The sequence below is a fragment of the Planobispora rosea genome, assembly GCF_014648175.1.
In the GTDB taxonomy this organism is placed as follows: domain Bacteria; phylum Actinomycetota; class Actinomycetes; order Streptosporangiales; family Streptosporangiaceae; genus Planobispora; species Planobispora rosea.
Map to the genome: position 1 here is coordinate 1 of NZ_BMQP01000024.1, position 113,686 is coordinate 113,686.

The 113,686-nt window shown below is 70.4% G+C and carries 107 protein-coding genes and 1 pseudogene (1 of these 108 cut by a window edge); 74 read left to right on the forward strand and 34 right to left on the reverse strand.

The features are described 5' to 3' along the window. The first annotated feature begins 260 nt into the window (after positions 1-260). Positions 261-905 (forward strand): bifunctional DNA primase/polymerase, encoded by a 645-nt coding sequence (locus IEZ08_RS22915; RefSeq protein ID WP_068920758.1) that lies wholly within the window; start codon positions 261-263, stop codon positions 903-905. 42 nt (positions 906-947) lie between these two features. Continuing rightward, complete coding sequence (gene hemL / locus IEZ08_RS22920) at positions 948-2,243, forward strand: glutamate-1-semialdehyde 2,1-aminomutase (protein ID WP_084779493.1); 1,296 nt, start codon at positions 948-950, stop codon at positions 2,241-2,243. A gap of 3 nt (positions 2,244-2,246) precedes the next feature. Here the strand turns inward: hemL and IEZ08_RS22925 are convergent, their stop codons facing one another. Next, positions 2,247-2,852: a Uma2 family endonuclease gene (locus tag IEZ08_RS22925; protein WP_506330644.1), complete on the reverse strand. Its 606-nt coding sequence runs from the start codon at positions 2,850-2,852 to the stop codon at positions 2,247-2,249. A gap of 171 nt (positions 2,853-3,023) precedes the next feature. Between IEZ08_RS22925 and IEZ08_RS22930 the strand changes: the two genes are divergently transcribed. From IEZ08_RS22930 to IEZ08_RS22960, 7 genes are read left to right on the forward strand one after another with little or no spacing between them, the layout of a single operon-like run. After that, positions 3,024-4,100: a LysR family transcriptional regulator gene (locus IEZ08_RS22930; protein ID WP_203863318.1), complete on the forward strand. Its 1,077-nt coding sequence runs from the start codon at positions 3,024-3,026 to the stop codon at positions 4,098-4,100. 12 nt (positions 4,101-4,112) lie between these two features. Then, entirely contained in the window at positions 4,113-4,751 is a 639-nt protein-coding gene (locus IEZ08_RS22935) for a histidine phosphatase family protein (RefSeq protein ID WP_068920759.1), read from the forward strand. 56 nt (positions 4,752-4,807) lie between these two features. After that, on the forward strand, positions 4,808-5,383 hold the full coding sequence (locus tag IEZ08_RS22940; RefSeq protein WP_189242861.1) for a TlpA family protein disulfide reductase: 576 nt from the start codon (positions 4,808-4,810) through the stop codon (positions 5,381-5,383). 24 nt (positions 5,384-5,407) lie between these two features. Further along, positions 5,408-6,142, forward strand: coding sequence for a cytochrome c biogenesis CcdA family protein (locus IEZ08_RS22945; RefSeq protein WP_068920761.1), 735 nt, complete (start codon positions 5,408-5,410; stop codon positions 6,140-6,142). Continuing rightward, entirely contained in the window at positions 6,142-7,722 is a 1,581-nt protein-coding gene (gene resB, locus IEZ08_RS22950; protein ID WP_189242862.1) for a cytochrome c biogenesis protein ResB, read from the forward strand. Before IEZ08_RS22945 ends, resB begins: the two co-directional genes overlap by 1 nt. Next, the gene (ccsB, locus tag IEZ08_RS22955; protein ID WP_068920763.1) at positions 7,712-8,752 is read left to right on the forward strand and encodes a c-type cytochrome biogenesis protein CcsB; all 1,041 of its coding nucleotides are present in this window, start codon (positions 7,712-7,714) and stop codon (positions 8,750-8,752) included. The genes resB and ccsB overlap by 11 nt, the downstream gene beginning before the upstream one ends. Positions 8,753-8,810: 58 nt before the next feature. Continuing rightward, on the forward strand, positions 8,811-12,359 hold the full coding sequence (locus tag IEZ08_RS22960) for a serine/threonine-protein kinase (RefSeq protein WP_068920764.1): 3,549 nt from the start codon (positions 8,811-8,813) through the stop codon (positions 12,357-12,359). Positions 12,360-12,419: 60 nt separating this feature from the next. Here IEZ08_RS22960 and IEZ08_RS22965 read toward each other — a convergent pair whose 3' ends face one another. Further along, positions 12,420-12,743, reverse strand: a complete 324-nt coding sequence (locus IEZ08_RS22965; protein ID WP_229803429.1) for a PLD nuclease N-terminal domain-containing protein — start codon at positions 12,741-12,743, stop codon at positions 12,420-12,422. A 185-nt stretch (positions 12,744-12,928) separates the two neighbouring features. Here IEZ08_RS22965 and IEZ08_RS22970 point away from each other — a divergent pair, with 185 nt between their 5' ends. Together IEZ08_RS22970 and IEZ08_RS22975 are read left to right on the forward strand one after the other, a co-directional pair. After that, a complete protein-coding gene (locus IEZ08_RS22970) occupies positions 12,929-13,687 on the forward strand; it encodes a hypothetical protein (RefSeq protein WP_229803430.1) in 759 nt (252 codons plus the stop codon). A 10-nt stretch (positions 13,688-13,697) separates the two neighbouring features. Next, the gene (locus tag IEZ08_RS22975) at positions 13,698-13,937 is read left to right on the forward strand and encodes a hypothetical protein (RefSeq protein ID WP_068920766.1); all 240 of its coding nucleotides are present in this window, start codon (positions 13,698-13,700) and stop codon (positions 13,935-13,937) included. Positions 13,938-14,059: 122 nt separating this feature from the next. Here the strand turns inward: IEZ08_RS22975 and IEZ08_RS22980 are convergent, their stop codons facing one another. Then, complete coding sequence (locus IEZ08_RS22980; RefSeq protein ID WP_012887349.1) at positions 14,060-14,299, reverse strand: BldC family transcriptional regulator; 240 nt, start codon at positions 14,297-14,299, stop codon at positions 14,060-14,062. 260 nt (positions 14,300-14,559) lie between these two features. Here IEZ08_RS22980 and IEZ08_RS22985 point away from each other — a divergent pair, with 260 nt between their 5' ends. Next, the gene (locus IEZ08_RS22985; RefSeq protein WP_068920767.1) at positions 14,560-14,757 is read left to right on the forward strand and encodes a DUF4229 domain-containing protein; all 198 of its coding nucleotides are present in this window, start codon (positions 14,560-14,562) and stop codon (positions 14,755-14,757) included. On the opposite strand, the gene IEZ08_RS22990 is transcribed toward IEZ08_RS22985, so the two are convergent. Continuing rightward, positions 14,758-16,008 carry a hypothetical protein gene (locus IEZ08_RS22990; RefSeq protein WP_189242863.1) on the reverse strand — a complete coding sequence of 417 codons (1,251 nt, stop codon included), beginning with the start codon at positions 16,006-16,008 and terminating at the stop codon, positions 14,758-14,760. A 77-nt stretch (positions 16,009-16,085) separates the two neighbouring features. Here IEZ08_RS22990 and IEZ08_RS22995 point away from each other — a divergent pair, with 77 nt between their 5' ends. Then, positions 16,086-16,814 carry a demethylmenaquinone methyltransferase gene (locus IEZ08_RS22995; protein WP_068920769.1) on the forward strand — a complete coding sequence of 243 codons (729 nt, stop codon included), beginning with the start codon at positions 16,086-16,088 and terminating at the stop codon, positions 16,812-16,814. Between the two features lie 52 nt (positions 16,815-16,866). Here the strand turns inward: IEZ08_RS22995 and IEZ08_RS23000 are convergent, their stop codons facing one another. Beyond that, positions 16,867-17,379 carry a hypothetical protein gene (locus tag IEZ08_RS23000; protein ID WP_141703517.1) on the reverse strand — a complete coding sequence of 171 codons (513 nt, stop codon included), beginning with the start codon at positions 17,377-17,379 and terminating at the stop codon, positions 16,867-16,869. Positions 17,380-17,891: 512 nt separating this feature from the next. Between IEZ08_RS23000 and IEZ08_RS23005 the strand changes: the two genes are divergently transcribed. The 20 genes from IEZ08_RS23005 (at position 17,892) to IEZ08_RS23100 (ending at position 38,200) form a co-directional block, all read left to right on the forward strand. After that, positions 17,892-18,785: a helix-turn-helix domain-containing protein gene (locus tag IEZ08_RS23005; protein ID WP_068920771.1), complete on the forward strand. Its 894-nt coding sequence runs from the start codon at positions 17,892-17,894 to the stop codon at positions 18,783-18,785. A gap of 49 nt (positions 18,786-18,834) precedes the next feature. Further along, positions 18,835-19,074 (forward strand): DUF397 domain-containing protein, encoded by a 240-nt coding sequence (locus tag IEZ08_RS23010; protein WP_189242864.1) that lies wholly within the window; start codon positions 18,835-18,837, stop codon positions 19,072-19,074. 179 nt (positions 19,075-19,253) lie between these two features. After that, complete coding sequence (locus tag IEZ08_RS23015) at positions 19,254-19,460, forward strand: DUF397 domain-containing protein (RefSeq protein ID WP_189242865.1); 207 nt, start codon at positions 19,254-19,256, stop codon at positions 19,458-19,460. Positions 19,461-19,721: 261 nt separating this feature from the next. After that, positions 19,722-20,999, forward strand: coding sequence for a geranylgeranyl reductase family protein (locus IEZ08_RS23020; protein ID WP_068920772.1), 1,278 nt, complete (start codon positions 19,722-19,724; stop codon positions 20,997-20,999). Between the two features lie 121 nt (positions 21,000-21,120). Next, entirely contained in the window at positions 21,121-21,480 is a 360-nt protein-coding gene (locus IEZ08_RS23025) for an NADH-quinone oxidoreductase subunit A (RefSeq protein ID WP_068920773.1), read from the forward strand. A gap of 4 nt (positions 21,481-21,484) precedes the next feature. Further along, on the forward strand, positions 21,485-22,036 hold the full coding sequence (locus IEZ08_RS23030) for a NuoB/complex I 20 kDa subunit family protein (protein WP_068920774.1): 552 nt from the start codon (positions 21,485-21,487) through the stop codon (positions 22,034-22,036). Continuing rightward, a complete protein-coding gene (locus tag IEZ08_RS23035) occupies positions 22,033-22,731 on the forward strand; it encodes an NADH-quinone oxidoreductase subunit C (protein ID WP_373294377.1) in 699 nt (232 codons plus the stop codon). The genes IEZ08_RS23030 and IEZ08_RS23035 overlap by 4 nt, the downstream gene beginning before the upstream one ends. A gap of 64 nt (positions 22,732-22,795) precedes the next feature. After that, the gene (locus IEZ08_RS23040; RefSeq protein ID WP_068920776.1) at positions 22,796-24,121 is read left to right on the forward strand and encodes an NADH-quinone oxidoreductase subunit D; all 1,326 of its coding nucleotides are present in this window, start codon (positions 22,796-22,798) and stop codon (positions 24,119-24,121) included. After that, on the forward strand, positions 24,118-24,921 hold the full coding sequence (gene nuoE / locus IEZ08_RS23045; RefSeq protein WP_189242866.1) for an NADH-quinone oxidoreductase subunit NuoE: 804 nt from the start codon (positions 24,118-24,120) through the stop codon (positions 24,919-24,921). The genes IEZ08_RS23040 and nuoE overlap by 4 nt, the downstream gene beginning before the upstream one ends. Next, entirely contained in the window at positions 24,918-26,204 is a 1,287-nt protein-coding gene (gene nuoF, locus IEZ08_RS23050) for an NADH-quinone oxidoreductase subunit NuoF (protein WP_068920777.1), read from the forward strand. The genes nuoE and nuoF overlap by 4 nt, the downstream gene beginning before the upstream one ends. Then, the gene (locus tag IEZ08_RS23055; protein WP_189242867.1) at positions 26,201-28,624 is read left to right on the forward strand and encodes an NADH-quinone oxidoreductase subunit G; all 2,424 of its coding nucleotides are present in this window, start codon (positions 26,201-26,203) and stop codon (positions 28,622-28,624) included. Before nuoF ends, IEZ08_RS23055 begins: the two co-directional genes overlap by 4 nt. After that, the gene (gene nuoH, locus IEZ08_RS23060) at positions 28,621-29,985 is read left to right on the forward strand and encodes an NADH-quinone oxidoreductase subunit NuoH (RefSeq protein WP_189242868.1); all 1,365 of its coding nucleotides are present in this window, start codon (positions 28,621-28,623) and stop codon (positions 29,983-29,985) included. Before IEZ08_RS23055 ends, nuoH begins: the two co-directional genes overlap by 4 nt. Beyond that, positions 29,972-30,487 carry an NADH-quinone oxidoreductase subunit NuoI gene (gene nuoI, locus IEZ08_RS23065; RefSeq protein ID WP_084780859.1) on the forward strand — a complete coding sequence of 172 codons (516 nt, stop codon included), beginning with the start codon at positions 29,972-29,974 and terminating at the stop codon, positions 30,485-30,487. The genes nuoH and nuoI overlap by 14 nt, the downstream gene beginning before the upstream one ends. Beyond that, entirely contained in the window at positions 30,480-31,385 is a 906-nt protein-coding gene (locus tag IEZ08_RS23070; RefSeq protein WP_068920779.1) for an NADH-quinone oxidoreductase subunit J, read from the forward strand. The genes nuoI and IEZ08_RS23070 overlap by 8 nt, the downstream gene beginning before the upstream one ends. Then, complete coding sequence (gene nuoK / locus IEZ08_RS23075; protein ID WP_068920780.1) at positions 31,382-31,678, forward strand: NADH-quinone oxidoreductase subunit NuoK; 297 nt, start codon at positions 31,382-31,384, stop codon at positions 31,676-31,678. The genes IEZ08_RS23070 and nuoK overlap by 4 nt, the downstream gene beginning before the upstream one ends. A 71-nt stretch (positions 31,679-31,749) precedes the next feature. Then, positions 31,750-33,600, forward strand: coding sequence for an NADH-quinone oxidoreductase subunit L (gene nuoL, locus IEZ08_RS23080; RefSeq protein ID WP_176728651.1), 1,851 nt, complete (start codon positions 31,750-31,752; stop codon positions 33,598-33,600). Then, positions 33,600-35,156, forward strand: a complete 1,557-nt coding sequence (locus tag IEZ08_RS23085; protein WP_068920782.1) for an NADH-quinone oxidoreductase subunit M — start codon at positions 33,600-33,602, stop codon at positions 35,154-35,156. The genes nuoL and IEZ08_RS23085 overlap by 1 nt, the downstream gene beginning before the upstream one ends. Continuing rightward, entirely contained in the window at positions 35,153-36,709 is a 1,557-nt protein-coding gene (nuoN, locus tag IEZ08_RS23090) for an NADH-quinone oxidoreductase subunit NuoN (RefSeq protein WP_068920783.1), read from the forward strand. The genes IEZ08_RS23085 and nuoN overlap by 4 nt, the downstream gene beginning before the upstream one ends. A gap of 11 nt (positions 36,710-36,720) precedes the next feature. Further along, entirely contained in the window at positions 36,721-37,716 is a 996-nt protein-coding gene (locus tag IEZ08_RS23095; protein ID WP_189242869.1) for a polyprenyl synthetase family protein, read from the forward strand. A gap of 73 nt (positions 37,717-37,789) precedes the next feature. Then, the gene (locus tag IEZ08_RS23100) at positions 37,790-38,200 is read left to right on the forward strand and encodes a MarR family winged helix-turn-helix transcriptional regulator (RefSeq protein ID WP_189242870.1); all 411 of its coding nucleotides are present in this window, start codon (positions 37,790-37,792) and stop codon (positions 38,198-38,200) included. Positions 38,201-38,272: 72 nt separating this feature from the next. Here IEZ08_RS23100 and rarD read toward each other — a convergent pair whose 3' ends face one another. Next, the gene (gene rarD / locus IEZ08_RS23105) at positions 38,273-39,190 is read right to left on the reverse strand and encodes an EamA family transporter RarD (protein ID WP_068920786.1); all 918 of its coding nucleotides are present in this window, start codon (positions 39,188-39,190) and stop codon (positions 38,273-38,275) included. A 157-nt stretch (positions 39,191-39,347) separates the two neighbouring features. Between rarD and msrA the strand changes: the two genes are divergently transcribed. The 13 genes and pseudogenes from msrA to IEZ08_RS40660 all read left to right on the forward strand — a co-directional run bounded on the left by msrA (position 39,348) and on the right by IEZ08_RS40660 (position 48,815). Next, on the forward strand, positions 39,348-40,010 hold the full coding sequence (gene msrA / locus IEZ08_RS23110) for a peptide-methionine (S)-S-oxide reductase MsrA (protein ID WP_068920787.1): 663 nt from the start codon (positions 39,348-39,350) through the stop codon (positions 40,008-40,010). 70 nt (positions 40,011-40,080) lie between these two features. Then, positions 40,081-40,392 carry a hypothetical protein gene (locus tag IEZ08_RS23115; protein ID WP_084779500.1) on the forward strand — a complete coding sequence of 104 codons (312 nt, stop codon included), beginning with the start codon at positions 40,081-40,083 and terminating at the stop codon, positions 40,390-40,392. After that, positions 40,368-40,784, forward strand: coding sequence for a type II toxin-antitoxin system VapC family toxin (locus IEZ08_RS23120; protein ID WP_068920788.1), 417 nt, complete (start codon positions 40,368-40,370; stop codon positions 40,782-40,784). The genes IEZ08_RS23115 and IEZ08_RS23120 overlap by 25 nt, the downstream gene beginning before the upstream one ends. Before the next feature lie 357 nt (positions 40,785-41,141). Then, on the forward strand, positions 41,142-41,453 hold the full coding sequence (locus IEZ08_RS23125) for a type II toxin-antitoxin system Phd/YefM family antitoxin (protein WP_068920789.1): 312 nt from the start codon (positions 41,142-41,144) through the stop codon (positions 41,451-41,453). Beyond that, complete coding sequence (locus IEZ08_RS23130) at positions 41,450-41,974, forward strand: type II toxin-antitoxin system RelE family toxin (protein ID WP_229803431.1); 525 nt, start codon at positions 41,450-41,452, stop codon at positions 41,972-41,974. The genes IEZ08_RS23125 and IEZ08_RS23130 overlap by 4 nt, the downstream gene beginning before the upstream one ends. A gap of 203 nt (positions 41,975-42,177) precedes the next feature. After that, complete coding sequence (locus IEZ08_RS23135; RefSeq protein ID WP_203863317.1) at positions 42,178-43,017, forward strand: helix-turn-helix domain-containing protein; 840 nt, start codon at positions 42,178-42,180, stop codon at positions 43,015-43,017. A gap of 66 nt (positions 43,018-43,083) precedes the next feature. Next, the gene (locus IEZ08_RS23140) at positions 43,084-43,665 is read left to right on the forward strand and encodes a dihydrofolate reductase family protein (protein WP_068920790.1); all 582 of its coding nucleotides are present in this window, start codon (positions 43,084-43,086) and stop codon (positions 43,663-43,665) included. A gap of 150 nt (positions 43,666-43,815) precedes the next feature. Continuing rightward, entirely contained in the window at positions 43,816-44,748 is a 933-nt protein-coding gene (locus IEZ08_RS23145) for a GNAT family N-acetyltransferase (RefSeq protein ID WP_068920791.1), read from the forward strand. 182 nt (positions 44,749-44,930) lie between these two features. Then, positions 44,931-45,410 (forward strand): SigE family RNA polymerase sigma factor, encoded by a 480-nt coding sequence (locus IEZ08_RS23150; RefSeq protein WP_068920792.1) that lies wholly within the window; start codon positions 44,931-44,933, stop codon positions 45,408-45,410. After that, positions 45,407-46,594 carry a hypothetical protein gene (locus tag IEZ08_RS23155; RefSeq protein ID WP_068920793.1) on the forward strand — a complete coding sequence of 396 codons (1,188 nt, stop codon included), beginning with the start codon at positions 45,407-45,409 and terminating at the stop codon, positions 46,592-46,594. The genes IEZ08_RS23150 and IEZ08_RS23155 overlap by 4 nt, the downstream gene beginning before the upstream one ends. A 276-nt stretch (positions 46,595-46,870) precedes the next feature. Next, positions 46,871-47,275 (forward strand): DUF3592 domain-containing protein, encoded by a 405-nt coding sequence (locus IEZ08_RS23160; protein ID WP_189242871.1) that lies wholly within the window; start codon positions 46,871-46,873, stop codon positions 47,273-47,275. A gap of 137 nt (positions 47,276-47,412) precedes the next feature. Then, positions 47,413-48,126, forward strand: a pseudogene (locus tag IEZ08_RS40655) (AfsR/SARP family transcriptional regulator); the annotation flags it as partial. Between the two features lie 302 nt (positions 48,127-48,428). Next, a complete protein-coding gene (locus IEZ08_RS40660) occupies positions 48,429-48,815 on the forward strand; it encodes a tetratricopeptide repeat protein (protein WP_189242872.1) in 387 nt (128 codons plus the stop codon). On the opposite strand, the gene IEZ08_RS23175 is transcribed toward IEZ08_RS40660, so the two are convergent. Further along, positions 48,805-50,370: a serine hydrolase domain-containing protein gene (locus IEZ08_RS23175; RefSeq protein WP_203863315.1), complete on the reverse strand. Its 1,566-nt coding sequence runs from the start codon at positions 50,368-50,370 to the stop codon at positions 48,805-48,807. The genes IEZ08_RS40660 and IEZ08_RS23175 overlap by 11 nt on opposite strands. A gap of 158 nt (positions 50,371-50,528) precedes the next feature. Then, positions 50,529-51,419, reverse strand: a complete 891-nt coding sequence (locus tag IEZ08_RS23180) for a LysR family transcriptional regulator (RefSeq protein ID WP_203863314.1) — start codon at positions 51,417-51,419, stop codon at positions 50,529-50,531. Positions 51,420-51,474: 55 nt separating this feature from the next. On the opposite strand from IEZ08_RS23180, the gene IEZ08_RS23185 reads away from it, so the two are divergent. After that, a complete protein-coding gene (locus tag IEZ08_RS23185) occupies positions 51,475-52,455 on the forward strand; it encodes an aldo/keto reductase (RefSeq protein ID WP_189242873.1) in 981 nt (326 codons plus the stop codon). A 51-nt stretch (positions 52,456-52,506) separates the two neighbouring features. Here IEZ08_RS23185 and IEZ08_RS23190 read toward each other — a convergent pair whose 3' ends face one another. Beyond that, positions 52,507-53,514 carry a helix-turn-helix transcriptional regulator gene (locus IEZ08_RS23190; protein WP_068920799.1) on the reverse strand — a complete coding sequence of 336 codons (1,008 nt, stop codon included), beginning with the start codon at positions 53,512-53,514 and terminating at the stop codon, positions 52,507-52,509. 45 nt (positions 53,515-53,559) lie between these two features. Between IEZ08_RS23190 and IEZ08_RS23195 the strand changes: the two genes are divergently transcribed. Further along, positions 53,560-54,033 carry a hypothetical protein gene (locus IEZ08_RS23195; RefSeq protein WP_068928317.1) on the forward strand — a complete coding sequence of 158 codons (474 nt, stop codon included), beginning with the start codon at positions 53,560-53,562 and terminating at the stop codon, positions 54,031-54,033. Continuing rightward, positions 54,030-54,482, forward strand: a complete 453-nt coding sequence (locus IEZ08_RS23200; RefSeq protein ID WP_068920800.1) for a hypothetical protein — start codon at positions 54,030-54,032, stop codon at positions 54,480-54,482. Before IEZ08_RS23195 ends, IEZ08_RS23200 begins: the two co-directional genes overlap by 4 nt. A gap of 9 nt (positions 54,483-54,491) precedes the next feature. On the opposite strand, the gene IEZ08_RS23205 is transcribed toward IEZ08_RS23200, so the two are convergent. The 3 genes from IEZ08_RS23205 to IEZ08_RS23215 all read right to left on the reverse strand — a co-directional run bounded on the left by IEZ08_RS23205 (position 54,492) and on the right by IEZ08_RS23215 (position 58,397). Beyond that, positions 54,492-55,061: a dihydrofolate reductase family protein gene (locus IEZ08_RS23205; protein ID WP_189242874.1), complete on the reverse strand. Its 570-nt coding sequence runs from the start codon at positions 55,059-55,061 to the stop codon at positions 54,492-54,494. A 286-nt stretch (positions 55,062-55,347) separates the two neighbouring features. Next, positions 55,348-55,980 carry a GNAT family N-acetyltransferase gene (locus IEZ08_RS23210; protein WP_189242875.1) on the reverse strand — a complete coding sequence of 211 codons (633 nt, stop codon included), beginning with the start codon at positions 55,978-55,980 and terminating at the stop codon, positions 55,348-55,350. 53 nt (positions 55,981-56,033) lie between these two features. Then, a complete protein-coding gene (locus tag IEZ08_RS23215) occupies positions 56,034-58,397 on the reverse strand; it encodes a right-handed parallel beta-helix repeat-containing protein (protein ID WP_189242876.1) in 2,364 nt (787 codons plus the stop codon). A 171-nt stretch (positions 58,398-58,568) separates the two neighbouring features. Between IEZ08_RS23215 and IEZ08_RS23220 the strand changes: the two genes are divergently transcribed. Next, positions 58,569-59,060, forward strand: coding sequence for a GNAT family N-acetyltransferase (locus tag IEZ08_RS23220; protein WP_068920804.1), 492 nt, complete (start codon positions 58,569-58,571; stop codon positions 59,058-59,060). Positions 59,061-59,115: 55 nt separating this feature from the next. On the opposite strand, the gene IEZ08_RS23225 is transcribed toward IEZ08_RS23220, so the two are convergent. Further along, positions 59,116-59,472 (reverse strand): DUF742 domain-containing protein, encoded by a 357-nt coding sequence (locus IEZ08_RS23225; RefSeq protein WP_068920805.1) that lies wholly within the window; start codon positions 59,470-59,472, stop codon positions 59,116-59,118. After that, the gene (locus IEZ08_RS23230) at positions 59,469-61,658 is read right to left on the reverse strand and encodes a sensor histidine kinase (RefSeq protein WP_068920806.1); all 2,190 of its coding nucleotides are present in this window, start codon (positions 61,656-61,658) and stop codon (positions 59,469-59,471) included. Before IEZ08_RS23230 ends, IEZ08_RS23225 begins: the two co-directional genes overlap by 4 nt. Positions 61,659-61,840: 182 nt before the next feature. Here IEZ08_RS23230 and IEZ08_RS23235 point away from each other — a divergent pair, with 182 nt between their 5' ends. Next, complete coding sequence (locus IEZ08_RS23235) at positions 61,841-62,182, forward strand: hypothetical protein (RefSeq protein WP_068920807.1); 342 nt, start codon at positions 61,841-61,843, stop codon at positions 62,180-62,182. Here IEZ08_RS23235 and IEZ08_RS23240 read toward each other — a convergent pair. Next, positions 62,092-62,454 carry a barstar family protein gene (locus tag IEZ08_RS23240; RefSeq protein ID WP_218061637.1) on the reverse strand — a complete coding sequence of 121 codons (363 nt, stop codon included), beginning with the start codon at positions 62,452-62,454 and terminating at the stop codon, positions 62,092-62,094. The two genes, IEZ08_RS23235 and IEZ08_RS23240, sit on opposite strands and share 91 nt — an antisense overlap. A gap of 157 nt (positions 62,455-62,611) precedes the next feature. Here IEZ08_RS23240 and IEZ08_RS23245 point away from each other — a divergent pair, with 157 nt between their 5' ends. The 3 genes from IEZ08_RS23245 to IEZ08_RS23255 all read left to right on the forward strand — a co-directional run bounded on the left by IEZ08_RS23245 (position 62,612) and on the right by IEZ08_RS23255 (position 64,599). Further along, a complete protein-coding gene (locus tag IEZ08_RS23245) occupies positions 62,612-63,499 on the forward strand; it encodes a DMT family transporter (RefSeq protein ID WP_189242902.1) in 888 nt (295 codons plus the stop codon). A 9-nt stretch (positions 63,500-63,508) separates the two neighbouring features. Then, positions 63,509-64,132: a GntR family transcriptional regulator gene (locus IEZ08_RS23250; RefSeq protein ID WP_189242877.1), complete on the forward strand. Its 624-nt coding sequence runs from the start codon at positions 63,509-63,511 to the stop codon at positions 64,130-64,132. A gap of 92 nt (positions 64,133-64,224) precedes the next feature. Then, positions 64,225-64,599, forward strand: a complete 375-nt coding sequence (locus tag IEZ08_RS23255) for a hypothetical protein (RefSeq protein ID WP_068920810.1) — start codon at positions 64,225-64,227, stop codon at positions 64,597-64,599. A 46-nt stretch (positions 64,600-64,645) separates the two neighbouring features. On the opposite strand, the gene IEZ08_RS23260 is transcribed toward IEZ08_RS23255, so the two are convergent. Beyond that, complete coding sequence (locus IEZ08_RS23260; RefSeq protein ID WP_068920811.1) at positions 64,646-65,755, reverse strand: glycosyl hydrolase; 1,110 nt, start codon at positions 65,753-65,755, stop codon at positions 64,646-64,648. A 198-nt stretch (positions 65,756-65,953) separates the two neighbouring features. Here IEZ08_RS23260 and IEZ08_RS23265 point away from each other — a divergent pair, with 198 nt between their 5' ends. From IEZ08_RS23265 to IEZ08_RS23285, 5 genes are all read left to right on the forward strand, one after another. Further along, positions 65,954-67,408 carry a sugar transferase gene (locus tag IEZ08_RS23265; RefSeq protein ID WP_084779504.1) on the forward strand — a complete coding sequence of 485 codons (1,455 nt, stop codon included), beginning with the start codon at positions 65,954-65,956 and terminating at the stop codon, positions 67,406-67,408. Positions 67,409-67,458: 50 nt separating this feature from the next. Further along, the gene (locus tag IEZ08_RS23270) at positions 67,459-68,721 is read left to right on the forward strand and encodes a hypothetical protein (RefSeq protein WP_068920813.1); all 1,263 of its coding nucleotides are present in this window, start codon (positions 67,459-67,461) and stop codon (positions 68,719-68,721) included. Then, a complete protein-coding gene (gene pssD / locus IEZ08_RS23275) occupies positions 68,718-69,167 on the forward strand; it encodes a PssD/Cps14F family polysaccharide biosynthesis glycosyltransferase (RefSeq protein WP_068920814.1) in 450 nt (149 codons plus the stop codon). The genes IEZ08_RS23270 and pssD overlap by 4 nt, the downstream gene beginning before the upstream one ends. Before the next feature lies 1 nt (position 69,168). After that, positions 69,169-69,732, forward strand: a complete 564-nt coding sequence (locus IEZ08_RS23280) for a glycosyltransferase (protein WP_068920815.1) — start codon at positions 69,169-69,171, stop codon at positions 69,730-69,732. A gap of 256 nt (positions 69,733-69,988) precedes the next feature. Continuing rightward, positions 69,989-70,894: a hypothetical protein gene (locus IEZ08_RS23285; RefSeq protein ID WP_189242878.1), complete on the forward strand. Its 906-nt coding sequence runs from the start codon at positions 69,989-69,991 to the stop codon at positions 70,892-70,894. Between the two features lie 171 nt (positions 70,895-71,065). On the opposite strand, the gene IEZ08_RS23290 is transcribed toward IEZ08_RS23285, so the two are convergent. From IEZ08_RS23290 to IEZ08_RS23310, 5 genes are all read right to left on the reverse strand, one after another. Continuing rightward, on the reverse strand, positions 71,066-73,912 hold the full coding sequence (locus IEZ08_RS23290) for a fibrinogen-like YCDxxxxGGGW domain-containing protein (RefSeq protein ID WP_189242879.1): 2,847 nt from the start codon (positions 73,910-73,912) through the stop codon (positions 71,066-71,068). Positions 73,913-74,069: 157 nt separating this feature from the next. Next, positions 74,070-74,969 (reverse strand): sulfotransferase domain-containing protein, encoded by a 900-nt coding sequence (locus IEZ08_RS23295; protein ID WP_203863312.1) that lies wholly within the window; start codon positions 74,967-74,969, stop codon positions 74,070-74,072. Positions 74,970-74,986: 17 nt separating this feature from the next. Beyond that, complete coding sequence (locus tag IEZ08_RS23300; protein WP_189242880.1) at positions 74,987-76,495, reverse strand: oligosaccharide flippase family protein; 1,509 nt, start codon at positions 76,493-76,495, stop codon at positions 74,987-74,989. Beyond that, positions 76,492-77,877 (reverse strand): O-antigen ligase family protein, encoded by a 1,386-nt coding sequence (locus IEZ08_RS23305; RefSeq protein ID WP_189242881.1) that lies wholly within the window; start codon positions 77,875-77,877, stop codon positions 76,492-76,494. Before IEZ08_RS23305 ends, IEZ08_RS23300 begins: the two co-directional genes overlap by 4 nt. A gap of 15 nt (positions 77,878-77,892) precedes the next feature. After that, positions 77,893-78,786 (reverse strand): glycosyltransferase family 2 protein, encoded by an 894-nt coding sequence (locus IEZ08_RS23310; protein ID WP_203863311.1) that lies wholly within the window; start codon positions 78,784-78,786, stop codon positions 77,893-77,895. A 240-nt stretch (positions 78,787-79,026) separates the two neighbouring features. Between IEZ08_RS23310 and IEZ08_RS23315 the strand changes: the two genes are divergently transcribed. Next, positions 79,027-80,070, forward strand: coding sequence for an SdiA-regulated/phytase-like domain-containing protein (locus tag IEZ08_RS23315; protein ID WP_141703525.1), 1,044 nt, complete (start codon positions 79,027-79,029; stop codon positions 80,068-80,070). A 15-nt stretch (positions 80,071-80,085) separates the two neighbouring features. Here the strand turns inward: IEZ08_RS23315 and IEZ08_RS23320 are convergent, their stop codons facing one another. Both IEZ08_RS23320 and IEZ08_RS23325 read right to left on the reverse strand, forming a co-directional pair. Continuing rightward, complete coding sequence (locus IEZ08_RS23320) at positions 80,086-81,006, reverse strand: polysaccharide deacetylase family protein (RefSeq protein ID WP_189242882.1); 921 nt, start codon at positions 81,004-81,006, stop codon at positions 80,086-80,088. Continuing rightward, positions 81,003-82,109, reverse strand: a complete 1,107-nt coding sequence (locus IEZ08_RS23325; protein WP_141703527.1) for a GNAT family N-acetyltransferase — start codon at positions 82,107-82,109, stop codon at positions 81,003-81,005. The genes IEZ08_RS23320 and IEZ08_RS23325 overlap by 4 nt, the downstream gene beginning before the upstream one ends. A 209-nt stretch (positions 82,110-82,318) precedes the next feature. Between IEZ08_RS23325 and IEZ08_RS23330 the strand changes: the two genes are divergently transcribed. From IEZ08_RS23330 to rfbD, 5 genes are all read left to right on the forward strand, one after another. Then, positions 82,319-83,983: a tyrosine-protein kinase domain-containing protein gene (locus IEZ08_RS23330; RefSeq protein WP_189242883.1), complete on the forward strand. Its 1,665-nt coding sequence runs from the start codon at positions 82,319-82,321 to the stop codon at positions 83,981-83,983. Between the two features lie 366 nt (positions 83,984-84,349). Continuing rightward, entirely contained in the window at positions 84,350-85,804 is a 1,455-nt protein-coding gene (locus IEZ08_RS23335; RefSeq protein ID WP_068920826.1) for a sugar transferase, read from the forward strand. Positions 85,805-85,806: 2 nt separating this feature from the next. After that, on the forward strand, positions 85,807-86,874 hold the full coding sequence (locus IEZ08_RS23340; RefSeq protein WP_068920827.1) for a glucose-1-phosphate thymidylyltransferase: 1,068 nt from the start codon (positions 85,807-85,809) through the stop codon (positions 86,872-86,874). Next, positions 86,871-87,839 (forward strand): dTDP-glucose 4,6-dehydratase, encoded by a 969-nt coding sequence (gene rfbB, locus IEZ08_RS23345; protein ID WP_068920828.1) that lies wholly within the window; start codon positions 86,871-86,873, stop codon positions 87,837-87,839. Before IEZ08_RS23340 ends, rfbB begins: the two co-directional genes overlap by 4 nt. After that, positions 87,839-88,693, forward strand: a complete 855-nt coding sequence (gene rfbD / locus IEZ08_RS23350) for a dTDP-4-dehydrorhamnose reductase (protein WP_068920829.1) — start codon at positions 87,839-87,841, stop codon at positions 88,691-88,693. The genes rfbB and rfbD overlap by 1 nt, the downstream gene beginning before the upstream one ends. Positions 88,694-88,720: 27 nt before the next feature. Here the strand turns inward: rfbD and IEZ08_RS23355 are convergent, their stop codons facing one another. The 6 genes from IEZ08_RS23355 to IEZ08_RS23380 all read right to left on the reverse strand — a co-directional run bounded on the left by IEZ08_RS23355 (position 88,721) and on the right by IEZ08_RS23380 (position 96,170). Continuing rightward, the gene (locus IEZ08_RS23355) at positions 88,721-89,530 is read right to left on the reverse strand and encodes an FkbM family methyltransferase (protein WP_189242884.1); all 810 of its coding nucleotides are present in this window, start codon (positions 89,528-89,530) and stop codon (positions 88,721-88,723) included. 259 nt (positions 89,531-89,789) lie between these two features. After that, complete coding sequence (locus IEZ08_RS23360; protein ID WP_189242885.1) at positions 89,790-91,424, reverse strand: outer membrane protein assembly factor BamB family protein; 1,635 nt, start codon at positions 91,422-91,424, stop codon at positions 89,790-89,792. Positions 91,425-91,487: 63 nt separating this feature from the next. After that, positions 91,488-92,585, reverse strand: coding sequence for a hypothetical protein (locus tag IEZ08_RS23365; protein WP_068920832.1), 1,098 nt, complete (start codon positions 92,583-92,585; stop codon positions 91,488-91,490). Beyond that, the gene (locus tag IEZ08_RS23370) at positions 92,575-93,864 is read right to left on the reverse strand and encodes an MATE family efflux transporter (protein WP_189242886.1); all 1,290 of its coding nucleotides are present in this window, start codon (positions 93,862-93,864) and stop codon (positions 92,575-92,577) included. The genes IEZ08_RS23365 and IEZ08_RS23370 overlap by 11 nt, the downstream gene beginning before the upstream one ends. 3 nt (positions 93,865-93,867) lie before the next feature. Further along, entirely contained in the window at positions 93,868-94,971 is a 1,104-nt protein-coding gene (locus tag IEZ08_RS23375) for a hypothetical protein (protein ID WP_068920833.1), read from the reverse strand. A 152-nt stretch (positions 94,972-95,123) separates the two neighbouring features. Then, the gene (locus IEZ08_RS23380; RefSeq protein WP_229803435.1) at positions 95,124-96,170 is read right to left on the reverse strand and encodes a glycosyltransferase family 4 protein; all 1,047 of its coding nucleotides are present in this window, start codon (positions 96,168-96,170) and stop codon (positions 95,124-95,126) included. A 172-nt stretch (positions 96,171-96,342) separates the two neighbouring features. Here IEZ08_RS23380 and IEZ08_RS23385 point away from each other — a divergent pair, with 172 nt between their 5' ends. Both IEZ08_RS23385 and IEZ08_RS23390 read left to right on the forward strand, forming a co-directional pair. Then, entirely contained in the window at positions 96,343-97,434 is a 1,092-nt protein-coding gene (locus IEZ08_RS23385; protein WP_084779508.1) for a DUF1972 domain-containing protein, read from the forward strand. Continuing rightward, positions 97,431-98,366, forward strand: a complete 936-nt coding sequence (locus tag IEZ08_RS23390) for a phosphotransferase (protein ID WP_189242888.1) — start codon at positions 97,431-97,433, stop codon at positions 98,364-98,366. The genes IEZ08_RS23385 and IEZ08_RS23390 overlap by 4 nt, the downstream gene beginning before the upstream one ends. On the opposite strand, the gene IEZ08_RS23395 is transcribed toward IEZ08_RS23390, so the two are convergent. After that, a complete protein-coding gene (locus IEZ08_RS23395) occupies positions 98,363-99,202 on the reverse strand; it encodes a sulfotransferase (protein WP_176728351.1) in 840 nt (279 codons plus the stop codon). The genes IEZ08_RS23390 and IEZ08_RS23395 overlap by 4 nt on opposite strands. Here IEZ08_RS23395 and IEZ08_RS23400 point away from each other — a divergent pair. The 4 genes from IEZ08_RS23400 to rfbC all read left to right on the forward strand — a co-directional run bounded on the left by IEZ08_RS23400 (position 99,188) and on the right by rfbC (position 107,379). Continuing rightward, complete coding sequence (locus IEZ08_RS23400) at positions 99,188-100,651, forward strand: O-antigen ligase family protein (protein WP_176728352.1); 1,464 nt, start codon at positions 99,188-99,190, stop codon at positions 100,649-100,651. The two genes, IEZ08_RS23395 and IEZ08_RS23400, sit on opposite strands and share 15 nt — an antisense overlap. Positions 100,652-100,714: 63 nt before the next feature. After that, the gene (locus IEZ08_RS23405; protein ID WP_084779511.1) at positions 100,715-102,358 is read left to right on the forward strand and encodes a PQQ-binding-like beta-propeller repeat protein; all 1,644 of its coding nucleotides are present in this window, start codon (positions 100,715-100,717) and stop codon (positions 102,356-102,358) included. Positions 102,359-102,616: 258 nt separating this feature from the next. Next, on the forward strand, positions 102,617-106,771 hold the full coding sequence (locus IEZ08_RS23410; RefSeq protein WP_189242889.1) for a LamG-like jellyroll fold domain-containing protein: 4,155 nt from the start codon (positions 102,617-102,619) through the stop codon (positions 106,769-106,771). Continuing rightward, entirely contained in the window at positions 106,768-107,379 is a 612-nt protein-coding gene (rfbC, locus tag IEZ08_RS23415; protein ID WP_068920839.1) for a dTDP-4-dehydrorhamnose 3,5-epimerase, read from the forward strand. The genes IEZ08_RS23410 and rfbC overlap by 4 nt, the downstream gene beginning before the upstream one ends. A 55-nt stretch (positions 107,380-107,434) precedes the next feature. On the opposite strand, the gene IEZ08_RS23420 is transcribed toward rfbC, so the two are convergent. The 4 genes from IEZ08_RS23420 to IEZ08_RS23430 all read right to left on the reverse strand — a co-directional run bounded on the left by IEZ08_RS23420 (position 107,435) and on the right by IEZ08_RS23430 (position 112,163). After that, positions 107,435-108,481 carry a 2-oxoacid:ferredoxin oxidoreductase subunit beta gene (locus tag IEZ08_RS23420; protein ID WP_068920840.1) on the reverse strand — a complete coding sequence of 349 codons (1,047 nt, stop codon included), beginning with the start codon at positions 108,479-108,481 and terminating at the stop codon, positions 107,435-107,437. After that, on the reverse strand, positions 108,474-110,321 hold the full coding sequence (locus tag IEZ08_RS23425) for a 2-oxoacid:acceptor oxidoreductase subunit alpha (RefSeq protein ID WP_068920841.1): 1,848 nt from the start codon (positions 110,319-110,321) through the stop codon (positions 108,474-108,476). Before IEZ08_RS23425 ends, IEZ08_RS23420 begins: the two co-directional genes overlap by 8 nt. A gap of 205 nt (positions 110,322-110,526) precedes the next feature. Next, a complete protein-coding gene (locus IEZ08_RS40665) occupies positions 110,527-110,616 on the reverse strand; it encodes a putative leader peptide (protein WP_373294378.1) in 90 nt (29 codons plus the stop codon). 80 nt (positions 110,617-110,696) lie between these two features. Further along, complete coding sequence (locus tag IEZ08_RS23430) at positions 110,697-112,163, reverse strand: polysaccharide deacetylase family protein (protein WP_189242890.1); 1,467 nt, start codon at positions 112,161-112,163, stop codon at positions 110,697-110,699. A 228-nt stretch (positions 112,164-112,391) separates the two neighbouring features. Between IEZ08_RS23430 and IEZ08_RS23435 the strand changes: the two genes are divergently transcribed. The 3 genes in view from IEZ08_RS23435 to IEZ08_RS23445 are tightly spaced (at most 22 nt apart) and all read left to right on the forward strand, a layout consistent with a single transcriptional unit that may run on beyond the window. After that, complete coding sequence (locus IEZ08_RS23435; protein WP_189242891.1) at positions 112,392-112,763, forward strand: NADH-quinone oxidoreductase subunit A; 372 nt, start codon at positions 112,392-112,394, stop codon at positions 112,761-112,763. A gap of 22 nt (positions 112,764-112,785) precedes the next feature. Continuing rightward, the gene (locus IEZ08_RS23440) at positions 112,786-113,301 is read left to right on the forward strand and encodes an NADH-quinone oxidoreductase subunit B (protein ID WP_068920844.1); all 516 of its coding nucleotides are present in this window, start codon (positions 112,786-112,788) and stop codon (positions 113,299-113,301) included. Next, positions 113,298-113,686, forward strand: partial view of an NADH-quinone oxidoreductase subunit C gene (locus IEZ08_RS23445; protein ID WP_189242892.1) — the 5' portion only. 220 nt of this gene lie beyond the right edge of the window; only the first 389 of its 609 coding nucleotides appear in the window; its start codon is at positions 113,298-113,300; its stop codon lies off the right edge, out of view. Before IEZ08_RS23440 ends, IEZ08_RS23445 begins: the two co-directional genes overlap by 4 nt.

Below are 113,686 nucleotides of genomic sequence, written 5' to 3' on the forward strand. Positions count from 1 at the left end.
CGTCACGTGCTCGCTTCGCTGCGCGCGTTCCTCCGTTAGTTCACCGGCGCCCCCTCGCGGCCCGCGGGGTGATGAGACTCTTCGCACATGCCCAGAACTGGGGGTTTGCCACCTGGCGATGGAATGCGTGCGTTAGAGTTCGATGACCGGTGCGGATGTGTCCCAGGTGGTATGGGCCTCTGAGTGTCCCCCTTTGTCTGCCAGAGATGGATATGTCGCATCCGGGTATGACGCGGGGCACGCGGACAACGGAGGACGCAATGGTGGGGGTACCGCTGGCTCGTCGTACCAGGCGACGGGCCCATCCGAAACAGCAGATGATCACGTCCGTGCTGGAGTACGCCTCGCTCGGCTGGGCGAGCTGCCCGGGTGCGCGGCCGCTCGCCAAAGGCCCGCGCGCCTGCTCCTGTGACCGGATCGGCTGTCCCGACGTGGGCAACCACCCGATCTCGCGCGCCTGGCAGATGCAGGCCACCACCGACACCGCCCTGCTCTCCCGCTGGTGGCACAACGAGCCCGAGGCGAACGTGGTCCTGCCCACGGGACGCGTCTTCGACGTCTTCGACGTACCGGCGGCCGCGGGGCTCGCCGCCCTCGCGGCCATGGACTCCTCCGGAACCTCCTCGGGCCCGGTCGCTGTGAACGGCGACCGGGTTCTGTTCTATGTGGCCACCCGCAACACCTCCGCCGACGAGGACGAGTGGTGGTCCTGCCCCCTCGACTACGGTCCCTCGACCATCGAGGACATGCCCGGCCTGCGCTGGCACTGCCGCGACAGCTTCGTCCTGGCCCCGCCCTCCCTCCTGCCGACCGGCCGGCCCGCCTCCTGGCTGCGCCCCCCGGACGGCCGTCCGCTGCCCGACCCGCTGCGCGTCCTGGACGTCCTCGCCGACGTCTGCGAGTGACCTTCCCCCCACGCCGTCACCGCTGCCCCGTAATCTGGGACGGTGAGCCGTACTGATAACTCCGAGGACCTGTTCGCCCGCGCCCGCCAGATCGTTCCGGGAGGTGTGAACTCCCCGGTCCGCGCCTTCGGCGCCGTCGGCGGCACGCCCCGCTTCATGGCCTCCGGCCAGGGACCGTACATCACCGACGCCGACGGCAACCGCTACGTCGACCTGGTCTGCTCCTGGGGCCCGATGATCCTGGGGCACCGGCACCCGGCCGTGATCGAGGCCCTGCAGGAGGCGCTGGCGCACGGCACCTCGTTCGGTACGGCCACGGCCGGCGAGGTCGAGCTCGCCGAGGAGATCGTCGCCCGGATGGCCCCGGTGGAGAAGGTCCGCCTGGTCAGCTCGGGCACCGAGGCCACCATGTCCGCCGTACGGCTGGCGCGCGGCTTCACCGGCCGGTCCAAGGTCGTCAAGTTCGCCGGCTGCTACCACGGTCACGTGGACGCCCTGCTCGCCTCGGCCGGATCGGGCCTGGTCACCTTCGGCCTCCCCGACACCCCCGGGGTGACCGGCGCCTCGGCCGCCGACACCGTCGTCCTGCCGTACAACTCGGTCGAGGCCGTGACCGAGGCGTTCCGCGCGTTCGGCGACGAGATCGCCTGCGTGATCACCGAGGCGTGCCCGGCCAACATGGGCGTCGTCCCGCCGGCGGACGGCTTCAACGCGAAGCTCCGCGAGCTGTGCACCGCGCACGGCGCACTGCTGATCATCGATGAGGTGCTGACCGGCTTCCGCGTGTCGCGGTCGGGGTGGTACGGCCTCGACCCGGTGGACGCCGACCTGATGACCTTCGGCAAGGTCATGGGCGGCGGCCTGCCCGCCGCCGCGTTCGGCGGCCGGGCCGAGGTGATGGCCCATCTGGCCCCCGAGGGCCCGGTCTACCAGGCCGGCACCTTGTCCGGCAACCCGCTGGCCTGCGCCGCCGGCCTGGCCACGCTGCGCGCCTGCGACGACGAGGTCTACGACCGGGTGGACGCCTCCGCGCTGGTCATCGGCCGGGCCGCCGCCGACGCGCTGGCCGCCGCCGGGGTGCCGCACCGCCTGCAGCGCGCGGGCAGCCTGTTCTCCGTCTTCTTCACCGACGAGCGGGTGACCGACTTCGCCACCGCGCAGAAGCAGAACACCGCCGCCTACCGGGCCTTCTTCCACGCCATGCTCGACCAGGGCGTCTACCTGCCCCCGTCGGCCTACGAGGCGTGGTTCCTGTCGGCGGCCCACGATGACGAGGCCCTGTCCCGCGTCGCCGAGGCCCTCCCGATCGCCGCCAAGGCCGCCGCCCAGGCGGGCTGAAGATCAGCGGGGGAGCTTCTCCAGGTCGATGTCGATGGGGAAGGGGACCGGGACGGTCAGCCGGCCGTGGTGGATCCCGGTGAGGCCGTACGCGCGGGTGGCCGGGTCGAGTTCGTAGACGTAGACGACGGGCTTGCCGTCGTTGTTCTCGACCCGCCACAGGTGGGCGATCCCGGCCTCGGCGTAGCGGGCCGGCTTGGTCTTGCGGTCGCGCTCCTCCGACTCGGGGGAGACGACCTCGACGACGAGGTGGACCTCGTCGGGGGTGTAGCAGGTGCGCTCGTCGTCGTCGGCCGCCGCGGCGTCCACGATCAGCACGTCGGGACAGGGGCGCGTGCGATGGCCGAGCTTGACGTCCATCTGCATCATGGCCACGACGGACTCGGGCGCCTGTTCGTTCAGGGCGACACGGAGGCCGAACAGGAGGCGTTCATGAAAGCGCTTCTGGGGGGACATGAAGACGAGGGCTCCATCGATCAGTTCGACGTGCTTGAAGAAGTCAGGCTCGCCGTTCGGGCCCTCTGACGGGAGACGGTCCAGGTCGTCGGCGGTCCATCCCCACGGTGGCGGGGAGGGCCAGTACTCAAGCGCGCTGCTCACGTCGGTCACCGTAACGTCGTCCCCGTCACGCGGTGTGCTCATCCGGCTCATCTCCGTTGCTTTCCGCTCCATTGTCCATCAGGGCGACTGACACCGTGCGGCTCTATCAGTAATGTCCGGGAGCCTTTCGTCAATTCAGCATAAGGCGGATTTTCCGGGTTTCTCATTTAGAATCGCTACATGCTTGACCTCAACCGGCTGAAGGCCCTGCACGCCGTCGCGGTCTACGGATCGGTGGGCGCGGCGGCCGACGCGCTCATGGTGACCCCGTCGGCCGTCTCGCAGCAGCTCGCGAAACTGGAGCGGGAGACCGGCGCCACCCTGCTGGAGCGCAACGGGCGCGGAGTGCGGCTGACGGACGCGGCCGGGCTGCTGGCCGACCACGCCGGGCGCATCCTCGCCCTGGTGGAGACCGCCGAGGCCGACTTCGAGGCGCTGCGCGGCGAGGTGGTGGGCCGGCTGAGCATCGCGGCCTTCCCCACGGCCGCCCGGGGACTGCTCCCGGGAGCCCTGCTCCGCCTGCGCGAGCGACACCCCGACCTGAGGATCCAGCTGCACGAGCGGGAGCCGGAACGACAGGTCCGCGAGGTCACACGGGGCGAGCTGGACCTGGCGGTGATCCAGGACTGGATGAACCGGCCGATGGCCATCCCCGACGGACTGTCCCGGGTGACGCTCTTCGACGACGTGGCCGACGTGATCCTGCCCGCCGGCCATCCGCTGGCGGAGCGGCCGGAGATCGAGCTGTCCGAGCTGGCCGGGGAGCGCTGGATCAGCGGCTCGCCCGGCACGGTCTGCCACGACTGGCTGGTCTACACGCTCCGCGCGGCCGAGGTGGAACCCGACATCACCTGCATGGCGGACGAGTACCCGACCCAGCTCGCGCTCGTGGCCGCGGGGCAGGGCTGCGCGATCATCCCCCGGCTCGGGCGCGTCTCCTTCCCTGAGGGGGTGCGGGCCGTGGCGGTCCGGCCCCGGCCGATCCGCAGGATCTACGTGGTCTGGCGGGCCGACGCCGCCCGCCGTCCGGCGATCCGCGCCGCCGTCGACGCGCTCAAGGCGGTGTCGGCCGGTTTCCAGGCGCGTCACGCCTCCGGCGGCACGTACTCGCCGGACGGTCCGGACGGCACGTACCCGCCGGACGGCCCGGACGGCGCGCTCGCGCCGGAGCGTGCCGCCGGAGAGGTGCCCCCGCCGCGCCACGCTGCAGGGACGCCGGCCCGTGAGTCGGTCTTCCCTGCCGCTACCAGTCGGTAGGCTGACCGAATCATGGCTGAGACCACTGTCGTTCACCTCCTGCGCCACGGCGAGGTCCACAACCCCGCCAACGTTCTGTACGGCAGGCTGCCGGACTACCACCTGTCGGAGAACGGCAGGCGGATGGCCGAGACCGTCGCCGCCTCGATCGCCGGACGCGACGTCGTCGCGCTGTTCTCCTCCCCGCTGGAGCGGGCCCAGGAGACCGCCGCCCCGATCGCGAAGACCTTCGGCCTGGACGTCACGGTCGACGAGCGGCTCATCGAGGCGGGCAACGTCTTCGAGGGCGTCCGGGTGGGCAACGGCGACGGCGTGTTCCGCAACCCGCGCTACTACCGCCACCTGTGGAACCCGCTCCGCCCCTCCTGGGGCGAGCCCTACAACGAGGTGGTCGAGCGGATGCGGGGGGCGGTGCTGTCGGCCCGCGCCGCGGCCCGCGGGCACGAGGCGGTCCTGGTCAGCCACCAGCTCCCCATCTGGATCATCCGGTTGGCGGCCGAGGGCCGGCGACTGGCGCACGACCCGCGCCGCCGGCAGTGCGGGCTCGCCAGCCTCACCAGTTTCACCTTCGAGGGAGACCGGTTGGTGAGCGTGGGGTACGGCGAGCCGGCGGCCGCGCTCGTCCGGCGCCCCACTGTGCCGGGCGCCTGACCCCGCGGGTAGAGTGACTGCTCTACCGGCTGTAGTACAGGGAGATCCTTCCACCGATGCGCGCCAAACCCTTCGCCGCCGCCGCGCTGCTCGTCGTCGCCGCCACGGCCGGATGCACCGGAAGCCAGGCCTCGCAGCCGCAGGCGGGGGACACCCGCTTCGTGGCCGGGGACGGGAAGGTCACCTTCTTCGCGGCGGCCGAGCGCAAGGCCGCCCCCGCTGTGGAGGGGCCGACGCTCACCGACGGCACCGCCTCGCTCGCCGCGCACCGGGGCAAGGTCGTCGTGATCAACTTCTGGGCGTCCTGGTGCGCGCCCTGCCGGGCCGAGGCCCCGGTGCTCAAGGACATCGCGGCCAAGACCAAGGCCGACGGCGTGGAGTTCCTCGGCGTCGACTTCAAGGACCGCAAGGCCGACGCGCTCGCCTTCGAACGGACCCAGCAGCCCGGCTACCCGAGCATCTTCGACCAGCCCGGCAAGGTCGCGCTCGCCTTCCAGGGGACGGTCCCCCCGGCGGCCATCCCCGCGACCCTGATCATCGACCGCCAGGGCCGCATCGCCGCGCGCGCCCTCGGCGCGGTCAAGTACACCGACCTGTTCGACGCGGTCACCAAGGTCAGCGATGAGAAGTAGGCGCGTGACCCCGGAGCCCTCGCCATGAGCACCGACCTGGCGGGCACGGTGGCGAGCGGCTCGCTCGCCCTGGCGCTGCCGATCGCGGTCGCGGCGGGACTGGTGTCGTTCCTGTCGCCGTGCGTGCTGCCGCTGGTCCCCGGATACCTGTCGTATGTGACCGGGATGAGCGACGACCCCAGGCGGGGCCGCATGGTTGCGGGGATCGTGCTGTTCGTCCTCGGCTTCGCCGCGGTGTTCGTGGCCGGCGGGGCGCTCGCCGGAAGTGTCGGGGCGGTGCTGTTCGGCAACGCCGAGGCCATCACCCGGGTGCTCGGCGCGCTCACGATCGTGCTCGGTCTCGCCTTCATGGGCGTGATCCCCGGCCTGCAGCGCGACTTCCGCATCCACCGGCTCCCGGCCGCCGGGCTGGCCGGGGCGCCGCTGCTCGGCCTGGTGTTCGGCCTGGGCTGGACCCCCTGCATCGGCCCCACGCTCGCGGTGGTGCTCACCCTCGGCATGAACGAGGGCAGCGCCGGCCGCGGCGCGCTCCTCGCCTTCGCCTACGCGCTCGGCCTCGGTCTGCCGTTCGTGGCGGCCGGGATGGCCTACCGCAAGGCCCTGCACACGTTCAAGGCGGTCCGCCGCCACTCTCAGCTGATCACACGGGTGGGCGGGGCCATGCTGGTCGCCGTCGGCCTGCTGCTCGTCACCGGACTGTGGGGGAAGCTCATTGTGGCGATGCAGGTGTGGATCGGCGGATTCCAGCCGGTGATCTGATGACTGTGACCGACATCCCCGAGAAGGACGACCCGGAGAAGGCGGCCGAGGCGCGGCCCGCGAAGCTGGGCGCCGTGGGCTGGGCGCGCTGGTTCTGGCGCACGCTCACCTCGATGCGGACCGCCCTGATCCTGCTGTTCCTGTTCGCCCTGGCCTCGATCCCCGGGTCGATCTGGCCGCAGCGCGGCGTCTCCGACGCCATGGTCGGGCAGTACTACGCCGACGACCCCGAACTCGCCGAGTGGCTGGACCGGTTCTGGCTGTTCGACGTCTTCAAGGCGCCGTGGTTCGCCGCGATCTACCTGCTGCTGTTCCTCTCGCTGATCGGCTGCGTCCTTCCGCGCACCACGGCCCACCTGCGAGAGCTGCGCAGGAAGCCGCCCGCGGCGCCGCGCAACCTGTCGCGGCTGCCCCAGTACGCCGCGCTCGACGGTGACCTGACCGTCGAGGAGGCGGCCCGGCGGCTGCGGCGGCTGCGCTTCCGGGTCACCACCGGGGACGGCTGGGTGTCGGCGGAGAAGGGCTACCTGAAGGAGACCGGCAACCTGCTCTTCCACGTCGCGCTGCTCGGGCTGCTGGTGGCGATCGGCGCGGGCGCGCTGTACGGCTACCGCGGCAACGTGCTCGTGGTGGAGGGCGACGGGTTCGCCAACACCGTCGCCGCCTACGACCGCTACATGCCCGGCCAGCAGGTGAACGCCGAGTCGCTGGAGCCGTTCTCCTTCACTCTGGAGGACTTCCAGGCGACCTACATCGCCCAGGGCAGGAAACGCGGCCAGGCGCTCGACTACTCCGCGCGGCTGGCGGTGAGCGACCGGCCGGGGGCCCCCGAGCGGGCGTACGAGCTCAAGGTCAACGAGCCGCTCGACGTGAACGGCACCATGACCTACCTCATCGACCACGGATACGCGCCCACCTTCAAAATCACGGACGGCAAGGGCCAGGTGGCCTTCGAGGGACCGGTGCCCTGCCTGGTGGTCCAGCCGGCCACCTTCGCCTCCGAGTGCGTCATCAAGGTGCCGGACGCCCAGCCCGAGCAGCTCGGCGTCCTGGTGGCGTTCCTGCCCACCGCCGTCCCGGCCGAGGGCGGCGAGTGGACCTCGGTCTTCCCCGGCGCGGCCAACCCGACCGCGCAGGTGTACGGTGCCTTCTCCGGTGACCTCGGCATGCGCGACGGCGTCCCGCAGTCGGTCTACGAGATCCCCCCGGAGATCCTGAAGACGCTGAAGCCGCTGGTCATGAAGGCCGACCCGCTGGCCGTGAGCCAGAAACTCGACCTGCCGGGCGGGGTGGGCTCGATCGAGTTCACCGGGGTCAGGGAGTGGATCGCGCTCCAGATCACCTACGACCCCGGCCGCCTGCCCGCGCTGCTGGCCTCCGCCCTGGCCACCGTTGCCCTGGTGTTCTCCCTGACGGTCCGCCGCCGCCGCGTGTGGGTGCGGGTCGGGGAGGGCCCCGGAGCCCGCGCCGAGGCCGGCGGCCTCACCCGCACCGGGGGCGGCGACTTCGGCGAGGAGTTCGCGAGCATCGTCGTCGCCCTGAATCACGGTTCGAACCCTGGAGTCAAGGATGCCCGCTGAGGCCGATCCCGTCCTCGCAGCCCTGAGTGACCAGCTGATCCTGGTGACGGTGCTGCTCTACGTCCTCGCGATGCTCGCCTACGCGCTGGACCTCGCCTTCGGCCGCGACCGGGCCGAGACCTCCACGGCCCCGGCCGAGCCCGTGCTCGCCGCGGTCGGCGGTACGGCGGCCACCGCCGCGCAGCAGGGGGAGGACGGCGCCGCGGTGCGCTCCGGGGCGGACGAGGTTCCGGAGACCGCCGCCTCGGGAGCGGGCGAGGACACCGGCGGGACCGGCCCGGCGCCGAAGCCGCTGCCCGCGTGGGTGACGCGGGCGGGAACGGCCGCGCTGGTGCTGAGCTGGCTCGGCCTCGCCACGAACCTGGGCGCCCTCGTCACCCGCGGCCTGGCGGCGGGACGGTGGCCCTGGGGCAACATGTACGAGTTCGTGATCGCGATATGCATGGCGGCGATGGCCGCGTTCCTGCTGATGCAGTTGCGCTACCCGGTCCGCTTCCTGGGCGCGACCGTCTCGGCCGCGGCGGCCCTCGGGCTCGGCGCCGCCGTCCACTCCCTGCAGGTGGAGGCGGGACCCGCGATGGTCGCGCTGAACTCCTACTGGATCGCGATCCACGTGTCGGCGGCCATCGCCGCCAGCGGCCTGTTCATCGTCGCGGGCGCCTGCGGCGTCATCTACCTGATCAGGAACGACGCGGCGGTCCACCTGCCGACCCGGGAGGAGCTGGAGCGGGTCGCGCACCGGGCCATCGTGATCGGCTTCCCGATCTGGACCTTCGCCGTGATCGCCGGCGCGCTCTGGGCCGACAAGGCGTGGGGCCGCTACTGGGGCTGGGACCCCAAGGAGATCTGGGCGTTCATCACCTGGATCGTCTACGCCGGCTACCTGCACGCCCGCGCCACCGCCGGGTGGAAGGGCAGGTCGGCGACCATCGTGCAGCTCGTCGCCTTCGGCTGCCTGCTGTTCAACCTCATCGGCGTGAACATCTTCATCCCCGGCCTGCACTCCTACGCCGAGCTCCCCGGTCAGTAGATCTCCGCGAACTCCTCCTGTCCCCGGCGCGTCACAACCCCGGGGACAGGAGGAGCGGATGAGTTCTGGGCTGATCGACGGGGATCCGCAGCGGCTGGGCGGCTACTGGCTGGCCGGACGGCTGGGCGCCGGAGGCCAGGGGGTGGTCTACGAGGCGTACGACGCCGAGGGCCGCCGGGTCGCGGTCAAGGTGCTGCACGGGGACGCCGGCACCGACGCCGAGCTGCGCCAGCGGTTCGGCCGTGAGGCGACCGCCGCCCGGCAGGTCGCCTCGTTCTGCACCGCGGCCGTGATCGACGCCGACCTGGACGGCCCCCGGCCGTACATCGTCTCCGAGTACGTGGAGGGTCCCAGCCTGCGCAGGGCCGTGAGCGAGGGACGCCGATTCGGCGGCGGCGACCTGCACCGGCTGGCGACGGCGGTGGCCACGGCGTTGACCGCGATCCACGATGCGGGGGTGGTCCACCGGGATCTGAAGCCGGACAACGTGCTGCTGGGCCCGGACGGTCCCCGCGTGATCGACTTCGGGATCGCCCGCACCGCGGACATGTCGCTGACCGCGACCGGGATGGTCACGGGGACGCCCACCTACATGGCGCCCGAGGTGTTCTCGGGGGAGCGCGCCGGGACCGCGGCCGACGTGTTCGCCTGGGGCGGGATCATGGTGTTCGCGGCGACGGGCACGGACCCGTTCCAGGCCGAGACGCTCGGCGCGGTGATGCACCGGGTGCTCTCGCACGAGCCGCGGCTGGACGACCTGCCCGAGGGGCTGCGGACGCTGGTGTCCGCCGCGCTCGCCAAGGACCCCCGGGCCAGGCCGTCGGCCAGGGACCTGCTGCTCGCCCTGGTGAGCGGCGGCGGCGGGCTCGACACCGCGCGCCTGCTCGTGGCGGGCAGCGACGCCGGGGCCCGGATCCGCGGCGACTCCGACGATCCCGCGCTGGGCAGTCTCGCCGAGGACTGCTACGCCGCCCTGGGACCGGCCGAGCGGGAACTGGCTCCCCAGGTGTTCCTGCGGCTGGTGACGGTGACCGACGACGGCCAGCAGATCCCGCGGCGGGCGCAGTGGGCCGAGCTCGTCGACGGCCGGGACGAGCAGGAGGCCGCCGCCGTCCGGCGGCTGCTGGACGTCTTCGCCTACCTGGTCGGCCGGGACGACCGGGAGGTGTGGTTGTCGCGTCCGGCGCTCCCGCTGGCCTGGCCCCGGCTGCGCCAGTGGGTGCGGGCCAACTGGGAGGGGCTGCGGGCGCATCGGGAGATCCTCTCCGCCGCCTGGCGCTGGCACGCCCAGGGCCGCCGGGACGGGGACCTGTTCCAGGGCGGCAGCCTGCAGAGCGCGATGACCTGGGCCGCCACCGGACGGCGCGACATCACGCTCAGCACAGTGGAACGCGACTTCCTGGAGGCCGGCACCGCCCTCACCCGGCGCCGCGCCCGCCGCAACCGGTTGATCTTCTCGGCGCTGGTGGTCCTGCTGGTGGTGGCCCTGGTGGCGGGGGCGGTCGCCGTACAGCAGAGCAGGATGGCCGACGCGCGCGCCGTCACCATCACCGCCCAGCGCGACGAGGCCCAGGCCCGGCAGCTGGCCGCCACGGCCGAGTCGCTGCGGGTCTCCGACCCGCTGCGGGCGATGCTGCTGAGCGTGGCCGCCTGGCGGCTGGCCCGGGTGCCCGAGGCCCGGGCGGCCCTGACAGGCTCGCTGACCCAGTGGGAGACCGCGACCTTCCGGGACCCGGCCGTCTCGGCGCGGACGGTGCGGGCGCTGAGCCGTGACGGGCGCGTCCTCGCCAGTGCGAGCGAGGGCCGGGTCAGCCTCTGGGACGTGCGGACCGGCCGGCAGATCACGAGCTTCTCCGGCGTGGAGAAGGACCTGCACGAGATCGAGCTCAGCCCGAGCGGCAGGCTGCTGGTCACGGTCGGCAGGGAGCGGATCCGGAGCTGGGACGTGACGACCGGCAAGCCCCACGGCCCGGGGCGCGCCTACCCGGGTCAGGGAGACTACGACCTCGCCGTCTCCTTCGGCCGGTCCGAGGACTGGGTGGCCGTCTACGGCGGGCAGGGGCTGGCGGGCGTCCTGCACACCGGGACCGGCGAGCAGCGGGACATGCCGGCGACCGTCTACGGGACGTGGGCCGACATCGCCCCCGACGGGCGGCGCCTCGTCAGCGGCGGTTTCGACAACCAGCCGGCGATCGTCGAACTCGACACGATGCGGGTCGTCCCGCTGGGCGCCGCGTGCACGTGCTCCTCTCCGGTCGCCTACAGCCCGGACGGCCGGACGATCGCCCTCGCCAAGGGTGAGAAGGTGGAGCTGTACGACGCGGCCACCGGGTCGACGACGGACCGGTTCTCCGGCGTCGACCAGGGGAAACCGGTGTTCAGCCCCGACGGACGGCTCCTGGCGTCGGTGGGGCCGGACGAGATCAGGGTCCGGCGGCTGGCGGACCGGCGGCTGCTGCTGTCGTACAAGCTCGACGCGGACCTGTGGCCCACGGTGGCGTTCGACCCGGACGGACGCACGCTCCGCTACCTCGCCGAGGACGGCGTCACGGCCCTCGACCTCTCCCCCGTGACCGGCTCCGGCACCCGCACGCCGGCGTTCGCCGACGGACAGTTCGACGTGCTCAGCCCCGACCTGCGCCTGGCTGCCGTCAAGGAGTACGAGGAGCGCCGGGTCCGGCTGGTGGACACCCGCCGGAACACCACCGTCGCCACCCTGGAGCTGGGAGCGGGCGCGGCGGACGAGTTCGCCCAGATGCTCTTCAGCGCCGACGGCCGCCGCCTGGTGGTCAGCACCGGCAAGGAGAGCGAGATCAGTGTCTGGGACACCGCGACCTTCCGGCGGGTCGCGCTCCTGTCCGCCGGAAGGGACAACACGGTGGGGCAGAACCTGGCGATCGACGCCACCGGGAGCACGGTGGCGGCCTACGTCAGCGCCCTCGACGGTGAGATGTCACACAACGAGCTCCGGTTGTGGGACGTGGCCACGGGGCGTCAGCGCTGGAGCCGCCGCGAACTGGACGGCGCGCTGATGTTCACGCCGGACGGCCGGGCCGTGGCGGTCACCTCCGGCGACCGGCGGCTGCTGGACGCGGCGACCGGCGAACCGTTCGGCGCGCCGTACGGCCCGCCGCACAGCCAGGGCAACATCGTCGTCGCCTTCGACCGGGACGGCTCCCGCTTCGCCGTCGCCGACTCCGTGGGGCGCGTCTCGGTGTGGGAGACCGCGAGCAGGCGCCGGGTGGGCACGGTGCTGCGGATCGGCACCGGGCTGGACTGGGGCACGATGGCCTTCTCCCCGAAGGGGGACGTGCTCGCGGTGGAGTCCGGCACCCGGACGGTGCGGTTGTGGGACATCGCCACCGGCCGGAGACTGGGCGGTCCTCTCCGCACGGGGAGCGGGCCGCTGCTCGGCGTGACGTTCACGGCGGACGGCTCCCGGCTCGTCACCGTGGACGGCGACGGCAGGCGGGTCGAGCATCCGGTCGATCCGGAGGCGACGGCCGTCGCGGTCTGCGCGCGGGCCGGACGGACGCTGACCCCGGCCGAGTGGCGGGAGCACCTTCCCGGGACGGCCTACCGGGACGTGTGCGGGGCCCGGCGGTGAGCCCGCGCGGGACCGGAGCCCCGCCGCGGAGCGGAGGCGGGGCCCCGCGGGGCGGCGGGGTCAGTCCTCGTCACGCAGGCGCCGGTCGAGGTCCTTGAGGAACTCCGGGTCGTCGTCGGGGCCCTTGGGGGCTTCCGGACGGGGTCTGGGTGGCCTGGGGCCCAGGGAGCCGCCGCCGTCGCGGAAGATCGTCCTCGGGGCCCGGGGGCCGAGAGGACGGCCGAGCAGCAGCCAGAACAGGCCGCCGACCGCGAACAGGAGCACCACGATGAGCACCCAGAGGATCTTCGGGAGGTTCCTGGCCTGCTCGTCCGGCGTGGTGATCACGTCGAACAGGCAGTACAGCCAGAAGGCCAGCAGTGCCAGGCCGAGAAGCACGGACATGCCCGAACTGTAAGCCATCACGGGAGCAGGTGCGTCGGGGACGGGTGTTCGGGATGACGCGCGGAGATCCACGACGTACGGTGTAACCCGTTGCCGCTTTCCCTGGGGGCGCAGTGAACACCGACAGAGGGCGCCATCGGCGACGCTGGTGGCAGCGGGGACCGTCGCACCGTGTGGACGGCGCCGTGAGGGAGGCTCCGCGTGAGGCCTCCCGTGATCCCGAGCGGCGGGCGCGGACGGTGGCGGCTCCCCCGGTCGACCGCCCGCAGTACACCTGGCAGGACTTCGAGCTGGCCGACGAGCGTCCCCGGGCCCAGCCCAACAGCCCGGACGCCCCGGGCCTGGGTGACGGACTGCGGCACTGCGGGCCGCTGGAGCGCATCCTGCACCGGCAGTGGGACGTCCGGAAGGGCCCGCCGCCCCCGGAGGTCGTGCGGGCGGTGGAGAGCCTGGCGCGGCTGCCCGACCGGTTGAAGGTCATGTTGACCACCGGGCTCGACGGCATCTACGTCGGCGCGGGCGGCGTGCCCGACCTGGACGACATGGGCTACCTGCGCGGCGCGCCGCTGCCGTCCGGCCGGGCGACGTGGGACATCTGCGCCGGAGCGTACGGCGACCGCAAGGTCGTGGTGGGGGACCGGCCCTCGCCCACCCCCGACGTGATGATGCACGAGATCGGTCACGCCCTGGACGACGTGGACGCCCCCTACGAGGGATGGGTCTCCGACTCCCCGGAGTTCGCGGCCCTCTACGAGCGCTGCGTCCCCCTGCTGACCTCGGCCTTCCACCGGCAGTCGGGCGGTCTGGGCCGCAAGGAGTTCTTCGCCGACGCCTTCGCGGCCATCGCCTCCAGGCAACGTCCCGCCCTCGTGGACATGCTGAGCGGGGACACGCGGCTGGCGCTCGATGTCATGTTGTTCTTCAACCGGCGTTACGGAATCTAGGTGATCTGGGATGTACGTCATCCGGCTCGCTGACGGGACCCTGCGCGTGCCGCAGAGCCTGTCCAGCGATGACGGGCGTCTGATCGGCAATGCCTACGTGGAGCTCTCTCCGGGCGATCCGGACTACGATCGCTGGCTGCCCGAGGCGCTCACCGAGGAGGAGATGGCCGAGCGGCGGCGCCGGTGGCGCGAGGAGAACGACGAGCTGGAACGGGAGTTCCTGGCGTTCAAGGCAGAGCAGGACGGCTAGGGAGTGCCGGACGCCGCCTGGGCGCCTGGACGGCGCAGAGGACAGCGTGAAGTGACTCCATGGTGACCCTGCGGCTTCCGGGTAAGGCGCGCAGGATCACCGATGGGGTGACGCCGTAGGTGTCAGACGCGGGGAGACTCGCCCGCCGGCCGTTCGGCCGTCAGGACGTCCTCGCCGCGCAGAAGGGCGTGCACTTCCGACTCGCGGAAGCGACGGTGCCCTCCGGGGGTACGGATGCTGCTGATGCGGCCTGCCGCGGCCCAGCGCGTCACCGTCTTTGGGTCGACCCGGAAGAGGGCGGCAACCTCTCCAGGTGTCAGCAGACGCTCGCTGCTACTCTCCACAATCTCTCCCCCTCGCATCCCGCTTCCTGCCAGCGGGCGGACAGGTAACCAGTGTGCCGAGCGAAGCCTGATTTATCCGTGCTTTTCATCAAAGATCACGGGTTGTTATCGACTGACTGCCCGATTGTTATATGATAGAGCCTCTTTGGGACTCTCGTGGGTGTTTCTTTACGTAACTGATGTGTTGGGCACACTAGCAGTGCTCGTGCCAGATGCGAAGAGCGCTCATGTCGGCGCCGTCCGTGCGCCGCCTCAAAGAGGTGGCGTAGCCTCGACATGTGCATCCCGCCATCGTCTACACCCTGTGCCGGATCCTGCTGCTTGCTGTGAGCGCCGGCGTTCTTTACCTTCTCGGCCTGCGCCACCCCCTCTACCTGATGGTCGGCGCGTTCCTCGTCAGCGGGGTGGCCAGCTATGTCCTGCTGTCCAAGCAGCGTGACGCGATGAGCGCGCGAATCGCCAGGAATCGGGAGTGATCACGGCAGCGGGAACATGCCGATCCGGGCATGGTACTCGCGGCCGAGCCGGATTGTGTCACTACCAACGAGTAGCCCTCCTCGATGGGCAAGAAAGGCCTTGACGCCGATTCCCCGTTCTCGCGTGGGATTCCACGCCAGGGCCTTGCCGGTGACCGGATGGATCGCGCCGATGCCCGGCCGTTCGACCGCTCCCGGCCCCGCCGAGTCGGATCCGCCGGGGTTGTCGAGCCAGCGCTGGTGCCCGCCCACGTAGACGGCCGCCCCCGTCACCGCGACCGAGTAGAGCGAGTCGCCGCCGGTGAAGTTCACCCAGGTGGGCGCGGTGTCGCCCCGGGAATAGGTCTCGAAGCGCGCGGCGCTGTCGCACAACCTCCGCGGCCCGCCGGGCCCACCGCTGGTGACGACCACGAAGTAGCTCCCGTCGGGGGCGAAGTCCAGTCCTCTGACATAACTGGGGAAGGCGGGCATGCAGGCCGCCGCGTAGGCGTCGGTCCGCCAGCCGGCGACCTTCGCGCGGGGGGCGGTGATGTCGATCAGGCCGAGCTGGGGACGCGAGTGCCCGTCGAGAGTGGTGAAGTTGCCGTCGACCGCCAGGCGGTCCCGGCCGAGCGCCAGCGCATACACCTTGACCCGGGAGCCTCTGGGGCTGCCCGGCCTGATCGTGAAATCCGGGCTCACGGCGCCGGTGGCGGCGTCCACCCGGGCGAGGGCCGTACGGGGGGTGCGGCCGATGTGGGTGAAGTCGCCCCCCAGGTAGAGCTGGGACCCCCGGCGGGCCATGGTGCCGACCGAGCCGCCGTGGGCCTGGGCGCGGAAACCGCTCACCGGAGAGCCGTCGGACAGCCGCAGCCGGGTCACCTTCGCGGCCGCGACCCCGCCCACCTCGGTGAACGCGCCGCCCGCGTAGACCGTGCCGCCGGTGCCGGAGGCCAGGGCGTTGACCGGCCCGTCGAGATAGGGGGCGAAATCCGGCAGGATCCGTCCGGTGGCCAGGTCGTAGGCGAAGATGTTGTCGCGCTCCAGGACCTGCGTGCTCCCGGCGTCGCGCACCTCGCTGAACGAGCCGCCGACCACCACCGTCCCGCCCACCAGGGCGATGGCGTTGACGATGCCGTCGAGCACGTGCGGAGTGGTGTTCACCGGGTCGGCCGAGACGACCCTGCTGTGCGTGACGGTGCCGGCGACGGCGATCCCGGCGGGAGCCAGAAGCACGATCGCCGCCAGTATCGGAACGGTTCGGGCAAGCATTCACCAAGTCCTAGCAGACTCAGGGTTATCGCGCGGCTACTTTCCGTGGATTATCCGGGCGGCCATAGGCTTGTCCCATGACGCGCGCTTCGCTGGACAAGCAACCGCACGAGGTCGCCTCGATGTTCGATCGCACGGCCCGGCGCTACGACCTGATGAACGACCTGATGTCCCTGGGGCAGGACCGGTTCTGGCGCAAGGCCACCGCCGCCGCGGTCGACGCGGGTCCCGGTGAGCTCGTGCTCGACCTGGGCGCGGGCACCGGCACCTCGACGGAGGCGTTCACCGCCCTCGGCGCCCGGGCGATCGCCTCGGACTTCTCCCTGGGCATGCTCCGGACCGGGGTCGAGCGGCTCGGCGGGTCGGGCCTGTCCGGCGGGGGCGTGAACGGGCTGACCTTCGTCGCGGGGGACGCGCTGCGGCTGCCGTTCGCCGACGACAGCTTCGACGCGGTGACGATCTCCTTCGCCATCCGCAACGTCAACGACACCGAGCAGGCGCTGCGGGAGATGCTCCGGGTGACCAAGCCCGGCGGGCGCCTGGTGGTCTGCGAGTTCTCCCGGCCGGTGGTCAAGTCTTTCGACTTCGTCTACAGCCGGTACCTGGTCAGCATGATCCCCGTCATGGCCAGGATGGTCAGCTCCAACCCCGACTCCTACGAGTACCTCGCCGAGTCGATCAAGGCGTGGCCCGGGCAGGCCGAGTTCGCGCGCGTCATCCAGCGGGCCGGATGGAGGAAGGTCGCCTGGCGCAACCTCTCGCTCGGCATCGTCGCCCTGCACCGCGCCTGCAAGCCCGCGTCCTGACCCGGAGCGCCGTTGCTCCGGGTCGTCCCGCCGGTCCCGGTCCCCGGCACGGCTACCGCCGGAGCTCCAGGACGACGATGTGCCCCCAGCGGTGATGGGGACGGACGGCCGCCCCGGTGGCGAAGCAGGCGACCCTGATCTCGGGGAGGTAGTCCTCGAAGAGTTCGGGGCTCATCCCGGATCTGCACCAGAGGTACATCTCCACCCGGCCGTCGCCGTACGGGACCGTCCCCGCCACCAGCGGCAGGCGGCCCTGCGGCGTCCGGAGCGAGGTCCTCAGGCACAGCCCCTGGAAACGGTGCCGGACGACCAGGGCGTGGAGCTGGTCCGCGGCCATCCGCCGGGCGGGCGCGTAACCGACCCCCGCGACGAGCGGCAGCAGGTAGGCGGCGAGCCAGACGGGGCGTTCGGCCAGCACCGGCACCGCGGCGGTGACGGCCGAGCCGGCGGCGAGCTCCACGCGCCAGCGGATGATCCTCCCCAGCCAGGCCAGCGGCCCCGCCGTGCGGGGGATCCGGGAGTGGCGCCGGGGGTGACCCGACCATCCGAGCGGTTCGCTAGCCACGGAGACCTCCCGGGGTCGGCGTCCCGCTCACGGTCACGGCGACGCGGGCGTCGGCGTCCTTCTCCCGGACCCTCCGGTCCGCCGCCTCGATGAGGCGTTCGCGTAACCCCTTGCGGGGTTGTGGTGATGGAGTAGCGTTGGACATGTTCCACGGCTCCTGTTCCCGTCTGCTGATGTGGTGAGGGGCTCTGCGGGACTCCGGGCGGATGGGTCGCAGCCATCCGCCCTTTCGCGTCTGCGGGCAGGTTCGGGGCGAGTCGGGACCGGCGGGCCTCGGCTGCGCGGCGGACGTGCCGCTCCCGAGGGTTGAGGTTTCCGGGCCCTCTCCGCCATGCGCACCTCTTGTGTCAGTCAGGGGGACTACTCTGAGAATGTTCCCGCGGGATGTTCGATGCAATTCCCGGAGGGATTACTTAAGAGATGCCCGATGGAAGTTGTTTCACCCTTGTAAGTGAGGGTTGCGCACTTTGCGGTTTGGGTACCACTTGATGACTGTTCGTGAGGAGAGCTGAGTGGCGCGCGACGTCAGCCCCACCGTCAGTCGGCGCAGGCTCGCCGCGGAGTTGCGCCGGCTCCGCGAGGATGCCCATCTCACCGGCGGTCAGGTGGCCAAAGCCCTGGGATGGTCCACATCCAAGATCTCCCGGATCGAGAACGCCCAGGTCGGAGCTCAGAAAGATGACGTCGCCACGCTGGTCTCCCACTACGGGGTGTCCGAGGAATGGCGTGATCTGCTCTTGGAGCTGTCGCGCGAATCCGAGGAGAAGGGCTGGTGGGAGGATTACGCGGACGTGCTGTCCGAATCGTATTCCACCTATATCGGCCTGGAGGCCGGTGCGTCCGAGCTGGTGACCTGGCAGGGGCTCGTCGTCCCCGGGCTGTTGCAGACCGCCGCGTACGCCAGGGCGACGATGCGGACGACGAGCCTCTTCCTTCCGGCGCTTCCGGGCAAGGCGGCCCGCTTGGTCCACGTCCGGATGCGGAGGCAGCGTCTACTCGATGAGGACCCTCCCCTTCGCTTCACCGCTCTGATCGACGAGGCGATTTTGCGCCGTCGGTTCGGCACCGCGGAGACCATGCAACAACAACTGCGTCACATCCTGAAGATTGCCGAGTTCCCGCACGTGGTGATCCGGGTTCTCCCGCTCCATGTCAATCATCCCTCTCTGCCCAGCAGTTTCGTGTTGCTGAAGTTCCCCGAGCGGGAGCGGCTGGGGAGGCTGCACGGTGACGTCCTGTATTTGGAGAACGCTCTGGACGCGACCTTCGAGGAGGGGGAGGAGACGACTTACGGGTTCGACATGTTCTTCCAGCAGATGGTGGAGGAGTCCCTGTCACCGGAAGAGTCGTTGGCTCTCATCGCCGAGGAGGCGCGCCTCGCAGACCCGGGCGGGAATGATTCATGACCTTTCCCGAAGGGTAAGACGACCTTGCTTCCAAGGGCAGGGTGGGGCGATGCGGTCGGCGGCCTCTATAGAGATCGTGTGGCGTAAGAGCAGTCTCAGCACCGCGAACAATGAATGTGTTGAGGTCGCCGTGCTACCGGACGGCCGAGTGGCCACCCGGGACTCGAAAGATCCAGCAGGGGCGATCCTGCTCTTCTCCGCCGGAGAGTGGCGTAACTTCCTCGTAGTGCTCCGAACTACTTCCTCACGGTGCTCCGAACTGGCCAGATCGGATCCATACGGTAAGTAGCGGGACAAATGGGCTGAGCGCGACATCTCATGGCCTGCCGCATGCGGATCCGTTGCTGATCCGTTGCGGTGTCTGTGGCTTGTTCCGTGGATACGGACGGCTGGATCCGCTACAACGGAAGGGTTTTTATCATTGCCGAACCCTTGCCGGACCGCGGCCTGATTGTCTGTGGAGCCCACGTGACCTCGTTCGATCCAGGCGACACCTTCTGGGTGAAGAGCAGCCTCAGCAGCGTGTCCAACGAATGCGTGGAGGTCGCCCGGCCCTCGGGCGGGCCGGTCCTGGTCCGGGACTCCAAGGATCTCTCCGGGCCGGTACTGGCCTTTACGCAGAGTGAGTGGCGAGCGTTCCTGGCTCGAGTGAGGAGCGATGGGTTCGGCTCCTGAGGGCCAGGGTCCCGATCGTCTCCACCCGCGAGTCGCCCTGATACGGCTCGCGGGTTTTCCTGTGCGCGGCCGGGGCAGCGGCCAGAAGGCAGGGGTGTGAGGGAAACGTGGGGAGAAGATCCATGTGATCGTCGCACCCGCCTGACATCGGGCCCCTGGAAAGCGTTAGACTGCGGGCCGACAAGTTTGTGAAGTCCTTCACAAAGGAACGAGAGGCCCCCACCCCGAGGCCGTCGAATCATGTAGGACAGGACAGGTCCCGTGACCGTGCCAGCCGCCCCACAGCGGAGTGTCGCTGAGGCTGACGCCGACGTCATCGTCGTCGGCGCCGGGCCCGCCGGATCGACAACCGCTTTCCACCTCGCACAGGCCGGACTCACCGTCCTGCTGCTCGAGAAGACCACGTTCCCCCGCGAGAAGGTCTGCGGCGACGGGCTGACGCCCCGTGCGGTCAAGCAGCTCATCGCCATGGGCATCGACATCGACGCTCCCGGCTGGATCAAGAACAAGGGCCTGCGGGTCGTCGGCGGCGGGCTCCGTTTCGAGCTGGACTGGCCGGAGCTGGCCAGCTACCCCGACTTCGGCCTGGTCCGCACCCGGCAGGACTTCGACGAGATCCTGGCGGCCAACGCGGTGCGCGCCGGGGTCCGCCTGCTGCAGGGCGTCAACGTCACCGGCCCGATCCTCGACGAGCGCAGCGGCCACGTCGTCGGCGTGACGGCGAAGAAGGGCGGCGAGGAGGTCGCCTACCGGTCCCGGCTGGTGGTGGCGGCCGACGGCAACTCCACCCGGATGTCCCTGGCGCTGGGGCTGCACAAGCGCGAGGACCGCCCGATGGGCGTGGCCGTGCGGACCTACTTCACCAGCCCGCGGCACGACGACGACTACCTGGAGACCTGGCTGGAGCTGTGGGACGGCGACCAGCTGCTGCCCGGCTACGGCTGGATCTTCGGGGTCGGCGACGGCACCTCCAACGTGGGCCTGGGACTGCTGAACACCAGCGAGTCCTTCAAGGGCATGGACTACCGTGACCTGCTCAAACGTTGGGTCAAGAACATGCCCGCCGAGTGGGGCTACACCGAGGAGAACATGACCGCCCCGATCAGGGGCGCCGCGCTGCCGATGGCCTTCAACCGCCAGCCGCACTACACGCGCGGGCTCGTGCTGGTCGGTGACGCGGGAGGGATGATCAACCCCTTCAACGGGGAGGGCATCGCGTATGCGATGGAGACCGGCCACATCGCCGCCGAGACCATCGTGCAGGCGCTGGGCAGGACCACCGCGGCCCAGCGGGAGCGGGTTCTGCGGGCCTATCCGCAGATCCTGAAGGACGCCTACGGCGGATACTTCACGCTCGGCCGGGGCTTCGTGGAGCTCATCGGACGACGCGGCGTGATGAACTTCGCCACCCGGCACGCACTGCCGCATCCCGGTCTGATGCGGTTCGCGTTGAAGCTCCTTGCTAATCTCACCGACCGACGAGGCGACGCATCCGACAGGATCATCAACGCTCTGTCCAAGGTCGCGCCACCGGCATGACCTCACAAAACACGTGGAACCCGGAGCGAGCCGAGATGATCGCCCTGCCTAGACTTGTGAAACACACCACTGTGACGAGCTACGCGCCGGCGCGCGTGGAGATGGGAGAGGAGGCGTAGCGATGGAGCTGTACGCACCCATCCTGGTGCTCGCCGTTCTCGCGGCGGGATTCGCGATCTTCTCGGTGACGATCGCACCCTTCACCGGTCCCAAGCGCTGGAACCGCGCGAAGCTCGACGCCTACGAGTGCGGCATCGAGCCCACCCCCCAGCCGGTCGGCGGCGGTCGTTTCCCGCTGAAGTACATGATCACCGCGATGCTCTTCATCGTGTTCGACATCGAGATCATCTTCCTCTACCCGTGGGCGGTCGCCTTCGACCAGCTCGGGCTGTTCGGGCTGGTCGAGATGGTGCTGTTCATCGTCACCGTGCTCGTCGCCTACGCGTACGTGTGGCGCCGCAAGGGTCTGGACTGGGATTAGGACTATGGGACTTGAAGAGAAACTCCCCAGTGGTTTCCTGCTGACCACGGTCGAGCAGGTGGCCGGCTGGGCGCGTAAGAACTCCGTCTGGCCGGCGACCTTCGGTCTGGCCTGCTGTGCGATCGAGCTGATGTCGACCGGCGGTCCCAAGCACGACCTGGCGCGCTTCGGCATGGAGCGTGCCTCGGCGTCTCCGCGCCAGGCCGACCTGATGATCGTCGCGGGCCGGCTGTCCCAGAAGATGGCCCCGGTCCTGCGCCAGATCTACGACCAGATGGCCGAGCCCAAGTGGGTCATCGCCATGGGCGTCTGCGCCTCCAGCGGAGGCATGTTCAACAACTACGCGATCGTGCAGGGCGTGGACCACGTCGTCCCCGTCGACATCTACCTGCCGGGCTGCCCGCCGCGGCCCGAGATGCTCATCGACTCGATCGTCAAGCTGCACGACAAGATCCAGAACATGAAGTTCGGCGCGCACCGCGCCAAGCAGATCGACGAGCTCGAACTGCAGGCGCTGCGGACGCTGCCGTTGATCGACCAGGGAACCGCCAAATGAGCGACCAGATGAGCAGCGGCGAACCCGACAACCTGCCCGAGGTACCGCAGGAGCCGATCGCCCGGATGGGCATGTTCGGCGCCCAGGACTCCGGCGACACCTCCGGCTACGGACGCCTGGTCGTACGGCGGGCGCCCCGGCTGTCGACCCCCCGCCCCTACGGCGGCTACTTCGACGCCATCGCGGACGAGCTGGAGCGCGCGCTCGGCGGCGACCTGGCCGACGCGGTCGAGCGCGTGGTCGTGGACCGGGGCGAGCTGACCTTCCACGTCAGGCGCGAGCGCCTGACCGAGGTCATGCGGCACCTGCGCGACGACCCCGCCCTGCGCTTCGAGCTCTCGCTGGGCGTCTCCGGCGTGCACTACCCCCACCTGGAGGGCGAGGAGCTGCACGCGGTCTACCACCTGTGCTCGATCACGCACAACCGGCGGCTGCGCGTCGAGGTGTCCTGCCCGGACGCCGACCCGCACATCCCGTCGACCGTGTCGATCTACCCGACGCACGACTGGCACGAGCGGGAGACCTGGGACTTCTTCGGGATCGTCTTCGACGGCCACCCGGCGCTGACCCGCATCATGATGCCGGACGACTGGGACGGCCACCCGCAGCGCAAGGACTACCCGCTCGGCGGCATCCCGGTCGACTACCGCGGCGCCCAGATCCCCCCGCCCGACCAGAGGAGGTCGTACAAGTGAGCGAGCGAAGCGAGCGAGCCGATAAGCGCAGCAGTTCACGAACGAGTGCGACGGAGGAGAGCTCGTGAGTGCTCCTTACGAGGAGGCCACCGAGGGCAAGGTGTACACCGTCTCGGGCAACGACTGGACCGAACTGGTCGCCACGCTCAGCGGGCAGCAGGACGAGCAGCTCGTCGTCAACATGGGCCCGCAGCACCCGTCCACGCACGGTGTGCTCCGCCTGATCCTGAACCTCGACGGCGAGACGGTCACCGAGGCCCGGACGGCCATCGGCTACCTGCACACCGGCATCGAGAAGACCTGCGAGTACCGCACCTGGACCCAGGGGACCACGCTGGTCACCCGCATGGACTACCTCTCGCCGATCTTCAACGAGACCGTCTACTGCATGGCCGTGGAGAAGCTGCTGGGCATCACCGAGCAGATCCCCGAGCGGGCGCAGGCCATCCGGGTGATGATGATGGAGCTGACCCGCATCTCCTCGCACATGGTGGCCATCGGCACCTTCGGCATGGAGCTGGGCGCGACCACGCCGTTCCTCTTCGGGACCCGCGAGCGCGAGATGGTGCTGGACGTGATGGAGTACATCACCGGCCTGCGGATGAACATGGCCTACGTCAGGCCCGGCGGCGTCGCCGTCGACCTGCCGGCCGGCGCCGTGGACAAGGTCGCCGAGCTGCTCAAGGAGATGCCCAAGCGCATCAAGGACATGCGCAAGCTGCTCGACGCGAACCCGGTCTACCTGGCCCGCACCAAGGACGTCGCCTACCTCGACCTGACCGGGTGCATGGCGCTGGGCGTCACCGGTCCGATGCTGCGGGCCGCGGGTCTGCCGTGGGACCTGCGCAAGTCGCAGCCGTACTGCGGGTACGAGACCTACGACTTCGAGGTCGCGACCCAGAAGACGGCCGACGTCTACGGCCGCTACCTGGTCCGGATGACCGAGATGGAGGAGTCGCTCAAGATCATTGAGCAGGCTCTGGACCGGCTGGCCGGCCCGCTCAAGGGCCAGCGCGTGATGGTGGACGACAAGAAGATCGGCTGGCCCGCGCAGCTCGCGCTCGGCCCCGACGGCTACGGCAACTCGCCCGACCACATCGCGCACATCATGGGCAGCTCGATGGAAGCGCTGATCCACCACTTCAAGCTGGTGACCGAGGGCTTCCGGGTCCCGGCCGGTCAGGCGTACGCGAGCGTCGAGGGCCCCCGCGGCGAGCTCGGCGCCCACGTGGTCAGCGACGGCGGCACCAAGCCGTACCGCGTGCACTTCCGCGACCCGTCCTTCACGAACCTGCAGGCCGTACCGGCGACGTGTGAGGGCGGCATGGTCGCCGACGTCATCTCCGCCGTGGCCTCGATCGACCCGGTCATGGGAGGCGTGGACCGATGAACGCGAGCAATGAGCCGAAGGGCGGCACGGGCTTTTCGAGCTCGGACTTCTCCAGCCACGAGGGGAGCGTGACCCTCAACCCCGCCGAGGAGGGGGTCGCGGTCGTGAGCCCCGGCGAGGAAGGGCGCCTGGCCACCGCGGGCGGGTCCTACTCGCCGGAGGTCCGCGCGCGTCTGGAGCAGGACGCCAAGGAGATCATCTCCCGCTATCCGAGGACGCGCTCGGCGCTGCTGCCCCTGCTGCACCTGGTGCAGTCGGAGGACGGCTACGTCTCCGACGCCGGCCAGGAGTTCTGCGCCGAGATGCTCGGCCTGACCAAGGCCGAGGTGGTGGGCGTGTCCACCTTCTACACGATGTACAAGCGCAGGCCGATGGGCGACTACCACGTCGGCGTGTGCGTCAACACGCTGTGCGCGATCATGGGCGGCGACCAGATCTGGGACGAGCTCTCCGAGCACGTCGGCGTCGGCCACGACGAGGCGACCCCGGACGGCAGGATCTCGCTGGAGCGGCTGGAGTGCAACGCCGCCTGCGACTTCGCGCCGGTGATGATGGTCAACTGGGAGTTCTTCGACAACCAGACGCCCGCCTCCGCCAAGCAGCTCGTCGACGACCTGCGCGCCGGCAAGGACGTCTCGCCGACCCGCGGTCCGAAGAAGCTCTGCACCTTCAAGGAAGCCTCCAGAGTGCTGGCCGGTCTGCCCGACGATCTGGCCGGTGACGGCCCCTCGGCGGCCGGCGCCTCCCTGGAGGGCCTGAAGATCGCCCAGGCCAACGGATGGAAGGCCCCCGAGGCATGACGACTCTCACCCCGGTCCTCACCGCGAACTGGGACCGGCCCGACTCCTTCACCCTGAACGGCTACGGGGAGTACAAGGCTGCCAAGAAGGCGCTGGGCATGGACCAGGACGCCGTCATCCAGGCGGTCAAGGACTCCGGCCTGCGCGGTCGCGGCGGCGCGGGCTTCCCCACCGGCATGAAGTGGGGCTTCATCCCGCAGGGCGACGGCAAGCCGCACTACCTGGTGGTCAACGCCGACGAGTCCGAGCCGGGCACGTGCAAGGACATCCCGCTGATGATGGCCAACCCGCACTCGCTGGTGGAAGGCGTGATCATCACGTCCTACGCCATCCGGGCGAACCAGGCCTTCATCTACGTGCGCGGCGAGGTCCTGCACGTCATCCGCCGCCTGCACGCGGCGGTCCGCGAGGCCTACGAGGCCGGCTATCTCGGCAAGGACATCTTCGGCAGCGGCTACGACCTGGAGCTGGTCGTGCACGCGGGCGCGGGCGCCTACATCTGCGGAGAGGAGACGGCTCTCCTCGACTCGCTGGAGGGTTATCGCGGCCAACCCCGTCTCAAGCCTCCGTTCCCGGCGGTGGCGGGCCTCTACGCCTGCCCCACTGTGATCAACAACGTCGAGTCGATCGCCAGTGTTCCCTCGATCATCGCCAACGGGGCCGACTGGTTCGCGGGCATGGGCACGGAGAAGTCGACCGGGTTCGGCATCTTCTCGCTCTCCGGCCACGTCACCCGTCCCGGCCAGTACGAGGCTCCGCTCGGCATCACGCTGCGCGAACTCCTCGACATGGCGGGCGGCATCCGCGCGGGCCACCGGCTGAAGTTCTGGACCCCCGGAGGGTCGAGCACGCCGATCTTCACCGACGAGCACCTGGACGTGCCGCTCGACTTCGAGTCGGTCGGCGCGAAGGGGTCCATGCTCGGCACCCGGGCTCTGCAGATCTTCGACGAGACGACCTGCGTGGTGCGCGCGGTGATGCGCTGGACCGAGTTCTACGCGCACGAGTCCTGCGGCAAGTGCACTCCCTGCCGGGAGGGCACCTACTGGCTCAAGCAGGTGCTCATCAGGCTGGAGAAGGGCCAGGGCACCGAGGACGACCTGACCACGATCACCGACATCGCCGACAACATCCTGGGCCGCTCCTTCTGCGCCCTGGGCGACGGCGCCACCAGCCCCATCCACTCGTCGGTGAAGTACTTCCGCGACGAGTACCTCAAGCACTTCGAGATCGGCGGCTGCCCGTTCGATCACGCTCCGTCCACGGTGTGGGGGAACGCATGACGGTTGAAGCGACCACCCCGGCGCAGGCGCCGGTGGACCTGGTGACCCTCACCATCGACGGGTTCCAGGTGAGCGTCCCCAAGGGGACCCTGATCATCCGGGCGGCGGAGCTGCTCGGCATCCAGATCCCGCGCTTCTGCGACCACCCGCTGCTGGATCCGGCCGCCAACTGCCGCCAGTGCCTGGTGGAGATCCCGGACGCGGGCAACGGCCGCGGCTTCCCGAAGCCGCAGCCCTCCTGCGCCATCGAGGTGGCCCCCGGCATGGTGGTGCAGACGCAGCTCACCTCCCCGGTCGCGGAGAAGGCGCAGCGCGGTGTCATGGAGCTGCTGCTCATGAACCACCCGCTCGACTGCCCGGTCTGCGACAAGGGCGGTGAGTGCCCGCTGCAGAACCAGGCCATGTCCAACGGCCAGGGCGAGAGCCGCTTCCAGGAGAAGAAGCGCGTCTTCGCCAAGCCGGTCCCGCTCTCCACCCAGGTGCTGCTGGACCGCGAGCGCTGCGTGCAGTGCGCGCGCTGCCTGCGCTTCGCCGACGAGATCGCCGGCGACCCGCTCATCGAGTTCTTCGAGCGCGGGGCCAAGGAGCAGGTCGGCACCGCCGACGGCGCGCCGTTCGAGTCCTACTACTCGGGCAACACCATCCAGATCTGCCCGGTGGGCGCGCTGACCGGCGCCGCCTACCGGTTCCAGGCCCGCCCGTTCGACCTGGTCTCCACGCCGTCCGCCTGCGAGCACTGCGCCAGCGGCTGCTCCCTGCGCACCGACCACCGCCGCGGCCGGGTCACCCGCCGCCTGGCCGGGGACGACCCCGAGGTCAACGAGGAGTGGAACTGCGACAAGGGGCGCTGGGCCTTCACCTACGCCACCCAGCCCGACCGGCTGAAGACCCCGCTCATCCGTGACGAGGAGGGCCGCCTGGTCCCGGCCTCCTGGCCCGAGGCGCTCGCGGTCGCAGCCAGGGGCCTGGCGGCGGCCCGCGGGCGCGCGGGCGTGCTGGTCGGCGGCCGGGTCACCGTCGAGGAGGCGTACGGCTACGCCAAGTTCGCCCGGATCGCCCTGGCGACCAACGACGTCGACTTCCGGTCCCGGCCCCACTCCGCGGAGGAGACGCAGTTCCTCGCGCACGCCGTCGCGGGCAGGGGCATCGAGGTCCGCTACCGCGACCTGGAGGCGGCCCCGGCGGTGTTCCTGGTGGGCTTCGAGCCCGAGGAGGAGTCGCCGATCGTCTTCCTCCGGCTGCGCAAGGCGTGGCGGAAGAAGGGGCTGAAGGTCTTCTCGGTCGCGCCGTTCACCACCCTTTCCCTGGCCAAGATGGGCGGCACGCTCATCCCGGCGGCGCCCGGCGCCGAGGCCGAGGTCCTGGAGGACCTGATCTCCGGCGGCTCTCCGGCCGCCGAGGCGGTCAGGCAGTCCGGCGCGATCATCCTCGCCGGTGAGCGGCTCGCCACCTCCCCGGGCGCGCTGTCCGCGCTGGTCAAGCTGGTCGAGGCGAGCGGCGCCCGGTTCGCCTGGGTCCCGCGCCGCGCCGGCGAGCGCGGCGCCGTCGAGGCCGGGGCGCTTCCGAACCTCCTGCCGATCGGCCGTCCGGTCGCCGACGAGGCCGCCCGCGCCGAGGTGGCCCGGGCGTGGAACGTCGCCTCGCTCCCGGAGACCCCGGGCCGCGACACCTCCGCCATCCTGGCGGCGGCGCTGCACGAGGACGTCGACGCCCTCCTCGTCGCCGGTGTCGACCCCTACGACCTGCCCGACCCCCAGGCCGCCCTGGAAGCCCTGGAGAACACTCCGTTCATCGTCAGCCTGGAGCAGCGCGCCAGCGCGGTCACCGACCGCGCCGACGTGGTGCTGCCGGTCGCCGCGGCGTCGGAGAAGTCGGGCACGTTCGTCAACTGGGAGGGCCGCGGCCGTACCTTCGAGGCGGCCCTGGGCGTCCCCGGCGTGATGAGCGACCTGCGGGTGATCTCCTCGATCGCCGACCACATGGACGTGCACCTGGGTCTGCCGGACCCGGCCGCCGCCCGCCGCGAGCTCGGCTCGATCGGCGCGTGGCGGGGCGCCAGGGTCGAAGCTCCCCGCGTGACCTTCCGGCAGGGCACCGCGCCGCAGGCCGGTGAGGCCCTCCTCGCCACCTGGCACCAGCTGCTCGACGACGGCCGCCTGCAGGCGGGCGAGCCGTACCTCGCGGGCACCGCGCGCGCGGCCGAGGCGCTGCTGTCCCCGGCCACCGCGGCCGAGGCGGGGGTCGCCGACGGCGACAAGATCACCATCACCGCCGCGCGGGGCTCGCTGAGCCTGCCGGTGCGCATCGCCGACCTGCCCGACCGGGTGGTGTGGCTGCCGGCCAACTCCGGCGGCTGCTCGGTGACCCGCGACCTGCGCGCCGCCGCCGGTGACCTCGTCAAGATCGGGAGCGCCTCATGAGCCTCATGAGCATGACCCTGCTCGCGGCCCCGGCCGCTGATCCGACCCTGGACGACTTCGGGAACGACCCGATCGGGATCGTGATCCTCAAGTCCGTCGTCATCTTCGTCGTCCTGATGCTGGGCGTCCTGTTCGGCGTGTGGTTCGAGCGCAAGCTCATCTCCCGCATGCAGAACCGGTACGGCCCCAACCGGGCCGGAAAGTTCGGCCTGCTCCAGTCGGTGGCCGACGGCCTGAAGATGGGTCTGAAGGAAGACCTGATGCCGCGGACCGTGGACAAGGTGATCTACTTCATCGCCCCGGTCGTGCTCGCGGTCCCCGCCTTCCTGGCCTTCTCGGTGATCCCGATGGGACCGAAGGTCAACATGTTCGGCGTCGAGACGCCGCTGCAGCTGACCGACCTGCCGGTCGCGGTGCTGCTGGTGCTGGCGATGGCCTCCATCGGCGTCTACGGCATCGTGCTGGCCGGGTGGGGCTCCCGCTCGCCGTACGCGATGCTGGGCGGTCTGCGCGCCAGCGCGCAGGTGGTCTCCTACGAGATCGCGATGGGCCTGTCGTTCGTGGGCGTGTTCCTGTTCGCGGGCACGCTGTCCACCTCGGGTATCGTCGCCGCGCAGGCGAACGGCGGCTCGTTCGCGCTGGGCGGCGTGGACATCCCGCTGCCCTCCTGGTACATGATCCTGCTGATCCCGTCCTTCGCGATCTACGTCATCACGATGCTGGGCGAGACCAACCGGGTCCCCTTCGACCTGCCCGAGGGCGAGGGCGAGCTGGTCGGCGGCTTCCAGACCGAGTACTCCAACTCGCTGAAGTTCGCGGTCATCATGCTCGCCGAGTACGTCAACGTCTTCGTCGTCTCGGCGGTGTCGATCACCCTGTTCATGGGCGGCTGGCGGGCCCCGTGGCCGATCTCCATGTGGGACGGGGCGAACACCGGCTACTGGCCGCTGCTGTGGTTCTTCCTGAAGATGGTGCTCGTCTTCGCCTTCTTCATCTGGGCCCGCGCCTCGCTGCCGCGCGTCCGCTACGACCAGCTCATGGCCCTCGGCTGGAAGATCCTGATCCCGCTCAACCTGGCCTGGATCCTGCTGGTCGCCACCATGCGCGCCATGCGGCTGGACAACGTCGACCGGACCCTCGTCCTGGTCCTGGGGGCCGTCATCCTCGCCGGCGCCCTGGCGATCTGGCTGCGCTTCGACACCACTCTGCAGCGGCGCAGAGAGGCCAAGGCCGCGCAGGTCGACGCCGAGTTCGAGCAGCTCCAGGCCGAACCGACCGCCGGCGGCTTCCCGGTGCCGCCACTCGACCTGCCGCACTACCACGGGGTGGCGCGCAAGGAGGTTCCCAGTGGGACTAACTGATTGGCTCAACCCCGTCAAGGGGTTCGGCGTGACCTTCCACACGATGTTCAAGAAGGTCGAGACGGTCAACTACCCCGAGGAGAAGCGGCCCACGGCCCCGCGTTTCCACGGCCGGCACCAGCTCAACCGCTGGCCCGACGGCCTGGAGAAGTGCGTCGGCTGCGAGCTGTGCGCCTGGGCGTGCCCGGCCGACGCGATCTACGTGGAGGGCGCGGACAACACCGAGACGGAGCGCTACTCCCCGGGTGAGCGCTACGGGCGCACCTACCAGATCAACTATCTGCGGTGCATCCTGTGCGGCCTGTGCATCGAGGCCTGCCCGACGCGCGCGCTGACCATGACCAACGAATACGAGCTCGCCGACTCGACTCGTGAGAGCCTCATCTACACCAAGGAGATGCTCCTCGCGCCGCTCGGCCCCGGCATGGAGGCCCCACCCCACGCGATGCGGCTCGGTGAGACCGAAGAGGACTACTACCGGCTGGGACGCAACAATGGGTGAGACCATCACGTTCTGGGTGCTGGCGGTCGTTTCCGTGGCCGCGGCGCTCGGACTCGTCTTCAGCCGCAAGGCGGTCTACTCCGCGCTCATGCTGGGCGTGGTCATGCTCTCCCTGGCCGTGCTCTACGCGGTCCAGGACGCGCCCTTCCTCGCCGCGGTGCAGATCATCGTCTACACCGGCGCCGTCATGATGCTCTTCCTGTTCGTGCTCATGCTCGTCGGCGTGGACTCCGCGGACTCCCTGGTGGAGACGATCAGGGGGCAGCGCTTCTGGGCGATCGTGGCGGGCCTCGGCTTCGCGGTTCTGCTGGCCCTGGCCATCGGCAACGTGGCCTTCAGCCCGGCGGCGGGCCTGGGCCGGGTGGTGAGCGGCCGGGACGGCAACGTCCCCGCGCTGGCCGCGGAGATCTTCACCCGGCACGTGTTCGCCTTCGAGGTCACCTCGGCCCTGCTGATCACCGCGGCGCTGGGCGCGATGGTGCTGGCCCACCGCGAGCGGGTCCGGCCCAAGGCCACCCAGCGGGACCTGGCCCGCACCCGCTTCGCCGGCCCGCAGCCCTCGCCGCTGCCCGGCCCGGGTACCTACGCCCTGCACAACGCCATCGACATGCCGGCCCTGCTGCCGGACGGCTCGGTCGCCGCCACCTCCATCAACCGGGTGCTCGCCCGGCACGAGATGGAGGAGGGCTACGCGCCGACCGACCCGGAGAAGGCCGCGCTCATCAAGCAGGTCCTGGAGAAGGACGCGGCCCGGGACGCCGAGCCGGTCGCGGGCGACACGCCCATCCAGGTGAAGGACGCGCTCCAGGACGAGGGCGAACTCCAGGGTGAGGGCGCGCCGCAGGCCGGGGTCGCATCCGGCAAGGAGAACGCGCCTCAGGAGGAGGACGGCAAGTGACCACCCACTACCTGGTGCTCTCCGCGCTGCTGTTCGCGATCGGCGGTGCCGGCGTCCTGATCCGGCGCAACGCGATCGTGGTCTTCATGTGCGTGGAGCTCATGCTCAACGCCTGCAACCTGGCGTTCGTCACCTTCGCCCGGCAGCACGGCAACCTGGACGGCCAGCTCATCGCGTTCTTCGTGATGGTGGTGGCCGCTGCGGAGGTCGTGATCGGCCTCGCCATCATCGTGATGATCTTCCGAACCCGCAGGTCGGCGTCCGTGGACAACGCCAACCTGCTGAAGTACTAAAGGGGTGCCAGGTGCAATCTCCTGCTGAGATCGTCCCGCACTCCGGTGGGGTGATCGGCGTCTCCTGGCTGATGATCGCGCTGCCGCTGCTCGGCGCCGCGATCCTGCTGCTGGGCGGTCGCCGTACCAACAAGTGGGGGCACTTCCTCGGTGTCGCCATGTCGCTGGGCGCCTTCGTGGTGGCCGTGCTCTCCTTCATGGAGCTGCTCGGCCTGGACCCGGACCAGCGCCGCCGGGGCTTCGAGCTGTTCGAGTTCATCCCCGGCATGGTGAACCTGGGGATGCTGATCGACCCGCTGTCGATCAGCTTCGCCCTGCTGATCACGGGTGTCGGGTCCCTGATCCACATCTACTCGGTCGGCTACATGTCGCACGACCGCGACCGCCGCCGGTTCTTCGCCTACCTCAACCTGTTCGTCGCGGCCATGCTCCTGCTGGTCCTGTCGGACAACTACGTCGGCCTGTTCATCGGCTGGGAGGGCGTGGGTCTCGCGTCCTACCTGCTGATCGGCTTCTGGCAGCACAAGCCCAGCGCGGCCACCGCCGCCCAGAAGGCGTTCATCGTCAACCGCGTCGGTGACTTCGGCCTGCTGATCGGCATCTTCACGATCTGGACGACGTTCGGCTCGCTGGCCTTCGGCGACCTCACCCACGAGGTGACGGGCCAGGCGTCGCAGGGCACGCTCACCGCGATCGGCCTGCTGCTCCTGCTCGGGGCCTGCGGCAAGTCCGCCCAGCTCCCGCTGCAGTCCTGGCTTCTGGACGCGATGGAGGGCCCGACCCCGGTCTCGGCCCTCATCCACGCCGCGACCATGGTCACCGCCGGTGTCTACCTGGTGGTCCGCTCCGGCGCCTTCTTCGAGGCCGCCCCGACCGCGCAGCTGGTCGTCACCATCGTCGGCGTCGCCACGCTGCTCGCCGGTGCGATCATCGGTTGCGCCAAGGACGACATCAAGAAGGGCCTGGCCGGTTCGACGATGTCGCAGATCGGCTACATGATGCTCGGCGCGGGCCTCGGCCCGGCGGGCTACGCCTTCGCGATCGGCCACCTGATCACGCACGGCTTCTTCAAGGCCAACATGTTCCTCGGCGCCGGCTCGGTCATGCACGCCATGAACGACGAGGTCGACATGCGCCGCTACGGCGCGCTGTTCCCGGTCATGAAGATCACCGCGGTCACCTTCATCGTCGGCTACCTCGCGATCATCGGCTTCCCGTTGCTCTCCGGTTACTACACCAAGGAGGGCATCATCGAGACGGCCATGCACCACAACGCGATCCTCGGCTGGCTCGCCGTGCTGGGTGCCGGTCTGACCGGCTTCTACATGTCGCGGATGGTCTTCATGACCTTCTTCGGCAAGAAGCGCTGGGCCGACGACGCGCACCCGCACGAGTCGCCCGCGGTGATGACCTGGCCGCTGATCATCCTGGCGATCGGCTCGATCGGCCTGGGCGCCTTCCTGGTCCTGGGCAACCGGTTCATGACCTTCCTGAGCCCGGCGGTCGGCCTGCCCGCGGACGTGCCCGAGCCCCACGTCTTCGGTGTGGGCCCCGCGGCCCTGGCCACGCTCGCCCTGGTCGCCGCCGGCGCCGCCTTCGCCTGGTTCCGGTACGGCGCCGCCCAGGTGCCCGCCCTGGCTCCGCGCGGTTCCTTCCTCACCACCTTCGCCCGCCGCGACCTGTACGGCGACGCCCTGAACGAGGCGCTGCTCATGCGCCCCGGCCAGTGGCTGACCCGGATCGCGGTGTTCTTCGACAACCGCGGCGTCGACGGCCTCGTCAACGGGCTGGCCGCGGGCATCGGCGGAACCTCCGGGCGGCTGCGCCGCGTGCAGACCGGTTACGTCCGGTCGTACGCGCTGTCCATCCTCTTCGGTGCCGCCGCCGTCGTTGGCGCGCTGCTCTACGTAGGGAACATCTGATGCCCTGGCTCTCGATACTGATGGCCGTGCCCGTGCTGGGCGCGGTCGGGGTGGCGCTGCTGCCCAAGGGCAGTGACAAGCTCGCCAAGCAACTGGCCCTGGCGGTCTCGCTGGTGGTGCTGGCGCTGACCGTCGCGATGGCGGTCCAGTTCAGCCCCAACGGCAACCGCTTCCAGTTCGAGGAGAAGTACGCGTGGATCCCCAGCTTCGGGGTCCACTACGGCGTCGCCGTGGACGGCATCGCGCTCGTGCTGATCGCGCTCTCGGCGATCCTCGTGCCGATCGTCGTCCTGGCGTCCTGGCACGACGCCGAGGGGGCGACGCGGCTCGACCTCAAGAGCGAGGCCGTGCCGCCCAAGCGCTCCGCGAAGACCTACTTCGCGCTGCTGCTGGTGCTGGAGGCGATGATGATCGGCGTCTTCGCGGCGACCGACATCTTCCTCTTCTACGTCTTCTTCGAGGCCATGCTGATCCCGATGTACTTCATGATCGGGTCGTACGGCGGCGTGCAGCGGTCCTACGCGGCCGTGAAGTTCCTGCTCTACTCGCTCTTCGGCGGCCTGCTCATGCTGGTCGCGGTGATCGCGCTCTACGTGGTCGCCGAGAAGAACACCTTCATGTTCCCCGAGCTGGTCGGGGCCATCCAGGACCCGACCACGCAGAAGTGGCTGTTCGCCGGCTTCTTCATCGCCTTCGCGATCAAGGCCCCGCTCTGGCCGTTCCACACCTGGCTGCCCGACGCCGCCGCGCAGGCCCCGGCCGGCGCCGCGGTCCTGCTGGTGGGCGTGCTGGACAAGGTCGGCACGTACGGCATGCTCCGCTTCTGCCTGGAGCTGTTCCCGGACGCGTCGAAGTTCTTCACCCCGCTGGTGATCGTGCTCTCGGTGGTCGGCATCATCTACGGCGCGATCGTGGCCATCGGCCAGACCGACATGAAGCGCCTGATCGCCTACACCTCGATCTCGCACTTCGGCTTCATCGCCATGGGCGTCTTCGCGATGACCCAGAACGCCCAGTCGGGCGCCACGCTCTACATGGTCAACCACGGCTTCTCGACCGGCGCGCTGTTCCTGGTCGCCGGGTTCCTGATCTACCGCCGCGGTTCCGCCCAGATCGCCGACTACGGCGGCGTGCAGAGCGTCGCCCCGCTGCTGGCGGGCGCCTTCCTGATCGCCGGCCTGTCCGGCCTCTCGCTGCCCGGCCTGGCGCCGTTCGTCAGCGAGTTCATGGTCCTGATCGGCACCTACGAGCGCTACGCGGTCCCGGCGATCATCGGCGCGACCGGCGTGATCCTGGCGGCCATCTACATCCTGTGGATGTACAAGCGCACCATGAACGGCCCCACCGCCGAGCCGGTCAAGGGCTTCACCGACCTCAACGGCCGGGAGAAGTGGGTCGTGGCCCCGCTCATCGCAATGATCGTCGCGCTCGGGTTCTTCCCCAAGCCGCTGCTCGACGTGATCAACCCGGCGGTGGACCAGACACTGACCAACGCCCAGGTGACGGACAAGCAGCCCGTCTCCACCGTCGCTGAGAAGAAGGGGGCCGGCCAGTGAACGGCGGCACCATCGAGGCGCCAACGATCGAATACGCCCTGCTCGCGCCGATGCTGCTGGTCTTCGGCGCGGCGGTCGTCGGCGTGCTGATCGAGGCGTTCGCGCCCCGGTACCTGCGCAAGTCGATCCATGTGCCGCTGACGCTGCTGGCGCTGGCCGGCGCGTTCCTGCTGACCATCCTCCAGGCCGTCCGGGAGGGCGTGCCCACGACTCCGGCGGCCATGGGCGCCGTCGCGGTGGACGGGCCCGCCCTGTTCATCTGGGCCATCATCCTCGTGCTGGCCTTCGTCAGCACGCTGCTGATCAACGACGACGAGCAGTTCGTCGCGCAGGCGGCGGCCGTACCGGGAAGCAGCGACGAGGAGGACGCGGTCCGCCACGGTTACGCGCAGACCGAGGTCTACCCGCTGCTGCTGTTCTCGGTCGGCGGCATGCTGCTCTTCCCGGCGGCCAACGACCTGCTGGTCATGTTCGTGGCCCTGGAGGTCCTGTCCCTGCCGCTGTACCTGCTGTGCGGCCTGGCCCGCCGGCGCCGCCTGCTGTCGCAGGAGGCCTCGGTCAAGTACTTCCTGCTCGGCTCCTTCTCCTCGGCCTTCTTCCTGTACGGCATGGCCCTGGTCTACGGCTACGCCGGCTCGATCGACCTGAGGGCCATCAGCTCCTCGCTCGGCACCGTCGTGGGCCAGGACACCCTGCTGTACGTCGGCATGGCGATGCTCGGCGTCGGCCTGCTGTTCAAGATCGGCGCCGCGCCGTTCCAGGCCTGGAAGCCCGACGTCTACCAGGGCGCGCCCACCGCGGTCACCGCCCTGATGGCCTCCACCGTCCTGGTGGCGGCCTTCGGCGCCGTGCTGCGGGTCTTCTGGGTCGCCCTGGGCAACCTGGACTGGGACTGGCGGCCGGTCATGTGGGGTGTGGCGATTCTCACCATGGTCGTCGGCGCGATCCTGGCCATCACCCAGACCGAGATCAAGCGCATGCTGGCCTACTCGTCGATCGCGCACGCGGGCTTCCTGCTCACCGGCGTGATCGCCACCGGCGGCGCCGAGCAGAACAAGGAGGCCCTGTCGGCGCTCCTGTTCTACCTCGTGGCGTACGGCTTCACCACGGTCGGAGCCTTCGCGGTGGTCACCATGGTCCGCGACGCGGGCGGCGAGGCCGGGCACCTGTCCCGGTGGGCCGGCCTCGGCAAGCGGGCTCCGCTCCTGGCGGGGATCTTCGCGTTCTTCCTGCTGGCCTTCGCGGGTATCCCGCTGACCAGCGGTTTCTTCGGGAAGTACGCCGTGTTCGCCGCCGCGGTCGCCGCCGACGCGCTGCCGCTGGTCGTCGTGGGAGTGGTCACCTCGGCCATCGCCGCGTTCTTCTACGTCCGCGTGATCGTGCTGATGTTCTTCAGCGAGCCCGCGGCCGACGGCCCGAGCATCGCGGTGCCGACCGTCGGGACCTCGGCTGTGGTGACCCTCGCCGCAGCGGCTACCGTAGTGCTGGGCGTCTTCCCCGAGCCGGTCCTGAACCTGGCTGACCAGGCCGCCTCCGCACTCTTCATCCGCTAGGGAGTTAACGCATGGCTGCGCCACCGGTTGTCGATCTACCGCTCGTCGATGAGCGGCTGGCGCAGGATCTCGCCGCCGGCCTGGCCGAAGTCGAGAAGGTGCTGCGGTCCTCGGTGGAGAGCGAGGACGCCTTCGTCACGGAGGCGTCCAAGCACCTCATCGAGGCCGGCGGCAAGCGCTTCCGGGCCATGCTGGTGCTGCTCGCCGCCCAGTTCGGCCAGGCCGACGCCCCGGGCGTGGTGCCCGGGGCCGTGGTCATCGAGCTGACCCACCTGGCCACGCTCTACCACGACGACGTCATGGACGAGGCCCCGGTCCGCCGGGGCTCCGCGTCGGTCAACGCCCGGTGGAACAACACCGTGGCCATCCTGACGGGTGACTATCTGTTCGCCCAGGCCTCGCTGATCCTGGCCGACCTCGGCGCCGACATCATCCGGATCCAGGCCGAGACGTTCTCCCGCCTGGTCCGCGGTCAGATCCGCGAGACCATCGGCCCCCGTGAGGGGGAGGACCCGGTGCGGCACTACATCGAGGTGCTGGCCGACAAGACCGGCTCCCTGATCGCCACCTCGGGCCGGTTCGGCGCGCTGCTGAGCGGCGCCTCGCCCGACGTCGTCGAGCGGCTGACCAGCGCCTGCGAGGCCATCGGCGTCGCCTGGCAGCTCAGCGACGACCTGCTGGACGTCGCCTCCGAGTCGGCCGAGTCCGGCAAGACGCCGGGGACGGACCTGCGCGAGGGCATCCGGACGCTCCCGGTGCTGTACGTCCTGTCCGGGACCGCCCCGGCCGACGCCCGCCTGCGTGAGCTGCTGGCCGGCCCGGTGGCCGAGGAGGACGTCGAGGAGACCCTGCGGCTGCTGCGCGCCAACTCCGCCATGGACCGGGCCCGAGCCGAGCTGGTCGCCTGGGCCGATCGTGCCCGCGACGAGCTGTCCGGCCTGCCGGACATCCCGGCCCGCGCGGCCTACCTGGCCATGTGCGACTACGTGGTGGAGCGCTCCGGTTGATCTTTGCTTGCGCGTGCAATTTTTGCATGCGCAGGTATACTTCGCGGCAGTAGTCCGTCGAAGGAGACTCACAATGACGTGGGATCTGTTCGCACTCCTCTACGCGCGGGTCGAGGCCGACCTGGGCAAGGCGCTGCAGCGCGGGCACGGGCTCGGGCTGTCGGAGTACCGCGCGCTCAGGCAGCTGGCCGGCGCCCCCGGCGGCGAGCTCCGGATGCAGGAACTGGCCGAGGCCGTGGGGCTGAACCAGAGCTCGGTGACCCGCCTCATCGCCCGTCTGGAGGAGGCGGGACTGACCCGGCGGACCCTCTGCTCGAACGACCGGCGCGGCGTCTACTCGGTGATCACGGAGGCGGGGCGGACGCGCCTGGCCGGAGCCACCCCGGCCTACGAGGACTGTCTGACGACCGCCCTGGACCGGGCCTGCACCGACCCGGTCCTGAGGCCGCTGGCCGAGGCCGTGCGGACCGCCGGGACCGGGTGAGTCCAGGGCGCGGGCGGCTCTGCCAGGCGGGCGCGGGCTGTGGGGCGGGCGCGGCCCTGTCAGGCGGCTGTGTCAGGCGGGGACGGGCTCCGGCTTCTCCACGGCCGCGCGGCGGGCCCGGTGGGCCGTGCGGAGGCTGTCCCAGGTGAAGACCGACAGGGCCAGCCAGACGATGGCGAACCCGGCCCAGCGGCTGGCGGGCATGACCTCACCGGCGATGAACACGCCGCACAGGAACTGCAGCACCGGGGCGATGTACTGCAGCAGGCCGATCGTGGTGAGCGGCACCCGGATCGCGGCGGCGGTGAAGCAGAGCAGCGGGACCGCGGTGATCACCCCGGCGCCCGCCAGCAGCAGCGCGTGCCCGGCGCCCGCCGTACCGAAGGTGCTCTGGCCCTGCCCGCCCAGATACAGCAGGTAGCCCAGTGCGGGCAGGAGCAGCACGAGCGTCTCGACGGCCATGCTCTCCGCGGCGCCGACCTGCGCCGTCTTCTTGACCAGGCCGTAGGTGCCGAAACTCATGGCCAGGACCAGCGCGATCCACGGCAGCCGCCCGTAGTCGAGGGTCAGCACGACCACGGCCAGAGCGCCCAGCCCGACCGCCGCCCACTGCGGGCGCCGCAGGCGCTCCTTGAGCAGGACCACCCCGAACAGCACGCTGACCAGCGGGTTGATGAAGTATCCCAGGGCGCTCTCGACGACGTGGCCGGTGTTGACGGCGTAGATGTAGACGCCCCAGTTGACCGTGATGATCAGCGCGGCCAGGGCCAGCAGGCCGAGCTTCCTCGGCGTGCGCAGCAGCTCGCGGATCCACGACCAGTGGCGCCGTACCGCGAGGATGACCAGGACGGCGACGAGCGACCACGCCATGCGGTGGGCCAGGATCTCCAGGGCGCCGGAGGGCTTCAGGAGCGGCCAGTACAGGGGGAACAGGCCCCACATGGAGTAGGCGGCGATGCCGTACAGGACTCCACGGCGCGATTCAGGCATGTCCCCTATTTTTGCTGCTTACTGGATTTAATACAAATTAGCAATGCTTGTCGCATTGTTAAGATTCGCTTGCGGGAATCGAGGAAGGCCGCGTGTGGTTGTGCACGTCTGAGGCATGCTTGCGCACGCCGCAGAAGGCGACAGGAGGAGGTCCGCAATGGGCTGGCTGTTCGGCAAGGACAAGACTTCCATGGTGTCCCCGGAGAACGCACTCCCGGGCCGCGACGCCACCATGCCCGTGCCCGGCCGTCACGCGATCCTCGACGCCCCCCTCGCCCCGCCGTACCCCGAAGGGACCGAGATCGCGGACTTCGGCCTGGGCTGCTTCTGGGGCGCCGAGCGCAAGTTCTGGCAGACCCCCGGCGTGGTGTCCACCTCGGTCGGCTACGCCGGCGGCTACACCCCCAACCCCACCTACGAGGAGGTCTGCACCGGCCTGACCGGACACACCGAGGTCGTCCGCGTCGTCTTCGACCCGGCGAAGATCTCCTACGAGGAACTGCTCCGCGTCTTCTGGGAGGCCCACGACCCGACGCAGGGCATGCGCCAGGGCAACGACGTCGGCACCCAGTACCGCTCGGCGGTCTACACCCACTCTCCCGAGCAGGAGAAGTCCGCCCTCGCCTCGCGCGACGCCTACCAGAAGGTGCTCACCGAGGCCGGCTACGGCTCGATCACCACCGAGATCGCCCCCGCCGGGGACTACTACTTCGCTGAGGAGTATCACCAGCAGTATTTGTACAAGAATCCCGGCGGCTACTGCGGCATCGGCGGGACCGGGGTCTCCTGCCCGGTCGGCCTCACGTCCGGTGACGCGTAGAACGCGTAGCGGCCGGTCCTCGCCAGGGCGAGGACCGGTATTTTGCTACTTCGAGTAGTAAACTGAGCTCATGAGCGTGCCAGAGCGAGACTTCGCCCCGGGAGACGGTCCGGCGGCCAAGGTCAGTGTGTCTCTGAGAACGGGCAACATTCGTGCCGTCCGAGAGCGAGTCGGAGCCCGCGGATTCTCCGCCTACGTTGACGCCGCTGTGGAGCGCCAGATCGAACGGGACCTCCTGGAGGAGGCCCTGCAGGCGAACGAGGCCGCTTCTGGGCCGATCCCGCAGTTCTTGCGCGACGAGGCGGCGGAATTGTTCCGCCGGGTCAAATCCGCGCCCGAACTCCAGGGGGAGGACGGATGGCGCGCACACGAAGCCGGTTGAGTGCGGGCACCGTTGTTCTCGATTGCGAGGGGCTCGTGAAGTGGTGCGAGGCCGACCAGCGGGTGACGGCGTTCGTGAGGGAGGCGCAGGACAACGACTTTCGGGTCGTGGTCAGCGCCATGACACCGATCGAGGCACAAGACGTCCGCGTCAGAAGCGATCGCCTCAGATGGCACCTGTCCCGGTTGAAGGTCGAGCCGGTGACCGAGGGCATCTCGTCGCGAGCCGTCGAGCTGCTTCGAGACGTTCGCCTGCACGGTCACAAGTACGCCATCGACGCTGTGGTCGCGGCCACCGCCCTGTGCTCGGTGCGTCCTGCCGTCGTTCTCACGTCTGACGAGGACGACATGAGCAGACTGTGCGGGAAAGCAGTGCAGGTGGTCCCTGTCTGAGACGGTTCGAGGGCCGAGCGGGATCTCCGGAACCATTGCGGGAGGTGAACCGCTACCACCAGCAGTATCTCCACAAAGTCCCCAACGGCTACTGCGGCATCGGTGGCACCAACGTCAAGCTGGGTGACCCATCCGAGTGGGCTTGTCAGACGGGCCTGACGAGCTCGGAGCGGTAGGCGCGGTAAGAGGGAGACCCCCAGACGGCCTCAGGGCTGTCTGGGGGTCTCGTTCGTTTTCCGGGCGTCGAGGGGCTGATGTCGAAGCGGTCGCGAGAGTCTGATCTCCTGTCTGTGCCCACCCATCGAGGCTCTGTCCGCAGCACTGGCTATTCTGTGTAGTTTTCTATATAGTTTTTGTATGACTGCTCTCCCTCATGCGGCCGAACTCTCCGTCACCGAGGCCACGCAACGCGGAGTAGCCCGCCTGGTGGCGGACGCAGAACAGGGAGCCGATCTGGTAGTGACCCGCCGCCATCAGCCGGTTGCCGCCGTCGTGAGCATGCGGCGTCTCAACGAGTTGGAGGAGGCCGCGGCGGACCTGCGTGATCTGGCGCTGGTTCTCGTGCGGGCGGCCACGGACACCGGACGGCGGACGCCGATCGACGACGTGCTCTCCGCCTTCGGTCACACCCGGGAGTCGCTGGCCGCGCTCCCGGATGAGGACGAGTGACGGTGTCCGACGTCGTATTCACCGATCCGGCCATCGACGATCTCCGTAGAATCGGCCCGGATGTCGCACCTAGAATCCTCAAAAAGATCCTCCTGCTGTTGGAGAACCCCGAGGCCGGTTACCCGCTCGGCGGGGAGCTGACTGGATTCCGCAAGCTCGTCGTCGGCCGGAACACCTGGCGGGTCGTCTATCGGATTACCGATGACAAGGTGATCGAGGTCTGCGAGATCTGGGCCGGCGGGGAGAGGGCCGACGCCGAGGTGTACGCCGAGGCCAAGGCGCGGGTTCGGGCAGCGGGTGGCTCACGCCCTGAAGTTGTCCGCCTCGGCGAGGTCGTCGACCGTCTCGGAGCCCTGACCGATCACCTTGATGTCGACGAGCCGCCCGCACGGGAGCCGGTTCCCGGCTGGCTCGCCGATCGGTTGATCTACACAGTGGGCATGACCCGCGAGGAGGTGGCGGCGCTCGATCTGGAGAAAGCCGTCGATCTCTGGGCGGAGTTCCGCTCGAACCCGCGGTAGCCGTACCCGTGCTCACAGGTCGGGACACGGTCTCGAAGCCGGTTGACACGGGCCGCTGCGGCATCGGCGGGACCGAGGCCGCGTGCCCGGTGGGCCCGACCTCCGGCGGGACCTGACAGATATGCCTCTCGTATGGCATCGCCTGCGATCGACGGCCTACGGCGACCTGGCGGTCCGACTGCGCATCGGTGATGCTGTGACGTGTGGAGTACGTGTCCAGAGTGCCGCGACCGCCGCTGGACGGGCTGATCGACGATCTCTATTACCTGGCGGGTGAGCCGCCGTACGCCCGGCTGACGCTGCCGCCGATGCCGTCGGCGCTGCTCATCGTCAACCTCGGGGCGCCGTTCCGCATCCGCGGCGGCACCGACATCGGGACGGCCGAGTACGTCGATGGCTGCGTGGTCACCATGCCCACCCGCGCGTTGGAGTTCGGTTACCCACCGGGGACCCGGTCGGTCGGGGTGCACTTCAAGCCGTGGGGGCTGGCGCCGTTCCTGCCGATGCCCGCGGCCGAGCTGTGCGACCGGCCGGTGACGGTGGAGCAGGTCTGGGGCTGCCGCACCATCGCCGAGCTGCGAGACCGGCTGGCCACGGCGGCCGGGCCGCACGAGATGCTGACGCTGCTCGAGGACGCGCTGATGCGACGACTCCGCGAGACCGCCGGCCTGGGGTTGGTCCGCCACGCGGGCAACGCCATCGCGGGGGCCGTGGGAGCGGTGGCGATCGGTGACCTGAGCGTGGCGGCCGGCGTCAGCAGCACCCATCTCGCGCAGCGGTTCAAGGAGCTCGTCGGCGTCACGCCGAAGCGGTTCGCCCGAACCTACCGTTTCGCCGCCACCGTGTTCGCGATCGACCCCGCCGGACCGGTCGACTGGGCCGGTCTCGCCGGTCGCGCCGGCTACTTCGACCAGGCCCACTTCGGCCACGAGTTCCGGGCGTTCACCGGGCTCACGCCGACCCGGTACGTCGAAGTCCGGCGGCGGTTCCTGCGCGAACATCCCGGCCACGCGCTGGACGGCTGGCCGCTGCCGGCCGATTGATTTCTTACAAGAGCGGCGGCTCACGACACGCTAATTTGAGGGCACCCCAAAGCAGAGGAGAGCCCGGTGGGCAAGGTGGTCATGTACAGCTCGGTGTCGGTGGACGGCTTCGTCGCGGACGAGAACGACCAGCCCGGACCGCTGTTCGACTGGTTGTCCAGCGGTGACGTCCCGTTGGACGAGAGTGGCGAGCTGAAGGTGTCGCAGACGTCCTACGACTACACCCGGGCGTACTGGGACCAGATCGGAGTCACGATCGTCGGCCGCCACGTCTTCGACCTGACGGAGGGCTGGGGCGGCAGGCCGCCGGGCGGCATCGATCACGTGGTCGTCGTGTCGCACCGGCCGATGCCCGAGGGCTGGGACCCCGAGGCGCCGTTCCACTTCGTCGACGGCGTCGAGGCAGCCATGGCCAAGGCACGGGAGCTCGCGGGCGACCGCATAGTCGAGGTCGCCGCCGGCGACGTCGGCGGCCAGATGCTGGCCGCGGGTCTGGTCGACGAGGTGCGCATGGACGTCGTGCCCGTGGTGTTCGGGTCCGGCAAGCGCTACTTCGGGTCTGTCGACGCGCAGCACCTGTTGGAGGACCCTGATGCGGTGATCCAGGGCGACCGGGTGCTCCACCTGCGCTATCGGGTGCGCCGGTGACCGATCTGAGGGGATCGTCGCTCATGTCAGGGTCACCTGGACGCACCGGCGTCTCCTGTCCGGTACGTCTCCTGCCCGGTCGGCATCGCACCCGCGGGTGAGTGAACCGGGAGCCTCCGGACCCGGGGGAGGGTTCGCTAGCCTCTTCGGATGATCTCCTACCGTGCGGTCGTCCCCGTGGATCTCGACCGCGTGACCTCCTGGGTCGTGACCGAGCCCGTCGGCTGGATTCCCGCCGAGCGTTACCTCGCGGAACTGGCCGAGAACATGTACCGGCCGGAGTGGACATGGATCGCCGAGGTCGATGACCGTGTCGTGGGGCGGGCGCTGTGGTGGGGGCCGGGGGACAACGCGTACCCGGTCGCGCTCGACTGCCTCGACGTGGATCCCGCCGTGGGTGATCGCGCCGCCGTCGGCGCCGAGCTGATCAGGGCTGCGCTGAGGGGGTTCCCGCGGCCGGTGCAGTACGCGATCAAGGTGTCGGGCGGCTGGCGTGACGATCCGGCCGCCTCGGCAGCCGTGGAATGGCGGCGGGCGGCGGCGCATGCGGCAGGTCTCACCCGGGAGGTGGAGCGGCTGCAGTTCGAGTGGACGCCGGCCGACGGGGTGCCTCCGGCGACCGGCGCGTTGCGGTTCGCCGAGGCATCCGATGAGGAGTTCCTGGCGGTGTTCACGAGAATCACCGAAGGCAGCCTGGACGCGCAGACCCGGGCGAGCGTGGCGGCCAAGGGCGCCGGCGCGACCGCTCGCGAAGAGATGGACTTCTATCTCGGGGCGCCGGGCAAGCGGGAGTGGTGGCGGATCGCCTATACACACGAGGGCGAGGTGGCGGGTATGGCGATCCCCTCGGCGACGCCGTACAACGTGAACGTGGGGTATCTCGGGGTGGTCCCGGAGCTGCGGGGGCGTGGGTACGTGGACGGGATTCTCGCCGAGATCACCCGCATCCACGCGGCCAGCGGAGAAACGCGCATCACCGCCACCACCGACCTGGGCAACGCGCCGATGGCGGCCGCGTTCCGCCGCGCCGGATACCGCAACACGGAAATCCGGATCAATCTCTCCAACGACCTGCGGTCCTGAGGCCTGTCGCCGGGAGCCGATACGTCTCCGCGGCCCCGAGGCTCGCCGCCACCCAGAAGTTCTCGCCGCCGCGATGACCCCGTACGGGTCCGTGCGCTGCCGTCTTCGGCGTTTTCGAGATGATGCAACATTCCGGGGGTCCTGGGGCGTCTCAGTCGGGATGAGCGAGAGGACCCTCACTTGTGGATGACGCATCGGATTTCGCGGACTTCGTCGCCAATCGGGCTGATGCGTTGTTCCGCTACGCCTACATGCTCACCGGCAACCCGCACGACGCCGCCGACCTGGTTCAGGAGGCGATGGTGCGGCTGCGCAGCGCGTGGCCGCGCGTGCAGCGCAAGCACAACCCGGAGAGCTACGTGAAAACCACGATCACCCGGCTGCACATCTCCATCTGGAGGCGGCGCAGGCGTGAACACCTGGCGTGGGAGGTTCCGGAACAGCCGCAACCGGTGGCGGAGTCACCGCTGGATCTATGGGATGAGCTGGCCGGACTGCCCAAGCGTCAGCGGGCCGTACTCGTGCTTCGTTACTACGAGGATCGGTCGGATGCCGAGATCGCCGAGATGCTCGGCATCTCTCCCGGAACCGTGCGGAGTCAGGCGTCCCGCGCTCTGGACAAACTGCGCGACACCGTCACCCAGCTGAGGAGCCTGCGATGAACGACGTCGAAGAGGTGCTGCGCCGTACGTTCGCCCGCGCGGAGGCGAGAGTCCCGGCCGCGCCACCGGAGCTGCTGCGTCAGGTGACCGTACGGCAGGCGCGGCGCAGCCGTCGTGGCCGGGTGCTGGTGACCGCGGTGGTCACCGGTCTCGTGATCGGGGTGACGTCGGTTGTGGTGTTGCGGGCTTCCGGGCCGCAGCCGGTCGTCACGCCACTACCCGTCACGACGGGGCCGACGCCGTCCATCGACGGACCGCGGATCGTGGAGGAGATCGCGCCGCCGCTGGAGCAGGCGCTGCCTTCGGTGATCGTGGAGGTCCCTCGGGAGGCCCCGAACGGCCAGGCCTTCACGCCGAGGCTGTTCATCGATCCACGCACCGTGCTCGGGTACGTGTCGAAGAAGGGCTACGATCCCGCGCCTGAACTGTGGGCCTACCGCCTGGAGTCGCGGACCTTCCGGCACCTGGCCACCCTCGACTATCCCATCGCACCGGTGGCCTCGATGGCGGTGGGTGAAGGCGTGATCGCCTTGTTCAAGGATGTGGACAGAGATATCCACATCATGACGATTCCGGTGACTGGCGGCGCTCCCCGCACGGTGGTCTCGTTCCCGGCCGAGCGGGACGTGGACACCGTGAACGGGGACTCCGTCCACGGTGTCAGCCTGGCCGTCGGGGACGGCAGGATCTTCTGGTCGTCGAACAAGTCGGGTGGTGTCAACCAGGTGCCGGTGGCGGGTGGCGAGCCGTCGTCCGTCCCGGGCACGGAGGGGCTGCATCTCTTCTCCTGGCCCTGGGCGGGGCGTGCCACCGGCGATCGGATGGGCGCGGTGAATCTGCTCAACCTCAGCACCGGGGAGCGACTCGACGATCCCGCGCAGGCACGGTGCGCCGTGACGTGGTGCCTCACCGGCAGCCAGGCGATGCGCCGCGACGGCAGCCGGGCTGTGGACCTGCCGGGCGACAACCCCCGGTCGCTCGTGGCCGACCGTTTCGTCGTCCTCAGTCAGGTCGACAGGAAGGGGCGGAAAGCCCAGGCGATCTTCGATCTCACCACGTCACGGGTCGGCAGGTGGTGGAGCCAGAGCGACCGCAAGGCCGCTCCCACTCTCTACACCGGCACGGAGATGCTCTACTTCAAGCGCGGCGACAAGTGGGTCGTCATCCACGACCCAGACCGTTAGGCGGAGAACCCGCGGCCCGGCGCGGAACGGGCGCGCACCCGGCGCAGCAAGATCCAAGTCGTTTGCAACCGCGGCCTGGGAACCTACCCGCTGCGGGCCGCGCCGGGCTGTCACGGACAAGCGCGATGCGCGGGGACAGGAGAGCGCCGGTGCGGCTCATACCGGGAATCGCGGAGACCGCAAGGCGTCCGGCGGGCCGCCGTACTTCCACCGCTTCTTCTGAGACCCGTCCGTAGGTCTCCGGCCAGAGAACGAGATGAGAAGGAGGCGGTGGGCATGAGCACCGTGCCGCTGTTTGGAATCGTGTTCGGAGTGGTGTTCACCGGCATCGGCGTCCGTGTTCTCACCGTGGGGCAGCGGTTGCGGCGGAGCGGGGTGCGGGTGCCGGGCTTCGTGGTGGGACTGCGCTGGTCCGGCGGTGACAACGGCGTGTACTACCCCACGCTGCAGTTCCAGACGGCGCAGGGCTTCATGGTGCAGACCGAGTCGGATCTGGGCTCCAACCCGTCGCCGGTCCGTCCGGGCCAGCAGGTCACGGTGGTCTACGACCCCGAGCGACCCCAGCGCGCCCGCCTGGACGGGGCAGGCGGCAGGGGCGTGCTTCACAGCGTGCTGTTCCTGACCTTCGGGGTGATCGTCCTGGTGGTCTCCCTGGTCGTCGTGGTCAGCTCCTGGCTGTGAGGACGGGTGGCGGCCCGCGCGGCTGACGGGCCCTCGCCGCGCACGTCCCGATCTCGCCGCGCACGCCCCGATGTCGCGGAAGGGGACTGGTAAGTTCGCGATGCCCTGGCGATGCGTACGGGATCGGAGTGGGGAGCATGGGGGTGCGGTTCACGGTCCTCGGCCCGGTCGAGGTCACCGTCGACGGGGTCCGGCTGGACGGGCTGGCACCCCGGCACCGGGCGGTGCTGGCCTATCTGCTGCTCCACGCCGGAACCGTGCTCGGCCGCGACCGCCTGATCGACGCCATGTGGGGGCCGACGCCCCCGGAGACGGCCCGCTCCCAGATCCACGCGGCCGTCACCGCGATCCGGCGGGTGCTCCGGCGGGCCGGGGCCGCGGACATGCTGCAGACCCGGGAAGCCGGATATGTGATCGTCCCGCGGGCGGGACAGCTCGACCTGGACGAGTTCACCGGGGCGCTGTCCACCGCCGGGGACCCGCAGCGGATCCGCGCCGCCCTCGCCCTCTGGCGTGGTGCCGCCCTCGCCCTCTGGCGTGGTGAGCCGTTCGCCGATGTCACCGCGGACTACGCCGCCGACGCCCGGGCTCTGCTGACGGAACGGCGCCTGTCGGCCTTCGAGCGGCTCGCCGAGCTCGAACTCGCCCTCGGCCGCCCCGAGGGTCTGATCGACGATCTGGCGGCACAGGTCGTCGCGCATCCGCTGCGTGAGAAGCTCACCTGCCAGCTCATGCGTGCTCTCCATCTCGCCGGGCGGCAGCCCGACGCGCTCGCCGCCGCCCGTGCCTTCCGCGCGAGGCTCGCCGACGAGCAGGGCCTCGACCCCAGCCGGGCCTTCGCCGCGCTGGAACAGGAGATCCTGACCGGCGACGCGGCCCGGCCGCCGGTGGAGCAGACGTCGTTCCTCCCCCGCGACCTCCCCGACTTCGCCGGTCGCGACGACGAACTCGGGCGCCTGACCCGCGAGACCCGCGATGGAATGATCTACGCGATCGACGGGATGGCCGGTATCGGCAAGACGACGCTGGCGGTCCACACCGCTCACCGGCTCGCCGGCCGCTACCCCGACGGCCGGCTCTTCGTCGACCTGCTCCGCGACCACGCCCGTGCCCTCGCCGCACCGGAGGAGACCTCTGACGCCCTGGGCCGCCTGTGCGATCACTACCTCGGCGTCGCGATCACGGCGATGGACCGGCTCTTCCCGTACTCCCGGCACCTGCGGCCGTCCGCGCCCTCTGCAGCCTCGGCGACGTCGCCTGGGACGCGGGAGACATCGACCAGGCCCACGCCGCCTACGATCGGTCCCTGTCCCTCTACCAGGAGACGGGCGAACGGCGGGGCGAGGCCATCGTCCTCGGCAACCTGGGTACGGCATACGAGCGGGAGGGCGACTACGTCCGGGCGGCAGATCACTTCACCCGGGCCCTGACCCTCTTCCAGGACCTCGGCCACCGCCCCGGCGAGGCCGAGATGCTGACGTCCATCGGCCGCGTCGAGTCGCGCGGGCGGGAGGTCGTGCGGCCGTGTCTCAGCGGCTGAACGGTGACGCGGTGACGCCTGCCGTGGAGACCTGGGCAGAGGCGTCCGGTACGGAGGTCTCTGCGGTGGGACGACGGAGCCGTGCCAGTGCGAGGACGCGGGTGGCCAGCACGCCGATGTTCATCGCGGCCGCGGTCGCCGTCCAGGTGACCAGTGCCACCGAGTAGTAGCAGAGCTGGACGAAGGTGATGTCGCGTCCGCCCCCGACGAGCAGGCCGAGCAGGTCCGGGAGCGTGATGAGCAGCGCGAAGGGGATGAGCCGGGGGAGCAGCCGCAGGGTGAGGCGCCGGGAGGGCCGGGTGTGCAGCCGGGTCGCCCAGGCCCGTGCGCGCCGGAGGTTCCGGACGCCGAGGAGCACGCTCAGCAGGGTGAGACCGCCCAGAACCAGGTCGATGATCAATCTCGTCGAGGCGCCGGGTGGCGGTTCGCCGCCGGTCAGGAGGGTGGCCAGCCGGTCCGCCAGCAGGCCGATGCCGTCGTTGCCCAGGCCGATGCCGCTGTTGCCGGCGACCGCGATGCCGTAGCCGCCGGGGAGCAGGAGCGCCTCGGCGGAGTAGGTGAACCATATGCCGCTGTGGTGCACCCGTCCCTTCCGGTCGGTGTCCCAGCCCATCCCGTACGTCCACCGCCGGTCCGACGAGGTGTGCATGGCCGCGACGCTCGCGGGGGAGACCAGCCGGACGCCGTTCGGGGCCAGGCCCGCGTTGCTCTGCACGATCAGCCATGCGGCCATGTCCGAGGCGGTGCTGATCACACCGTCGGACCCGCCGACGAACCGCTCCGGCTCCGCGGCGGGAACCGATGCCCCGTAGGCGTAGAGGTAACCCTCACGCACGTCGCGCGGCAGGTCGTGCGGGGTCCTGCCGATCGTGGTGGTCGCCCGCATGCCGATGGGCTCCAGCACGTGGCGCCGGAGATAGCCCGCGAACGGCTCACCGGAAACGGTCTCCACCAGCCGGGCGGCGAGGTGGTAGTTCGTGTTCGTGTAGAAGTGCTTCGTTCCGGGTGCGGCGGCCAGTGCCGTGCCGCGGGCCCGTGCCACGGCACCCGCCGGTGAGTCCGGCTGCGGCAGGCTCTTCTCCGGGAGCGTGGTGTCGTTGATGCCGGACGTCTGGTTCAGCAGTTCCCGGACCGTGATGCGCGTCCCCCGGGGATCGGCGGGCCGGAAATCGGGCAGGTAGTCGCGCACGGGAGCGTCCAGCCTGACCTTCCCGCCCTCGACGAGCTGCATCACGGCCAGGGCGGTGAACGACTTGCTCACCGACGCCACCGGCATCGGCGTCGCGGCGGTCACCGCGGCGCCCGACGAGTCGTGGCCGTATCCGCCCGTGTACAGCACGTCCTCGCCCTTGGTGATCGCGACGGTGATGCCCTGATAACCCGTCACGCCGGCGAAGTCGTCCACCACCCGCTCGATCGCCGCTGCGTCCGGGCCTGCGTCAGGTCCCCCGCCCGGGTCCCCCGTCGCGGAGGCCGGGGCGGCCACCGCCAGAACCGCCGAACCGGCGGCCGCCGCGGCCCCCAGACTCCGCCACCAGCTCTTGCCTCGCCTCACGACGCCCTCCGATCACCTTGCCGACGTCGGCAACGCTAGAGATCGCGGAAGCCCGGCACAGGATCCGAACGGAACCCGCCACCCCCGACTTTCGTCAGACTCCGGCGGGCGGGGAGGCGGGCACCGGGCCGGTTGGGAAGGCCGTCAGGAGCCGCACCTCAGGAGCGGGGGACGGCGGCGGCTCCGGGGAGGGCGTCGAGGAAGGCGCGGACCTGGGGGCGGTGATCGCCCTTGCGCCAGGAGACGGCCAGTTCCGCCGGGGCCAGCCCGCTCACCGGCCGGTACACCACGCCCGGCCGTTTGTAGAGCGAGGCGTTGCCCTCCGCGATCAGCACGATCCCGAGGCCGCTGGTGATCGCCTCGAAGGTCTCGTCCGCGGTGCTCGCCGTCACCGCGATGACCGGGTCGTCGTCCCTGGCGTCACGTGCCAGCCAGAAGTCCCGCAGGGGACCCGCCTCGGCGGGCAGCGCGATGAACGGCTCGTCCCGCAGCTCAGCGAAGGGGATCTCCTCCCTGGCGGCCAGCGGGTGGGAGTCCGGCAGGGCGACGAACCTGCGCTCGACGGACAACACGCGGGTCTCCAGGCCCGGCGCCGTGGGCAGCCAGACGAAGGCCAGATCGGAGCTGCCGTCGGCGAGCCCTCCGCTCGGGTCGGCCCAGCTGACCAGCCGCAGCGAGATCTCCCAGCCCGGCATGGCGGTCCGGAACCTCCGCAGGGCCTCCTGCTGGAGCCCCCGGCCCACGGCGGTCTGCATGCCGACGACCAGGGTGCCGCTGGGCACCGCCGCCCGCGCGGCCTCGACCCCGGTGTTCCATCGCTCCAGCAGCTCGCGGGCGAAGGGCAGCAGCGCCTCACCCTGCCGGGTGAGCGCCATCCCGCTGTGCACCCGGTCGAACAGCGGGAAGCCGAGCTGCCGCTCCAGCGCCGCGAGCTGTTTGGACAGCGCGGGTTGCGAGACGAACAGCCGCTGCGCGGCGCGGGTGACGTTGAGCTCCTCGGCGACGGTGACGAAGTAGCGGAGTTCGCGCAGATGAACGTCCATAGCCATGGGTTATCGCATGAGATCTTGGACGGCAAGAGAGAGCGGACCACATGATCGATACATGAAGACACGCGAACTCGGAAGCCTGAAGGTACCGGCGCTCGGATTCGGCGCCATGGTTCTCTCGCCGGGCATGTACGGCGACATCGACGACGGTCGAGCGGAGCGGGCGATCAACGCGGCGCTCGACGCGGGGGCGACCCACGTGGACACCAGTGACGCCTACGGTGCGGACGGGCACAACGAGCGCCTGGTCGGCCGGGCCGTCAAGGGGCGGCGCGAGGAGGTGGTCGTCGCCACGAAGTTCGGCCTGGCCGTACCGGAGGGGGAGGAGAGCAGGTCCTTCCCCGTCGGGTTCGCCTTCGGCGAGCTGCGGGTGAACGGCGAGGCCCGGCTGGTGCGCCGTTACGCGGAGCGGAGCCTGGCGAACCTGGGCATCGACGTGATCGACCTGTATTACCTGCACTACCCGGACCCCGGCGTGCCGATCGAGGAGACCGTCGGGGCGATGGCCGAGCTGGTCGGTGACGGCCTGGTCAGGCATCTCGGGCTGTCCAATGTGACCGCCGGGCAGCTCAGGAGGGCGCACGCGGTGCACCCGGTCGCGGCGGTGCAGAACGAGTGGTCGATGTGGCGGCCGGTCGACGCGGACCTGCTCGCCGCCGCCCGCGAGCTGGGGGTGGGCATCGTCGCCTGGAGCCCGCTGGGCAGCGGGTTCCTCACCGGGACGGTGGGGAGCCTGGGCGAGGGCGACTTCCGGCACAACGCGCCGCGCTTCTCCGCGGAGAACCTCGCGGCCAACAACGACCGGTACGCCCCGATCCGCGATCTGGCGGTCGAGCTGGGGATCACCCCGGCCCAGCTCGCGCTGGCCTGGCTGCTGCACCAGGACGAGCACGTCGTGGCGATCCCCGGCAGCCGTACGCCCGCCCACATCGAGGAGAACGCGGCGGCCGCCGACTTCACCCTGCACCCGGACACTCTCGCCCGGATCGACCGGGCCCTCACCAGGTTCGACGCCGTCGGGGGGACGCTGCTGTGAAAGCGGGCGTGAAGCACGGATACGACTTCACCGTGGCCCAGGGGAAGATCGTCAAGGCTGACCTGCAGTATGCCGACTGATGTCCGGTCCGGCGTAGAGGGCGGCGAGGCGGTGGGCGGTCCCGGCCATCGCCTCGCGCAGGCCGGCGGGCTCCAGGACCTCGATCTCGGCCCCGAGCTTGAGGAACTCGGTCCGGGCGTGGGTCGGCGACTCGATGGGCACGGTGGCGGTGATCCAGCCGAGGGCGTCGGGCGGGCCGGCCGTCTCGGTCACGGCGTCGACCACGGCCGAGCTCATCAGATCGGGGAGGCGTTCCCGCCCCGCCGGTGAGATCCGGATCACCGCGTGACCCTGGAACAGCCGCGACCGGAAGTCCGCCAGGTGCGCTCTCCAGTGCCCGGCCAGGTCGAAGTCGTCCGGGCGCTCGAACGTCTCGTCCGTCACCCGCAGGTCGAGGATCTGGTTGACCCGGTAGGTCCGCAGCGTGCCGTCGCAGCGGGCCACGAGGTACCACTTGCCGGCCTTGAGGACCAGCCCGTACGGTTCCAGCACCCTGGTGACCTCGCACGGCTCGGCCCACCGCCGGTAGAGCACCGTGACGACGCGCTTGTTCCAGACGGCGTCCGCCACCTGCGGGAGACGGGGGACGCGGTCGCCGTCGTGGTACCAGCCGGGCGCGTCCAGGTGGAAGTGCTCCCGTACGCACCGGGACCCCTCGCGCAGGTCGGGCGGGAGCGCGGCCTCGATCTTCAGCTCGGCCGCGGCGGCGAGCGCGCCGAGGCCGAGTTCGGCGGCGGGACCGGGCATCCCGGTGAGGAACACCGCCTGGGCCTCCTGTGCGGTCAGACCGGTGAGGCGGGTGCGGAAGCCGTCGAGGAGCTGGTAACCGCCCTGGTGGCCGGCCTCGCCGTACAGCGGGATGCCCGCGGTGTGCAGCGACTCGACGTCGCGGTAGATCGTGCGGACGCTGACCTCCAGCTCGCCGGCGAGCTGCCGGGCGGTCAGCCGGCCGCGGGACTGCAGCAGCAGGAGGATGGAGAGAAGCCGGGACGCTCGCATATCCACTGACAATACGTGTCAGTGGGTGGGCCGTACGGTCCGATCATGGCGTTCATCGAGAAGAACATGCGGCCGCTCGCCCCGATCGTCGTCGGCGGCCGTCCGTACAAGCGTTACCACGTCGACCGGCCCGAACGGCCGATCGAGCCGGAGGTCGAGAAGGCGGCCTACGAGTTTCTGCCGAAGCTCGTGCCCGCGCCCGCCGACGACTCCCCGGCCGGCTGGATCGTCCTCCACAGGGGCGGGGACACCGGCGCCTACCTGCTCGTCTACACCTGGGCCTGGGACAACGTGGTCGAGGTGCACACCGCCGCGGCCGGCCAGCCCGCCGTCGGCTGCCCCGACGAGGACCCCGCGAACTTCGTCCCCGAGACGCGGCGCTGGGCCGGATGCGTGTGGGAGTTGCCCGCCCTGGAGTACGAGCGCTCCGCCTGGGTCCGGCACATGTTCGTCAAGGACGATCCGGACCTCGACGGCTACCTCGCCGACGCGCGCCCGGAAGGCCCGGTGGGACGGTGAACGACTTCGACTTCTTCGTCGGCACCTGGGACGTCGTCAACCGCAGGCTGCGCGAGCGCAACGCCGGGAGCGACGACTGGGAGGAGTTCCCCGGCCGGAGCGTCGCGCACGGCTTCTTCGGCGGGGCGGGGAGCTTCGACGAGATCACCTTCCCGACCAAGGAGTTCGACGGCGCGACGGTCCGTGTCTACGACCCGGAACGCGAGGAGTGGTCCATCCACTGGATCAACAGCGTGCGGGGTCTCGACCCGGTCCCGATGGTGGGCCGGTTCACCGACGGGGTGGGCACGTTCTACGCCGACGACACCGATGACGGCCATCCCGTCCGGGTCCGGTTCATCTGGTCGCGCGTCACGCCGGAGTCGTGCCGGTGGGAGCAGGCGTTCTCCTATGACGGCGAGCGGACCTGGGAGACCAACTGGATCATGGACTTCACCAGGGTCTCCTGATCCCGGGGCTCACACCCTGTCGTACCAGGTGACGTAGGCGCCGTTGCTGAACGACCGCCGCTGGGCCGGGGTGAAGAGGGTGGGACGGAACTCCCCGCTGGAGGCCGGGATGCCGGAGCCCGCGACCACGGGGTAGCTCTTGACGATCATTTCGTCGATCTCCGGGAGCAGGGAGCCGGCGAGCTTCCCGCCTCCGCACAGCCAGATGTCCATGCCGTCCTCCTCCTTCAGCCGCCGCACCAGCCCGACGGGGTCGCCGGAGACCAGCTCGACCCCGGGGTCGGCGATCTCCGGGATCGAGGTGGAGACGACGTACTGCCTCAGGTGCGCGTAGGGGCTGGTGATGCCGATGTCGAGCGCGGGCTGGTAGGTGCCGCGGCCCATCACCAGGGTGTCGAACCGCTTGTTCGGCGCGTCGATGCCGGACTGCGCCCGGATGTGGGCGGGGACGGTCTCCGGATACTCGGTGTTGAACCACGCCGCCATGTCGTCGGCCACGGGGTAGAAGTCGAACTCGCCGCCGGGGCCGGCGATGTAGCCGTCGATGCTCACCGCGACGTAGTAGACGAGCTTTCGCATAAAACCACTCCATCCAAAGTGCTTCGTTCGTAGTGATTATGACTGTAGTACTACGAACAGAGTGGTGTCAACGGGTGAGTTGTGATCGATTGCGGTTCTGTACGGAGTGTCCCGGTGAGACGGGAGCGGCCCGGTGGGACGGAAACGGCCCGGGCGGAGATCCGTCCGGGCCGCTGTTCCCCTCCGGGGAGCCTCCCGCCCCGCTGAGAGGGTTCCGGGGCGCGGATGGCAGGCGAGGGGAAGCCTTCGGGTTCGGGGTGGCGGGGTGGCGGGGTGATCGTGGTCGTCAGGCCGCCGCGGTGGGCTGCGCCGCGCGGTCCGTGCCCCGGCCGAGATAGGTGAGCGGGCCGGGATCGGCCACCGGGATCTCGTGGAAGCCGAGGCGGTCGTAGAAGGCGCGGGCGGCGGTGTTGGCGGTGACCATGGCGAGGTGGACGGCCGGCACGCCCTTGCGGTGGAGCGCGTCCAGGAAGGCGTTCATCAGCTCCCGCCCGTGGCCCCTGCGCTGGTAGTCCGGGAGCAGGTCGATGTGGAGGTGGGCCGGGTACGCGGCGACCTCCGGGACGATCATCCGCTCCGGACGGTACATGAGATCGATCATCGTCTCGCTGGGGGTGGTCGGCGGACCGGCGAGGGCGGGGAAGCGCTCTCTCATCCGGGGCAGCCAGGACGCGCGGTAGGCCTCGACGAAGGCGGGGGTGTCCGCGGTGCCCAGGACGTAGCCGACCGCGCGCTCCCCGTCGTCGAGGACGAAGGTCAGGTCTGGTTCGAGTTCGGCGTACGGAGCAGCGAAAATGCTCGGCATGAGGTCGTGGTCGGGATAGATGTGCTGGGAGTCGCCACCCTCGTGGGCGGTGCGCACGCAGATGTCGTAGAGCGCGGCGCGGTCGTCGGGACGGTAGGGACGGACGGTCGTCATGAAGGTCATGATGCTTCACGTGGGAGCGCTCTCACAAGCGCTCCCGCGATTGGTCAGGAGCCGGTTCTCTCCGTCGCGGGCCGGACATGGAAGGCCACGTGTTCGTAGCGCCAGCCGTTGGCGACGGCCTCGTCCCGGGCAGCCGGCCCGACCGCGTAATGGTGATAAGCGCCCTTGAGCAGCCGGTACACCGCCACCGTGCCCGGGCCGGCCGACGGGGCGGCGTAGAAGGCGACGATCTCGGGCGCGTACCCGAGCCGGGAGATCGCGTTCTCGCGTTCGACCGCGCTGCGGATGAAGAGGCGGTCGCCCGTCGACGGATGACGCAGGCGGTAGATCGGCACGACTCCCGATGAGGACCTCCCCGCGGCCAGGAATCCGGTGTCCTGCGGCTCGTACCCGTACTGCACCGCCCGTCCGGCCTCCGCGCCGTTGAGCGTCATCAGAACATGGCCGGTCCGTGCGTGGATCATGTAGTGGACCCGTTCGCCGAGGACGGGGGACGAGGGCGGGGACGGAGATGCGGACGGTGACGGTGGAACGGTCTCGATGGGCCGGGGAGAGGCGGAGACCCTGCTCTGTGACGGTGACGGTGACGGGGACGCCGTCGGGTGGGTGACGCTCGGGATGGAGCTGGGCGAGGGAACCGGCGGTGACGGCAGACCGCCGTCCTCACCCGGCCACCGGAGGGCGCCCAGGGCGACCGGTACCCCGGCCGGTACGCCGACGGCGGCCGCCACGTCGGCGGGCAGCGGTCGTCCGGCGGTCTCCGCGGGGCTGTCGGGGACCACCTCCAGGTCCCTCTTCTCCGCGGAGAAGGCCGTGTCGCCGGCCTCCAGGTAGCGGCCGTTGGCCTCCCGCCCGGTTCTCCGGAAGTCGGCGAGGCTGGTGTAGGAGACGTCGCCGCCGTCGGCCCGGACCCACTTCACGAGGACGGTCCGGCCGTCCGGAGCGGAGGGCCGGTAGCCGTTGTTGTCCATCTGGCCCGCGGGGATCATGCGGTCGGCTCCGACCCGCCTGCCGGACGTCCTGTTGTTGGCGTCGACGGTGTCGACCAGCGGAGCCGTACCGGAGCGGGCCATGAAGATGTTGTTCACGATGGTCACGTCCGCCGTGTCCCAGGTGATCCCCCTGCTGAGCGCGTCCTGGCTGGGGCAGTTGTCCGCGCTGCACCTGTCGAGGTGAGGTCTGGGGTCCTCGGCGACGAGAAGGGGCTGGGCGTTGTCGGCAAGGGTGTTGTTGTAGACGCGGACATGGTTGGAACCACTGATCTTGATCCCGTTCTGGCCGTTGCCGACCAGCATGTTGGAGGCGATCAGGCCCCGGCCGGAGACCTCGTAGTAGAGGCCGTGCTTGGTGTTGGCCCTGGCCAGGTTGCGGACCACGGTCACGTTCTCGCAGGACAGGTCGCACCAGAAACCGGTACCGAGATTGTCCTCGAAGATGTTGTCCCTGATGACGGCGTTGCGTAGATAGGTGGCCTTCATGCCGGCTCCCGCCAGACTCGCGCTGGACTCCAGGCCGGTGCGCTCCTGGTTGTTGCCGATGATCCTGTTCCCGCTCATGATCAGGTTGCCGGCCTTGTGGGACAGGATCCCGTTGGAGCCGTTCGCCGTGACGTAGTTGCGGTTCAACCGCAGGCCCGTGGCGTGGGCGGCGACGCCGGCGGCCGCGTTGTGGGCGACGGTGCTGTCCTCGATCGTCACACCGGAGGCCTGGATGACGATCGCGGCGTGCGGCTTGCGGTAGTCCTGGCTGGTGGCGTAATGGGCGAAGCCCAGCCCGCGGATCACGGAGTTCTCGGAGCCCTTGAGGAAGTGCATCGCGTACCGCAGATGCGAGACCTCGATGGTGTGGGCACGGGGGTCGGTCCCCACCAGCAGCGTTCCATTCGCGCTGTCCCAGTGGAAGGATCCCGCCTTGACCTGGTCACGGGAGGACACCTGCCGGAGCGGCCGGCCGTCGGCGAAGGCCATCTCCGGGTCGCCTCCGAGCAGGTTGCCCTGGATGATGTCGGGCGGGTGGACGCAGGCCTTCCCGCCGGGGCCCGGGCGGCAGATGTCGGGGTTCCAGCCGTCCAGCCGCCAGGCCGAGCCGTCGCGGACGAACCTCGTCCCGGGCAGGGGCGTACTGCCCTTGAACCAGGCTTCTTCGCCGGGGTACGGCTGGAGGGAGATGGGCTTGTGGACGCTGCCGAGGGACTCGCGGTACTCCCCGCCGCGCAGCACGATCGTGGTCATGGTGCCGGAGGACGCACGCCGTACGGCCGCCGCGGCCGTGCGGAGGGGCTTTCCGACGGTGCCCGGGTTGGCGTCGTTCCCGGTGGTCGCCGAGACGTAGACGGCATTCGCCGGGAGGGAGGAAGAGTCCGCAGGCCGGGACGCGGAGGCCGTGAGAACGGGACCCGCAGTGATCATGAGCATTGTGCCTGTCGATATGACAAGCAGGCTGGAGATCACTCTTCCGTAACGAAGCGCCATGGGAAACTTCATACAGAGTTTCGAGGGGCGGTGTACACCAGAATCACAAATATTTTGGTTTGGAACGTTAGTAACTTCTGGTGACAATGGTCGAGTAACTTGCCCTGTGTGATCGAAGTGGAGCTCCGCAACTGGCGCCCGGATGACGTTCCCGCCGTGCTCGCGGCCTTCCGCGCGCCCGACATGGCCCGGCAGGCGGCCCGCCCGATCGACACGCCGGAGGCGGCGCTGGAGTGGATGGCGCTGTGGGGGTTCCGCGACGACGCGCGGGGCTTCGCCGTGGTGGCCGGCGGCGAGGTCGTCGGGAACGTCGCGGTGAGCAACATCGACGCGCACGACACCGGCTGGGTGTCCTACTGGACCTCGCCGCACGCGCGGGGAAGGGGTGTTGCGGTGGCCGCCGCGACCAAGCTGGCCGAGTGGGCGTTCAGGGAGCGGGGGCTGTTCCGGCTGGAGCTCGGGCATCGCCTGGACAATCCGGCCTCCTGCGCGGTGGCGACCCGGGCCGGATTCGCGGTCGAGGGCGTCGAACGGGCCAAGATCAGGTACGGAACCGTCCGCCACGACGTGGAGCGCCACGCCCGCCTGGCCACCGACTGAACAGGACGCCGCCGTCGGGCCGGATGATCCTCCGGGGCGTTCTCAAAGAGGTCCTTCAGAGGGCCCTGAGGCCGGAGAGGACGTCGCGGAGGAGGTCCTCGCGGGGGGTGGTGACGGAGGCGGGGGGAGTGCGGACGCTCAGCAACCCGGCGTCGAGCAGGTCACCGAGGAGCACCCGGACCACGCCGACGGCCAGCCCCGTTCCCGAGGCCGCCTCGGCCACGGAGATCGGCCGGCGGCAGGCGTCGAGGACCCGCAGGTGCTCGGGGGGCAGGTCCGGCGGGGCCGGCCCGGTCGCCACCACCGTGGCGAGCAGGTCGAACCGGTCGCCGGTGGGACGGGTCCGGCCCCGGGTGACCGTGTAGGGGCGGACGATCGGTCCGGCGTCCTGGTCGAGCCAGCGCTCCGTCATCGTTCGCCGTCCTCCTTCTCGCCGCGGCGCCACCCCGCGCGGAACGACGTCAGCACGCTGCCGGGGACGGCGGTCTCCACACCGGCGGCGTGCCGTACCCGCCGGGGCAGGCCGTTGCCGCCGGGCTCACCGGAGAGCGCGGACGGGGGCGCGGCGGTCTCGCCGGAGGTGATCTGGGCCGGGGGCGGCCCGGCGGGCGCGACCTGGACCTGGGAGATCCGCTGGGGCGCGGCCTGCCGGGTGCGCTTGGGAAGGCCGCTGCCCGTGACGGTCTGCTCGATCTCGACCGTGGGCAGGACCGGGAACTCCGGCGCCGGGGCGATCAGCTCGGCGGGGATGAGCACGATCGCCGTGGTCCCGCCGTACGGCGAGGGCCGCAGGGAGACGCGGATACCGTGGCGGGCGGCGAGCCTGCCGACCACGAACAGGCCGAGCCGGTCGCTGTCGGCCAGGTCGAACTCCGGCGGGTCGGCCAGCCGGGCGTTGTAGTGGTTCATCTCGGCCGCGCTCATGCCGAGGCCGCGGTCCTCCACCTCGATCGCGTAACCCCGGGCCACCGTCTCGCCGTACACGCGGACCGTCGTGGTGGGCGGGGAGAAGATCACGGCGTTCTCCACCAGCTCGGCGAGCAGGTGGATGACGTCGGTGACGACGGGGCCGACGAGCGCCGGGCCCTGCGGCACGGCGACCGTGACGCGGAGGTAGTCCTCGACCTCCTCGGTGGCGGCGCGGACCACGTCGTAGACCGCGACCGGCACCCGCCAGCCACGGCCCGGCGCCGCCCCGGACAGGATGATCAGACCCTCGGCGTGGCGGCGCATCCGGGTGGTCAGGTGGTCCAGGGCGAACAGTTCGTCGAGGGTCTCCGGGTCGCTGGCGCGCGTCTCCATCGCCTCCAGCATGGTGAGCTGCCGGTGCAGGAGCGTCTGGCTGCGCCTGGCCAGGTTCACGAAGACCTTGTTGACCCCCTTGCGCATCTCCGCCTGGCCGACGGCCGCCTCGACGGCCGTGCGCTGCACCGAGGAGAACGCCTCGCCGACCCGCACGATCTCGGTGGTGGTGCTGTCGCCGTTCCGCAGCGCGGGGGACTCGCTCTCCTGCTTGGTGCAGACCTCCTCCCCCCTGCGGAGCCGGGCGACCACGTCCGGCAGACGCCTGTCGGCGAGGTCGAGGGCCGCCTCCTGCAGGCCCACGAGCTCGGTGCCGATCCGGCGGCCGAACCGTACCGAGATGAAGATCGACACAATGACCGCGACCAGGCCGAGCCCGCCGACGACGCCGAGCCGCGTCAGGATCGCGGTGGCCAGAGGCGCGGAGCGCTCGTTGATGCGGCGGCTGACGTCGCCGCCGAACCGGTCGAAGGTGTCCGAGAGCGTCGTGGCCGCCGTCGCCCAGGAGGGGTCGGGCCGCGACGCCGTCGCGAACGCCCGCTCGATCTGCTCGAACGTCCGGTACGGGACGCTGGTCGCGAGACTCGCGTAGGGACCCCGGAGCTCCTCGTCGAGCTGGTTGAAGCCCAGGGAGTAGAGCAGCTTGCGGCCGGTGGCCAGTTCGGCGAAGGCCGCGCGGTCCTCGTCGCCGATGAACCCGGCGGCCACCACCCCGGAGATCAGCGCGGCCTGCCGGCTCAGCAGCTCGCGGCTGCGTCCCATCACGACGATGGCCAGGGTCTGGTCGACGAGCTCGGCCTCGTGGGTGCTGTACATCTTCTCGAAGGAGTCGAAGATCGACCAGACGATCGAGGAGTAGGCGTCGAGGGTCTGCTGCCGGGTGGCGGAGCGGGCGTCGACCCCGCTGCGGATCGCGGTGAGCCGGTCCAGCTCGGAACGGACCTGGAGCACGCGCACCCGCAGCTGCTCGGTCACGCCGTCGTCGTTCTCCTCGATGAGCCGGTCCAGCTCCTCCCGTGCCGTGTTGGTCCGGGCCCGCTGGGCGTCCAGCGCCGCCCTGGAGGATGTGGGGTCGCCCAGCAGCTTGAGGGAGAGCAGCCGCTCGTGCTGGAGGGCGGTGGTCAGCGTGCGGGTGGGGACGACGACGCTGTTGTAGAGGGAACCGGCCCTGAGCAGGTCCAGGCCGCCCTGTGCGGTGAGCGTCGCGGCGAACCCCCAGATAGCCACAAGCGAGACGAGAGGCACCAGGAGCAGGGTGAATATCTTCACCTTGATCGAATGCTTGCGGCCGACCATAGTACCTCGCATTGCGGATATGCGCGGTTAACAGTGGGCGAAACCCTAGCAATGCCCCACGAATCATGGCCAGAGAGGTGCACACTTAATTCGCGAAAACCCGAAAAGCTTTGTGTCCTCGCGGTGATACGGAACCTCCGGCCCCCCGGGCACGTCTGTAGATGACAAAAGGGGAGGCGTCCATGGTGAAGGTCGCGGAACTGGTCTGCTCGGAGCTGGGTCGTGCGACGGAGGCCGCCCTGACGGCGGGCGACGAACTGGAGCGCTCGGGTGTGGTGCAGCTGGTCACGTTCCGTCCGCTGCTGGTGATCGCCGAAGTGGGCGACGCCTCCGCGCGCGTGGAGTTCCGCATGGCCGGCGATCACCTGGAGTGGTATTGCACCTGCCCGGAGGGGCGGGAGGGCGCGTTCTGCGCCCACTGCGTGGCGACGGCTCAGTCGGTCAGGAGAAGGACGGACAAGAACGCCTCCTCCGGTGTGTCGTCGGTGACGGCCTCGGCGAGCACGGTCCGGATCGCCTCGTAGGCGGGCCGGTCGGCGCCGCGCAGGACCGACGGCTCCGACCAGACCAGCACGTGCTCACCCGCCGGCAGCCACGACAGGTCGGTCAGGCAGTCGTACAGCGCGTCGAGGTTGTGCCCGAAGCGGTCGGGGAATGACAGAGCCTTCGCGATCGCGGTCATGGCCTCGGCCGAGGTGGTGACCGTCGAGCCGTCGAGCCGGTGAGGCGTTCCCGTGCGGAGCATCTCCCCGAGGGACTCCGTCGAGCCCCGCTCGAACATTCCTCTGGACAACATGGCCACCCCCGTGTGGTTTCCCCGCCGATGTCGGCAGGTTATCCGCGCCCAGCTCGCAAAAGGGTTGTGGATCGTAAAAACGGAAGAAAAAGACACTTGCCCCAATAATGGGTGGACAGGCATTGTCTAGTTGTCAGACAATGCTGCTGTGTCTTCCATGAAGCTCGCCGTCGTCGGAGCCGCCGTGCTCTGGGGCACCGCTGGAACCGCCGGGCTCCTCGTCACCGGCGTCGATCCGGTCTCGCTCGCCGCGGCCCGCCTGGTGATCGGCGGCCTGGTGCTGGCCGTCGCGGCGGGCGCGGCCATCCGGGCGCTGCCCCGCCGCGGACTCCTCGTGGCGGCCGCCGTGGGCGTGGCCGCCTACCAGCTCTGCTACTTCGCCGCGGTCAGCCGGACCGGCGTGGCCATCGGCACCGTGGTCGCCATCGGCAGCGGCCCGGTCTTCACCGGCCTCCTCTCCTGGCTGGTGGACCGGGTGCCGCCCACCCGGCGCTGGGCGGGGGCGACCGCGGCGGCGGTCGCCGGCTGTGCCGTACTGACCGGAGGGGGCGGCGAGGCCCGCGCGGACGGGATCCTGCTGGCGCTCCTCGGCGGGTTGATCTACGCCTGCTACGCGGTGGCCGCGGCCCGGGTGATCGGCGCCGGAGCCTCCTCCGACGCGGTCATGGGCGCCATGTTCGGCGGGGCCGCGCTTGTGATGCTCCCGGTCCTGATCCACACCGGCGCCGGTTGGCTCGCCGACCCGCGCGGCCTGCTCGCCGCCCTCTACCTCGGCTGCGTCACCACCGCGCTGGCCTACTTCCTGTACGGCAGGGGCCTGCGCACCACCCCGGTTGCGACCGCCGCCACCCTCGCCCTCGCCGAGCCCGCCGTCGCGACCCTGCTCGGCGTCGCCGTCCTCGGCGAACACCTGACCCCGCTCTCGGCCGCCGGGCTGCTGCTGATCGGCGGGAGCCTGGCCGTGGTCGCCCTCCCCGGACGGGGCGGCGTCGCCGTCGCCCCGCCAGAGGGCACCGTCGAAGCAGTGGTGCGATCCCCTCAATAGGCTCCCCTCGTGACCATCCCTCTCCATCCCGTCTCCGCGGTCGCGGCCCTCGCCGACGCGCTCCGCCGCCGGATCCTGTCCGGCGAGATCGAGCCCGGCACGCCGCTGCCGGAGCAGGAACTCTCCGCGGCGTACGGCGTGGCCCGCCCGACTGTCCGGGAGGCGCTGGCGGTCCTGGTCCACGAGGGGCTGCTCCGCCGGGAGCGGCACCGCAGCGCCCAGGTGGCCGAGGTGACCGTGGCGGACCTGGAGGATCTGATGTTCGTCCGCCGCCCGCTGGAGGACCTGATGGCGGTCTCCCTGACCGGGCGGCGGGTGGCCGGTGCCGACGAGGCGCTGGCGCGGATGGGCGCGCTGTCCGCGGACGCCCCCTGGTCCGACGTCGTCGCCGAGCACATGGCGCTGCACCAGGAACTGATCGTCGCGGTGGGCAGTCCCCGGCTGGAGCGCCTCTACGCCGCCCTGGCGGCCGAGACCCGGCTCGGCCTGGTCCGGTTGCGCGCCGTCTACCCCGACCGGGACGTGCTGGTGGCCGAGCACCGCGACCTGCTCGACGTGATCGCCCGGGGCCCGGCCGAGGCCGCCCGCCGCGCGGTCGCCGCCCATCTCGACCACGGCTGGGGCGCTCACTGAGCGTTCCGGGCCCATGCCCGGAACGCACGTTCGCCGCCGTCCTCGCGTGGCTCTATTGCACGGGAAGCCCTTAAGTCGTCACAATCGCGGCCATGCACGGCAATTCCCCGCCGGATACCTACGTGTACGTCACCGAGGAAGGCGTGACCCGTCACTACGCGGACGGCAGTGTCGACGCCCTCGCTTGGGAGGACGTCGTCGAGGTCCGGGTGGTGGGGGACTCCGGGGAAGGCGTCGTGGGCGGCAAGGGGACAGAGATCCTGTACGTCCTGCTCGACCGCGACGGTCAGGGATGCGTCGTGCCCAAGTCGGCGACCGACGGGGCGTTCCTCACCCGGCTCCGTTACCTTCCGGACTTCGACCTCGACCGGCTGTCGGCGGCGGTGGACGCCGTCCGCGACTCCTACGTGGTCGTGTGGCGCAGCCCCGAGCCGCCCTCGGCCCTGCCGGACCTGGAGTACGACTGAACGCCCCTCGCCGGGCACCCGCCCGGGTCGCCGCGCGCGCCGTGCTCTACGGACGCCGGTTCAGGTAGGGGTCCGTGGCCGCGTTCGCGTAACCGCGCCAGCCCTCCGGAGTCAGCGCGTACTCCGCCGAGGGACGATCGAAGTAGAGAATCGCGCGGATCTTCGGCAGGCGCTTGAGGTCGGCCGCCAGGTTCCGGAAGTAGGCCTCCTGACACGCCTCCCCGAAGCCGAGCTCCATGATGCCGTAGGCCTTGTTCCGCGCGCCCTGCCCCAGGAGCCCGGCCTCCAGCCGGGCGTAGAACCGGTTGAGGACCGCGTGGGCGGAGCCGTAGGAGCACTGGTTGTCGTAGGGGTCCCAGGAGATCCAGTCCACGTACGCGTCCCCGGGGTAGGAGGCGGTGTAGATGGAGTCGTCACCGGAGAACCCGCCGACGACGTAGTTCCAGCGCACGTTGGTGACGCCCCGGGCGGTGAAGAGGTCGTGCACGTGCCGCCACATGCGCTTGTAGCCGGCCGTCCACGAGGCGCGTAGCTCGCGGTCGGTCATCCAGTCGACCTGCGTGTCGATCTCGCTGGAGAGGTCCAGGACGATCTGCCCGGGGAAGGCCTTCAGCCGGTCCGCGGCGGCGTTCAGCAGGGGGTCGAAACGTCCCTCGGCGACGTCGCCGGGCCGGATCCACTCGCCGGTGAAGTCCGGCGGCGTCTCGGGATCGTCGAAGGTGGCGGGTTCCGGCAGCGGGTGCCCGTTGAAGCTCGACGGGCACCCGCCGAAGCAGCGCCCGTCGATCTGCAGGAACAGGACCCGGTCACGGGCCAGTTCGGCGTCCCTGGCGGTGGGCCAGATGAGGGTCTGTTCCGGGGCCGTTCCGGTGAGCTGCGCGAGGCTGTAGTAGCGCCGGAAGGCGTCGAAGCGGCGGGGCACCGTGCTGTCGTCGAGCCGGTCGCCCTCGTGGGCGCTGACGTCGGCGTTGCCCGAGCGGTACAGGCCCCACCACGCGCCGCCGCAGGCGGGGGCGAGCCGGTCGTCCCGCCCTCCGTTCTCACGGCAGGGGTCCGCCCGGGGCTCCGGCGATGTCCGTGCCAGCACGAGGAGCCCCGCCGCGATCAGGGCGGCGAGGACGGCGAGAGCGGTAAGAACTGTGCGGGAGGTTCGCAAAGTAATAGTAGATCCTTTATGCGAACTATGGGGATATTGTCATGTCATGTCCAGTATAGAGGCTAACATTTATTTACGTAATCATTATGATCCTTTACGTCATATGGGATGAACCGGGCGGTTCGTGCCTGACGGGATCCTTGCGACACGTGGGGCGGTTGTGAGCGACGAAACGGGGACGGACGTATGAGGGCGACCATGGTTGCTGCCACCGGCGACCGCCGCCCGCCGTCGTCTGGAACGTTCCCAATCGCGGGGAACGTGAACTGGGAGAAGGGCTACGTCCGCGGGGCCGTCCAGGGGGACGCCGCCTGCGGCCTGCTGGTGTTCGCCGGGCTGATCGCCGTGCGGTCGGCGGCCGGCGGTCTCTACCTGCCCGAGCTGGCCGTCGGGGCGTTGCTGGCCGTGCTGTGGCCGGTCGCCGTCTCGATCGCGGGCGGCTACCAGGCACACCGCGTCGGCGACGGACCCGACGAGTACCGCGCGGTGCTCCAGGCCGCGGCCGCACTGGCCTCCCTGGTCGCCATCGTCGCCTACGCCACCCAGACGCCCGTCGCCCGCAGCTACGTGATGGTCGGCTTCCCGCTCCTGGCCTTCGCCACCTTCTGCTTCCGGTACGGCTGGCGCAAGCGGCTGCACCGGCGCCGGGTACAGGGCGAAGGGCTGCGCCGGGTGGTCGCCGTCGGACATCCGGAGGCGGTGGCGGAACTGGTCTCCCAGCTGTGCCGCGAGCGCTACCACGGGATGAGGGTCGTGGCGGCCTGCCTGCCGCCGGCCCCCGCGGGGCTCCCCGCCGAGGTCGGAGGCGTCCCGGTGCTGGGCGACTTCGCCGATGTCGCGGAAGCGGTGACCAGGGTCTCCGGCGACGCCGTCGCGGTGCTCGCCTGCCCCGAGCTCGACGGTGCGGCGCTGCGCAGGATGAGCTGGCGGCTCGCCGAGAGCGACACGGATCTCTACGTCGCCTCCGCGCTGATGGAGGTGGCGGGTCCCCGTACGACCGTGCGCCCGGTGGCCGGCCTCCCGCTGCTGCACGTGGAGCACCCGGACCTGACGGGCCCCCGGCAGCTCGTCAAGAGCGCCTTCGACAAGGTCGCCGCCCTGGCCGCCCTGCTCGTCCTCTCGCCCCTCCTGGCCGGGATCTACGTGGCCATCCGCATGACGGACGGCGGCCCGGCGATCTTCACCCAGACCCGGGTCGGTAAGGACGGCCGAGAGTTCCGGGTCCTGAAGTTCAGGACCATGGTGGTCGGCGCCGAGACCCTCCGGACGGACCTGGGCGCGAACGACGGCAACGACGTCCTGTTCAAGCTCAGGAAGGACCCGCGGGTCACGCCGATCGGCTCCTGGCTGCGCCGCTACTCCCTGGACGAGCTGCCGCAGCTCGTCAACGTCCTCACCGGGGAGATGTCCCTGGTGGGCCCGCGGCCCCCGCTTCCGGCCGAGGTCGCCCGGTACGGCACCGACGTGCACCGGCGCCTGGTCGTCAAGCCCGGGATGACGGGGCTCTGGCAGGTGAGCGGGCGCTCCGACCTGTCGTGGGAGGAGTCGGTCCGGCTCGACCTGCGCTACGTGGAGAACTGGTCCCTGGCCCTGGACCTGCAGATCCTCTGGAAGACCTGGTCAGCGGTGGTCCGCGGAACAGGCGCCTACTGAGCCGGCCAGCGGCTCCCGACCATCACCGCCACACCATCGAAGGACTCCCTTTGCTCACGACGCTCGACGGTGGCCCGCACCCGGCCGCAGAGTCGTCCGAGGCCCTGCGCACGCTGATCACCCAGCTGTGGCGGCCGGCGGACGGCACAGCCACGGTCCGCGCCACCCTCGACCGCGCTCCCGCCGGTCACCGGGTCGTCGAGCGCTACGCGGTCGTTCCCGACCCGGCCCGCGCCCGGTTCCTCGTCCCCCTGACCAGCCGCGCGTCCGCGGCGGCCTCGGTCGGCCGGTACAACGGCCTGCGCCCGCCCCGGACGCGGGCCGCCCGCGCCCTGCTCGGCCTCGGCTTCCGCAGCGGCCTCGCGCCGCTCCTCATGCGGCGCACCCTCGTGATCTCGGTCCCCGAGGACCTGCCCGACGCCTCGATCGGTGATCACCTGCTGACCGCCCACCTCTCCGGGATCCTGGGCGGGGTGGCCGCGGGCATCAGCGTGCGCGAGCCCGATCCCAACCTCAAGCCGATCCTGCAGCTCTTCCGTCCGGACGGGCAGCCCGCCGGCTTCGCCAAGATCGGCTGGAACGAGGCGACCCGGCGGCTCGTCACCCGGGAGGCGCGGGCCACGACCGCGGTACGGCAGGCCGTGCCGGCACGCCTGCCCGAACTCCTGCACCACGGCTCGTGGCAGGGCCGGGAGGTCGTGGTCACCGCCCCGCTGCCGCCCGGCATCCGCCGTCACGCCGACCCCGACCGGCCGCTCGACCCCCGCATCCCGCTGAGCATCGCCGAGAGCACCGGAATCCGCACCCTGTCGCTGGCCGAGTCCGACCACTGGCGCAGGCTCGCGACCGAGGCCGGAGGCATGACGGGCGAGGCACCCGCCGCGATCCTCGCCGCGATGCGGCGGATCGAGGCCTCCCACGGCCGGACCCGGCTGCGTTTCGGACGCTGGCACGGCGACTGGACACCGTGGAACCTCGGCTGGGACGGCCAGGACCTGTGGATCTGGGACTGGGAGCACAGCACCGCCGAGGTGCCCGTCGGATTCGACCTGCTCCACTGGCGCTTCCAGGTCGCCGTGGCCATGCGGGACCTCCCCCTGTCCGACGGCGTCGAGGCCGTCCGCGCCGCGGCCCGGACCGAGCTGGACGGCGTCGGAGTGCCGTCCGGGGAGCGGGGGCTGCTCGCTGCCCTCTACCTGCTGGAGATGTTCGTGCGGACGTGCCGCCTCGAACAGGGGGGCGGGGGCTGGCACTCCCGCATCTTCCCCGACGTGATGCTCCCGGTGCTGCGTGAGATGGAGGCAATGGGATGAAAGTGCTCTTCGTGTGCTCGGGCGGAGGGCACCTGACCCAGTTGCACCGCCTCCGCGGCTGGTGGGGCGAGCACGAGCGGCACTGGGTGACATTCAAGCAGCCCGACGCGCTCTCCCTGCTCGACGGCGAGAGCGTCAGCTGGGCCTACCACCCGACGACCCGCAACATCCCCAACCTGATCCGCAACCTCGGGCTCGCGGTCCGGCTGCTGCCCCGCTTCCGGCCGGACGTCGTCGTCAGCACCGGCGCGGGCGTGGCGTTCCCGTTCTTCCTGCTCGCCAAGCTCTTCCGGTGCCGCACGGTGTACCTGGAGGTCTACGACCGCATCGACTCGGGAACCCTGACCGGCAAGCTCTGCTACCCGCTGTCCGACCTGTTCCTGCTCCAGTGGCCCGAGCAGCAGAAGGTCTACCCGCGGGGCGTCGTGGTCGGGCAGGTGCTGTGAGATGGGCGAGCGCGTGAACACCGACGCACGTCCCCTGGTGCTGGTCACGGTCGGCACCGACCACCACCCCTTCGACCGGCTCACCGGCTGGATCGAACGCTGGCTGGAGAGCCGGGGCGGCACGGTCCGCTGCGTGGTGCAGAACGGCACCTCCCGTGCCGTACGGGGTGCCGAGTGCCACACCATGCTGCCCCACGGCGAACTGCGGACCCTGATGGAACAGGCCGCCGCCATCGTCTGTCAGGGCGGCCCCGGCGGGATCACCGAGAGCCGGTCGGCGGGACGCCTCCCCATCGTGGTCCCCCGCACGGCCCGCCTGGGCGAGCACGTCGACGACCACCAGATCCGTTTCACGCAGGTCATGGCGGCCAGCGGCCGGATCGCCCTGGCCGGTTCGGAGGCGGAGCTCACCGCCCACCTCGACGCCGCGCTCGCCGGCCCGTCCCGGTACCGCGTGACCCCGGACGGCGGCACCAGCCCGGTGGCGACGACCCTGCTGTTCGGCGAACTCGTCGGCGACCTGGTGGCCCGCCCCCGCGGAAGGGCCCGCCTCCGCCGAGACTGACGACGCCGGTACGGCGCGCACCTACCCCAAGACACCGGCGCCGGTACGGCGAGATGTGGCACGGGCGTGGTCGGCGCCGCCTGTACGGTGCCCGGCCCGGGGTCTCGGGACGGGGGTCGGGCGCCGTCGCCTGCGGTCATCTGTCGTCTGGAGAGCTTGGGGGACCTGGGCTTCTTCACGGTCTTCTGGCACTGCGGCCTCCTCGGTTCGGCGACGTATCCGGATCCGGCTGGGAGGGCTGTGAGAGTCTGACCCTGTGGTGGTTGAGTGGTCCCGGCAGGAAATCCTCTCGGCGCTCAGAAAGCGCTTGCTGTGTGAGGGCGCCGTAACCGACGGGTACTCCGGCGCCGATGTCATCGCGGATTCGGACACCATGCTAGTGATCTTCCGCTGGAAGCGGGATCCGAACATGTACGCCGTCGAGGTCGGCTTTCCGGAGGAACCCGAAAGTCCGTGGACCGGCTTGCCGGTGACCTCGGCTGACGAATGGGCCGCAGAAGTCGGCTCCCGCCTCGCGGAGGAACTCGGCACCGGGCTGGTCTGCCGGGGCCGCCGGACGATCCGAGGCGGCTACGTCGTGTTGGACGCCTACGATGCGCCGGACGTCTCTCCCGCCGGATTCTTCGTCGGTCCGGTTCCTCTCGACAACGACATCGCTCTCCTCCGCGGCCCCGGGAGAAGGACGATCAGGACGTGGATTGCTGCGCTCCGGAGCGGGTTTCCCCGCCTGTACGCGGCGGCCGGCTCTCACCTGGCTGAGGCGGGAATGGATGTGACCGTCCCCAGACAGCTGATCATCGAGGGCAGACTCGCCTGCTGGGTTCAGGCCTACGCCGACAACGCCCACGGGGAACCTTTCGTCGGTCATGCAGTCGCCTCCTGGGAGGACGGGCAGCACACCATCGCCCGTCTCGACCTGGTGCACATCCAACCCGACGTCCCGTCGGAGGTGTGCGGTGCGCTGGTGCGTCTCGCGCTCTGCGAGGTCGCCGAGGCCGGTGCTCTGCACGTGGTCACCGCGATCCACATCCCCGAACTCCATGGGTTGGGGTTCCGGCCCGCGAACGGGGGTGGCCTGACCCTTCACCTGAGTAGCGCTGAACCACCACCGGGTGGACTCACGGACGGGAATGGCCGGCGCAGCTACGGGGCTCAGCCCTGAGCTCCGTCCCGCCCGTGCAGCACGACCATGCCAACAACAGAACACCCCGCCCCCACCACGACCCCCACCACCCCCGTCCCGAGACCCCGGGCCCGGCACCGTACCGGCGCCTTGAACGCAAGACGCCCGGCTGGAGGCCAGCCGGGCGTCTCGGGGGATATCGGCGCGGGGTTACCTGAGGGTCGCGTCGACGGTCAGCGCGAAGCTGAGGTCGGCGCTCCACCTGTCGTACTGGTGCATCTCCACCGCGATGGTGTTGTTCCCGGCCACCAGGACGTCGGCGGGCACGGTGAAGCGGACGGGGGTCCGTTCCTCGGCGTTGGTGGAGTAGCCGACCAGGGCGGTCGTGTCCGGGGTGATCGTGCCCTCGGGAAGGTTGGCCCGGCCGATCTCGGTGCCGTTGACGTAGACCACGGCGCCGTCGTCGCGGACGAGGTCGATCAGCAGGTTCCGGTAGGCGGCGGGGTCGGCGACCTTCAGAGTGGTGCGGAAGTAGGCGGTCGTGTGCCGGGGCGTGGTGCCCGCGGGCAGCAGGGTCGCCTCGTCGCCGTCGCCGTAGCCGAACTCGCCGGGGCCGGCGGACCAGGCGGAGTCGTCGAAGGACGGGGCGGTCCAGGACGCGCCGGGGTTCGTCCCGTCGTAGCGCCACTTCCAGGTCGCGTTCTTGGCCAGCAGGTTCGCGGTGGTGGTGGTGCCCTCCACCGGGAGCGCGGCGGTGCTGGCCGAGCGGTTGCCGGCGTCGTCCACGGCCCGTACCCAGTACTTGACGGCGCCCGGGGCGGTCGCGTCGGTGTAGGACGTGCCGGTCGTCGTGGCGATCACCCGGTCGCCGCGGAGGACCTCGTACTTGACCGAGCCGGAGTCGTCGGACGCGGCGGACCAGGCGAGCTGGTTGCCGCCCGTGGTCCCGGCCAGGCGGAGGCCGGACGGGGTGGACGGGGCCTTGGAGTCGGTGGAGCACAGCCGGCCGAAGCCGCCCATCCACTGGTAGGAGCCGGTGGCGCTGTTCCAGGAGCCGCGGTTCATGTCGCCGCCGAACCACAGGCAGCCGTTGTCGTCCGTGGTCATGGCCCAGGGGCCGTCACCGAGGCGCGAGTCGATCGACGGGGCGAAGTTCGGCAGGTACTCGCCGGTCTCGGCGTCCCAGGCGCCGATCCAGACGATCTGGTGGGCGTTGGACCAGCCGACGGGGTTCTCCCAGCTGGAGGCGCCGTTGAAGACGAACTCCGGGCAGTGGCAGGAGCCGTAGACGATGCCGTCCTTGACGACGGACGCCTGGATGTCGCCGCCCTTCTTCGTGATGTGGCCGGAGACCTTGGTCAGGTCGTCGCGGGTGTAGAGCTGGAAGTCGTGCTGGGAGCCGCCCATCCAGACGCCGTCGCCGTACTCGAGGACCGACTGGCGGTAGTCGCGGTTGGCGGTGGGGGTGCTCGGCGTCCAGGTGCCGAGACCGGGGACCAGGGCGGCCGGGGCCGCGGTGCTGATCACGGCGAAGCTGTTGGCGGGCTTGTCGTTGACGTTCTCGAAGTAGCCGCCGAAGTAGACGCGGTCGCCCTTCTCGCTGGCGTCGACGTCGACCACGGGCAGGTCGAAGCGGGGCGTCCACGTGTCGTCGGGGCGTCCGTCGGACACCCGCACGCGGGCCGCCATGACGGACCAGATCTTCGAGGAGAGCGGGTTGCCGCCGCTGACGTGGTTGAAGGCGCCGCCGACGTACAGCCAGCCGCCCTGCACGTCGAGGGCCTTGACCTTGACGGCGAGGCCGCTCGCGCGGGTGAACGTGGTCCGCCAGCCGGGGACGACCTTGCCGGTCGCGGGATCGAGGGCGGCCATGCCGGTGGTGTTGGGCTCGCCGTCGACGTTGGTGAACTCACCGGCGATAATGATCTTGTCGCCGAGCGGCTGGATGTCCCAGACCTGGCCGTCGAGCTTGGGCAGGAACGAGGGACGCCACTCGCCGGTCTTCACGTCGAAGGCGGCCAGGTACGGCTGCTCCTTCTTCGTCCCGGAGGCGCCCTGCTGGACGTACCGGAACCTGCCGCCCACGTAGATGGTGTCGTTCAGCACGCTGAGGGCCTGGACCTCCAGGAACTCCTCGCCGGTGCCGGTGCCCATCACGCCGGTCACGCCCCAGGGCAGGGGGGTGGTCTGGTTGGAGACCAGGGGGGTGACGGTGGAGGCGGAGGCGCCCGCGTCGGGGACGGCGGGGTAGGAGGCGCTGGTGATCTTCGGCCGGATGAAGACCTGGGTGAACGGGATCGGGCTGCCCTCGGTGCCCTTCTGCCACAGGTAGCTGGTGGAGCCGGTGGAACCGCCGGTCTGGCCGGCTCCGTAGCTGAAGCCCTTCTGCCAGCCGTGGCTCTGCCACTCGTAGGTGAAGACGCGGCGCGACCCGTTGTTGTTGTTCCAGTCGCGGGTGTTGCCGCCGGCGTAGGCGGTGCCGTTCACGACCACCGAGGAGAGCGGGTGGGAGGGGTTGGCGTCGAAGGTCCAGGACCAGTCGTCGCGGTTCTTGAACTTCCAGCGCATCTCCTGCCAGGAGGTCCCGGCCGCGTTGGCGGCGCGGCGCAGCCGCACCCCGTCGGCGAGGTCGTCCACCCGGGTGCCGTTCAGCAGGGCGTTGACGGTGTCGCCGGGGAGCGCGGCGGGCGCGAACGCGGCGGTCCCGGTCGGGGTGTTGCGGACGTTGCCGGCGGTGCGCTGGCCGGGGTAGTGGAACGTCCAGCCCTCGCGGCCCCGGCCGATGAGGACCCAGCCGCCGCCGTCGGTCGTCATGTCGCAGTAGAACTGCTGCGGGGCGACGAGCTTGGGCGTCTGCAGCCAGTAGACGCCGTCGGCGCTGCCCGGGTGGGCCTGCTTGATCGCCCAGCAGGACGGCGCGGCCTTGGCCGAGGCGGTGCCGTCGGGAGCCGCTGCCGCCGTGGTCCGAGCGGATGCCTGGGGCGCACCGGCGACGGCGGCGCCACCGAGCAGGGCGGCCAGCGCCAGGGCCGTCGTGGCATGGCGTGGAGATGACATGTGCTCTCCCGGGGGACGCAGGTGTGCAGGTGGTCGCCCGGACAGCAGCTGGTGACGGGCGTGAGGCCCCTCAGAGCCAATCTGGACACCAAAATATAAGGTTTCGGCCTTAACCGGCAAAACGGTATTAAAGGATATTGATCGCTTTGTAATGTGATCAAGGTGTCCAGGGGAACTTCCGGTCAAGCAGCCGGAAAAGCTCCTCGTTGTGCGGCCGGTAGAAGTCCGCGAGCTCCGCCGCCGTCTCCGGGTTCATCTTCGGCGCGGGCAGGTAGTTGTGCCGGTCGGCGACCGGGAGTTCCCACTCGGGGAGACCGAGGAAGCGGATGACCTCGGCGAAGGTCTCCTTCTCGTTCCGGTAGAGGTCCTCGGCCGCGATGATCAGGACGTTCTCGCGGGGGAACAGCTCCAGCCAGCGCCTCACCTGGGGGGCGTAGACGCCCCGGTCCCGGTAGGAGAAGAAGTCGTGCGCCTCGCTGTAGTAGTACGGGTCGGCCGCCATGCGCTCGGCCTCGCCCCGCAGCCGCTCCGGCTCGGCGGCCAGCGCCTCCTCGAAGCTCAGCTTCTCCGTCCCCGCGTCCACCCGCTCCCAGTAGTGGGAGTAGGCGCGCCGGACCGGGTCCCGCAGCGAGATGATGATCTTCGCCCTGGGCATGCGCTCCCGGACCCGCTCGGCGACCGGGGGGTAGTACATGTAGTAGGGGCAGGCCTCGCCGGTCAGCGGCCGGGTGCCGTACTTGTGCTCCAGCTGGTCCAGCCGACGCTCGGTGGCGAAGTGGGACCGGTACCACGCGTCACCCTTGGCGTAGTTCACGTAGAAGTACCACGGGCTCTTGATCTCCCGCGACTCCGGGAACATCGGCATGACCAGCGGGTGCTGGACCAGGTAGTTCCACAGGGACGTGGTGCCCCCGCGCTTGGAACCGATGATCAGGAAGTCGGGCAGGTGTCGCCGGTCCGCGGTGTGCACGGCGTACGCGCGCGTCGCGGCGTTCACCGCGTCCTTCATCCACCGGGGGGAGCGGTCTTTCATCCGGGCGAGCATGCTCCGGGCCATGACGGATTTCTCCTCTTTCAGCGCCGTCGAACGGTCTCGACGAGCAGATCCATGTGCAGGGCCGCGCGTCCTCGCCACAGGACCAGGCCGTATCCGGCGCAGGCCACCGTCAGGTATGCGGCGAAGGACAGGGCGGTGGGCTCGGCGACCAGGCGTGCCACCACACCGCCGCCGCCGAACCAGAACAGGGCCCAGAGCCCGGGGCCGGCCAGGCTGCGCAGGCCCAGCCGGAGACCGAGCCCGTAGCGGACCTGGAGCGCGGCGGCCACGGTGTCGACCAGTTCGGCGGCGGCCCAGGCGAGCGCGGCCCCGGCGATTCCCAGGTACGGCACCAGCAGCAGGTTGAGCACCACGTTGACGGCGAGCGCGGCGACCTTGTTGCCCAGGGCCCACGAGCTCTTGCCCCCCATGAGCAGGACGGTCTGCACGTTGCCCGCCGCCATCACCACCAGCATCGACGTGGCGAGGATCGCCAGGGCCGCGGCCCCCTCGGCGAAGCCGTCCCCGAAGAGGGTGAGCACGAACGGGCCGAAGCAGGCCAGCGCCAGGTACAGCGGCCAGGAGGCGATCATCACCCAGCCGGTCGCCATGCTGTTCAGCCGCTCGGCGGTGCGGTTGTCCCCCTTGGCCAGCAGGCCCGCGATCTGCGGCGCGACCGCGATCCGGGTGGCGGCCAGCACGAGGGTGCCGGTCGTGATGAACCGGCTGGCGGTGGCGTAGATCCCGGCGTCGTGGTTGGAGACCAGCGCGCCGACGATGAGCACGTCGAGCCAGACGATCAGGATCTCGATCATCGCCGCGACGCCCCGCGCACCGGAGAACAACCAGAACTCCCGGACCGCGCCCGGATCCCGCTCACCGCCGGTCCCCGCCCGCCGCACCATCCGCCACAGCAGTACGGCCGCCGCGGCGAAGGTCAGCCCGACCGGGAGCGACCACGCGAGCATCACGGCCCCGGAGCCGAGGCCGAGCCCCACCGCGGCCACGGCGAGCAGCGGGCGGGCGACCGGCATGGCCACGTTGACGAGCGTGTACGCGGTCAGGTCGCCGAGCCCGCGCATGCCGGACAGGACGACCATGCGGGCGGCGGACACGGCGAGGAAGGGGGCGGCGACCCGCAGGAAGAGGGTGGCCTCGTCGAGGTGGGCGGGATCGGCGAAGAAGGAGGCGACCCACGGCGCGCAGACGTACAGGACCACCGCCGTGACCGTGCTCACGGCCAGCACGGGGACCAGCGCCGCGACGGTCACCCGGCGCAGGTCCGCCATGCGCCCGAGCGCCCGCAGCCGGGCGGCCGACCGTACGAGCCCCGTGTCCGCGCCCAGTTCCGTGACCTCACTGAAGATCATGAACAGGGCCATCACGATGAAGAAGACACCCGCCTCGGCGGGGCCGAGCAGCCGGGCGACGACGACGGTCATCAGGAAGCCGGCCGCCGCCGAAGCGACGGAGCCCAGCAGGGTGACCACGCCGCCCTTGGCGAAGTTGCGCAGCTCCCCGCGGTCGTCGGTGTCCGGGGCGCTCATGCCCTCACCTCCGGCTGGTCCTGCCGCCGGAGGTCCCGCAGGTGGCGCAGGCCGAGCGCGGCGGCCATGAAGATGACGACGAGCTGGGTGCTGTCGAGCCCGTAGTAGAACATCATGAAGACCGCCATGACGGGCACGACGTGCAGCCAGACCAGCTCCAGCGGGAGTTTCCTGGTCCGCCAGGCGAGGCCGGCCAGGAAGAGCGTGAACAGCAGGAGCGCGGGGAAGCCGTACGAGAACATGACGTTCCAGAACTGGCCCTGGGTGCCGACCGAGACGCCGATGGTGGCGGAGGGGCGCGGGGCGCCGTAGCCCAGGATCGGGGACTCCAGGGTGCGCTCGAACGCCTCCAGGTAGATGCCCACCCGGTCGTCGTTGGAGCCGCTCACCGAGGTCCGCGAGGTGATGCCGTCGGCGACCCCGGTCAGGTAGGCCACCGTCACGCCGACCACCCCGGCCGCGACCATGGCCACCAGGCCCTTGAAGTGGCCCTTGGCCGCGTAGCGCAGCGCGGCGTAGGCGAGGGCGAAGGCCACCGCCAGCAGCATGCCGCGGTTGAGCGTGGCGAAGGCGGGGATCAGGGAGGCCGTCGCCAGCAGGCCCAGCAGCACGCCCTGCCGGATCGTTCCCTGGATCCGCATGAACAGCAGGACCAGCGGGAGCAGGAGCGCGTAGTGGCTGCCCCAGGCGTTGGTGTAGGGGAAGGGGGCGCTGGGGCGCACGAACGGCTCCGCGGCCCCCCAGGGGTGCTGCACCTCGGCGAACTTGGGGTGGACGAGCTCGCTCACCAGCTCGTTGGCGGCGATCGACGCCGGCATCACCTTCTCCATGGGAGTGGCGATCGACCCCTCGGGGAACAGCACGCCGAGGTATCCGCCGATGACGACCCAGATCCAGAAGGCGACGAGGAACCCGACCGCGGTGCCGACCGGGAGCCTCCGCGACGAGCAGTTGTAGACGTAGACGAAGATCACCGTGGCGCTGGCGTAGGCCGCCAGCCTGAACAGCAGGCCGACCAGGCGGGGCACGCTGTCGAGCTGGGAACCGGCGATGATCATGGCGAGCAGGAAGAGCAGCCAGATCCCGAAGCCCCGGGGCACGGCCACGCGCCCCCGCCGCACCAGGTTCGCCACCATGGGGAGCGCGAAGATCAGACCGGCGAACGGGGCGAGGCCGAGCACCCACCACAGGGGGTAGAACACGAACATGGCCCGGAGCGGCCAGACCGGCAGCTCGCGTGCCGTGCGGTTCGCGGCACCGGAGCGGAGTGGGCCGGTGCCGGTGCCGGTGCCGGTGCCGGTGCCGGTGCCGGAGCGGTGCGGGCTGGTGCCGGTGCCGGAGCGGTGCGGGCTGTTGCCGGTGCCGGAACGGTGGGGAGCCATGCTGGCCACGACGGGTCAGATCCCCCGGCCGCGCGCGTTGAGGAGGGCCAGGACACGCTGTCCGCTGGTCAGCCGGCTCGCGACCAGCAGGGCGAGGTAGGTGCGGCGCTCCCGCCAGTTGTGCCGGATCGACCGCCGGGCCCAGCGCCACGCCTCGCCGTACTGGCCGGCCGCCGCGCGGTAGAAGGCGATCTGCCCCTCGATCCTGGCGATCCCGATGGGGTCGGTGGCGAACTCGGGGTGCTTGGCCAGCAGGTGGGTGAGCGCGTCGGCGATCATCGGAAACCGGCGGGCGAAGAAGGAGCCCTGCCAGTTGATGGCCACCAGCGGCTGCCGTACGCAGTGGATCGGTCCCAGCTTCGCGATGCGCAGCAGGAGGTCGTAGTCCTCGGCGTAGCTGCCGGGCAGGTTCTCGTCGACCGGGCCGACGCGCTCGGTCAGCACCTTGCGGTCGATGAGCAGGTTCGAGCCGTTCAACGTGAAGACGCGGTCCCGGAGCAGGTCGCGGTGGGTGACCGGGCGCTCGGGCCCGGGGCGGGGGCTGACCGTGCCGCGGGAGCGGATCTCGATCCCGGTCCCGGCGGCGACGCCCCCCTCGGCGGCCAGGAGCTCCACCTGCGCGCGGAGCTTGCCGGGCAGCCACTCGTCGTCGTCGTCGCAGAAGGCGACGTAGTCGGTCCGGGCGAGGGCGATCCCGGTGTTCCTGGACCCCGCGAGCCCGGGGGTGCGGTCGTTGACCGTGACACGCAGGCTCCGGCCCGGGGGGCACTCGACACCGGGCTCGACCGGGTCCGACTGGTCGAAGACGACGACCACGTGGATCTCGCCGGGGTACTGCTGGCCGAGGATGGCCGTGACGGCCCGGCGCAGCAGGTACGGCCGGTCGCGCGTGGCCACGACCACCGTCACGGAGGGCGCGGAGACCAAGGGGGTGTTCAGGGCTTTTGTCCCTTCTACGGGGTGTTGCACCCTAGGGTAGGGTCGTTCCGAAATGGTTGTGCCTGTTTGATGGCCAGTGACTGTTTTTTCGCTTTTGCGATCTAAGTGATAGGTGGTTCGCCAGTGGCCAGGCGCACGGCTCTCATCCCCCTTCTGGCACTGGCGTGCGCGGGTCTCCTGTCACCGGCGGCCCACGCCGACACTCACTCCGTGCTCCCGCAACCGCCCGAGCCGCTCTTCCACGTCCTCGGCAACACCATCAACGAGGCCAGCGGGCTGGCGGTGAGCGCGGACGGGAAGCGTCACTACGCCGTCCCCGACGCGGGCAGGCCCGCCGAGGTGTACGCGCTCGACGGGACCGGGAAGACCCGGCTCACCCTGGCGCTGCCGCGGACCGAGCTGAACGAGGACTGGGAGGACGTCGCCGTGGCCCGCGCGGCGGACGGGACCGGTCAGCTGTACGTCGCCGACACCGGGGACGGCTTCGTCGCCCGGACCGCGAACGGTCTGCCGGAGCGGACCTCCTACCGCCTGATCCGCGTCACCGAGCCCGCGGCCTCGGCCACCGGCCGCATCACCCTCGCGGAGGAGCAGATCGCCGTCTTCCCCCTCGTCTACTCCGACGGGGCGCCGCACAACAGCGAGGCCATGCTCGTGCATCCGGCCACCGGCAGGGTGTTCCTGGTGGAGAAGGCCGAGAAGGCGGGCCGCAAGGCCGGTCTGTGGAGCGCTCCAGCCTCGCTCAGGGCGAACGCGGACAACGTCCTGCGTCAGGCGCTGCCCGATCTGAAGATCGTAGGTGTGTCCGGCGGGAGTTTCTCGCCGGACGGCGACCGGGTGGTGCTCCGCAACGCCACCACCGCGTACCTGTGGTGGATCAAGAACGACGACGTCGCGCAGTCGATGCGGGCCGAGCCGGTCGAGATCGAGCTGCCGCTGCAGCGGCAGGGGGAGGGTGTCGCCTTCGCTCCCGACGGGCGGGCCCTGCTGGTGAACTCCGAGGGGGCCAACCAGCCGGTGTGGCGGGTCCCGCTCCCGGCCGAGGCGGGCGGCGGGGACGCGCAGCAGGCGCTCCCCGGCCAGGACCCGGCCCTGCCGGCCGGGCCGCCCGTGGGCGGCGACGGCCTGATGTTCGCCGTCGCCGGGCTGGCGGGGCTGGCGGCGATCGGGGTGCTGGTGCTCGCCGTGGTACGGGGCCGGAGAGGACCGGTGGGCGGCGAACCGGTCGGCCCGCTCCCCGCGGACGGCGCGTGACCGGGGGCGGAGCGCTCAGCCCGCTCCCCGCAGGCGGCGCAGCCGGCCGGTGACCCGGGACAGGCCGGTCGCGACGAAGCCCCGGTCCGGGTCGAGCATGATCCGGCGGCCGTGGGTGCCGGGCGTGGTCGCGGCGTTCCAGCCGAACTCCGTGGTCAGGCCGTGGGAGTACCCCGCCTCGGCGGCGGCGTCCTCGGTGGCCCGGCTCACCGCGTCGGCCTGGCCGAACGGGTAGGCCACCGTCCGGATCGGCACGTCCAGCTCCCGCTCCAGGATCTGACGCGAGCGGCGCAGGTCCTCGGTCTGGTCCTCGGGCGTCTCCTGGGCGAGCGTCACATGCCGCATGGTGTGCGAGCCGACCGAGAAACCGCGCCGGACCAGCTCCCGCGCGCCGTCCCAGTCGAGGAAGAGCCGCCCGTCCCCGGGCGTCCCCTCCGGCACGAGCCGCTCCACCAGCTCCTCCAGCGCCACGGCCCGCTCGGCCGCCGTCATCACCCGCAGGCGGTCGGAGGCCCTGCCGTAGGCCGATCTGCCCGCCGGGCCGCGGGTGGCATAGGTCTCGCCGCGCCACTGGACCGTCTCCCGGCCGCTGCGGGCGAAGGCCCACCCGGCGATCTCCCACCAGGCGCGGTCGTCACCGGAGAGCAGGCCGGGCACGAGGAAGAAGGTGGCGGGCAGCTCCAGCTTCTCCAGCACGGGTACGGCGAGCTCCAGGTTGTCGCGGTACCCGTCGTCCCAGCAGAGCGCGACGGCGCGCGGGGGCAGCGGTTCCCCCGCGTGCAGGGCGTCGAGCGCCCGCTCCAGCGGGACGACGTTGGCCATGCGCCGCAGCCGCCGCAGCTGCCCCTCCAGCCCGGCGACGCCGGAGCCGGAGACGGGGAAGCACCAGGTGGACTCGACGTTGTGCCAACCGAAGATCGTCAGTCGGGATGTCATGATCGGTGTGCTCCGAAGCCGTATCGGCGGACGCGGTTGACGGCGTCGCGGGTCTCCCTGGCCCGCCGGCGCAGGTCCGGATGGCTCTTGATGTAGTTCCTGATGATCCGGGGCGGAACGTGCCGGGCGCGGTACAGCGCCGCGCGGGCGGAGGGCCGGGAGATCCACCCCTCCGCGAGCGGGATGTGGGAGCCGGCGAAGAACTCCTTGTACGGCTCGCTGCCCTTGCCCAGGTCGATGGTGCGGATCCCGTGCTCGGCCGCGGTCCGGGCGAAGCGCAGCATCATGACCAGTCCGGGGGAGTAGGCCCCGAACGCGTCCGCGTCGTAGGCGCCGAACCAGCGCTCGTAGACCGTTCCGGAACGCAGGCCGAACTCCACCGCCACCGGGGTGTCCCCGGCGTGGAGGGTGCTGAGCAGCCCGCCGTACTCCTCGGTGGCGGTCGCGAAGCTCTCCTCGACCAGTTGCCGCACCCAGGCCCAGCCGAACCGGTCGGCGGCTCCGGTGCGCCGGTAGTGCGCGGACTTCCAGCGCATCATGAGCCGGAGCATCTCCGGGTCGCGGCAGCCGTACTCCAGCCGGAGCTCGCCGTGCTCCCTGCCCAGCTTCCGGTCCTTGCGCTCGACCCCGCCGATCGCCGACCTGGTCAGGGCCCGGCGGGCGTCGCGGTAGCGGTCGTAGCCCTCGCCCAGGTCCATGACGGGGGAGCCCACGCGCGCGGCGTCGGGCGCGTGGCGGGGCAGCTGGACGGCGAGGAGGTGGTCGAACTCCCAGACCGCCAGCGAGGCCGCGGTCAGCACGGCCGGAATCGGAACCGGGGCGCCGGGCCGGTGGACCGCACCCTGGCAGTCGGAGACCCCCATGCCGACGGCCCTGCCCACCGCGCGGCCGTGCCGCTCGTAGGGCAGGAAACCGGCGATGCCCGAGCCGTCCTCGAACACCGCGATCTCGACGCGGACGTCCTTCCTGGCGCGGCCGATCGCCAGGGCGAAGTCCGGCGCCAGGAACGGGCTGTCCAGCCCGCTCCCCGGGATCTGCCACGAGCGCCACAGGGCGAGCTCGTCGGCGCCGAGCCCGTCCGGTCGCGTGATGGTCACACGCACTTAGCCTCACCTGTTGCTTCATGGGTCCGGAGAGGACCTGGTAGACGCCCGCCGCGGGTCCCGCAGAGGCCGGTGGAGGCTGTGAGGTCCTCCGCCCGCCCACCCGGGGAGACCGGGATTCCGGTCATATGCCATTTAAGGTCATAGTCGGGCAGAAAACGGAATTATGGCGGGTATTCTGTGCCACGTTACGTCAGGGGAGTTAAGGGGTGGACCAAGTGAGCTCGATGCCCCGCGCGGATGTCACAGAGGTCGCCGACTACGCGGCTCTGCTGGGACGGCGCTGGTGGATCATCGCGGTGAGCGCCATGCTCGGCGTGGCCCTGTCCGCCCTGGCGGTGGTGTATCTGCCGGACGTGTACACCGCCGAGGCGACCGTGCTGGTCACGGCTACTGACAGTAACACCCGCGACGACCAGGTCAACCTGGAGACCGAGGCGGGCCGGGTGCGCAGCGCCGAGGTGGTCGGGAAGGTCCGGCAGACGCTCAGGATCGACGACGACCCGGCGGACCTCGTCGAACGGCTCAGCGTCACCGCGCCCCAGGACGCGGGCCTGCTGGAGATCGGCTTCCAGGACTCCACCCCGGCCCGCGCCAGCGAGGGCGCGAACGCCTTCGCCACCGTCTACCTGAACGCCCGGCGCGCACGTGTGGAACAGCGGTACAAGCAGCAGATCCGCGCCCTCCAGGGACAGATCAAGTCGCTGTCCGAGCAGCTCAAGGTGGCGGGCGGCGGCGACCGGCAGTACATCGGCGGGCAGTTGCAGTCGTTCAGTTCCAAGCTCGCCGACATCCAGATCGAGGCCGTCGGGGTGTCGGTCGGAGAAGTGATCGACCAGGCGACGCCGCCCACGGCGGCGACCTTCCCCCGCCCGGTCATGTTCCTGCCCGGCGGCCTCCTGCTCGGCCTGATCCTGGGGATCATGGTGGCCGTCCTGGCCGACCGCTCCGACAAGCAGGTGCGCGCCGCGACCGACCTGCGGCGGGTGCTCGGTGTCGAGGCACTGCTCGACCTGCCCAGCAACGCCAAGACCGTCGCCCTCGGCCTGGAGTCGGCGCGCAGCCGCACCGGCCAGCGTTTCCACGAGCTCTCCCACGGGATCACCGCCCGCCTCGGCGGGGGACCGGCCAACCAGGTCGTGATGGTCACGGCCGCGGCCGAAGGACGGGGGACCGCCGTCGTGGCCGCCAACATCGCCGCCGCGCTCGCCCGGACGGGCTCCGACGTCATGCTGGTCAACGCCGATCTCGGCTCGTCGGTGAGCGGCGACCTGCTGGGCGTGCCCGCCGCGGCGGGACTCGCGGAGGTCCTGCTCGGCACCTCGACGCTGGCGGACGCGGAGACCCGCGCGGCGATGCCCCCCTCGCTCCGGGTCATCCCGCGAGGCAGGGAGACCGAGCAGGTCGTCGACATGATCCAGGGCGAGCGCATGGCCCGGGTGATCGATTCCCTGCGCGACCGGTGCCGCTACATCGTTATCGAGGCGCCCGCCACGACGTCGGGCGCCGACGCCCAGGCCCTCGCGCAGCACGCCGACCTCGTGCTGATGGTGGTCGAGGTGCCGAAGACCCGTTACGCGGAGATCGGTGACGGCATCCGCCAGCTTGAGCAGGTGGGCGCCGAGGTCCTCGGCGCCGTGGTGATCCCCTGGCAGGCCTCCGTCGCTCCCGGTACCTCCGTCGCTCCCGGTACCTCCGTCGCTCCCGGTGCCTCCGCCGCGGCCGGGCTCACGCCGCCGCGGCGGCAGGCGGACGCGCGCGTGGCCGAGAAGCCGGACCCGGCTGTGGAGGGCCTGGTGGGCGCGGACGAGGACGGGCTCGGCACCACGATGATCCCCGTCGTCAAGGACGAGCCGCTCGGTTTCTTCAAGTGATCGCACCGGCTGGTGGCGGCCGGCGAGGCGTCACCGCCCGGTGAGCCGGTGAGCCGGTGCGGGTCAGTGAGGCGGCGCAGACTGCTGGTGCGGCTGCCCCGTACGGGAACCTCGGGGACATGTCGGGTTGCTGACTACCAGGTGAATACGAGTGGTCTAACGTACATGTTTGGATCGTTCCGTCAAGTCTTCCCCGCCCTCCTATGTCGGCCGATAGCGGACAGGCGCTGCTGTTCCGTTCATCTATCTTGATCAATATGATTTTCACTTAGGCGCCGCTTCTGATGCTTATGAGAACTCTGTAAACCAATAACGCCCGTAGCACGTCTGGTAGCTGTTACTGCCGAGGCAGTTGGGTGGGGTGGTATGCGGGTGCGGACAGAGGAGCCCGCCGTCGTGCTCCTTGACGGTGCGGTGCGCTCCACTCCGAGCATATGGACACGGTCGTATGCCCGGATTCTGGTGGCAGGAGACCTCGCGTGCGCGGTGCTCGCCTACGAGGTGGTGCTGGGCATCCGGCTCTGGCGGGGCACCTTCGTCTCGACGGCGGAAAGCCTGTTCGGACTGGGGCTCGCGCTGGTCTGGCCGCTGGCCATGGCGCTGGGCGGCGCCTACCGCAGGCGCGCGCACGGCGAGGGGACGGAAGAGTTCCGGGCGGTCTTCGGGGGCGGCGTCGGCCTCACGGCAGCCGTGGCGATCGGCGCCTACACGACGCAGACGAGCATCGCCAGGAGCTTCGTCATGGCGATGCTCCCCGGCGCGCTGCTTCTCACGCTCTTCTTCCGGTACCGCATGCGCAAGAGTCTGCACCGGCGGCGCGCGGGCGGAGAGTACATGCGCCGCGTCGTGGCCGTCGGCCACCGGGAATCGGTGCTCGGCCTGGTGGTCCAGCTGCGGCGGCAGCCGTACCACGGGATGGCCGTGGTCGCGGCCTGCCTGCCGCCCGGCGCTCCGGGCTTCGACGTCGACGGGATCCCCGTCATCGGGGACTTCGCCGACGTCTCCCAGGCGGTGACCAAGATGAAGGCCGACGCCGTCGCGATCCTGGCCTGCCCCGAGCTGGACGGCATCGCGCTGCGCCGCCTGGCCTGGGAGCTGGAGGCCGACCGCGTCGACCTGTTCGTGGCGCCCGCGCTCATGGACGTCGCAGGCCCGCGCGTCAGCATCCGCCCGGTGGCGGGTATGCCGCTGCTCCACGTCGAGCACCCCGAGTTCTCCGGTACCCGCCACTGGGTGAAGAGCCTGTTCGACCGGTGCGGCGCCGGGCTCGCCCTGCTGCTGCTGGCCCTGCCCATGTTGCTGATCGCGGCGCTGATCCGGGCGACCAGCTCGGGTCCGGCCCTGTTCCGGCAGGTCAGAGTCGGCAGGGACGGCCGCGAGTTCCAGGTCGTGAAGTTCCGCACCATGGTCGTGGACGCCGAGCTTCTCAAAGCGCAGCTGCTGGGCGAGAACGAGTCCGACGGCGTGCTCTTCAAAATGCGGAACGATCCACGGGTCACCCGGGTGGGACTCTTCCTGCGCCGCTATTCCATGGACGAGCTGCCCCAGCTGCTCAACGTGCTCCGGGGCGAGATGTCGCTGGTCGGACCGCGTCCGCCGCTGCCCGAGGAGGTCGAGCAGTACGGCACGGACGTCCGCCGCCGCCTGGTCGTCAAGCCCGGCATGACCGGTCTGTGGCAGGTCAGCGGCCGTTCCGACCTGTCCTGGGAGGAGTCGGTCCGCCTGGATCTGCGCTACGTGGAGAACTGGTCTCTCTTCCTGGACCTGCAGATCCTCTGGAAGACCTGGAGAGCCGTCGTCATGGGAGAAGGAGCCTACTGATCGTGAAGGCGCTCGTGCTCGCCGGAGGTTCGGGAACCCGGCTCCGGCCGATCACCCATACCTCGGCCAAGCAGCTCGTCCCGGTGGCGAACAAACCCGTGCTCTTCTACGGGCTGGAGGCCATCGCCGCGGCCGGCGTCCGGGAGATCGGCATGGTCGTGGGTGACACCCACGCCGAGATCGAGGCCGCCGTGGGCGACGGCTCCGCGTTCGGCCTGCAGGTGACCTACCTGCGTCAGGAGGCGCCGCTGGGCCTGGCCCACGCAGTGCTGGTCGCCCGCGACTACCTCGGCGACGACGACTTCGTCATGTACCTCGGCGACAACTTCATCGTCGGCGGGATCAACGGCATCGTCGAGCGGTTCACCCGGGACCGGCCGACCGCCCAGATCATGCTCACCCGGGTGGGCGACCCCCGTCAGTTCGGCGTCGCCGAGCTCGACGCCTCCGGCCGTGTGGTCGGGCTGGAGGAGAAGCCGAGCGTGCCCAAGAGTGACCTCGCGCTCGTCGGCGTCTACCTGTTCACCCCGGCGATCCACGAGGCGGTGGCCGAGCTCAAACCCTCCTGGCGGGGGGAGCTGGAGATCACCGACGCGATCCAGTGGCTGATCGAGGCGGGCCTGCGGGTCGAGTCGGACGTCATCTCGGGTTACTGGAAGGACACCGGTAACGTCACCGACATGCTGGAGGTCAACCGGCTGGTCCTGGAGTCGCTGGAGCCCCGGATGGCGGGTGAGGTGGACACCGTGAGCGAGCTGATCGGCCGGGTCCTGGTCGATCCGGGAGCCAGGATCGTGCGCTCACGCATCGTCGGCCCCGCGGTGATCGGCCCCGGATCGGTGATCACCGACTCCTACGTCGGCCCGTCCACGTCGATCGCCGCCGACTGCGTGATCACCGGCAGCGAGATCGAGTACTCCATCGTCCTGCCGCGTTCCTCCATCATGGGCGTGCGCCGGATCGAGTCCTCCCTCATCGGCCAGGACGTCGAAGTGACCCCGGCCCCCACCACTCCCAGGGTTCACCGGCTGGTGCTGGGCGATCACAGCAAGGTGCAGATCAGCTCATGAGAGTCCTCGTCACCGGCGGTGCCGGCTTCATCGGCTCCCACTACGTGCGCACCCTCGTGAGCGGGGGCTACCCCGCGCTCGCGGGAGCCGCCGTGACCGTTCTCGACAAGCTCACCTACGCGGGCAATCTCGCCAACCTCGCCCCCGCCGAGGGAGGCTTCCGCTTCGTCCGGGGCGACATCTGCGACCCCGATCTGCTCTCCCGGGTCGTGCCCGGCCACGACCTGGTGGTCAACTTCGCGGCGGAGTCGCACGTCGACCGCTCCATCCACGGAGCGGCGGACTTCGTCCACACCAACGTGCTGGGCACCCAGACGTTGATGCAGGCCTGCCTGGACGCCGGAGTGGGGAAGGTCGTCCAGGTGTCCACCGACGAGGTCTACGGATCGATCGACATCGGTTCGTGGGACGAGGACGCGCCGATCCGCCCGCGTTCGCCGTACTCGGCGGCGAAGGCGGGAGGCGATCTGATCGCGCAGGCCTACGCCGTCACCCACGGACTGCCGGTCAGCATCACTCGGTGCGGGAACAACTACGGCCCCTACCAGTTCCCAGAGAAGATCATCCCGCTGTTCGTCACCAACCTCCTCGAAGGACGGAAGGTCCCGCTGTACGGCGACGGCGGGAACATACGCGACTGGATCCACGTGGACGACCACTGCGCGGGCATCCAGCTCGTCGCGGAGAAGGGCGAACCGGGCCAGGTCTACCACATCGCGGGTACGGCCGAGCTGACCAATCGCGAGCTCACCGACCGGTTGCTGCGGGCGTGCGGAGCGGACTGGGACAGCGTCGAGTACGTCGAGGACCGCAAGGGCCACGACCGCCGGTACTCCCTCGACGACGGAAGGCTGCGCGGCCTCGGTTACCGGCCCTCGACGGGATTCGACCGGGGGCTGGCCGAGACCGTCCGCTGGTACGCCGACAACCCCTCGTGGTGGAAGCCCCTCAGAGGGGGAAACTGATGCGCTGGCTGGTCACCGGAGCCCGGGGCCTGCTCGGCACCGACCTGGTGGCGCTGCTGCGTGCCCGGGGCGGGGACGTCGTCGCGGTCGGCAGGGAGGAGCTGGACGTCCGCGACATCGAGGCCGTTCGGGCCGTCCTGAAGGGCGCCGAACCTGACGTGGTGGTGAACTGCGCGGGCTGGACGGCGGTCGATGACGCCGAAACGAACGAGGACCGGGCGCTGGCGGTCAACGGCGACGGCCCCCGCTCCATCGCCGCGGCCTGCTCGGGCACGGGGATCCGGCTGCTCCATCTCTCGACCGACTACGTGTTCTCCGGCCGCAACTCCGAGCCGTATGCCGAGGACGCGCCGCCGGCGCCCCTCAACGCCTACGGCAGGACCAAGCTGGCGGGTGAGCGCGCGGTGCTGACCCTGCTGCCCGATACCGGTTACGTGGTCCGCACCGCCTGGTTGTACGGCGCCGCGGGGCCCAGCTTCGTCCGGACGATGATCCGCCTGGAGGCGGAGCGGGAGACGGTCGAGGTGGTGGACGACCAGCACGGGCAACCGACGTGGACGATGGACCTGGCACGGCAATTGGTGGCTCTCGGCCGCGCCGCTGCACCCGCGGGGGTCTACCACGCCACCAGTTCCGGGCAGACGACCTGGTACGGCCTGGCCCGTGAGGTGTTCACGCTGCTCGGAGCCGATCCGGGCCGGGTGCGCCCGGTGCCGACCTCGGCTTTCCCCCGCCCCGCCGTCCGCCCGGTCAGAGGCGTTCTGGCGCATGGCCGTTGGGCCGGGGCAGGGCTGTCCCCGATCCGGGACTGGCGGGAGGCACTGCGCGCCGCCTGGCCGTCGTTGTCGGGATGAAACCGCCGGGGTCCCGATCCCGGCGCCTCAGAGGTCCGCGGCCCGCTCGGCCGGGACGATCACGACGTCACGGGAGCCGTACCGCGGCAACGGCGCCTCGGCGGCCAGTTCCTCGTCGGTGATGCGGTGCAGCCCGCCGGTGCCGATGGCATGCACCTCGTAGTCCTGTGCCCGCAGGTCGCGCAGGACCTGGCGGAGCTCGGGAACGTTCCTGAGCACCTCGACGACGATCGTCGGGCGGATCTCCAGCAGCCTCGGCCAGGCCGCCCGGAGGACGTTCGCCTCATAGCCCTCGATGTCGAGCTTGATCAGATCGACGTCGTCGAGGAGCCCCGTCACCGGGACCGTCGGCACCGTGATCGTGCGCGACGCGGGCCGGCCGATGATGCCCTCGCCGCCCTCGACCAGGTAGGCGCCGGTCGGCGCGACATACTGCTCCTGGTCGGGCAGGGCGAGCTCCAGGACCTCGGGAGCGCCCTCGCCGACGACCGCCGCCTGGAGGACCTTGACGTTGTCCAACCCGTTGAGGGCGACGTTGCGCTCCACCAGCGCGGCCGACTCGGGATTGGCCTCCACGGCGACGTAGCTCGTGTGGCGGGCCGCGCTCGCCCCTTGCACGGTGTAGTAGCCGATGTTCGCCCCGAGCTCCAGAACACCCTTGGCCGAGCCGCACAGCCGCCGCCAGTATTCGGTCTCCGCCCCCTCGTAGCCGCGCTCGCCGTACCAGAAGAGCAGTCGCACCAGGCGTGACTCGACCGCCGCGAGGCGGATGGCCGGATTGTCGGGGAGAGTGAAGTCCTCGATGAAGTCCAGGGGACGGTGGCGAGCGATTCTCACGAACTGGCCGAGCGCTTTGTGAGAGAGCCCCGACGAATGGGAGAAACGGTCTCTAGCGGAAACGAAGAGACCACCGGGAAGCCATTCCAAAATGGTGGAGAGAGCGGATCTGGCCCGCATTCTGGCGCGCACGGTCGGGGGGAGCGAAGAACTCATGGCTTCTCTCGGTGAGGGTCTCTTAAAAAGAACATTAAAGCACGGGAGTGTTTCGGAGGGGAGGACGCGGCGGAACCGGGCCGATCCCCGCGGGTGCGGGTGGTCAGCGGGCGGTCAGCCGCAGGTCGAAACTCATGTCGCTGGACGTCGCCTGGGCCTGGTGGACTTCCACGGCGAGGGTGTTCCGGCCGGGGAGGAGCCGTCCCGGATCGATCGCGAGCGTCTGCCACACGTTCTCGTCCGCTCCGAAGATCGTGCTCGGCGCCAGGGTGCCCGCCGTCACCGTTCCGGCCGGCATGTTGCTGCGCATCACCTCCACGCCGTTGAGATACACCACGGCCCCGTCGTCGCGCAGGACGCTGAGCGCGACCTCGTTCAGGGTGCCGGGGTCGGTGACCGTGAACGCGTGCCGGAAGTAGTAGGTGACGTGCCCGGCTGCCAGCGGGGTGCGCTCGTCCCCGTCCCCGAACCCGAGCTGCGCCACCCCGGACGGCCACGCGGAGTCGTCGGCGTTCCCGCTTCGCCAGGCGGTGCCCAGGTCGGCGCCGTCGTCCCGGTAACGCCAGGCGGATCCCCCGGCCACCAGCGTCACGTCCTCCGACGGGGGCCGGACGGGGAACTCGGCGTAGTAGGGCAGGGACTGGTCGTTGACCCGGGAGTAGGCGCCCCCGGCGCGCAGCGCGTCGGGACCCGCGTCGAGCGCGAAGATCTGGCCGTTGGAGGTCGGCGCGAAGTCGCCGTCGACGGCACCGGTGGCCGCGTCGACGGCCGCGAAGTCGCAGCGCGTGAAACCGGCGAAGTCGGGGCAGAAGTGGCCACCGGCGAACACTTTCCCGTCGCGCACCGCCACCGACTCGACGTCCCCGTCGGCCCGCAGCTCCCAGCGGCGGGTTCCGGTCGCGAGGCTGTAGGCGGTGAGCCTGCCTCCCGGTCCCGCGATGGCGGCGTAGGCGGAACCGTCGTCGACCGCGAGGTCGAGGACGATGCACTGGTTGCTGGGGACGATGCAACCGGCCGGCGGACGCCAGGAGGTGACCGCCCCGGTGGCGGCGTTGACGCTGCCGAGGTAGTCGCGGGCCGTGCCGCTCAGGGTCCGGAACAGCCCGCCGACGAGGAGGCTGGCCCCGTCCGGGGCGGCGGCGAGCGTGTAGACCGTGGCGTCGGCGCCCGGCGCCCACCCGGCCCGCAGCGCGCCCGAGGCCAGGTCGACGGCTGCCAGCCGGGTGCGGGTCTGGCCGGACACGGAGGTGAACTGGCCTCCCGCGTAGAGGGTCGGGCCCATGGCGGCCAGCGCGCGCACCGAGCCGTTCGCGGCCGGCGCCCATCCGCCGACGACCCCGCCCGAGGCCAGGTCGAGCGCTGCCAGCCGGGTGCGGGCCTGACCGGACACGGTGGTGAAGTCACCCCCGACGAAGACGCGGCCGTCCCGCACCGCCAGCGCCCGGACGGGCCCGCTCGCCGATGGGGACCAGGTGCGGATGAGGTCGCCGGTGGCGGCGTCCAGCGCCGCGATACGGCCGCGCGCGACGCTCTCCCCCGTGGCCGGGTTGCGGAGGCTGGTGAAGTCGCCGCCTATGATCACGCGGTCGCCCGCGTGTGCGATGGCGAGGATCCGGGCGTTGGGGACCCAGCCGTCGCGCGGTGAGGTGGTGTAATCGGCGGCGTGCGCCGGGGCGGCCGTGGCGACGAGGAGAAGAAGGGTGAGGAGAAATCCTCCAGAGAAGGCTGTGACGCGCATTTCCGACCCCCTCATGGAGCATGATTGGAGCTCATTATGAGGTGACGTGGCGATCCGTGAGATTCAGTTTTCGCGTTGTGACACAAGCGCAACGGTGCTGTCGGACTCGGCGGAGGAGGCGAGCCGGGCACGCCGCCTGCGGGCCAGAGGGGCCAGCGCCGCGATGACGACCGCTCCGGCCAGCAACCCGCCGACCCAGAGCCATTCGGAGGGATAGGCCGTAGAGGTCTCCCCATCCGGCTGCCCGGCCGGGACCTCCGGCGGAGGGCTGGGGACGCGGACCGGGGCCGCGGCCAGCTCCTCCGGGAGCGGCAGGCGGAAGACCGCGCTCTTGGCTCCCTCGCTTCCCGCGAACAGCGAACGTCCGTCGGCGCCGATCGTCAGCGACTCACCCTGCGGCTGCTTGGGAGCGGGGATCGTCTCCAGCAGTTTGCCGGTTATGTCGCTGAAGACCCGGACCTTGTTGTACCCCCTGAGGAACATCTGGCCGCCGGCGTTGAGCACACCGTCGGAGATCACATGCGGGACGGGGGCGATGTGCTCCATGCGGTTCGTCACGCCGGGCACCAGAGCCGTCGGTGCGGCGTAGACGGCACCGCCCGACGGGCTTTTCGTCACGATGTAGAGGTTGCCGGTCTGCGGGTGGACGAGCAGGGCCTCGGCATCGTGCGGGCCGTCAGGGTAGACGAGCTGGTAGCTCTCCGCTTTCGCCTTCGTGGACGACAGCGAGGAGGGCTCCGGGAGCGCGAAGATCGTCACACCCTTGACCCGGGTCTTCTCGTTGTCGCCGATGTCAGCCAGGAAGAGCATCGCGTTGCCGCGGGAGTCGACGAAGCCGCCGATGGCCTCGGTGTCGATCGCGGTGGCTCCCTCAAGCCGTATCGCGGCCTCGGTGATGCCCTTCTCGTTCACGGCGTAGATGACGGGTTCCCCGGGCCCGTCGTTGTGGGTCCAGAAGACGCCGGGGTGCAACCGGCTCGCGTAGAGTCCGCTCGACTCGGTGATCTCGTTGCTGGGGATGGAGAACTCCTTGACCCAGGGGGCGGCGGGGACCGGGGTGGGTCTCGGGGCGGCGTGCGCCGCTCCCGCCGGGAGGACCGTCGCCAGAGCCGTCGCCAGTGTCGCGACGAGCGTCCGCCCGGAGTGGAGGTCAGATCGCATGGGGTTCTCTCTCGGGGTGCGATGTGCTGTGCTGTGCGTGGTTCCGGAGGCGGCGCAGGTGCCACCAGAGAAGCAGCCCGGACGCGATTCCCCCCAGACCGATGCAGTAGGGGACGAGATTCGCCAGGTCGGGCCTGAGGAGGAGCAGGATGAGCATCGCCGCCACGCCGACCGCCGTCTCCACCGCGCGCACGACGAACACCAGCCGGGACAGCCGGTAGGCCGTGGCCATGCAGGCCAGGGGGAGCGTCGCGGAGAAGCTCACCGCGTAGGCGGCCCAGCCGCCGACCGTGACGGCGTCCAAGGCGAACGCGCCGCCGGTGATCACCGGGCCCACGAGTCCGGTCGCGGCGACCGCCAGCAGGCCGCAGGCCAGTGATCCGGCGATGAGGACCGCCGACGCCACCAGGGCGTTGCGCGGGCGGAGGGGTGTTCCCGCATCGCGCTGCCGTACGAAGGTGGGAAGGAGATAGCCGCCCGCTCCGGCGATGACGGTGAGCGCGGGAGCCATCATCAGGCGGCCCGCCTCCACGGCGGCGAGGACGGTGCGCGAGGCGAAGACGTCGATGGCGACCCTGGTCGCCAGCAGCGTGAGCGGGCGCAGGCTGCTCTGCGCGGAACGCCACGCGGCGAAGGCGCTGAGCGCGCGCATGCCGCCGAGGCGCGGCCTGGTGAGGCGGTACTCCTCCCGCGGCAGCAGGCGCAGGACGAGCACCAGTGAGGCCAGGGATCCGGCGCACATCGCCGCGAGGATCGTCTCCAGGCGGAGCTCGCCGGCCGGCACGCTCGCGAGGCCGAGCACCGAGAGCGTCACCAGGACGTAGGTGACGTCGCAGAGGACCAGGCGGTTGAAGTCCAGCCGGGCGTGGAGCAGGCGTCGGCAGGTCTCCTGGGGCAGCCAGAGGGCGGTCAGCAGTGCGAACAGCACGGCTCCCGCCGGGGTGGTCAGCCGCAGGGCCAGCGCGAAGGCCGAGCCGCCGACCGCGGAGACCGACACGGAGACGAGGATGGAGGTGGCGAGGGCGGAGCGGATCTCCGGGTCGAAACGGTCGAGTACGTTCAGGGAGTCGCCGACCCACGAGGTGTAGATGCTGGTCACCGTCACCAGTACGGCGGTGAGCAGGGCGAAGGCTCCGAAAGCGGAAGGGCCGAGGAAGCGGACGGCGATGAACTGGAGCGCCAGGCTCCCCGCCGCCGTGACGAACTGGGAGGTGACCGATCCGCCCGCCGATACGGCGAGTCTGCGCAGGCGTGACGGGGAGGACGAACTTGTGCCCACGGGTCAACCCGCGTTTTTCGGCCGGCCCGCGCTGGACTCGACGATGACCACCGCTTCGTTGTCCAGGGGCTTCGCGGGCGCGGGGGTGTAGGACAGCAGTTCGTCCTTGTCGTACACGACCGTCGAGTCATCGATCGAGTCATCGGAGTGCGCGGACCGCGCGGACTGCGCGGACTGCGCGGATCGTGTGGGTTGCGCGGACCGCACGGGCTGCTCGGGGTCGTGGTCGTGGTCGTGCTCGGGGTCGTGCTCGGGGTCGGGTTTCGGCGAGGGCCGGAATTCGGGCCGGGGCGCCGGTGACCGGGACAGCCGGACGGGCAGCGTGTTCCTGCGCGCGGCCCGCTGACCCGCTCCGGTGGTGACGCGCTGCACGCCGGCGATCGGGTTCGTCGCCCGGAGGAAGGAGATGACAGTAGCGATCATGACGCCTACGGCGAGGCCGATGGCGACGTTCTTGGGGAGCTGGGTGGGAGTGATCCGGAGCGGGTTCGCCTGGTCGACGAAGCGCACTCCTGAGCTGTACTGGGCCAGGTCGATCGCCGCGTCGCTCTCCTTGAGCTGGAGCTGGACGAGGGCTTCGGCCAGGGACGTGGCCGTGGCGCCGCCCGGGGGCACGCGCTTCATCTCGCTCTGAATGCGGATCCGGGTGCTGCGTACGCTTTTGAGTAGCTTGTCCTGCTCGCGCTGGGCATCGGCCTCGGTGAGGATCTGGTAGGCGGCCACGACGGCGTTGGCGATCTGGGCCGCTTTCATGTCGGTGCGGGCGGTGGCGGTGACCTCGATGATGCCGCCGCCGGTGCCGGCCTTGACCTCTACGGCCTCGCGCAGTTCCTCCAGCTTGACCTGGATGGACTGCTCTGTGGCGAGCAGTTGCCGGGCTTTGTCCAGGACCCCCGCGGACTCGGCGAACGCGGCGCGCTGCGCGGTGTAGGCGATGTAGCTGCTGTCGGAGGAGACGCCCTGGCGCAGGAAGGTCGTGCTGCGCGGGTCGGTGACCGCGAACCGGGCGGTCGCCGTGACGCCGGTCAGGAGGAAGAGGGAGGCCGCTGCCGCCAGCGCTCCGGCCAGGAGGATGAGGACGAGTGAGGACCACCGGTATCGCCACAAGGCCTCGAGGAGGCCTATCTGGGGAGGATCCGAGATGTCTTCGTATCGCTCCTGTGCCACCAATGTCCCACTTTCAACCAATTTGGCGCCATTTGCCGTCTTGCGACCGTTGAGAGGTAATGTTTAGTGCAACGATTCTATGGAGAGAAGCTTCATCTGAATACTGCCTGGCATATCTCCTGCCGGTACCGGTCGAGGCCGAAACGCTTCTGCGCCGAAACTCGGCCCCGTTCGGCCATCTCCAGCGCGCGCGGCCAGTCGTCCAGCAGTGCCTCGACGGCCTCCGCCAGCGCCGCCGGGTCGCTGGGCCGGACCAGCGTGCCCACGCCCTCCTCCGACATGATCTCGGCGAGGCCCTGGACCGAGCTGGCGATCACCGGCCGGCCCGCCAGCATGCCCTCCACGGCGACGTTGCCGAAGGACTCTCCCAGGGAGGGGACCAGCACGATGTCGGCCTCGGCGAAACGTGGCCAGACCTCGTCCTGGAAACCGGCGAAGGTGATCGCCCCGTCCTCGCCGGCCAAGGCTCGCAGTTCCTCCTCGAACCACTCGTAGCCGGGGAAGACCGCCCCCACCAGGGTGAGGGAGACGTCCCGTCCCCGGTTCCTGAGTTCGTGCACGGCCCGGATCGCCACGTCGGAGCCCTTGCGCGGCGACAGCCGCCCGGTCAGCAGCAGCCTGCCCGCCGGGGCCGCCCGGCCCGGCGTGGCCGCGTCGGGACCGGGGACTCCGTTGTGGACGACGCTGATGCGGCCGGGCCGGACCCCTCCCTCCAGCAGAGTCCTGCGGCACGTGCCGCTGTTGGCGATGACCCGGTGCGCCAGCCGTACCGGCAGGATCAGCAGCCGGCGCAGCAGCGGGGGGATTCCTTCCTCGGCCTCGTGCACGTGGCAGATCACCCGCACCCCGGTCAGCCGGCCCGCCACCAGCCACAGCGGGAGGGTGACGGTGTTGACGTACAGTGCGGCCGGCCGGATCCGCCGCAGGAGCGAGACCGTCCCGGGCAGTGTGCGGATCACCTGGGCGATGAGCTCGAACAGGCCGCGGGGGGAGAGCAGGCTCCTGCGCAGCACGAGCGTCGGCAGCAGCCGCACCTCGGCGCCCCGCTCGCGGAGCCGGGCGCACAGCGGTCCTTCCTCGGGGAGAAAAACCGTGACTTTCGCGGCGGAGAGCAGTGCGCTGACGGACTCCAGCAGCATTCGGTCAGATCCGTAAAGGTCCGGCGACGGATGGGCGATAATTACCTGCTTCATCCTCTGTTGGCCCCAACTTTCGGTATCTTTTGAAAAGATTTTGCCACCTTATCTCTGTGTCCGGGATCGGACCTGGCAGCGGCATCGGCCGTCGTTGGAGGGCAGCTTGAGAATCGCCATGATTGGCACTCGCGGTGTGCCGGCTCGTTACGGTGGTTTCGAGACGGCGGTGGAAGAAATCGGATCGCGGCTGGCGGCCGCCGGCCACGAGGTCCGGGTCTACTGCCGGTCCGCCGAGGAGCGCCTGGCGATCTACAAGGAGATGCGGCTGGTCCACCTGCCGGCCGTGCGGCACAAGGTCCTGGAGACCCTCAGCCACACCGCGGTCTCGGTCGGCCACCTGATGGGGCGGAGGACCGATGTCGCGCTGGTCTTCAACGCGGCCAACGCCCCGCTGCTGCCGCTGATCCGCGCCGCGCGCATCCCGGTCGCCACGCATGTGGACGGCCTTGAGTGGAAGCGCGCGAAATGGAACGGTCTAGGGCAGCGCTACTACCTCGCCGCCGAGCGGCTCTCGGTGCGCTGGTCGGACCGGATCATCGCCGACGCCCAGGCCATCCAGGACTACTACCGCGAGCGGTACGGCGTCCCGAGCGTCATGATCCCGTACGGGGCGCCGATCCAGGAGCGGTGCGACGAGGGCCTCCTGCGCGGCGAGGGGTACGAACCCGGGGGGTTCCACCTCGTGGTGGCCCGATTCGAACCCGAGAACCACGTGGACCTGATCGTCGAGGGTTACGCCCGCAGCGCCGCGCGGCTCCCCCTCGTGGTCGTCGGCTCGGCCCCCTACGCGGAGGAGTACAGCCGCCGGATCGCCCGGACCGCGGACGGCGACGAACGGATCCGCCTGGTCGGAGGAGTCTGGAACCAGGATCTCCTGGACGCGATGTACGCCGGTTGCGCGACCTACCTGCACGGTCACTCCGTGGGCGGTACCAACCCCTCCCTGCTCCGCGCGATGGGAGCGGGCGCTCCCGTCATCGCCTTCGACGTCGTCTTCAACCGCGAGGTGCTCGGCGGGAGCGGCGTCTTCTTCGGCGACGCCGAGACACTGGCCGAGGCCGTGGAGAACGCGGAGAAGCAGCCCGACCGCGAACGGGAGAGAGGCGTCGCCGGGCGTGAGCGCGCCCGGCACGAGTACACCTGGGATGACGTGGCTGCCCGGTACGAGCGCCTCTGCCAGGACCTCCGGGCGCGGACGCCCCGATGAGGGGGAACCACGTGCGCTACCCCCCGGGCAGGGGGAACGTGTGGATCCCGGTGGGGGACGCCCGGTCGGCGGCGGCCGGTCTGTCGCTGCTCACCTTCTCCCGGCCGCTGCCGCTGGCCGCGCAGCGTCTGCTGCACACCGCCGCTCTCCGGGTGGGGCCCTGGGTCCTGCCGGGACGCCGGGAACCCTGGAGCCCGCCCGTGGCCGAGCATCTCTGGTCGGCCGTGCTGGAGCAGGCCACCGCGGTGGCGGGACCGGCCGACGGATGCGCCGTCTACCTGAGACCCCAGGCATCCCGGACCGGTGCCGCGGTGCTCCTCCTGCGAGCGGGCCGGCCGGTCGGGTTCCTCAAGATCCGTGAGGACGCGGACGAGCTCGACCGCGAGGCCGCGGTGCTTGAGCTGCTCGACGGCGGATGCGGCACGGGATGCCGTGTACCGGAGATGCTGGGCCGGGGGACGGCGGCCGGTCTGTCCTGGATGATGATCTCTCCGATGGAGCCCGTGCCCGCCCGTCCGGCCAGGGACGTACGGATCGACGAGCTGACGGCCCGGATCCGGGAGCGCCTGGCGGATCTGCCCAGGCCGCGGGACGTGCCCGCGCACTGGGAGCCGATGCACGGCGACCTGACGCCCTGGAACCTCCGGCGTACGCGCGGGAAGGTTCCCTGGTTGATCGACTGGGAGGACACCGGGTACGGCCCGCCGGGCGCCGACGAGGTCTACTACCTCGCGACCCGGGCGGCGGTGTACGGAGGCACGGTGGCCGCCACCGGATACGGCGAGGCGGCGGCCCACTGGCATGCGGTGGTGACCCGGCGCAGGGCCGACGACGAGGAGCTCTCGGAGCGGTTGCTGAGGGCCCTCGCCGTGCTGGGCCGCCCGGCGGCGGGATCGGAACGTTCCCGCGGCACCCGTGAGGGCCGTCGTTAGGGCTTCGTCCAGTCGGGGAACCCGCGACCGAGCAGGCGCTCCAGGTCGGCGTTGTGCGGGGCGAAGTGCTCGGCCAGGCGTCGCCGTACGTCCTCGTCCAGGTCGGCCCTGGGCGCGGGGTTCCATACGCGGCTCGCCGAGTGCAGCACCGCGGGGGGCAGCCCGAGGAACGCCACGGCCTCGTCGCAGGCCCGTTGCGGGTCGCGGTAGAACTCCTCGCTGGTCAGGACGTGGACCTGGGACGGCGGGAAGTGCTCCAGCCAGCGGCGCAGGCAGCGGGCGTACTCGCTCTGCGCGACGTACGACTGCTGCTCGTGCGCGTAGCTGGTGGCAGACGGGTCGGCGAGCAGCCGCTCCTCCTCCCCGGCGGTCCGCTCCTTCTCCGCGGCGAGGGCGTCCTCGAAGGAGAGATCCTCCGCGCCGCTGCGCACCCGCTCGCGGTAGTGAGAGAACGTCCGCTCGATCGGGTCGCGCAGGATGAGCAGGATCCGCGCGTCCGGCACGTGCCTGGCGGCGCGTTCGGCGGCCAGCGGGTGATGGAGGTAGTACGGGGACCCCTCGCCCGTCAGCACGGGACCGCCCGCCCGTCGCGAGGCCCGGGCACGGCTGTACCGGCTGGGCAGGTGGGAGCGGTACCAGCGCATGCCCCGCCCGTAGTGGGAGTCGAAGAAGTGCACGCCCTTGGTGTGGTTGGCCTTGGGCAGGAATCCCGCGGCGGGGAAGAGCGGGACGATGCGCGGATGCTCCAGCAGGGCGTAGTAGAAAGACGTGGAACCGCCCCGTTTGGCACCGATCAGCAGGAAGTCAGGATCCGGGCGGAAATGAGCCGTGGCCATTCCGTACAGACGGAAAGCCTTCCGCCCCATGTCGATCACCGGTTCAGGCAGCAGGTCGCGCGCGCCCATCCGCAGGCCTCTTCCTGTCGACGTCTGGTAAAGGAATGGCAATACGGTCGTATGCTGGCACATGTTGAACCCACCGGCGGCCCGACACGGGGGACGAAGGTGAACAGAGCACGTCACCGGCGAGCACGAGCCGCATGGTGGCCCACCCTGATACCGATCGGCCTGATTCTCGCCAGCGAGTACAAGTTCCGATCGCGGGGGATCGGAGAGGCTATCGGGGGCGGTATCGACGCCACGATCGCCATCGAGATCGGATCGTACGGCCTCGCCGTGCTCTACCTCTACCGCAGGTTCGGCATCCGTCCGCCGCGCCGGGTCCCGTCTCCCGTGCTCCTTCTGGCCTGGTTGTTTGTGTTCTATATGGCGATGTCCGTGCTGTGGACGCCGTTCCCCCAGTTCGCAGCGGTCAGAGCCGCCCAGTTGCTGGTCACCGCGGCAGTCTGCCAGGTCCTGGCCACCCGGGCGGAGCGCGAGGACCTCTACCGGATGGCCCATGTCTTCATCGGTGTCGTCGTCGTCTCGGTCGGCATCGGCGTGGCGCTGCCGCTGCCGCGCACGCCCAACACGCAGGACCGGTTCAACTGGCTCTACGTGCATCCGGTGACGGCGGGGATCTTCCTGGGGATCGCCCTTCTCCTGGCGCTCTCCTTCGTGCTGCCGGGCGGGCTGCCGCGCCGGTGGAGGCTCCCCGTCTACCTGGTCGTCATCGTCGTCCTCGGCACGGCTCTCGTCGCCACCGGAACGCGGGGAGCCGCGGCCGGCTGCCTGGCCGGGGTGGCGATGTTCCTGCTGACGGCCCGGGGGGCGCGCGGACGGGCGGAGTTCCTGCTGATGGCGATCCCCGGTGCGGTCGTGGCCGTGCTGGCCTTCGGCGACTGGCTGATCGATTTCGCCACGCGCGGTGAGAGCGTGCAGCGACTGGAGACGCTCAACTCCCGCACCGACCTGTGGTCGTTCGCGTTCGACGCCGTCTCGGAGAAGCCGATCTTCGGTAATGGCATGTCCGCGGCCCGGGGACTGTTCCTGGAGTCGATCGGACTCGGCGGCGGCCACAACGTCTTCGTCAACATCCTCGTCGAGGGCGGGATCGTGGGGACGGCCCTCTTCTGTCTGCTCTGCTTCGTCACGATGACCATCCAGCTGGCGCTCACCCGGGTGCGGGCGATCCGCACGGACGCGGCCCTTCTCCTGGGACTGATGACATTCCTCCTGGTGGATGGCCTTACGGCAGACATGATGGCAGGTGCTGCCAACGTTGCTTCAATCTGGCTTTTCCTGATCGTTGCATGGACGTCAGTGATTTTCCGTAAACCAGTGGGTCCTGAGGTGCGTCATGGTGACGACCGGACTCCCGTTGCCACGGTGAGCGAGATCTCGTAACGGGGGAGTGACCGCCCCGCCGTTCAGCGACTCCCATAAGCGGTCGTGCCCTGGAGGGGGCTTATGCGCAGGAAACATCTGGCAGCGGGAGCGCTCGGCGCCGGCCTTGCGGTCCTGTTATCGCTGTCACCCACAGCCGTCGCCGACACGGCTCCGGCTCCGGGCGAGCCGGCGACGGTTACCGCCGACCCGCAGCCCACCTGGCAGACCGACGGTGTCGTCCTCGCGATGGAGATCGTCAACGGTGTCGCGTACGTGGGCGGCAACTTCGACCACGTCCGCCCGCCCGGCGTCCCCCGCGGAGGGGCGGGCGAGGTGGCCCGCACCGGCCTGGCGGCCTTCGACGCCGCGACGGGCGAACTGCTCCCGTGGGCGCCGGTCGTCACCGGCCCGGTCTTCACGGACACCGACGACCAGATCGAGTGCGACAACGTCGGCCCCGACCAATGGCGCTGCGACACGGTCTGGGAGATCAAGGCCGCGCCGGACGGGTCGAAGCTCTATGTGGCGGGCGACTTCGCCAAGGTGAACGGCGAGCGGAGGTACCGCATCGCGGCCTTCGACACGGCGACCGGCGCGCTGGACGACGCCTTCGCGCCCTCGCCCAACAGTCGTGTGCGGGCGTTGGCGGTTTCGGACACGACGGTCTTCGCGGGAGGCCACTTCACCGCCGTCGGCGACGCGACGCGCACCCGCCTGGCGGCGTTCAACCGGGCCGACGGCGCGCTGCTGCCGTGGGCGCCGACCGCCGACAAGCGCGTCATGGCGATGGTCCTGGCGCCGAGCGGCACCCGGGTCATCGTGGGCGGTGACTTCAACCGCATCAACGGCGTCTGGCAGCACGGCCTGTCGGCGGTGAACGTCAGCAACGGCTCCAAAGGAACGTTCCTCAGCAACGACATCCCCTACAACAACTCCAACAACCGCTCCTGGGTGACCGATCTGGTCACCGACGGCACACGGGTCTACGCCAGCGCCGACGGCGTCGGGACGTTCGACGGGCGCCTCGCGGTGAACCCGGAGAACGGCGCCAGGATCTGGATCAACAACTGCCTGGGCGCCACCCAGGCCATCTCCGTCATGGACGGAGTGCTCTACAGCGGCTCCCACGCCCACCGTTGCGACATGCAGAACTACTACGAGGGCAAGGGCTTCCCGGAGGTCCGCCCGCACCGCCGCTTCCTGGCCGAGCCCGCCGGCACTCCGGCCGGAGCCAGGCAGCAGATCCTCCACTGGTTCCCGAACGCGCAGCCTGGAACGGTCTACCCGTTCGTCCAGGGTCCGTGGACGATGGCCAACGACGGCGTCAACCTGTGGACGGGCGGTGACTTCACCCAGGTGAACGACAAGCCGCAGGAAGGCCTGACCCGTTTCACCACACACGCCGTCAGCCCCGACGTGAACGGTCCGGTGCAGACGGACTTCAAGGCCCCGACCGCGGTGGCGAACGGCGGCGGCGCCGTCACCGTCACCTGGAAGGCCACCTGGGACCTGGACAACCGCAAGGTCCGCTACGAGGTCGTGCGCAGTGACGGTGCGGTCGCCTGTACCGCGGAGGCGAACACCGTCTTCTGGAACCTGCCGACCCTGTCGTGCACGGACACCGGCCTGACCGCGGGATCGGTCTACAAGTACCGGATCCGCGCGATCGATCCGTACAACAACCGGATCTCCAGTCCGAGTTCACCGGACATCACGGTCAGCTGACCGGCCGCCGTCAGCGTGCCGCGGGCGGGCCGCCCGCCCGCGGCACCGGACAGCCGGCTTCCCGGGCCTGTCCACCATCGGGCCGAATCGTTGTCCGGCCCCCGGAATCCGAGTCCGACGCCTATGGATCATCCATGATCCACTCCATTAGTCTCGCTTCAGCACGGCCCCGTACGGGCCACGAAAAGTGAAGAGATGTAGGTGCCCGTGATCACTCGATCGCTGCTGTCAACGGCATCGAAACGCGTACTCATCGCCATGGCCGCCCTGCTGACGGTGACGCTCTCGGAGGCGCCCGCCCCGGCGCGCGCGGACATCGATCCCGCCCCGGGAGTCCCCGAGACGGTCACCGCGGACGCCCTGCCGACCTGGCAGATCAACGGTGTCGTGTGGAAGATGGCGACTGTCGGCTCCACCGTCTACGCGGTCGGCAGCTTCTCCAAGGCCCGCCCGCCGGGCACAGCCCCGGGCAACGCCCAGGAGGTGAACCGGTCGAACATCCTGGCCTTCGACATCACCACCGGCAGCCTGCTGCCCTTCGCCCCCGTACTGAACGCCCAAGCGCGGACCATCGCGGTCTCCCCGGACCAGAAGAAGATTTACGTCGGCGGCGACTTCACCACGGTGAACGGCCAGACCCGTAACCGCGTCGCCGCGTTCGACGTCGCCACCGGAGCGCTGGAGGCGGGCTTCGCCCCGTCTGTCGGCAACATCGTGCGGGCGCTGACGGTCTCCGACACCACCGTCTACATCGGCGGAAACTTCTTCAATGTCAACGGCTCGTCCCGGACCCGCCTGGCGGCGGTCGCCCGGGGCAACGGCGCCCTCCAGCCATGGGCGCCGACCACGGACGACGAGGTCTTCGCCCTGCTGATGTCGCCGGACGGCAGCCGGGTCATCGTGGGCGGCAAGTTCCAGGCCCTCAACGGAGCGACGCGCGTCGGCATCGGCGCGCTCGACCCCGCCAGCGGAGCCTCCCTGCCGTGGAGCAGCAACCCGATCCCGGCGCGCCAGGGCACCAACTACTCCATGACCTACGACCTGGCCACGGACGGCACGAACGTCTACGCCGCGGCCGACGGCGAGGGCTGGCACTGGTTCGACGGCCGCTTCGCCGTCGAACCGAACACCGGCGACCTCATCTGGCTGGACAACTGCTACGGCGCGTCGTACGGGGTGTTCCCGATCGGCCAGGTCCTCTACAGCGTGGGGCACGCGCATGACTGCGCCTCGCTCGGAGGCTTCCCGGAGGCGTCGCCCACCCGCTGGCAGCGGGCGCTCGCGGAGACGATCTACCCCACCGGCACCGACCAGGGGCCGCCGTCGAACAACAGCCAGTACAGCGGTCAGCCGGTCCCGACCCTGCTGCACTGGTTCCCGACCGTGAACGCCGGCAGCTACACCGGCATGAACCAGGGCGGATGGTCGCTCACCGGCAACTCGCAGTACCTGGTGATGGGCGGCGAGTTCACCACCGTGAACGGCGCCGCCCAGCAGGGTCTGACCCGTTTCGCCCTCAAGGGCGCCGCTCCCCGGGACTCGGGGCCGATCCCCTCCGCCGCCCTGACCCCGACCGCCGTCTCGCTGGCCTCGGGGACCGCCCGGGTCAGCTGGAAGACCACCTGGGACCGCGACCACGAGAAGCTCACGTACCAGGTGCTGCGCGGCGGCGGGACCACTCCGGTGGGAGAGGTGGAGGTCGCCTCGAACTTCTGGACCCTGCCCGCCGCGGGGTTCATCGACACCGGACTGCAGCCCGGAACGACCCACACCTACCGGATCCGGGTCGTCGACCCGTCCGGTAACACGGTGGGCAGCGGCACATCCGCTCCCGTGACGATCTCCTCGGCCGGCTCACCGAGTCCCTACGCCGAGAAGGTGATCGAGGACGCCGACCACTACTGGCGGCTCGGAGAGAGCAGCGGCGCCGTCGTCTACGACCATGCCGGCTTCCTCGACTCCTCCAGGGAGGCGGGCGCCGGTCGCGGCTCCGCCGGTGCGATCAACGGTGACGCCGACGGCTCCTCGCCGTTCAGCGGGACCGCCGACGGGTTCGTGAAGACCGGGACCACGGTGAAGGCCCCCGCGATCTTCAGCATCGAGGCGTGGGTGAAGACCACCTCCACCAGCGGCGGCAAGATCGTCGGCTATGGGAACGCGGCGACGGGCAACAGTTCGAGCTACGACCGCCACATCTACATGGACGACTCCGGTCGGATCTGGTTCGGCGTCTATCCGAACGCGGTCCGTACGGTCAACAGCGCCGCCTCCTACAACGACGGCCAGTGGCACCACGTGGTCGCCGCACAGGGAGCGGGCGGCATGGCGCTCTACGTGGACGGGCGACGGGTCGGGCAGAACACCGTGACGACCACCGCCCAGGTCTACGACGGCCACTGGCGCATCGGCGGCGACAACCTCAACGGGTGGCCGTCCCAGCCCACGAGCCCGTACCTCGCGGGCGACATCGACGAGGTGGCGATCTACTCCTCGGCTCTGTCGCTGACCACGGTGAACGAGCACTACACCGCGAGCGGCCGGACCAGCACCATCCCGCCGCGTCCCGCCGACCCCTACGGCAGGGCGGTCTACGACGACGAGCCGAGCCTGTACTGGCGTCTCGGGGAGGCGAGCGGGAGCGTCGCGGCGGACTCGGGCCAGAACGGCACCCCCGGCACCTACACCGCGACCGGAGTGACCTACGGGCAGACCGGCGCGGTCGCCGGGACGACCGACCCGGCCATCGCCGTCGGCAACGGCCGGGTCATCTCGACCGGGGCCGTCGCCAACCCGGGGACCTACTCCGCCGAAGTGTGGTTCAAGACGACCACGACGAGCGGCGGCAAGATCATGGGGTTCGGCAACGCGAGCAGCGGGACGAGCTCGAACTACGACCGCCACATCTACATGCAGAACGACGGGAAGCTCAACTTCGGCACCTACACCGGCGCGATCAACCTCATCACCACGGCGAACGCCTACAACGACGGCCAGTGGCACCACGTGGTCGCCACGCAGGGGCCGGGCGGCATGGCGCTCTACGTCGACGGCACACCGGCGGGCACCAACCCGCAGGTCAACGCTGAGGGCTACACCGGTTACTGGAGGATCGGCGGAGACAACCTGAACGGCTGGCCGTCCCGTCCCTCCAGTGACGACTTCGCCGGCTCCCTCGACGAGGCCGCGGTCTACTCCACGGTGCTCACCGCGGCCCAGGTGGCCGAGCACTGGCAGAAGGGGTCGGGCTCCGGCCCCGCGAACCAGGCGCCGGCGGCGTCCTTCACGGTGAGCTGCGAGGCCCTCGACTGCACCTTCGACGGTTCGGGGTCCAGCGACCCCGACGGCACGGTCGAGTCCTACGCCTGGGAGTTCGGCGACGGCACGACGGGCACCGGCGCCACCGCCACCCACACCTATCCCGCGGCCGGTGACTACACGGTCAAGATCACGGTGACCGATGACGACGCGGCGACCGGCTCGGCCACCGAGGTCGTTGCCCCGCGCCCGGCGGCCAACCCGGCCACCTCGCTGGCCGCGGATGCCTTCGGGCGGAGCGTGACGGGAGGGCTCGGCAGCGCCGACACCGGCGGTCCGTGGACGCTGTCCGGCGCCGCGGCCGGCTTCTCGGTGGACGGGTCGGCGGCGAAGCTGGGACTCCCGTCCGCCGGCGCCAACCGTCGCGCCTACCTGAACGGCGTCTCCACCACCGACGCCGACGTCACCTTGTCCGTCTCCAGTGACAAGGCGGGGACCGGCAACGGCGTCTACATCTGGAACATCGGCCGCCGGATCAGCGGGGTGGGCGACTACCGCGGACGCGCCCGCCTGCTCTCCTCCGGGGAGGTACGCCTGATGCTCAGCAGGACGGACGCGGCCAACGCCGATACCGTGCTCGCCGCCGAACAGACGGTGCCGGGCCTCACCTACACGCCGGGGACCGTGCTGAAGCTCCGGGTCCGGGCGACCGGCACCTCGCCGACGACTCTGTCGGCCAAGGTGTGGCCCGCCTCGGGGGCCGAGCCCGCCGGCTGGCAGCTCACCGCGACCGACGCCACGGCGGAACTGCAGGCCGCGGGCGGTGTCGGCTTCGGCGCGTTCCTGTCCGGGACCGCGACCAACGCCCCCGTCACGGTGACCGTCGACGACTTCACCGCCCAGAGCACGGCCACGGCGCCCGCCGCGGACTTCTCGGCCTCATGCGCCGGGCTGGACTGCTCGGTGGACGCCACGGCCTCCGCACCCGGCACGTCCCCCATCGCCTCCTACACCTGGAGCTATGGGGACGGGGTCGTCGGCACCGGCGCCACTGCCTCGCACACGTACGCGGCGGCGGGCACCTACCGCATCACGCTCACGGTCACGGCCGGCGACGGCCAGACCAGCGTGACGACCCGGACGGTGACGGTGCCATGAGGTCCGAGCAGGTACGGGAGCTGTCGATCGAGGGGGCTTGGACGTTCACTCCCGCCGTCCACGCCGACGAACGCGGGGCGTTCCTCGAGTGGTACAAGGCCGGTCCCGCGACCGCCGCGGCGGGCCACCCGCTCCGCCTGGCACAGGCCAACTGCTCGGTGTCGCGACGCGGGGTGCTGCGGGGCGTGCACTTCGCCGACGTGCCTCCCGGGCAGGCCAAGTACGTGACATGCGTCAGCGGCGAGATCCTCGATGTGGTGGTCGACCTGCGCGTGGGCTCCCCGGCCTTCGGGCGGTGGGAGAGCGTGCCGCTGGACGACAGGTCACGGCGCGGGCTCTACATCGCGGAGGGCTTGGGGCACGCCTTCATGGCCCTGAGCGATGAGGCCACCGTGGTCTATCTCTGCTCCGAGCCGTACGCCCCGGCCCGGGAGCACGGGATCCACCCGCTCGACCCCGAGCTCGGCATCGCCTGGCCCGAGGGGGTCGATCCCCTGCTCTCGCCCAAGGACGCCGCGGCCCCCACGCTCGCCGAGGCGCGTGCCGCGGGCCTGCTGCCCCACCACGCGGAGTGCCTGGCTCACTACGACAAGCTCCGCGGTACATGAGCACGAGAGGGCGCCGGTCAGATGACCGGCGCCCTCTCGTGACGACTGCGGCGGATCAGCCGATGCGCCAGGTGTCCCCGGCCAGCAGCAGGTCGTCCAGGCTGCCCGGACCCCGCTGCGCCACGGCCTCCTCCAGCTGCGCCGCCATCTGCTCGTCGTAGGACGGGCGGTCGACGCTGCGGAAGATCCCGATCGGGACGTGCTCGAACGCGGGCTCGTCCAGCCGCGACAGCGCGAAGGCCAGCGACGGGTCGGCGCGGTGCGCGTCGTGGACGAGGATCTCCTCCTCGCGCACCGACGCCCGGTCGACGACCTCGATGCCGCCGTCGGCCGACCGCCGCACCGCCTTGGAGGCCGAGACGATGGGCTGCCCGTGCTCCAGGCGCAGCGTGATGTCGTCACGCTGCTCGGGGTCCTTGAGCTGGTCGAAGGCGCCGTCGTTGAAGATGTTGCAGTTCTGGTAGATCTCCACCAGGGAGGTGCCGTTGTGCTCGGCGGCCTCGCGCAGCACCGACTGCAGGTGCTTGCGGTCGGAGTCGATGGTCCGGGCCACGAAGGAGGCCTCGGCGCCGAGCGCCAGCGAGATCGGGTTGAACGGCTTGTCCAGCGAGCCCATCGGAGTGGACTTCGTGATCTTGCCGACCTCGGAGGTGGGGGAGTACTGGCCCTTGGTCAGACCGTAGATCCTGTTGTTGAACAGCAGGATGTTCAGGTTGACGTTGCGGCGCAGCGCGTGGATCAGGTGGTTGCCGCCGATGGAGAGCGAGTCGCCGTCACCGGTGATCACCCACACGCTCAGGTCGGGGCGCGAGGTGGCCAGGCCGGTGGCGATCGCCGGGGCGCGGCCGTGGATGGAGTGGAACCCGTAGGTGTTCATGTAGTACGGGAACCGGGAGGAGCAGCCGATGCCCGAGACGAACACCATGTTCTCGCGCTTGAGGCCGAGCTCCGGGACGAAGGACTGCACCGCGGCCAGGATCGCGTAGTCACCGCAGCCCGGGCACCAGCGCACCTCCTGGTCGGACTTGTAGTCCTTCATGGTCTGCTTGGCGTCGGACTTGGGGACCAGGGACAGGCCCCTGCCGTTCAGAAGCTCACTCACTGTCGATCACGTCCTGGATCACGCCGGCCAGTTCCTCGGCCTTGAACGGAAGCCCGCGCACACGGTTGTAGCTGATGATGTCGACCAGGAAGCGGGCGCGCAGCAGCAGCGCGAGCTGGCCGAGGTTGATCTCCGGGAGCAGCACCTTGTCGTAGGACTTCAGCACCTCGCCGGTGTTGGCCGGCAGCGGGTTGAGGTGCCGCAGGTGCGCCTGGGCGACCTTCCCGCCGGACTTGCGGATGCGCCGTACGGCCGCCGCGATCGGGCCGTAGGTCGAGCCCCAGCCCAGCACGAGCACGCGGGCGTCACCGTCGGGGTCGTCGACCTCCAGCGCCGGGATGTCCTTGGCGATCCCGTCGATCTTGGCCTGACGGAGCCGGACCATGCGGTCGTGGTTGTCGGGGTCGTAGGAGATGTTGCCGGTGCCGTCGGCCTTCTCGATGCCGCCGATGCGGTGCTCCAGGCCCGCGGTGCCCGGGACGGCCCAGGGACGGGCCAGTGTCTCGGGGTCGCGCTTGAACGGCAGGAACGCCTCGCCGTCGTTCGGCTCGGTGGCGAACGGGACGGAGATGTCCGGCAGCTCGGCGGCGCTGGGCACCTTCCACGGCTCGGAGCCGTTGGCCAGGTAGCCGTCGGACAGCAGCATGACCGGGGTGCGGTACTTCACCGCGAGCCGGGCCGCCTCGACGGCCGCGTCGAAGCAGTCGCTCGGCGACATCGCGGCGACGACCGGGAGCGGCGACTCGCCGTTGCGGCCGTACATCGCCATCAGCAGGTCGGTCTGCTCGGTCTTGGTCGGCATGCCGGTCGACGGGCCCGCGCGCTGCACGTCCACCACGATCAGCGGCAGCTCGGTGGTGACGGCCAGGCCGACGGTCTCGGCCTTCAGCGCCACACCGGGGCCGGAGGTCGTGGTGACGCCCAGCGCCCCGCCGAAGGACGCGCCGAGCGCCGCGCCGACGCCCGCGATCTCGTCCTCGGCCTGGAAGGTACGGATGCCGAACCGCTTGTGCTTGGAGAGCTCGTGCAGGATGTCGGAGGCCGGGGTGATCGGGTAGGACCCGAGGAACAGCGGGAGCTTCGACTGCACGCTCGCGGCGATCAGGCCGTAGGCCAGGGCCTGGTTGCCGGAGATGTTGCGGTAGACGCCCGGGGGCAGCTGCGCGGGCTTGACCTCGTAGGAGACCGAGAAGGACTCGGTGGTCTCGCCGTAGTTCCAGCCCGCGGTGAAGGCCGCGATGTTGGCCTTGGCGATGTCGGGCTTCTTGGCGAACTTGGTCTCCAGGAACGAGATCGTCGCCTCGGTGGGCCGGTGGTAGAGCCAGCTCAGCAGCCCGAGGGCGAACATGTTCTTGGCGCGCTCGGCGTCCTTCTTGGAGATGTCGAAGTCCTCGAGCGCCTTGACCGTCAGCGAGGTCAGCGGCACCGGGTGGACCCGCCACTCGGCCAGCGAACCGTCCTCCAGCGGGTTGGCGTCGTAGCCGACCTTCTGCAGGTTGCGCTTGGTGAACTCGTCGGTGTTGGCGATGACGTCGGCCCCGCGCGGCAGGTCGCCGAGGTTGGCCTTGAGCGCGGCGGGGTTCATCGCGACCAGGACGTTCGGGGCGTCGCCCGGGGTCAGGATGTCGTGGTCGGCGAAGTGGAGCTGGAAGCTCGACACGCCCGGCAGGGTGCCTGCGGGGGCGCGGATCTCCGCGGGGAAGTTGGGGAGGGTGGAGAGGTCGTTGCCGAACTCCGCCGTTCCGGCAGTGAAGCGATCACCCGTCAGCTGCATGCCGTCGCCGGAGTCGCCGGCGAAACGGATGATCACGCGGTCGAGTTGCTGAACCTGCTTGGTCACAGCTCAGTCCTCCTCGACGCGCCAGGGCGCCGTTGCTGGTGGCACGTTCTTCATTTCCATGCTAGATCCCTCGGGGTCACGCGGCGGTCTTCGCGTTCCACTCGGCGGAGGAGTGTGACGTATGTCGCATATCCTCAGCGGGCCGCTGCGGTGTGGACGTGGGGCGCGGGTCGTCCGTCCCGTGGCGTGGGGACGCCGGGGCGGGTCACGGACGCGGGTGGTCGGCCCGACACAGCCCGGAGGCAAGCCGGCACAGATCCACGTGCAGGCGGCCGAAGAGGACGATGGGGGTCACGATGCCCAACTATATGTCCCGCCGGGAGACGCTCCTCATCCCCTCCGGCTATGGGGTCATAGCCCCTGGTTATGTCCCGGTCACGGCGTCGTCGCCGGCGCCGGGCCGGAGTCGTGGATCTTTCCCGGCCGCATCCCGGCGGAGCCATACAACTCGGGCACCGTGACGAAAGCGTAGCCCCGCTCGGTGAGGGTCCGCAGGATTTCGGGAGTCGCGGCGGCGGCCGTACTCCGGACGTCGTGCATGAGGATGATCGATCCGGGTTCCGCCGCGGCGACGACCCGGCGGGCGACGCTCCCGGCGTCATGATCTTTCACGTCGCCCGCGTCGACGCTCCAGCGGACCACCGGCAGACCCAGTTCCGCCGCGGCCTCCATGACCTTCTCGTCGACCGCGCCGTACGGCGGGCGCACCAGGGTGGGGGTCTGCCCCGTCGCCCGGGTGATCGCCTCCTGGGCCCTGCCGAGCTGGTGTGCGATCTTGCTGGTGGGCAGGGAGCCGAGGTCGCGGTGGGACCAGGTGTGGTTGGCCACCAGATGCCCCTCCCGGCTCATCCGCAGCAGCAGCCCGGGCTGGGCGGCCGCGTTCGTGCCGACGGTGAAGAAGGTGGCCCGGGCCCCGTGCTCGGCCAGGACGTCCAGCAGCTCGCCGGTGCCGGGCCCGGGGCCGTCGTCGTAGGTCAGCGCGACGCACTTGATCCGCGTGCAGTCCACGGTGCCCGCCCGGGGGCTGCGGGCCTCGGGGCGGTCGGCGGTCGCGGCCTCGATCTCCGCGGCGGAGGGGGCCTGCGACTGGGCCTTCCGCGCCGAGACGGCGGCCGAGCGCGCCCGCACCCCGGCGGGGGACAGCAGGCCCGCCACCTTCTCCTCCGGTACGGCCACCGCCACCCGGCCCAGTGACCCGGCGGCCACCTGGTAGTCGTCGAACTCCACGACGAGGTCGCCGTCGCGGTTGAAGGAGAGGGAGTCGAAGAAGTCCTCGCCGGCCTTGACGGCGTCCACATCCACGACCTGCTTCCGGCCCGCCAGCTCCACCCGGGTCAGGGCGGCCAGCGCGGTCAGCGCCGCGGAGTCCTTGAGCAGGCCGGTGGAGTCCATCGCCCGCTTCTCCACGCGGTCGTACCAGACCGTGGTCCTGGAGGTGGCCCACCCGGTCCCGGTGAACTCGCCGACGCTCAGCCGTACCCCGACGACCTGGTCGGAGACGGCCGCGAGCTGCCAGTCGACGTTGAGCTCGGAGGACGGCGGGGCGGCGCCCTCCCCGGACCGGTCCGTATGCCCGCCGACCACCGCGCGGAGCTTCTCGGTCAGGCGGGGAGCGCCGTCCACGACCGGGTAGACGGCGTGAACGCGGCGACCACCGCCGTCACCCTCCGTGACGGTCTCCGTACTCAGGCCGGGCACCGTGGACGGGTCCACGTAGTCGATCAGAGTGGACTGCGAGGGCAGGAGTTCCTTCGCGGACAGCGAGGGAGTGGTGACCGCACCGCAACCGATGACGGTCGCGGTGACGAGGGCGATCCCTCCGGCAAGGCGCGCTTTGGGCATAAATGAACGGTAGACGGAGAGTTATCCTATTTACCCTCCCTTGGGGTGACTGGGAAGCATGCTTTGTCATATCCAGGTTTAACGGATTCAGAGGGTGATTGATCCTGCGTGCACAGTCACCAAAAAGGTCCGGCTCTCTGACCGCCCTCGCCGTCCCCCGGTACGGGAACGGGCCGGGCGCCCGCCCCGTTCCTGTGCCGGAGGACGGCCTGCGGTTACGATCGGTCCGTGGACGAGTATTTCGGCTCGTATGCCGTGGTCGTCGTGCTCTTCGCGATCGGCGTCGTCATCTTCGCGGGGGCGCTGTTCGCCAACCGGATGCTGCGCCCGAACCGGCCGACCCCCGACAAGCTGACCACCTACGAGTGCGGCGTCGACCCGGTCGGCGACGGCTGGGCCCAGTCCCAGGTCCGCTACTACGTGTTCACCTATCTCTATGTGGTGTTCGCGGTCGACGCGGTCTTCCTCTTCCCCTGGTCGACGATCTTCGACGCGCCCGGGTTCGGGATGACCACCCTGGTCGAGATGTTCGTCTTCCTGGGCTTCATCGCGCTGGGAATCCTCTACGCCTGGCGCAAGCGCGTACTCGCCTGGACCTGACCGGCAGAGGAGAATGCGGGTTATGGCGGATCTCCCGATGCCCACCCTGGGGCCGGTCGCGCGACTGGCTCCCAAGCCCATGCGCTTCATCCTCAACTGGGGACGGCGCTACTCGCTCTGGGCGTTCAACTTCGGCCTGGCCTGCTGCGCGATCGAGTTCATCGCGACCACGATGAGCAGGCACGACTTCATCAGGTTCGGGGTGATCCCGTTCGCGAACGGCCCCAGGCAGGCCGACCTGATGATCGTCTCGGGCACGGTGACCGACAAGATGGCCCCGGCCGTGAAACGGCTCTACGAGCAGATGCCCGACCCGAAGTACGTGATCTCCTTCGGCGCCTGCTCCAACACCGGCGGGCCGTACTGGGACTCCTACTGCGTGACCAAGGGCGTCGACCAGATCATCCCGGTGGACGTCTACGTCCCCGGCTGCCCGCCCCGGCCCGAGGCGCTGCTCTACGGCATCATGCAGCTCCAGGAGAAGATCGCCGCCGAGTCCCTGGGCGACCGCTACGCCCCCGGGGGGGAGGGCGCGTGAGCTCCGTCGAGACTCTCATCGAGGAGCGGTACGGCTCCCGCGTGCAGGTGTCGCACGCCTTCGGCCAGACCACCGCGGACGTTCCGGCCGGCGACTGGCTGGGACTGCTGGAGGCCGTCCGCGACGCGGGCTACGTCTACTTCGACTGGCTGACCGGCGTCGACGACCCTCCGGACGGGTTCCAGGTCGTCGCGCACCTCTACGACCCCGTGGAGCGGGCCCGCCTGCTGCTGCGCACCCGGGTGCCCCGGGAGGACCCCCGGCTGCCCAGTGCGGTCGGCGTGTTCCGGGGCGCGAACTGGCACGAACGCGAGACCTTCGAGATGTTCGGCGTGATCTTCGAGGGCCATCCGAACCTGGTCCCGCTGCTGCTGCCCGACGGGTT

Coding starts and splice junctions, on each gene's coding strand:
- IEZ08_RS22915 (WP_068920758.1), top strand. CDS start 261: ATGGTGGGGGTACCGCTGGCTCGTCGTACCAGGCGACGGGCCCATCCG.
- IEZ08_RS22930 (WP_203863318.1), top strand. CDS start 3,024: ATGCTTGACCTCAACCGGCTGAAGGCCCTGCACGCCGTCGCGGTCTAC.
- IEZ08_RS22935 (WP_068920759.1), top strand. CDS start 4,113: ATGGCTGAGACCACTGTCGTTCACCTCCTGCGCCACGGCGAGGTCCAC.
- IEZ08_RS22940 (WP_189242861.1), top strand. CDS start 4,808: ATGCGCGCCAAACCCTTCGCCGCCGCCGCGCTGCTCGTCGTCGCCGCC.
- IEZ08_RS22945 (WP_068920761.1), top strand. CDS start 5,408: ATGAGCACCGACCTGGCGGGCACGGTGGCGAGCGGCTCGCTCGCCCTG.
- resB (WP_189242862.1), top strand. CDS start 6,142: ATGACTGTGACCGACATCCCCGAGAAGGACGACCCGGAGAAGGCGGCC.
- ccsB (WP_068920763.1), top strand. CDS start 7,712: ATGCCCGCTGAGGCCGATCCCGTCCTCGCAGCCCTGAGTGACCAGCTG.
- IEZ08_RS22960 (WP_068920764.1), top strand. CDS start 8,811: ATGAGTTCTGGGCTGATCGACGGGGATCCGCAGCGGCTGGGCGGCTAC.
- IEZ08_RS22965 (WP_229803429.1), bottom strand. CDS start 12,743: ATGTCCGTGCTTCTCGGCCTGGCACTGCTGGCCTTCTGGCTGTACTGC.
- IEZ08_RS22975 (WP_068920766.1), top strand. CDS start 13,698: ATGTACGTCATCCGGCTCGCTGACGGGACCCTGCGCGTGCCGCAGAGC.
- IEZ08_RS22980 (WP_012887349.1), bottom strand. CDS start 14,299: ATGCGAGGGGGAGAGATTGTGGAGAGTAGCAGCGAGCGTCTGCTGACA.
- IEZ08_RS22990 (WP_189242863.1), bottom strand. CDS start 16,008: ATGCTTGCCCGAACCGTTCCGATACTGGCGGCGATCGTGCTTCTGGCT.
- IEZ08_RS22995 (WP_068920769.1), top strand. CDS start 16,086: ATGACGCGCGCTTCGCTGGACAAGCAACCGCACGAGGTCGCCTCGATG.
- IEZ08_RS23010 (WP_189242864.1), top strand. CDS start 18,835: ATGCGGTCGGCGGCCTCTATAGAGATCGTGTGGCGTAAGAGCAGTCTC.
- IEZ08_RS23025 (WP_068920773.1), top strand. CDS start 21,121: ATGGAGCTGTACGCACCCATCCTGGTGCTCGCCGTTCTCGCGGCGGGA.
- IEZ08_RS23030 (WP_068920774.1), top strand. CDS start 21,485: ATGGGACTTGAAGAGAAACTCCCCAGTGGTTTCCTGCTGACCACGGTC.
- IEZ08_RS23035 (WP_373294377.1), top strand. CDS start 22,033: ATGAGCGACCAGATGAGCAGCGGCGAACCCGACAACCTGCCCGAGGTA.
- nuoE (WP_189242866.1), top strand. CDS start 24,118: ATGAACGCGAGCAATGAGCCGAAGGGCGGCACGGGCTTTTCGAGCTCG.
- nuoF (WP_068920777.1), top strand. CDS start 24,918: ATGACGACTCTCACCCCGGTCCTCACCGCGAACTGGGACCGGCCCGAC.
- IEZ08_RS23055 (WP_189242867.1), top strand. CDS start 26,201: ATGACGGTTGAAGCGACCACCCCGGCGCAGGCGCCGGTGGACCTGGTG.
- nuoH (WP_189242868.1), top strand. CDS start 28,621: ATGAGCCTCATGAGCATGACCCTGCTCGCGGCCCCGGCCGCTGATCCG.
- IEZ08_RS23070 (WP_068920779.1), top strand. CDS start 30,480: ATGGGTGAGACCATCACGTTCTGGGTGCTGGCGGTCGTTTCCGTGGCC.
- nuoL (WP_176728651.1), top strand. CDS start 31,750: ATGATCGCGCTGCCGCTGCTCGGCGCCGCGATCCTGCTGCTGGGCGGT.
- IEZ08_RS23085 (WP_068920782.1), top strand. CDS start 33,600: ATGCCCTGGCTCTCGATACTGATGGCCGTGCCCGTGCTGGGCGCGGTC.
- IEZ08_RS23095 (WP_189242869.1), top strand. CDS start 36,721: ATGGCTGCGCCACCGGTTGTCGATCTACCGCTCGTCGATGAGCGGCTG.
- IEZ08_RS23100 (WP_189242870.1), top strand. CDS start 37,790: ATGACGTGGGATCTGTTCGCACTCCTCTACGCGCGGGTCGAGGCCGAC.
- rarD (WP_068920786.1), bottom strand. CDS start 39,190: ATGCCTGAATCGCGCCGTGGAGTCCTGTACGGCATCGCCGCCTACTCC.
- msrA (WP_068920787.1), top strand. CDS start 39,348: ATGGGCTGGCTGTTCGGCAAGGACAAGACTTCCATGGTGTCCCCGGAG.
- IEZ08_RS23115 (WP_084779500.1), top strand. CDS start 40,081: ATGAGCGTGCCAGAGCGAGACTTCGCCCCGGGAGACGGTCCGGCGGCC.
- IEZ08_RS23120 (WP_068920788.1), top strand. CDS start 40,368: ATGGCGCGCACACGAAGCCGGTTGAGTGCGGGCACCGTTGTTCTCGAT.
- IEZ08_RS23125 (WP_068920789.1), top strand. CDS start 41,142: ATGACTGCTCTCCCTCATGCGGCCGAACTCTCCGTCACCGAGGCCACG.
- IEZ08_RS23145 (WP_068920791.1), top strand. CDS start 43,816: ATGATCTCCTACCGTGCGGTCGTCCCCGTGGATCTCGACCGCGTGACC.
- IEZ08_RS23155 (WP_068920793.1), top strand. CDS start 45,407: ATGAACGACGTCGAAGAGGTGCTGCGCCGTACGTTCGCCCGCGCGGAG.
- IEZ08_RS23160 (WP_189242871.1), top strand. CDS start 46,871: ATGAGCACCGTGCCGCTGTTTGGAATCGTGTTCGGAGTGGTGTTCACC.
- IEZ08_RS23180 (WP_203863314.1), bottom strand. CDS start 51,419: ATGGCTATGGACGTTCATCTGCGCGAACTCCGCTACTTCGTCACCGTC.
- IEZ08_RS23185 (WP_189242873.1), top strand. CDS start 51,475: ATGAAGACACGCGAACTCGGAAGCCTGAAGGTACCGGCGCTCGGATTC.
- IEZ08_RS23190 (WP_068920799.1), bottom strand. CDS start 53,514: ATGCGAGCGTCCCGGCTTCTCTCCATCCTCCTGCTGCTGCAGTCCCGC.
- IEZ08_RS23195 (WP_068928317.1), top strand. CDS start 53,560: ATGGCGTTCATCGAGAAGAACATGCGGCCGCTCGCCCCGATCGTCGTC.
- IEZ08_RS23205 (WP_189242874.1), bottom strand. CDS start 55,061: ATGCGAAAGCTCGTCTACTACGTCGCGGTGAGCATCGACGGCTACATC.
- IEZ08_RS23210 (WP_189242875.1), bottom strand. CDS start 55,980: ATGACGACCGTCCGTCCCTACCGTCCCGACGACCGCGCCGCGCTCTAC.
- IEZ08_RS23215 (WP_189242876.1), bottom strand. CDS start 58,397: ATGATCACTGCGGGTCCCGTTCTCACGGCCTCCGCGTCCCGGCCTGCG.
- IEZ08_RS23225 (WP_068920805.1), bottom strand. CDS start 59,472: ATGACGGAGCGCTGGCTCGACCAGGACGCCGGACCGATCGTCCGCCCC.
- IEZ08_RS23230 (WP_068920806.1), bottom strand. CDS start 61,658: ATGGTCGGCCGCAAGCATTCGATCAAGGTGAAGATATTCACCCTGCTC.
- IEZ08_RS23235 (WP_068920807.1), top strand. CDS start 61,841: ATGGTGAAGGTCGCGGAACTGGTCTGCTCGGAGCTGGGTCGTGCGACG.
- IEZ08_RS23240 (WP_218061637.1), bottom strand. CDS start 62,454: ATGTTGTCCAGAGGAATGTTCGAGCGGGGCTCGACGGAGTCCCTCGGG.
- IEZ08_RS23245 (WP_189242902.1), top strand. CDS start 62,612: ATGAAGCTCGCCGTCGTCGGAGCCGCCGTGCTCTGGGGCACCGCTGGA.
- IEZ08_RS23255 (WP_068920810.1), top strand. CDS start 64,225: ATGCACGGCAATTCCCCGCCGGATACCTACGTGTACGTCACCGAGGAA.
- IEZ08_RS23265 (WP_084779504.1), top strand. CDS start 65,954: ATGGTTGCTGCCACCGGCGACCGCCGCCCGCCGTCGTCTGGAACGTTC.
- pssD (WP_068920814.1), top strand. CDS start 68,718: ATGAAAGTGCTCTTCGTGTGCTCGGGCGGAGGGCACCTGACCCAGTTG.
- IEZ08_RS23280 (WP_068920815.1), top strand. CDS start 69,169: ATGGGCGAGCGCGTGAACACCGACGCACGTCCCCTGGTGCTGGTCACG.
- IEZ08_RS23290 (WP_189242879.1), bottom strand. CDS start 73,912: ATGTCATCTCCACGCCATGCCACGACGGCCCTGGCGCTGGCCGCCCTG.
- IEZ08_RS23295 (WP_203863312.1), bottom strand. CDS start 74,969: ATGGCCCGGAGCATGCTCGCCCGGATGAAAGACCGCTCCCCCCGGTGG.
- IEZ08_RS23300 (WP_189242880.1), bottom strand. CDS start 76,495: ATGAGCGCCCCGGACACCGACGACCGCGGGGAGCTGCGCAACTTCGCC.
- IEZ08_RS23305 (WP_189242881.1), bottom strand. CDS start 77,877: ATGGCTCCCCACCGTTCCGGCACCGGCAACAGCCCGCACCGCTCCGGC.
- IEZ08_RS23320 (WP_189242882.1), bottom strand. CDS start 81,006: ATGACATCCCGACTGACGATCTTCGGTTGGCACAACGTCGAGTCCACC.
- IEZ08_RS23335 (WP_068920826.1), top strand. CDS start 84,350: ATGCGGGTGCGGACAGAGGAGCCCGCCGTCGTGCTCCTTGACGGTGCG.
- rfbB (WP_068920828.1), top strand. CDS start 86,871: ATGAGAGTCCTCGTCACCGGCGGTGCCGGCTTCATCGGCTCCCACTAC.
- rfbD (WP_068920829.1), top strand. CDS start 87,839: ATGCGCTGGCTGGTCACCGGAGCCCGGGGCCTGCTCGGCACCGACCTG.
- IEZ08_RS23360 (WP_189242885.1), bottom strand. CDS start 91,424: ATGCGCGTCACAGCCTTCTCTGGAGGATTTCTCCTCACCCTTCTTCTC.
- IEZ08_RS23365 (WP_068920832.1), bottom strand. CDS start 92,585: ATGCGATCTGACCTCCACTCCGGGCGGACGCTCGTCGCGACACTGGCG.
- IEZ08_RS23380 (WP_229803435.1), bottom strand. CDS start 96,170: ATGCTGCTGGAGTCCGTCAGCGCACTGCTCTCCGCCGCGAAAGTCACG.
- IEZ08_RS23385 (WP_084779508.1), top strand. CDS start 96,343: ATGATTGGCACTCGCGGTGTGCCGGCTCGTTACGGTGGTTTCGAGACG.
- IEZ08_RS23390 (WP_189242888.1), top strand. CDS start 97,431: ATGAGGGGGAACCACGTGCGCTACCCCCCGGGCAGGGGGAACGTGTGG.
- IEZ08_RS23400 (WP_176728352.1), top strand. CDS start 99,188: ATGAGCCGTGGCCATTCCGTACAGACGGAAAGCCTTCCGCCCCATGTC.
- IEZ08_RS23395 (WP_176728351.1), bottom strand. CDS start 99,202: ATGGCCACGGCTCATTTCCGCCCGGATCCTGACTTCCTGCTGATCGGT.
- IEZ08_RS23405 (WP_084779511.1), top strand. CDS start 100,715: ATGCGCAGGAAACATCTGGCAGCGGGAGCGCTCGGCGCCGGCCTTGCG.
- IEZ08_RS23410 (WP_189242889.1), top strand. CDS start 102,617: ATGGCCGCCCTGCTGACGGTGACGCTCTCGGAGGCGCCCGCCCCGGCG.
- rfbC (WP_068920839.1), top strand. CDS start 106,768: ATGAGGTCCGAGCAGGTACGGGAGCTGTCGATCGAGGGGGCTTGGACG.
- IEZ08_RS23430 (WP_189242890.1), bottom strand. CDS start 112,163: ATGCCCAAAGCGCGCCTTGCCGGAGGGATCGCCCTCGTCACCGCGACC.
- IEZ08_RS23440 (WP_068920844.1), top strand. CDS start 112,786: ATGGCGGATCTCCCGATGCCCACCCTGGGGCCGGTCGCGCGACTGGCT.